The organism is Comamonas sp. BIGb0152 (assembly GCF_024809975.1).
In the GTDB taxonomy this organism is placed as follows: Bacteria; Pseudomonadota; Gammaproteobacteria; order Burkholderiales; family Burkholderiaceae_C; genus Comamonas.
Window position 1 is genome coordinate 168,929 of the sequence record NZ_JANUDY010000006.1, and the last position, 115,343, is coordinate 284,271.

A 115,343-nucleotide genomic window follows, 5' to 3' on the forward strand; every position below is an offset into this window, starting at 1 on the left:
GGCTTGGACGGGTAGTCGCTCTGGGCAAAGGCCAGCGGGCTGAGGGCCAGGGTGGCGGCACAGGCCAGCAGGTGGCGGCGGGTGGAAAATGTCATCTCTTGTCTCCGGTTGGTTTTTTATTCGTCCATCTCAAGGCGCAGGGCCTATCAGATGGATTTGCAAATGCGCCGGCAGCGCAATCGGCATCTGCAGCACGCGAAAGCACAAGGTCTTGCCATGGCTGTCGAGGTTCAGCGCGTCGTTGACGCCGCCGTCCAGCACCTCGTCCAGCACCAGGTTCATCGCCTGCAGCTGGGGCAGCAGGTAGCGCTGCACCTGGCTAGGCTGGCGGTCGGCAAACAGCGCGGCCACCGCCGCTTCGGTGACCTGGTCACAGATAACCTCCCACAGCGCGGGATGCCAGGCGATGACGCTGATGTTGGAGCGGTTGCCCTTGTCGCCCGTGCGCCCATGGGCCAGGCGGTACAGCGGGGTGGTGATCGTGTCGTTCATGGGGTATCGGCTCCGTCTTGTGCCCATTCAAAGCCGGTGGCAATCAGCTGCTGGGGCACCAGGCAAGACACCATGCCCAGGCGCTGGCGCATATGGCTGCGCACGCCTCCGCCCCCTGCCGGCCCGCAGCAGTACAGCGCATTCACCTCGCGCGGCAGGCGGGCGGCGGTGGCCTTGTCGCCATGCTGCCAGGCCATGCGCAGGCGCACATCGGGCGATGCGGCAGTCAGATCAGCACCGGCCAGCCAGTCGCTGGCATCGTTGCCCCAGACGCTGGTCACGCCAATCAAGTCGCTGCGTATGGGCGCGATGCCCTGCAGGCGCTGGGCAACGGTCTGCGCCGCCAGCCGGGCGCGCTCGGCCGCGCGGGGGCCGGCGTAGGAGATTTCGGCCTCGGCAAACCAGCCTGAGGCATAGCAGGTGTTGACCTTGAGGGTTGCAGGACGCGGGTGGCCGATGACGCCCTCCAGCCGCACCCGGTTCTCGCCCTCAGCCCGCACCCGGGCCTGGCTGATATCGGCCACCACATCGGGGGTCAGGTAGCAGCGCGGGTCATGGATCTCGTAGAGCAGCTGCTCCTTGACCGTGGCGGTCGTGATGCAGCCGCCGGTGCCTTCGGGCTTGAAGATGCTGCAGTTGCCGCTGTCGTCGATCTCGGCAATCGGGTAGCCCAGCTGGTCCATGCCCGGCACGTCCTTGTAGCCGGGATCGGCAAAGTAGCCGCCGCTCACCTGGGTGCCGCATTCCAGCAAGTGGCCGGCCATGGTCGCGCGGGCCAGGCGGTCCCAGTCGTCCCAGGCCCAGCCAAAGTGCGCCATCGCCGGGCCCAGCACCAATGATGGATCAGCCACCCGGCCGCAGACCACGATATCGGCGCCCGCCTGCAAGGCCTCGGCGATTGGCCGCGCGCCGATATAGGCATTGGCGCTGACAAGGGGCTGGTCGGGCATGGCCGCACCCAGCGCCTGGGCCAGCATGGGCCGGTGGGCCGGGCCACTCAGGTCATCGCCGTGCACCACGGCGATACGGGGTGCGCGCAGGCCCAGGCTGCGGGCCAGCGCGGCTATGGCGCGGGCAGCGCCTTGCGGATTGGCCGCACCAAAATTGCTGACGATGCGGATGCGGTGGGCCAGGCATGCGGCCAGCACCGGGCGCAAAAACTCCAGCAGCAAGGGCTCATAGCCGGCTTCGGGGTCGTCGCGCCGGGCCAGCTGGGCCAGCGCCAAGGTGCGCTCGGCCAGGGTTTCAAAAATCAAAAACGCCGGCTGCTGCAAGGCCACCAGCGCCTGCACCACCGGCCCTGCCGCATCCACTCGGTCACCCGAGAATCCTGCCGCGCAGCCAATCAGCATGGGCGCGGCTGCTTTGTTGTCTGTCTCCATAGCATCTCCTGCAGGCCACTATAGAAAATAGGTTCTATGTTGTGAAATCGATAATTGAGATCGATTAATCTGTATTACAAATGAATCTATCCCAACGCGACATCCAGGCCTTTCTGGCGCTGGCCAGCCAGAAGAACTTCACCCGCGCAGCCAGCCTCTGCCACCTGTCCCAGCCGGCCTTTAGCGCCCTGATCCGCAGCCTGGAAACCACGGTGGGCCTGCGCCTGTTTGAGCGCAGCACCCGCCATGTGCTGCTGACGCCCGAGGGCGAGCAGTTTTTGCTGTCGGCCCAGCGCATAGCCGCCGAATTTGCCGCCTGCGAAAAAGCCATGCGCGATACCGCCCAACTGGCCCACGGCCGGGTGGCGGTGGCCTTGCTGCCATCGCTGGCTGCGGGCTGGCTGCCGCCGGTGCTGCGCAGTTTTGCCGGCCAGCACCCGGGCGTGCAGCTGCAGGTCTTCGATGTGCTGTCCGAGCCCTGTATTGCGGCGGTGGCCAATGGCGATGCGGACTTTGCGCTGGCCGCCATCCGCGCCGATACGCCTGACCTGCGGGCCGAACCCTTTTGCAGCGACCGCTTTCACCTGGTCTGCCCGGTAGGCCACCCCCTGGCCGCACTGGACGAGGTGCAGCTGGCCGACCTCAGCCCCTGGCCCTTTATCCACCTGGCCCGGCACAGCAGCGTGCGCCAGTACCTGGATGCCGCCTTTTTTCCGCAGGCCATGCAGACCTTGGTGGAGGTGGAGCAGCTGGCCACCGTGATGGGCCTGGTCAAGGCGGGCCTGGGTATCAGCGTGGTGCCGGCCCTCAGCTTGTTTCACTTTGCGCAGCCTGGTCTGGTCACCCGCCCCATGCACCTGCCGGGCATGGACCGCCAGATCTACATGGTGCGCAGGCGTGAGCCCAGCCTGTCTTTGGTGGCCCAGGCGCTGTACCAATTAATGCAACAAAAACGCCCAGATTTCTCCCATATTGCTTGAGGCCCTCTACACTGCAGCGCAGATGCCCTTGCCCGCCCCGCCCCTGTCACCACCTGCTGCCCCCCCCACGCCGCTGCCGTATCTGGCACTGCGCACGCGGGTGCTGTCCCTGCTGGCCTGGGCGGCGCTGTTTGCGCTGCTTGCGTGTGTGATGCGCGTGCTGCTGGATTACCCGCTGTGCGTCAACGACGAGAAAAATTGGATCGGCATTGCCCAGCAGCTCGACCGAGGCGTCGCCTGGCCGGTCTCGGGGCCCGCCTTTGTGAACACCTTGCGCCAGGCCGCCTGGTATACCGATTCCAGCCATGCCGAGGTGATGCCCTGGATGGGGGTCTGCGGGGTGTTTATCGTGGTGGGCGGCTTGAGCTGGGGCTACTACCGCCTGGGGCTCAAGACCTTGGTCCCCGTGTTTGCCACCCTGGCGCTGTCCAGCTATTTCTGGGCGCCCTTGCTGGAGGCGCGCCCGCAGCAGTGGGGGCAGCTGGCGGTGTTTCTGGGCACCATCTCGGCCTGGCGCTGGCTGCAGCACCGGGGCGGCCTGGCCTTTTTTGTCGCCCTGCCCTGCGTGGCCTTTACCCATATCCTCAGCCACGCGGTGCTGGTGTTTCTCTGCACCGTGCTGGTGGTGGCCCACGGCATCGCCCAGCGCCGCTGGACTTTGCGCCACCTGGTGGTCAGCTTGCTGGCCATCGCCAGTTTTGCGGTCTATGCCTGGCCGGGCGGCCCCTACACCGATATGCTGCGCGACCTGCGCCAGGCCCACTTTAGGCACTGGCCGCTGAGCCTGCCGATGTCGCTGGCTGCGTTGGCCCTGGCTGCGGCACTGGTCTGGGCCAGTCGCCACTTCTGGCAGCAGCAAGCCCACTGGCCGGCCGTGGTTGCCGCGCGCCTGCTGCGCCACCAGCGTGCAGTCGGCTGGGCACTGTGCACCGCTGCGCTGGTGGTGCTTACGATGCAAGCCTATTTGCTGCCACCCGCTGCATGGGCGCCGTATGGCGGATCCTGGATTCGGTTTGTGCTATTCCAGTCCGGCAACCTGCTGTTTGCCGGGTTTTTGCTGGTGGGCGCCGGGCGCTGGCTGGGGGGCTTTCACCACCACCGGATCGATCCCGGCATGGCCCGTTTTCTGGTCTGCGTGCTGGTGGGCATTGCGCTGCTAGGCCTGCTGTCGGTAGCCGCCTCCTGGTGGCTGCTGGACACCAACTGGTTATTGCGCGTGCTCAACTACGGCATCTTTTTTGCCGCCGTGCCGGCTGCGCTGGGCATGGAGCATGTCAGCCGCCACTGGCCGCACTGGCGCCGGGGCTTGCTGCTGGGCACGGGCATGGCGGCCAGCATACTGGCCGTGGTGCGCCCGCCCCTGCTGCTGGGCTGCTGAGCCAGTGGCCCTGCACGCACAGGGCCAGCGATAAAACGCCTAGGCCTGCGATGCAGCGCCGGTACGCATGAACAAATGCTTGCCCAGCGTTGCATGGCGCGCGCCGACCCAGGCGGCCAGCTCTGCGCCGCGCAGCACCAGCGCGCCCTGCCCCAGCTGCAGATGGCGAACGCCCCGCCGTGCCAGCCAGCGCTGCCACAAGCCGGGTTCAGGTTGCGGGGCTGCAGTGCCGCCGGTCTGGCCCCACAGATCCGCCGCCGCGCAGATAGACAGATCGCTCAGCCCCTGCTCTTCCGCCAGCCGCTGGATGAGCTCGATCACCTCCGGCCAACGCAGGTCGGCCAATGACACTGTTGCCAGCCCGTCTGGGGCGGGGCGGGCAGCGGCCAGCGACTGCCCGCTGGCATCCACACACAGCAGCAGGCGCTCAGGGTGGGCCGCCTGCCATTGCGCCAGCGCCGGCCACTGGCCCGCTTGCTGCACCACGGCCACCTGCAATGGCCGGGCAGGCGCCGCCACAGGGGGCAAGACAGGCGCGGGCTCGGCTGCAGGCCGCAGGCTGTCATAGACCTCGGCAATGCGCCGCTCGCACTGGCCAATGCTGAAATAGGCATCGGCCGCCTGCTGCGCTACCAGGCCCCGCTCAGCCAGCTGCGCCTTGGCGGCCAGGGCCTGGCGTATGGCCTCTTTCCAGGCCTGCACCTGGTCGGGGGCATAGCACTGGCCGCTGCCCGACTGCCCCACCACCCAGGACATGCCCGAGCCATCGAGGTCAGACGCCATACAGGGCTTGCCATGCTGCATGGCTTCGATCAAGACCAGGCCAAAGGCCTCGGTGCGCTCGCGCGACGCCAGCGCAAAGATATCGCAGCTGTTGAACAGCGCATGCTTTTGCGCTTCGCTGACCTGGCCGAGCAGTTGGACGTTGGCGCAACCCTGCTGGGCGCGCTCACGCGCAATCAGCGCTTCGAGCTCCTTGCGCTGCTCGCCTTCGCCGGCAATCAGCAGCTGCACATCGGCAAAGCCGGCAACGGCCGAGACCAAGGTGTCAAAGCCCTTGTAATAGGTCAGCCGCCCGACCGACAGCACGCGCAGGCGCACATCGCCCCACAACGCGGCCGGCGGCGTCTGGGCCTGTTCCAGCGCGGCGGGGCCCAGCGGCTTCAAGCCCAGCGGAATGGCCAAGGTCTTGAACAACCAGCGCTGGAGCGGAATGCTGGCGGCCATGTAAGGCGGCGATGTGGCCAGAATGGCATCGCTTTGCCGCAGCAGCTTGGTCTCGAAGGGTTTGTAGACCTGGTAGCACAGCTGCAGCAGGCTGTCCCATTTGGAGATCAGCACATCGGAGTGCCAGTGCGTCACCCAGGCCACCCGGCGCGCGGCTGGCATCAACAAGGCCCAGAACGCGGCATTGTTGGGCATGTGCAAATGCAGTACATCGGGCTTGAAGGCAGCGATGGCGCGGTGCAGCGCCAGCGGAAAACCCAGCGCAATCGGCGCAAACACCAAGGTGATCTGCACCGGCACGCGGATCAGCCAAGGCGGGTCATCGGGCAATGGATCGCCGTGCACCACCGCATAGGCGTCGATACCGCTGGCGCGCTGCTGCTCGATCAGATCGGCCAGAAACGATTCCATGCCGCCCCGGTACGGCGGGTAGAACTTGCCCACATGCAGCACGCGCAATGGCGCAGCAGCCGCCCGCGCATGCAAGGGCGGCGCCTTGGGCCGGCCCAGCCAATGGCGCAGCATGCTATTGCCCGCCCTGCAGTTGCTGCAGCAAGCGCTGGTAGACCGGGTTGCCCGGGTCCATCGCGCTGGCGCGCTGCATGTTGTGGATGGCCTGGGCCCGGTCGCCCTGGGCGCGGTAGACCAGGGCCTTGCCGTAATAAGCGGGGGGATTGGGCTGGCGCGCCAGCGAGGCATCAAAGATCTGCAAGGCCTGCGCAAAATCCTGCTTGCCGATCAGCGCAATGCCCAGGCCCACTTCCAGGCGGGTGTTGCCCGGCGATATCTGCAGCAAGCGCTGGTAGTTGGCAATCGCCACATCGTAGTGACCAGACGGGATAGCCACCTCGGCCTGCTCCAGCAGGATCTTGGGCACCAGCAGCGCTTCGGGCTGCTGGGTCAGCGCCTTGGCGTAGGCCTGGAAAGCGGGCTCCATCTGCTGCGTCATCTTGTAGGCGGTGGCTTGGTGGTAGGCCAGGGCCGCGTTGTCAAAGCCCTGCTTTTGCGCACCCTCAAACGCCACCAAGGCCTCGGGATAGCGCTTGAGCAGCTCCAGCGCCATGCCCCGGTTGAACTGGGCCGAGCCCAGCGGCTCCTGCAGCGCCACGGCTTTTTCAAAATCCTGCAGCGCCTGTTCGTAGATCAGGTTCTCCATCAGGTCGGCGCCTCGGTTGATAAAGGGGCGCCAGCGGCCAAAGGCGTTAAAGGGGGCTTGCGCATCGACCTTCTGGGCCGCATCGCTCCAGGCGGTGTAAGGCGTCTTCAGGCTCAGGCTGCGCTCTGCGGCCAAGGCCGTCAGCACCAGCGCGGCGGCGCAGGCCACCGCCAGCATCGCCTTGCGCGGGAAGAGCAGCAGCACCAGCGCCAGCAAGGCGGGCAGCAGCATCGCCCAGACATAGCTGCGGTAGAGCACAAAGGGGTCTTGCAACCAGGCGGTGACAAACTCGGTGCTGAACAGCAGTGCCGTGCACAGCAGCACCAGGCCCACGAGGCCCCAGGCATCGCGCCGGCGCAGCAGCAAGACCGCGCTGCCGATGACCACGGCCACATAGCCCAGGCCACCCAGCAAATGGGGCAGGCTGCCAAAGCTCAGAGGAAAGACCGGGCGCAGGTCCAGCGCCATCCACTGCACATTGGGCAGCAGCCACAGCAAGCCGTACTCGAAAAACAGCTTGCCCTGGTTGAGCAGGCTCAGCGCATAGATCGACGAGGTGATACCGGGCTGCTGCTGCTCCAGCTGGCGCACATAGGCCCAGGAGGTGTCATCGGTGGCCACGGCGCCAACAAAGGCGCCCAGCTGCGTCCACAGCAGCGCGGCAAACACGCCGATGAGCAGCACAATCGCCACGGCGATGGCCAGCAGCTTCTTCCACGAGGGCCGTTTGACAAATACATACAGCGGCAAGGCCAGTGCCGGCAGCACCACCGCATGCTCCTTGCTCATCAACGCGCAGAGCAGGAAAACCACCGCCAGCGCCGCCCATTGCAGGCCGGCACCGGACAAGGCCCGGATATAGGCCCAGCAGGCCAGCGCGGCAAACAGGGTCATCATCACCATGCTGCGCTGGACCAAATAACCCACGGCATATACGCCCACCGGGTGCACGGCAAACAGCGCGACGGCGGCAAAAATGGCGATGCGGGTATTCGTCTCGAAACCCGGCTGCGACCGGGCTTCGTCGGAAAACTCAGTGTGTTTGAACAGCGCCGTCACCAGCAGCCAAATGGCATAGCAAGTGGCCAGGTGCAGCAAGATATTAAAGGCGCGCTGCACGGCCATACTCTCGCCAAACAGCGACTGCAGCCAGACAAAGCTGCCATAGGACAGCATGCGGACCTTGGGTTCGATCAGGCTGCCATAACGGCCAAAAATGGTGCCATCGGTCAGGCGGCCATCGTCAAATACCAGGCTGTTGTGCAGGCCCAAGCCATAAATCGTGAGGACGGCGGCCAAGAGCGCCAGCACGCCCAAAGACCAGAAAATTTTTGATTTTTGCATCGGCTATATGGCTGAATAGTGCCCTCGCCATACGTTTGCAGGGCCTGGGCAACACCTGCGGCAGGTGCGCGAGCCATTCTAGAGGACTATTTAGCCTCTGTATAAACCGCGCTGAGCGCTGAGCCAACCGCTCGGCCAGCGCAGCCCCGGATAATCCCGGCAGGATTTATTGCAAATCTTTGTGCCCATAGGCACAAAACCCCGGCTTGGGGCCTTTTTTAGGATGCAGCCGGCAGGTTTCTGGCCGCTTGTCATACACGGTGCAGCGCCTGGCGACCGGGTCGAGAAACTGGCAGTCGCCACTGGCGCGGCGCGCCATTGTGAAGATATTGTGCTTGGGGTTGTAATGGTCGATCAGCCGGGCCTTGAGCAGACGCTTGGCGATGAGCTTGTGCGCGATGTTATCGACCTCGAAGGCATCGACCAGGCCCAGGCGCACGAGATCGGGCAGCTGCACCTCCAGCGGCATGGTGCAGCAGTTGGCCGCGCAGCTGTCGCACAGACCGGCCTTGTACTTGGTCCAGGTCTCCAGGCGGTCAACGTCAACGATTCGGATGGGGGATTTCATGGCGGGGGGCGCAGCGCAAGCGGCCTGGCAGAAGTGGCCGCTTATTTTCAAGGGCGCCAGTATCGCGCCAAAGGGATTTCTTGGCAGCGTGCTTGGGCATGGCAGCCCAGGCCGATACCGCCACTAGCCCTTTGTCAGCCAAATCGCCCCATCGCGCTCCTCGACGGCCACCGCATCCAAACTAGAGCCCCGGCAGGGGCCGCCGACGCATTTACCGGTATCGGGCTGGTAGATGGCGCCGTGGTAGGGGCAGAGGATGAACTGCCGGCCGCTTTCCAGAATATCGCCGTCAAAATCCATCGCCACGCTGGTGTGCTGGCATTCGTTGATCCAGCCATGCAACTGGCCCTGCCAGCGGATCACAAAGGCTTTCTGGCCGTTGGGCAGCTGAAATAAAAAGGGCTTGCCGTTGTCCTGCAGATCGGCGCTGGCGCCCAGGGGTTCGGTGCCGTCAAACAAGATGGTGGGGGCGTTGGGCTCGGTCATGGCGGGCGCGTTGTTGTTGTCGTCAAAAAGAAAAGGCAGCAACCCCGTGCATCGCTGCACGCGGCGGCTGCCTGGGGGCCAAGGCGGCTTAGGCGGCTGTGGTCGGCATGCTGGCAATCACCTGGGCCACGGCGGCGGTCAGCTTCTTGGCATACGGCACATGCAGGAACTCATTGGGTCCGTGCGCATTGCTCTTGGGGCCGAGCACGCCGCAGACCATCATCTGCGCCTTGGGGAAGCCGGCGCTGAGCATGCCCATCAGCGGGATCGAGCCGCCCTGGCCGATAAAGCCGCAGTCTGCACCAAAATGCGCCCGGCTGGATTGGTTGAGCGCGTTCAGGAACCAGTCGCTGGTGCTGGGCGCATTCCAGCCGTTGGCGCCATTGGCGCCTTCCCAGGTCACCTTGGCCTGGTAAGGCGCATTGTCTTCGAGCAAGGTCTTGAGCTCTTGCATGCACTGCGTGGCATCGACCAGCGGGGGCAGACGCAGGCTGAGCTTGAACGCGGTGTAGGGGCGCAGCACATTGCCGGCATCCTGCAGCGCGGGCAGGCCTTCGGCGCCGGTGACCGACAAGGTGGGCTCCCAGGTGCGTTTGAGCAGCGCTTGCGTGGGGTCGGTGGTGGTGGGCAGCGCAAACAGGCTGGAGCCATTGCAGTCAAAGTGCGCCCAGGGGAAGCGCTTGTACAGCTCCTCGCCCAGAATGCCGGCTGTGGCCTGCGCCTGGGCCAGGCGTTCAGCGGGCACGGCGCAGTGAAAACTCTCGGGCAAGAGGCGGCCGCTCTTGCTGTCTTCCAGCCGGTCCAGCACCTGGCGCATGATGCGGAAGGACGAGGGCACGACGCCCGAGGCATCGCCCGAGTGCACGCCTTCGGTGAGGATCTCCACCTTCAAGGTGCCCGCCACCATGCCGCGCAGGCTGGTGGTCAGCCACAGCTGGTCGTAGTTGCCGGCGCCGCTGTCCAGGCAGATGACCAGGCCGACATCGCCCAGGCGGGGCTTGAGCATGTCGATGTAAACCGGCAGGTCGCCCGAGCCGCTTTCTTCGCAGGTCTCGATCAGGCCGACGATGCGCGGGTGCGGCACATTCTGGCGCTTGAGCTCTTGGATGGCCGCCACGCTGGCGTAGGTGGCATAGCCGTCATCGGCGCCGCCCCGGCCGTAGAGCTTGCCGTCTTCGTATTTGGGGGTCCAGGGGCCCAGGTCATTGCGCCAGCCGGAGAACTCGGGCTGCTTGTCCAGGTGGCCATACATCAGCACGGTCTGGGTGCTCTGCGCCTGGGTGGCGGGCACCTCGAAGAACAGCACCGGCGTGCGGCCCGGCACGCGCACCACTTCCAGGGTCAGCCCCTCCACCTTCTGCGCCTCGATCCAGGTCGCGGCATTGCGCACCACCGTGTCGATAAAGCCATGCTGCTCCCAGTTGCCATCAAAGCCCGGCGACTTGGCGGGGATGGCGATGTAATCGGTCAGCTGGCGAAGAATATCGCGGTCCCACTGCGCGCTGATGTGGCTGAGGGCAGCATCGGCTTGCAGCTGGGTGGCGTCTAGGCGGGCGTTCATGGGTGAATCTCCTGGAGGTGCTGCCACGACAAGGGCAGCCGCAGGCATAAGCGTACCAGCGCCAGCGCCACTCGGCTATCGCCTCGGGCAAAGCCCTGCTGCCGTCATCCAGCGCAGGGCCCGGCCGGGCAGCGCCCGCAGTGGGGATCAGGCGTGCTCGAAGTGGAACACCGCCGTGCCCGCGCGGGCATTGGGCAGCCAGCGCCGCACCTCGCCGCCCTGCAGGCCAAAGCTGTCCAAAATCCGCAGCTTGTTCTTAAGCGCCAGCACCTCAAAATCCTTGAAGGTGCCGACGCGGATATTGGGCGTGTCGTACCACTGGTAGGGCAGGCGCTTGGTCACTGGCATGCGGCCTTGCAGGATAGACAGGCGGTTGGGCCAGTGCGCAAAGTTGGGGAAGGCCACCACGCCCTGCTTGCCCACGCGTGCCGTCTCGCGCAGCATCACCTCGGCATTGCGCAGATGCTGCAAGGTGTCGATCTGCAGGACCATGTCAAAGCTGTTGTCCTCGAAGATGGCCAGGCCGTCTTCCAGGTTCAGCTGCAGCACGTTCACGCCCCGGCGCACGCAGGCCAGCACATTGGCGTCGTCAAACTCGATGCCATAGCCGCTGCACTGGCGCTCGCGCTGCAGATAGGCCAGCAAGCTGCCATCGCCGCAGCCCAGATCCAGCACGCGGGCGCCCACGGGCACCAGGCTGGCAATGGCCTGAAAGGTGGAAGAAGACTCGGTCATGCGGCCTCCTGGACGCTGGCTTGGCGGGGATCGACGGCCGTCAATTCGCGGGCCATGTTTTCAAAATAAGAACGCATCACGCCCATGTAGCGCGCATCGTCGAGCAAGAAGGCGTCGTGCCCATGGGGTGCATCAATCTCGGCGTAGCTGACGGTGCGGCGGTTGTCGAGCAGCGCCTTGACGATCTCGCGGCTGCGCGCCGGCGAAAAGCGCCAGTCGGTGCTGAAGCTCACCAGCATAAAGCGGGCCTTGGCACCGGCCAGCGCCTGCGTCAAATCACCGCCAAAGGGCTTGGCCGGGTCAAAATAATCCAGCGCCCGGGTGATCAGCAAATAGGTATTGGCATCGAAGTAGTCGCTGAACTTGTCGCCCTGGTAGCGCAGGTAGCTCTCGATCTGGAACTCCACGTCCTGGGTGCTGTATTTCAGGTCCATGCCTTCGCGCAGCTGGCGGCCAAACTTCTGGTTCATCACATCGTCACTCAGGTAGGTGATGTGGCCGATCATGCGGGCGATGCGCAGGCCGCGCTTGGGGATCACGCCCTCGCGGTAGAAGTGCCCGCCATGGAAATCCGGATCCGTCACGATGGCGCGGCGTGCCACCTCGTTGAAGGCAATGTTCTCAGCCGACAAACAGGGCGCGCTGGCCACCACCACCGCATGGCGCATGCGGTCGGGGTACTGCAAGGTCCAGGACAGCGCCTGCATGCCGCCCAGGCTGCCGCCCAGTACGGCGGCCAGTTGGGTGATGCCGAGGCGATCCAGCAGCAGCGCCTGGGCATCGACCCAGTCTTCCACCGTCACCACCGGGAAATCAGCGCCATAGACATGGCCGCCGTCCGGGTTCAGGTGCATGGGGCCGGTCGAGCCAAAGCAGGAGCCCAGGTTGTTGACACCGATGACAAAGAACTGGTTGGTATCGACCGGCTTGCCCGGGCCGATCATGTTGTCCCACCAGCCCTCGCTCTTGGCCTGGCCTTCGTAGTAGCCGGCCACATGGTGCGAGGCATTGAGCGCATGGCAGACCAGGATGGCGTTGGAGCGGTCGGCATTGAGCTGGCCGTAGGTCTCGTAGGCCAGGTGGTAGTCGCGGATGGAGGCGCCGCTTTGCAAAGGGAGCGCCTCCGGGAAATGCATTGATTGGGGTGTCGCAACGAATGACATAAAAAACCCGGCAACGCTAAAAACGAGGCCGGGTCGATGGAGTGCAGTCGCCTACCGAGTCTTTAGCTGGATTTATAAAGCGCCCGCAAGCTGAAGCAAATCGGCGCCGTGAAAGATCAGTGTACTGCAAATCAGCGCAGAACGCCGGGCCTCAACTGCCGCCCAGGTACAGCCGGTTGGAGCTTTTGACCTCTTCCATCACCGCATAGGTGCGGGTCTCGCGCACGCCGGGCAGCTGCCACAACACCTCACCGGCAAAGTGGCGGTAGTGGTTCATGTCGGCCACGCGGATCTTGACCAAATAGTCAAAGCCACCGGCCACCATATGGCACTCCATGATCTCGGGCCGCACCTGCACGGCCGCCTTGAACTCGTCAAACACATTGGGCGTGGTGCGGTCGAGCAGCACCTCGATAAAGACCAGCATCGCCGCACCCAGCTTTTGCGGGTTCAAGCGCGCCTCGTAGCCGGTGATGTAGCCCTCTTTGGTGAGGCGCTGCACGCGGGCCAGCACGGCCGTGGCCGACAGCGACACCGCCTCGGCCAGCTTGAGGTTGGAGATGCGGCCGTCGCGCTGCAGCACGGCCAGAATGCGCAGATCGATGCGGTCCAGGTCTTCCGGCGGGGCAATGATGGCGGTCATGGGCAGAATTTTCCACTACGGATGGCCCACATTATGGAGAGAAATTCAAACCACAAACGATCACACTGGCGCCATTCACTAGCTTCTTGCATACCGAGCCCGCCATGACTGCCAACTCCGTCGTTGACAACCTGTCCTCCAGCACTGTCCCATTCCCAGCCGCAGACATCAGCCCGACTGGCTTAAGTGCTCCTGTTTTTAATGAACTGGCGCCCGCACTGCAGCCGGCCACGGCCTTGCGTGCCGCCATCACCGCCGCTTACCGCAAGCCAGAGACCGAAGCCGTAACCGCACTGCTGCCCCAGGCCACGCCGCCGGCCGCCATCAGCCAGGCCGGCGATGCCTTGGCACTGCAGCTGGCCCGCGCACTGCGCGAACGCAAGGCCGACAGCGGCCGCGCCGGCCTGGTGCAAGGCCTGCTGCAGGAGTTTGCGCTGTCGTCGCAAGAAGGCATTGCGCTGATGTGCCTGGCCGAAGCGCTGCTGCGCATCCCCGACAGCGCCACGCGCGATGCCCTGATCCGCGACAAGATCGCCCACGGCCAGTGGAAGGCCCATGTGGGCAAGAGCCCCTCGATGTTCGTCAACGCCGCCGCCTGGGGCCTGGTGCTGACCGGCAAGCTGGTAGCGACGCACAGCGAAGGCTCGCTGGGCCAGTCGCTCACCCGCCTGATCGGGCGCGGTGGCGAGCCGCTGATCCGCAAGGGCGTGGACATGGCCATGCGCATGATGGGCGAGCAGTTCGTCACCGGCGAGACGATTGGCGAGGCGCTGCACAACGCCGAGCGCCTGGAGGCCAAGGGCTTCCGCTACTCCTACGACATGCTGGGCGAAGCGGCAATGACCAGCGACGACGCCAAGCGCTACCTGCGTGATTACGAAAACGCCATCCATGCGATCGGCAAGGCCAGCAATGGCCGGGGCGTGTATGAAGGCCCAGGCATCTCGATCAAGCTCTCGGCCCTGCACCCGCGCTACAGCCGTGCGCAGTACGAGCGCGTGATGGCCGAGCTGTACACGGTGGTGCTGCAGCTGGCGGTGCTGGCCAAGGGCTACAACATCGGCCTCAATATCGATGCCGAAGAAGCCGACCGCCTGGAGCTGTCGCTGGACCTGCTGGAAAAGCTCTGCTTTGCGCCCGAGCTGGCAGGCTTTGCCGGCATCGGCTTTGTGGTGCAGGCCTACCAAAAGCGCTGTCCCTATGTGCTGGCCTTCATCATCGATCTGGCCCGCCGCAGCCAGCACCGCTTGATGGTGCGCCTGGTCAAGGGCGCCTACTGGGACAGCGAGATCAAGCGCGCCCAGGTCGAGGGCCTGGAAGACTACCCGGTCTACACCCGCAAGGCCTACACCGATGTGTCCTATGTGGCCTGCGCCCGCCAGCTGCTGGCCGCGCCCGATGCGGTCTACCCCCAATTCGCCACCCACAACGCCCACACCTTGGCCACCATCTACCACCTGGCCGACCCGGCGACTTACCAGCCCGGCCAGTATGAGTTCCAGTGCCTGCACGGCATGGGCGAGCCGCTGTATGAGCAAGTGGTGGGTCGCAACGCCAGCGAAAAGCTGGGCCGCCCCTGCCGCATCTATGCGCCCGTGGGCACGCATGAAACCCTGCTGGCCTACCTGGTGCGCCGCCTGCTGGAGAACGGCGCCAACACCAGCTTTGTGAACCGCATCGCCGACCAGGACATCCCCCTGGCCAAGCTGGTGGAGAACCCCGTCACCACCGTCCAGCAATGGGCGCAAAGCGAAGGCCAGCTGGGCCTGCCCAACCCGCATATTGCCCAGCCGCGCACGCTGTATGGCACCAGCCGCAGCAACTCGGCCGGACTGGATCTGTCCAACGACGACCGCCTGCGCGCGCTGCAGCAAGACCTACAGGCCAGCGCACAGATGGCCTGGCATGCCCAGCCGATGCTGGCCGATGGCGCCCCCGCCTCCACCCAGGCCAGCGAGCCCGTGCTGAACCCGGCCGACCACCGCGACCAGGTGGGCACCGTCACGCAGGCATCGACCGAGCAGGTGGAATTTGCGCTGGCCGCCGCCCAGGCCGCCGCTGCCCGCTGGCAGGCCACCCCGCCCGCCCAGCGCGCCGATTGCCTGGCCAAGGCCGGTGATCTGCTCGAATCGCATATGCCCACCCTGATGGGCGTGCTGGTGCGCGAAGCGGGCAAGACCTGCTCCAACGCGATTGCCGAAGTGCGCGAGGCGGTGGACTTTCTGCGCTTTTACGCCGCCCAGGCGCGCAGCTGGGGCCAGGCGGATTACCAGGCCCTGGGCCCCGTGGTCTGCATCAGCCCCTGGAACTTCCCGCTGGCCATCTTCAGCGGCCAGATTGCCGCTGCGCTGGCCGCTGGCAACACCGTGCTGGCCAAGCCGGCCGAGCAAACCCCGCTGATCGCCGCTGCCGCCGTGCAGGCGCTGTGGCAGGCCGGTGTGCCGCACGATGTGCTGCAGCTGCTGCCCGGCACCGGCGAGACCGTCGGCGCCCGCCTGGTGGCCGACAGCCGTGTGCAGGCTGTGATGTTCACCGGCTCCACCGAAGTGGCCCGCATTCTGCAAAAAACCCTGGCCCAGCGCCTGGATGCCCAAGGCCAGCCCGTCACCCTGGTGGCCGAGACCGGCGGCCAGAACGCGATGATCGTGGACTCCTCGGCACTGGCCGAGCAGGTGGTGGTGGATGTGCTGTCCTCCGCCTTTGACTCGGCCGGCCAGCGCTGCTCGGCGCTGCGCGTGCTCTGCGTGCAGGAAGAAGCCGCTGACCGCCTGCTTCACATGCTGCGCGGCGCGATGCAAGAGCTCAACGTCGGCAACCCCTGCCAGCTCAAGACCGATGTTGGCCCCGTCATCGACGCCGAGGCCAAGGGCGTCATCGACCAGCACATTGCCCGCATGCAGGCCGCTGGCCACCAGGTCTGGCAAAACGGCAGCGCCAGCGCGCCAGGCACCTTTGTGCCGCCCACGGTGATCGCCATCCGCCAGTTGTCCGAGCTCAAGCGCGAGGTGTTTGGCCCGGTGCTGCATGTGCTGCGCTACCGCCGCGAGAACCTGCCCCAGCTGCTAGCCGACATCAATGCCACCGGCTATGCCCTCACCCTGGGCCTGCACACCCGCATCGATGAAACCATCAACCAGGTGGTCAACGCCGCGCATGCCGGCAATATCTATGTGAACCGCAACATCGTTGGCGCCGTCGTCGGCGTGCAGCCCTTTGGTGGCGAAGGCCTGTCCGGCACGGGCCCCAAGGCCGGCGGCCCGCTGTACATGCTGCGCCTGCTCAGCCGCATGCCCGCCACGGCCACGGTCGATGCGCTGGCCCACCTACCGCGCATGGCGGGTAGCGAGGCACCCGCCCCCACCACCGGCCAGCGCGGCAATGCCCATGGTCTGGAACAGGCTGATGCCGCACCCGCCCCTGCGCTGGAGGCCTTGCACAACTGGGCTACGCAGCAAGGCCAGGGCGACCTGGCAGCCCGGTGCCAGCGCTACGCTGCCCACACCGGCCACGGCTTTGCCGCCGAGCTGCCCGGCCCCACCGGTGAGCGCAATCTGTATGTGCTGAGCGGCCGCGAGCGCGTGGCCTGCGTGGCCAGCAACCACACGCTGCTGCTGGCGCAGCTGGCTGCCGTGCTGGCGGTGGGTGCCACCGCCGTGTGGCCCGCCAACAGCACCCATGCCAGCCTGCTCGCCCCGTTGCCCGCCTCGGTGCGCGCTGCGGTGCAGCTGTCTGCCCACAGTAACCAGGCTTTCTTGCAGACCGAAGCCTTTGATGCGCTGGTTATCGATGCGGCCAGCGGCTGGCAAGCTGCCGGCAACAGCCTCGTCGGCCGCACCGGCGCCATCGTGCCAATGACGGCCCAGGCGCAAGACGGCAGCCTGCCGCTGTTCCGCCTGCTGGCCGAGCATGCCATCAGTATCAATACGGCTGCGGCTGGCGGTAATGCGAGCTTGATGACTTTGGATTAAGGCCATGCCTTGGGGCGCTGCTCCATAGAAAAAGGGCTGGGATCTCAGGATCTCCAGCCCTTTTTGCATTTGCTTTTGAACAGCAGCGCTATTGGTATCAATCCATCGTCGTGACCAGTGCCGCAATCCCCAGCACCAAAAAGATCACCGCGCAGACCCGGTGGATCCAGCGGATCGGCAGCTTCTTGGTGATCTTGTCGCCAAACCTGACCACCGGCGCATTGGCCAGCATCATGCCCGCAACTATCTACTCGCCCTCTTTCTTATCTTCAAGAATCCAGAGAATTGCGTATCCACTGAGTGCACCCACTACACCAAATACCCCAACAAAGCTCGTAGTACTTAGCCAACTCCACCATTCCGACGCGCTGAGCCCACTATCAGCAAAGGTTTCTACGGCCATCCCATTGATAGATTGAGATGAATGGGTACTGATATATGTATACCAATAAGGCCATGTGTAGATACCGATAGGAATAATGGCTGCCACATAGCCTGCAATCGCAAATATCCACCAACGCAGCCATTTTTTTCGTATTAGAAATATACCTATTGGCATACCTAAGATTAGCGCATTACCAAAAGAGCCAACAAAAGCTCCCCACAGAAATTTAAGATAATTCTCATCAGTGAGAGAATTGTTGCCTGACAGGCCTGGTCCAAGCACCCATAAAAACACAATACCCCAAGGGACTGCTCCGGCGACAAACGCAGCGCATAGTATTTTCAATTTACTCATTTTTCTATTTCTTGAAGCCGTTGCAAAAGCAAAAGCCACTTTAATAAATCAAATTTCCGCTTATGCCATATAACTTCTACATCTAAATGGGCTTCATAAATTTATACTTGTCGCTCACCGCGTACGTCAACAACAAGGCTGCCACGGCAAATTTAAAAGGTATCCCCACGATCGGCAGCAGCAATGATAAAAGATTACTGCCATTTACCTCAGGCAATAAAAATATTGCTGCCATCAATCCGCGCACGGACATTACTGCGGAATTCAAATAGTAAAAAACCCCAGAAAATGACGTTTGATCTCAATGTTTCTTGAATACCTGTAGATACCGATTATACAGCCTGCATCATTAAGCAAAACTATCACTTGTACGATATCAAAATCAGCTTTTAAAACCACCTATCCCATAGACTCAAAGCTAATACAACAGAGTACAACCAAAAAAAATAAAAACCATACCTTTTGCCATTTTGAATGTTTCATCGCAAAATGACCTCTTTGAAACTATAAATCGACTTAATGTAGATTTTCTCAGCGCAACGAATATTTAAATATACATTAAGATCTTACCAAACCGCTGCCGGATTTATATATAGTCGAAAAAGAACTTTTTTCTTTGCCTATGGTAATTTCAGAGATCAGAACGTCATCAAAATCACATTTTTTAAAATCTGCAACGATAAAAGAATCAATCATTTTTACATTTTTAAATGAACATTCCTCAAACAGAATATCATTTGAAATACTTAAATCATAAGACTCAATGTCAATGAATTGGCATTTGTAAAAATATACACCGAGTATATTGATTTTATTTAAATTCAAATTACTAAATTTACTGCCAAAGATATCACATCCAAGTATTTCACCAAGCCAAATGTCACGCCCATAAAAACTACAGTTATTGATTTTTGAACCTTCAAATGTTACTGGAGGAAAATCCTTACCAGACAGGCTTACATCACAAATTTCCACCCCACTGTATGTACAACCGCACGTTTTCATCCATCTTTTCTCATCCATAAACTCGGTCTGATTCACGACACGCATTACTGCACTCCTAAAGATTATTACGCGCCACGACTTGTTCTTGGCTGTCGACAGTGCCACGCGATTGGTATTTGTACATTTAAAGACGGCCAACTCGGCGGCGGGCGACAAGGCATTCTTGAGGATCTTGCACAACGCCTGCCCGATCAAGATAACCAGGCTGCTAATAGATAGCAGTAAACAGTTTGCTGATCGCTTGTCAGCCAATCGGCAAAAAGAGCCCAGTGACAACTATGAGCCGGACTTGCTGTGCGATCAACTGTGTATCGAGCATCGCCTGACCCCACGCAGAACCAATGGCATGATGGAACTATTCAACGGCCGCATCGCCGATGTCCTCAAGACACATCGCTTTAACAGCAGCGAGGATTTGGAGCAAACACTGATGCACTACGTGGCCCTGTACAACCACCAATTACCGCAATCAGCACTGCAAAGCAAAACTCCGATGCAGGCCATGAAGCAGTGGCACCAAACGCATGCTGAACTATTCAATAAGCAGCTCTATGATCGTCCGGGATGCAATATGTATTCGTAGCCCTATGCGAATAGATGTGTTGTGAACCTGCCAGCTCAAGCACTGAGAGATGCGTTGCAGGAGCTATTTAGAACGTCGAGTTAATCCACCTTTCTCGTTATATACAGTTGAAAAAGAACCCTTTTCTTTCTCTATAGAAATCTCAGAGAGTACCACGCCATCAAACTCACAATTTTTAAAATCTGCTTCTATAAAAAAATCTGGAATTTTTACGTTTTTAAAATAACTGTCCTCGAATTCTATTGAGAATGACATATCTAAATCATGAGCATTAATATTTATAAATCTGCACTTATTAAAACAAACAGCAATTATTATCGATCGATTTAAATTGATATTATCAAATTCGCAATTAAAAAATCGCACCCAAGAATTTGGTCGAACATCACTCCTTCGCCTTGGAATGAACAATTTGTTATCTGCGACCCTTCGATACTTATCATTGGAAATTTAATTCCTAACAGACTCAAATCACGAATATCAGCGCTTCTATAAATAAAATCAGCGGCCTCTACCAACCATCTTCTTTGTCCATGAACTCACTTTGATTCACCAAGATCATGATATCCCCTTTAATTCTAGTGGCGAGACCGCAAATTCACAACCTGACGGCTGTCGGTGAAGATCTTCCTATTGCACCTGAGTTCGGATTTTTGTGAACTTAGGTTGTTTCCTCAGTTCAGTCAGCTTGACAAAAATGTATAAATACTAAACTCTATACAATTGGGCATTTTTAATGCGAATACCTAATGACGTTGTTTCCTTTTTAATGTATACCTCAGAAAAAGTTACATTTTCAAATTCGCAGTTTTTGAAGTCAGCAACAACGTATGACACCGTTATCTTCACATTCTTGAAAGAACAATTTTCAAAAAGAACATCATCTGAAATATCCAAGTCATACGAATCTATATCAGAAAATTGGCAATCAACAAAATTTACACCAAGAACAGATGTTTTATTAAGATTAATATCTGAAAATTTGCAATTACTAATATCACAATCGACAATTCTATCAAACATTACTTCCTGCCCTGCAAAGGAGCAATTACTAAGCTTGGCAGTTTCTATGGAAAACATAGGAAACTTCACTTTTATTAGATTTATATTTTGAATATCTACATTTTTGTAAATATAATTCGAGATGTTTAACCATCTTTTTTTATCTAAAAATTCATTTTGATTAATAGCAATCATTTAAATATCCCAAATTAATACCATATAACACGAGAAGAGTTACCAGATGCATTTATTGCATCACTCAACTCTCTAATGTGCTGACTAGACATATTTGCAGTATCTACAATTACATTGTGTCCGCGCAGAAATTCAGTATTTATTTTATCCATGACCCTGTCTAGGATAAAGGCTCCTCGTCCTGATGGAGAAGGTACTTTTGACATTGGCCCTTTAACATCCCATTTCTGGCCAGTCGCATCTATAAATTCTGCGCCTTGATGTGCGGTTGGATCTCGTACAATTGGCCCAGGTAACTTGCCCCCCTCTTCTAACGCTAAGCCCACTTCCGCTTCTCTGAGGGACTTAGGATTTATCTCTCCTCCATGAGAAGGATCCGTTGCCAACTCCTCCAACCGCTGCGCACGACTTTTTAGAATGGCTACCCCATCCGTGCCATGCTTAGCAGCCGGAAGCTGCTCCCCATGAGGCACCCTCTTCACCATCCCCGCAGCCGCACCCCCACCGGGATACGCATCCGCCAAGATCGCCCCAGAAACCTTCCCTGCTTCGTAGAAGTCACCCGCAGCGCGCAATGCCTCTGCCTGCTGCCGCTTGGCTTCAAGATCATTGAGGACGCCTGCAGCCGTGTCAATCGGGTGCCTGGCTGCGCGTTCAATGGCGCTGCCCAGACTGCTTTGCCGCTGCAATGCGCTTTGCACCAAACCTGAATCGCGGTAGTAGCCGGCGGTCAGCAGATCGCCTATCTGCAAGATGCTGTCTGACACAACTGTCGCTGCAGCAAGAACACCCCCACCCACGGCTTGCGCCGCACCGACTGCCATTCCAGCGGCATGCTGGGCATGTTCCGCAACATCCTTGGGCTGGTTGGGTGGGGACTCAACAGGCCGCAATGGCATGGTGTAGATACGCGCCCTGCGCACATTGGGCATCAGGCTGACAGCGTTGGGCGGGAGCCTTCCTGTTGGCCCGGAGTTGGGGTTTTTTGTGGACTCCGGTGGTTTCTTCAGCTCGGGCAGCTTGACGTGCGGGTTCTGCCGGCGAAGGTTTTCATAGTCTTCGTAGCTGTACATGGCTTCGCGCAAATACTCATCGCTCGCAGCTTTGGCATTTTCATAAACCTGAACCTGTACGAACTCGGGCCAAGGGGTGATCAGGGCACTGTTGCCATTGCCCACGTTGATAGGAGACAGCGCAGTGACGCTGGTGGCAGCTTGGGTAGACACGGCCTGGCCCCTTTAGCTGCAATTCATCCAGCACAGGTCCAGATGGCGCGTGACGGGGCGCTTCTCTGCAAACACCGTGGTGCTGCCTTCCTTGACCCATACATGACCACTGCCCAGCGATACCCGCGAATCGACACCTTTTCCTTTGTCGCCTTCGACGCCTTTGAACACACTGTTCAGCAGAACCACCGGCTCGCCTCTGGCATACACGGTCTGTGCATAGTTCATCAAGTCATGGTCTGCGGTGCGAGAGATCTCAAAGGGGATGACTTTTTTGCCCACTTTGCAATAGTCGGGCGAGGTGTTCAGCGCCACCCACCCGGCCTCACGGTTGGCGATGTGTTTATCGGCCATGGCGGCTGCGCCCCTTCGCTGTTGCTTTAGATGCGGGTCTGTTCCAAATATCGATACGGGCGCTCTTGGCCTCTGCCGCCTGAGGAATGCTGGCGCGCCAGGTGAGCTTGGTCTGCAATGCATCGATATCGAGCTCTACGGTATCGAGCACCATGGGCATCAGAACGGGACTTGCTTGCTGTGTGCTGGCAACGGTCAGTGCCGGTTGCCAGACAGGTGTTTTGGCATAGGCGGCATGGTTGCCAGTCAGGCCTAGAATTTCGATTTCCTCGTCTCCTGTGAAGTGCGGAAAAATCCATTCAGGTGCCGCGGCCTGAAAGAAGCGGGTGTCAAAGTCATGGGGATAGTCTTTGCCAAGCGGATGCTCGGCTTGCGCAAACCATGCTTTGTCATAGGTGCCTGCGTACTGGCTGCGCAGATCCCACACGCGGCTTACAGGCCCCAGCGCGGGTACTGCAATGGGTTGATCAATGTGCTTGAGGCGTTGCGGGTACAGCTCAATTTGCACCGCCGGATAGTGGGCATCTGGATCTAGTCTTTGCAGCGGAATAAAGCCCCGGCCGACTGGATTGACGGGGTGGTGTACCCACTCGTCTTTTTTCAGATAGCTTCCGCCATATGCCAGCTCATGGATAAGGGGAATTCCCTCTTTCACCAGCGAAGGCTGGCTCAGATGCCAGCCTTTGAAAGCGCCATGCTGCCAGTGCCGAGCGCCTTGCAATACCCATTTTTGTTCGTGCTTGGCCTTTGTCGTTTTGATCGTGATCTGCGCGCCCCATTCGCGTACTGGTTCGTATGCACGCGCATGGCCGGTGATATACACATCGGTGCAGGGCTTGAAGACGACGGTATCGCTCACCGCGCTCAATGGCGCATAGGCACCCAGATCACTTTGCCGTGTGCGGTCTGCCATTTCGATGGCACATGCGTGGGCGTCTTCTGGCAGGTAAGAAAGCTTGTCCAAGCGATGGCTCATAGGTAGCGACGCCTTGACAACGACAACGTCGTGCAAGACCCGTCGCGGCGCCATCTTCTCAAAAGCAAACCACTCAAAAGGCGTGTAGTTATCTATATGAAGCAACTGCATGTACGCCTCAGTTCAGGTCAATGCGTTCGGAGTTGACCTGGACGTGCTCGGCGCCGTCCACCTTGATCAGTTGGCCATTGAGGTTGACGGTGCCGTCGGCCTTCATCACCAGCGCACTCTTGCCCACTTTGAGGGTGATGCTGCCTCCATCCATCGTGATGGTCGACGTACTGTCTTCGCCCCCACCGCCGCCCGCTGAGGGCGACACCACATTCATAGCCATGCCCGGAGGGGTGCCGCCTGCTGCACCAGCCCCGGAACCACCGACGGTGAGCGTGTATTTTTTGCCGACCTTGGTGTCTTTGGTCTGCCCGATCTTGGCGGTCTGGCTCATGCCCACCACGGTGTTCATCATCAAACCCGCATTGAGGCTGTAGACGATGCCGTAGTTGTGCATTTTGGCGACGCCCACGTTTTGCATGTAGGCAACACCGATGCTCTGGGTTTTAAGCACGCCGATGCCGACGTTCTCCATCACGCCGACGCTCTTGGTGCGATTGAGGCCGATGCTGACTTTCTCGTTTCTGCCGACGTCTTCTGTGCGGTTGACGCCAATGGAGATCTTCTCGTTCAGATCCACCCGCTCTTGGCGGCTTTGGTGGATGGTGATGGTTTCGTCCTGGTCGACCTCTTCTGTCCGCCAACCATGGACGTTGATCTTTTCGTTGCGGTCAACGATTTCGGTGCGGTCACGGCGGATGGTGCTGAACTCATCGCGGTCAATAGTCTTGCGCCGGTCGTTACCGACCCACTTTTCCTCATCGTTCTCAACCTCGGTGAGCTGGTCTTTTTGCGCATGCAGCCACAGCTGCTCTGCTCCTTTTTTGTCCTCAAAGCGGATGGCGTTCGCATCCCCCAGCCCATTCTTCTGGCCCGAGCCTTTCAAGCCCTTTTTGCTGGACTGGGTTTTGATGCCCGATTGCGTCTTGTTCGCTGGCAAATCCCATGGCGGCATCTGCATGGCGTTGTACACGCAGCCGGTGATGATGGGGTAGTCCGGGTCTCCGTTCAGAAAGTCGACGATGACCTCCTGTCCAATGCGCGGGATGTGCATGGATCCATAGTTGCTACCCGCCCAGGTTTGCGACACGCGGATCCAGCAGCTGGAGTTTTCATTCTTGCCACCGTACCTGTCCCAGTGGAACTGCACCTTGATGCGACCGTATTTGTCGGTGTATATCTCTTCGTTTGCCGGGCCCGTCACCACCGCAGTCTGAGGCCCGGAGGTGCGGGGCTTGGGGGTCGTACGCTGGCTGCGGTACGGGATCGTTTGGGGAACTACGTCAAAGCCGATACGGTAGGTGGTGGGGCTGTCGCCGCCTCCGCGTTGACCGCCACCTGATCCATTGCTGCGTCTAACATTTTCTTCAAATCGGTAGTAGGCCGACTCGATGAGGTACTCTTTATTTTGGTCAGCTCGGGGATACTTGTTGAGCGTAAACAGGTAGCCGGGAGCGATGTTGCGGGCGTTGCCCTCGCCGTGCGCTATTTCACGCTGGGCATTGAGCTGTTCAACACGCACACGCGCGTAGTTTTCTCCATCGTTGAGGTCGGTGTAGCCTCCAGGCCATTCATAGACTTCTCGGCTGTCTTCAATGTGCCCCGCCAGCTGTGCCTTTTTGGTATCCAGCAGCGAATACGGCATGGTGAAGTCATAGTCGTCTGCAGCAAAATAGCCAGAGGCAATATCTTCGCCAACGCTCCAGGTATCGACAAAGTCTTCGTCGTGAACATGGGCCGCTCTGTCCCCGCTGTAGTAAGACAAGGTGGTCGGGCCGTTGGGAAGCCGATTGTGGGAGCCAATATCATCGGCGAGCACCAACTCGTGACTGCCCATGCGGTGCGCGAAGTAGAAGTACGCGCCCTCCATCTCCATCAATCGGGAGATAAAATTGAAATCCGACTCCCCATACTGAACGATATATTTCCAGCTGCGGTAGCTGCCCATGAGCTTGTTTTCGATAGAAAAACCATAGGGCGCCAGCACTTCCTGGATGATCTCTGGGACTGTTTTGTACTGGAAAATCTTGTAGTCTGTGCGGCGAGTGGCATGCCATAGCCAAGGGCGCAGAACGGATTCATACGCGTAGAAATCACCGTCTCTGCCCAAGTAATTGAACTGCACCACTTGACCTGACAGGAATCGCTTGTCGACACCTGCGATCTCGGTGGTCAGATCCACCTCAATGGACATGTCGGTACCCAACAAGGTTTTTGCGGAGATGGAGGCGGTCTCGCTGATCAGTCGTACCCGAAACTCGAACAAACGGGCGATCTGCTCTTTGCCCACAAGGGAGCGAAACTCAAGCTGCTCGCCCAGCACACTGTGGGCGGTGAAGGTGCGATTTGCCATTGTTAATTGCTTTCAGATTATTTATGTAGATTGATTTTGGCAATCATATACAGAACAAAAGCTTTGGCAATGACTGATCGGCTGCAGCGTCCGCTGATGTGGTCAGGATGCTGCGGCGTCTGCCGTGCCGAGCGGGAGTGCAGGGATGTGAATCCCTTCGAGCATCGGCATCAATTCAGGCGGGGGTTGCGAACGCAGCGCAGCAACTTGCGGCAGGTCGAGTTGGTGAAGGATGTGTAGCGGCTGCTTGCCTGTGCTTGCAAACACGGTGGACCGGTACTTGTCTTGGAACAGCTCCCAGCACCTGAGCCCGATTTGCTCCATGGCTACCTTTTGTGTGTACTCCCAGGCTAGCTGCAAAACTTCTTCATAGCTTCTGCGCTGTATCGTCCAGCTCTTACGCAAAAGCTGGCCGGGAACCGTTGCATTGCCTACCACGATGAATAGGCTGGTGTAGCCCCGACTTGTGATCGGATAGACGCTGAGGCGCAGATGGAAAAACTGCGGACGCAGCGCATGAAACCAGGCATTGAGCTGTTGGAGTTGCCTGTTTACGGTGAGGCTGTCAGGCGGGGCAGCGGTCGGGAATGTGATCTTCCCTTTCTCGCTTTTCACATCAAGCAGCTGAGGGAACCTGGACTCTGCCACCTCGGTCGCCTGGGCATTGACGGTGACAAAGCGATTTGGTTGCTGGGCTACCCACTCCATACGCGTCGCAATGGCAAGCGCTTTGGCGCCGTCATCGCCATGCGCTTTAACAGAGAAACATCTCTGGTACGTCTGGCCATCGCTTGTACAAAATGCAGCCCAGTCTTTGAGCCTACCCTTCTCATACCTTGCCCACACGCCAGGGATGCCGGACTTGTTGTTGGAGCGGGGTTTGGTGCGATGCTCCAACATGGTGAGCGGCGGAAACAGGCGCTGCAGTGCCTCGCGGTAGGCCATCGCCATCGCCAAAGCCGATTCCCGCCCCCCATACACGCCATCGGGGAAATGACGGACAAACGATTTGCGTTGGCGTTTGATATACACCATCCACAGTCGCGCTGTGCCACCCTTGGCATTAGCGGTATCGATGTGGACGATGCTGTAGCTATTTTCGCTGCTGGATACCTGGGCCATCCCGTTGCTGCTCTTAGTCATCGTCTCAACCCACGTGGGGCAGGTCACTGCGCCATGAAACCCCTGCGCCGCAACGCATGCCTAGCGGTCCACAAGCATGGGCACCGCAGCTGTTAACCAGCACGCAGCCAGGCCCACTGCACCAGGACTTCATCCGATTTGGGAGAAACGCCCAAGCTGGGGAAGCGCTCCGCTTTCTCGCGAAATACCAAGCGAATATCGGACCCAGCAAAGAAGGCTTGCATTGGATGGCCGAGGGGCAACATGGCCTCATACCAGCCAGTTGCGGGCGCGAGTGCGCCTGCGGCGCTCAGGCCGATAGCAGCCGGTGGGCCGGTCATCTCTGGGTTGTCCGATAGCGAGGTCTCTGGGGAATTCCCGGCAAGAGGCCGCCAGTCGTGCATCCTGATGAAGCTGAGATGCTCCAGCTTGCCCTGGTTGTTGAACATGCATTGCGCAACCCAGTCCAGCCCCGATGGACTTTGGATCTGATAAAGGGCAATACCGTGTTCATGCAGCAGTGGCTCACCAAAACAGGCATTGGCATGCATCAGGGTGGACTGCCCTGCAGGCAAGACCTTGGGCCACTCACCCAGCCACTCGTCCCCTGTTTCTGAGACCGCCGTGTGCAAGGTGATGCTTTGCAGGCCCCAGACAGCCATCGCAGGGTCGTCATGGGCTTCAAGCGCTTGCCAGTTGGGTTGCATCGCGACCACCGGAGCGTCTGCCAAATGCTGCTCCCACACTGCATACGTGGCCTGGTGGCCAACAAACTCGGGGATAGAAGCAGGGAAGGCTTGCCATCCATCTAAAAAAGCATTTGACATATTGATGCCCATAAATCAATAGCCAAAGACTAACACATGCTCTGTGGTGCCCAATGTCCCGCAGCGCGTTACGGAGCACCTATCCCAACATGGCCGCTCCCCTATTCCAGGCGCTTTTTCCGATCTGCCTTTTTTGTCCGAACAGACCAAGTTGCACCAACCAGGAACACCGTGCCGCATATCGTTGGGAAAATCGAACAGATGCTGCAGCCTCAGACTTCTGAGAAAAGAGGCCGGCGATCGCAAGATTCCCAGCCCATGCGCTTTTATACAGGCGCCCGCTCGCCACAGAACAATCCCAAGCGGCAGCAGCGCGATCAATCCATCGTCGTGACCAGCGCCGCAATCCCCAGCACCAAAAAGATCACCGCGCAGACCCGATGAATCCAGCGGATCGGCAGCTTCTTGACGATCTTGTCGCCAAACCAGACCACGGGGGCGTTGGCCAGCATCATGCCGATGGTGGTGCCAGCGACCACCCAGTAATAAGAGGCCGGGTACTTGGCGGCCAGGCCTACGGTGGCCAGCTGGGTCTTGTCACCCATCTCGGCCAGGAAGAACAGCACCAGGGTGGTGCCGAACACTCCCCAGCGGCCGCTGCTCTTGCCGGCCTCGTCCTCGTCGATCTTGTCGGGGATGAGCATCCAGCCGGCCATCAGGATGAAGGACACGCCCAGAATCCAGCGCAGCACATCGGGGCCCAGCATGGTGGTGATCCAGGCGCCGACAGCGCCCGCGAGGGCATGGTTGACCAAGGTAGCGACAAAGATGCCCAGCACAATGGGCCAGGGTTTGCGGTATTTGGCAGCGAGGACGAGGGAGAGCAACTGCGTCTTGTCACCCATTTCTGCAAGGGCGACGACAGCGGTGGAGAGGAGAAAGGCTTCCATGATGGGGATCGTTATTGCAGCCGGATATAGCAAGACAGCATTGACCGCATCGCGACTCCGGCATTGGATCGCAACGTGGTCAATGGTCTCGCCCAGCTTCCTCATCACAAGGTGCTGTGTACGCCATAGGCCGCAAGGGCCCAAGTTTGTTGACGCACACTCCGCGGCGCATTGCACGCCCGGCAGGCTACTCCCCAAAGACTGGCGCATCATACGCCCAAAACTGATGCTGCGCCGCAACACCCACAGCCTCCAGGGAAAATACCAGGGTTTGCTTGCGGGTTCTGTCAACACAGCGTAAGGCGATTCGCTCATAATGGTGAAGCTTTGTGTGCCTCCGGGTACACTTGAGCGTGCGGTGATCCGTCTTGGAAGTTGTCACAGGTTTGTTGATTGCATCAGGCTCCATCGCTTTTTTTACTTTTTTCGGAGTCCTCAAATGGGCAACAAACTTTACGTGGGCAACCTGCCTTACTCTTTCCGTGACAGCGATCTGGAAAGCACTTTCAGCCAATTCGGTACCGTCTCCAGCGCCAAGGTCATGATGGAACGTGACACCGGCCGTTCCAAGGGCTTCGGCTTTGTGGAAATGGGTTCGGACGCTGAAGCACAAGCTGCTATCGAAGGCGTGAACGGCCAAGGCTTTGGCGGTCGTAACCTGGTCGTGAACGAAGCACGTCCAATGGAAGCACGTCCTCCACGCAGCGGCGGCTTCGGCGGCGGCGGTGGTGATCGCGGCGGCTTCGGCGGCGGCGGTGGTGGCCGTGGCGGCTTCGGCGGCGGCGGTGATCGCGGCGGCTTCGGCGGCGGCGGTGGCCGTGGCGGCTACGGTGGCGGCAGCTACTAAGAACATCGCATCCAAAACCCCTTGTGGGTTTTGACTGTCAGATGACGGGTTCGCCCGATAAAAAGGCCTCTTTGAGGCCTTTTTTGCGTCTGGTTGCAGCTTCTGCACCACACCTAGGGAGGATAACTATGCCATTTGCCATTTTTATCCCAGAAAATAATGGATGGAGTACTACTTCATTGGGCTATTGCGATAGGTGAACGGTCTCGTTGTGACGCAAAGGATCACCAGATGGCTGAGGCCTGCGCCCTACCGGGCACCATCGCATTATTTAAGAGTTATCAGGAGTCCCTCAAATGGGCAACAAGCTTTACGTCGGTAATTTGCCATACCAGGTTCGCGACATCGATCTGGAACAGGCCTTTGGTCAGTTTGGCAGCGTAACCAGCGCCAAGGTGATGATGGAACGCGACACGGGTCGCTCCAAGGGTTTCGGTTTTGTGGAAATGGGCAGCGATGACGAGGCCCTCGCGGCGGTCAACGGACTGAACGGTCAACCTCTGGGTGGCCGTAATTTGGTCGTGAACGAAGCGCGCCCCATGGAACCACGTCCTCCTGGCGGCGGCTTTGGCGGCCCCCGTGGCGGCGGCGGTGGCTTTGGTGGCCCCCGTGGTGGTGGTGGCGGTGGTTTCGGCGGCGGTAACCGTGGCGGCGGTGGAGGCTACGGTGGTGGTGGTGGTGGCTATGGCGGCGGCGGTGGTGGATACGGCGGTGGCGGTGGCGACCGTGGTGGCTACGGCGGCGGCGGTAACCCTGGCGGTGGCGGCGGCGGTTATGGTGACCGAGGTGGTCGCGATGGCGGCGGCGGTGGCCGTGGCGGCAATGACCGTGGCTTTGGCGGCGGCGGTGGCGATCGTGGCGGTGAGCGCGATGGCGGCTTCCGCAGCCCTTACGGCAATGGCTCGCGCAACCGTGGTGGCAACCAGGGCTACGACAACAACGACGACTATTGATGTCTGCAGGCACACCCAGGCGGTGTGCCGGGCAGCAACGACAAAGCCCCGTGAGGGGCTTTTTTCATGCCTGTCCTAGGGCTTGCGCGGGTCTTGGCCCGGCATGGCATCCACCCGCTCGCGGTGGCGGTGCTTGCGCGGGCGGTTGGCCAGCGCGCGGTCATAAAGGGCATTGGGCAGGCAGCGCAACAGCCTGGCTACCCAAGCCATTTGCCAGGGTATGACGGCATAGCTGCGCGCCTTGCCAATCACCGCATAGGCCTTGTCGGCAAAGGCCTCGGGCTGCATCAAAAACGGCATGCCGTAGCGGTTCTCGCGGGTCAGCGGGGTGGCCACAAAACCCGGGCAGATGGTGATCACTTGCACACCGCTGCGCTGCAGCTCCACCCGCAGGCTTTCGCAGTAACTGATGACGGCCGCCTTGCTGGCGCAGTAAGCGCCATGGCCGGGCAGGCCCCGGATGCCGGCCACGCTGGCAATACCCACCAGCTTGCCGCTGCCGCGCGCCTGCATGGGCCGCACAAAGGCGTGGAAGGTGGCGGCCATGCCGATCACATTGGTCGCATAGGTCTGGGCCAGCACCTCCAGGTCCTCGCGCTCTGCGGTATCGATGCCATAGCTGACACCGGCGTTGGCCACCACCACATCGGGCAGGCCCTGCTGCTGCAGGCATTGCGCGCAGGCGGCAATGGTCTGGTCACGGTCAGAGACATCGGCGCCGTAGATGGCATAGCGGCTGGCATCCATGCCCTGGGCCTGGGCCCATACCTGGATCAACTCGGTGCGGCGGGCCACCAGGGCCAGGCGGTAGCCTGCCTGGTAATAGCGCCAGGCCAGGGCCTGGCCGATGCCGCTGGAGGCGCCGGTGATCAGCACCAGCGGTGCCTCGGCCATGGAGGTTTGCATGGTTGGGTCAGCGTGCCGGTTGCAGCACGCCGCGCACCCGGCCTTTGAGCTCGGCCACCTGGGTGATGTTGTTGAAGACCATGGAATCGGCCGTGAACCGGTCCTTGCCCCGAATGATTTCTACGGGCTTGTTCGAGCTCACCCGCTCCTCATTGACAAAGGCATGCAGGAATTCACCCCGGAACTCCATCTGCGGCGCATCCGCCTTGTTGCTGTTGCGCACCACCTTGGCATTGCCAAACAGCTGCACTTCCGAGCCATCGGCATTGGACAGCGCACGGTCTGCCGTGGCCACCGTGGTGGAGCCGTCCTGGCGCAGGGAGCGCAAGGTAGCGGTATCGATCTCCAAGGTGTCCGTGTCCATGTAGTGGCGCATCTTGCTGCCCTGGATTTCGCTGGTCAGCGCCCCCGTGCCGTCAAAGCTGCGCACGGAAAAATCGCGCATGTAGTAATCCACTTCATGGCCCGGTACCACAGCCTCGCGCACGACCTGGGGCTTGGGCGCATTGCGCACCAGCCACCAGGTACCCAGGGTCAACAGCCCCATCAGGATCACCGGCAGGTAGATGGACGACAGGTCCATGAGGCGTCGCAGGCGTGATTTCATTGTCCGTACCGATCGAGCAGATTGACATAGGCGCCGCAAGCGGCCAGCACGGCGTCACAGAGTTCGCGCGCCGCGCCCGCACCGCCGTGGCGCGTGGTCACCCAGTGTGCCACGCCCAAAACTTCGGGGTGGGCGTTGGCGGGTGCACAGGCCAGCTGGCAGCGGCGCAGCACCGGCAGGTCGGGCCAATCATCGCCCATCGCAGCGGCCTGGTGCCAATCCAAGCCCAGTGCTTGCAGCATGGCCTGGGCAGCGGGCAGTTTGTCCTCGGTGCCATAGCGCACATGTTCGATGCCCAGCGCCGCCAGCCGGTGGCGCAGCGGTGCCGAATCGCGCCCGGTGATCACGGCCGGCACAATGCCCGCTTCGCGCAGCATCTTGAGGCCATGGCCGTCGAGCGTATGGAAGCGCTTGAGGGTCTCGCCCTGCTCGCTGATGTACAGGCCCCCATCGGTGAGCACGCCATCCACATCAAAAAAGACAATCTTGATTCCCTGGGCGCGCAGCAGCAGCTCGGCCGGCCACTGCTGGGCGGGGGTGATCGGGGGCAGGTTGATCGTGCTGGCCATCAGATCACCTTGGCCCGCATCAGATCGCCCACATGCACAATGCCCAACAGGTGCTGCGCCGCATCGGTCACCAGCACGCTGGTGATGCGGTGCGCCTCCATCAATGCAGCCGCATCGGCGGCCAGTGCGTCGGCCGCAATCTGGCGCGGCGTGGCATGCATCACCTCGGCAGCGGTCAGGCCGCGCAAGTCAGCACCCGCCTCAATGCGGCGGCGCAGATCGCCATCGGTGAAAACGCCTTGCAGCAGGCCCTGTGCATCCACGATGGCTGCCGCGCCCATGCCTTTGGCGCTCATCTCGCGCATCAAATCGCTGAAGCTGGCGGTTGGCAACACGGTTGGCAACTCAGCGCCCGTGCGCATCACATCCGATACATGGGTCAGCAAGCGGCGGCCCAACGCACCACCGGGGTGCGAACGGGCAAAGTCTTCGGCCTTGAAGCCACGCGCATCCAAGAGAGCTACCGCCAAGGCATCGCCCATGGCCATTTGTGCCGTGGTGCTGGCGGTGGGGGCCAGGTTCAGCGGGCAGGCTTCCTTGTCCACCTGGGTGTTCAGCACCCAGTCGGCATAGCGGGCCATCGATGACTGCAGGTTGCCCGTCATCGCGACCACGGGCACGCCCAGGCGCTTGAGCACGGGCAACAGCACGGCGATCTCGCCGCTCTCCCCGCTGTTGGAGATGGCCAGCACCAGATCCTGGCCGGTGACCATGCCCAAGTCGCCATGACTGGCCTCGCCGGGATGGACAAAAAACGCCGGCGTGCCGGTCGATGCCAGGGTGGCCGCAATCTTGCGCCCCACATGCCCGCTCTTGCCCATGCCGGTGACCACGACGCGCCCGGGAATGTCAAGCATGCGCTGCACGACCTGGACAAAGTTGTCGTCCAGGCGCTGCGCCAGCGCCGCAATGGCCTCGGCCTCGATCGCGAAGGTAGACGCCGCCAGGCGCAAAATCTGCGCCGCTTCAACGGGGCGCTTGGGCTGTAGGGTGCTCATGGAGGCTGATTTTATCGGAGCGCCCGCGCCCAGGCGGGCACAGGTCATTGTTAACAAGGCCAGCGCCTGCGGCCATCCGCGCAGCACTTGCACTACCATGGCGGGTCATCCCCTCTTCTGCCCCCACCATGCACGCTCCAGACGTCAACGCCTTTTTGCGTCACCACATCCGCACCGTTCCCGACTGGCCAGCGCCGGGCGTGCAGTTTCGGGACATCACCCCGCTGCTGCAAAACCCCCAGGTCTTCCACGTGCTGATCGATGCCTTTGTGCACCGCTACATGTCGCGCGACATGCGCCCGGATGTGGTGGCGGGGCTGGACGCACGCGGCTTCATCCTCGGCGCCGTCATTGCCTACCAGCTCAAGGTGGGTTTTGTGCCTATCCGCAAAAAAGGCAAGCTGCCCTTCACCACGGTCGAAGAGACCTATGAGCTGGAATACGGCAGCGCCACGGTGGAGCTGCATGCCGATGCCGTCAAGCCTGGCGACAAGGTGCTGCTGGTCGATGATCTGATTGCCACCGGCGGCACGATGATGGCTGGCAAAAAGCTGTTGGAAAAGCTGGGCGCCACGGTGGTCGAAGGCGCGGCCATTGTTGACCTGCCCGAGCTGGGCGGCTCCAAGCGGCTGACCGATGCAGGCCTGCCGCTGTTTACCTTGGTGGATTTTTCCGGGCACTAATGCCCGCAGGGTTTAGGCGCTCAGTGCAGATCGCCGTACTGGGTGTTGCTCAGGCCCCCGAAGGTGGTGTCCGCCGTGGGGGCAGGCGCGCCACCCTGGCGTGCGGCATCGCGCGCTGCCTGGGCATGGTGCGCGGCGCTGCGGGCAGGCGCGGCCGGCACAATCGGCGCAGGCCGGGGGGCTGCACTGGTGGCGCCGCGCTGGCTTGCCACTCCACCATCGAGCGCGGGCACCGGGTGCAAAGCCGCCTCCAGCAACGCCTTTTTGAAAGCCGCAATCTCCGCTTCATCGACCGGGTCCATGCCCAAAGGCACGGGCACCACCGCAGCCTGGGGCGCGGCAGCGGCCCCTGCGGTTGCAACCGCGCTCGGCGCTTTGCTGGTGGCTGCACCGAGCTGCGCGTTAAGGCGCCAATACACCGAGGTCACCACAATCTCGAAACGGGTCTTGGCAGAATAGGCAATCAAGGCCTCGATCTGGGTGAGCTTGTCAGGCGATGCGCAGTACTGCTGCGCCAAATCGACCATCACAATGAACTGGGTGGCCCGCTTGTCGAGCGCCAGCACCTTGAACTTGTAGCCGGCCGACAAAATGCCGGACCGCACCATCGACTCGCGCACGGCTGAGTAGACCATCTCGCGGCGGGCCGAGCGCTCCCCAGGCCGAGGGACTGCGCTGTCGTGCTGCGGCGGCAGCGCCGCTGCTGCTCGCACGCCCACCAAGGGCGCAGACGATGCCAGCGCATCGGGCTGCATCATGCTCAGAGGCTCGGCAAACATGGTTTGCGGGCCCATGGCCACCATGGCCGGTTTTTTCTCCGGTCGATTAAACCATTTGGCAAACAAAGACATGCCACTCCCTACCTGGTCAGAATTCAAAACGGTGCACCCGTTTCATCACGCAACAAGCGTTTGTAATTGTAGGAAAGAGTATTGCATACACCGGCCAGAAAAGCGCGCGCCATTTGACCAATGCCAAGCTTTTATGTTGCAGCGACGCGGCGTTTGCGGTTGCCCAGGCGCTTGGCCAGCACCGACCCGGCCGCCATGGCCAGCGCCACCGCCACCGTGGGCTGGCGGTTGCACAGCTCGGTAAAGCGGATGCTCGACAGCGCCCACAGGCGGGAGGCCGCTACCGCCTGCACCGTGGCATTGCGCGGCTGGTGCGAAAAGAATGCACCTTCCCCCACAATGGAGCCTGCACCGACGATGGCCAGGCGAATGCGCTGTTTTTCGTCCTCAAAGTGCACGCTGAGGCTGCCGCTTTCGATGAAAAACAAGGTGCGCTCCTGCGTGCCTTGCTGAAACAGCACCTGGGATCCCGCCAGGTTCGACGGGGACAGGTAAGGTGCCAAAATCTCCCACTGCGCAGCGGTCAGCGGGTTGATCATGCTTTCCTCGTCCTGGCAGTTGTTGATGGCCGTCACCAGGGCACTGATGTTGGTAGCGCTACTGAACATGAAACTCTCCTCCTCAATCCCGGTAGTGGGCCCACCAGTGATCTATCGATAAGCCAAACAATCTAACCGAGTGGCCGCACAACGGCCGGGCAGCCAGGCAAATATTTGTAAGAAGTATCGCCTAGTCCACAATTCCTGACGAAGCACTCCGTCCCCCTTCTTTCTTCCCTCCCGAGACTTTTTGATTCCATGCATGCATTACTAGAGGCCATCGCCAACATGCCGGCGAGCCAGCAGGCGCAACGCCTCTTCCACGGCCGAGGCGGCCTTTTTCCCGGCTGCGAGCATCTGTCGCTGGACCTGTACCCGCCCGCGGTGGTGCTGACCAGCTTTGCGCCGCTGGCCGATGAGGCACTGCAAAGCGTGGGTGATGCATTGCAACAGCGCTGGCAGCAGCTGTACCCGGGCGAGCCGCTGACCTGGGTCTACCAGTGCCGGGCGCTGGGCGCGGCCGAGACCCGCCTGGTCCAAGGCAGCCTGCCCGAGCCCCATACCGTGCAGGAAGACGGCGCGCAGTACCTGGTGCATGTGCTGCGCGGCCAGAACCATGGGCTGTTTCTGGACATGGCCGAGGGCCGGCGCTGGGTGCGCCAGTTCATCGCGCGCCAGCCCGATCCCGAGCGTTGCACCGTGCTCAATATGTTTGCCTACACCTGCGCCTTCTCGGTGGCGGCGCTGCAGGCGGGCGCCGGCCAGGTAGTCAATATCGACATGAGCAAGGCCGCGCTGGCCAGTGGCCAGCAAAACCACCGGCTCAACCAGCTCGCAGGCGGCCAGTTCTGGGGCCATGATATTTTCAGCAGCTGGGGCAAGATCACCCGCACCGGGCCGTATCAGCTGGTGATCATGGACCCGCCCAGCTACCAAAAGGGCAGCTTTGTGGCCACCAAGGATTACGCGCGGCTGATCAAGCGCCTGCCCGACCTGCTGGCGCCAGGCGGCTTTGCATTGCTGTGCCTGAACGCGCCCGAGCTGCCCCTGGCCTTTTTGCAAGACCAGATGGCCGAGCTGGCACCGGAGCTGGAGTTCATCGAGCAGGTGGCCAACCCGGCCATCTTTGCCGATGTCTCAGCGGACCGGGCGCTCAAGGTGCTGGCCTACCGCATGCCCAGCTGAGCGCGGCCGATAAGGCCATGGGCTCAGTCGACGACGACGAGCTTGCCGCGCATCGGCTCGGCATGGGTGGGGAAGGAGCAGAAATAGCTGTAGTCCTCGCCCTGGCGCAGGCGCTCGACCGGGAAACTCACCGAGGCATGCTCGCCGCCCGACAGCATCTGGGTGGCGGCCAGCACCCGGGCATCGCCCCGGCTGAGCCAGGCGCGCTCGGGGCCCGAGCGCTGGCCTTCGCGGATCACCGCCTCGGTGTCCTGGCTGCGCGTCAGCACCCAGTTGTGGCCCGCTTCCTGCCAGGGCTTTTTGCCGGTGTGCAGCAGGTGCACCGTGAACTGCGCGCAGCGCTTGCTCACGCGCAGCTCCGTCAGGTCAAACTTTTTGCCCGGCTGGCCTTGTACATGGGCTTCGCAGACGGGGGCGGGTGCAGCGGGCTGCGCCAGCGCGGCGCTGCTGGCGCACCAGGCGGCGGTGCAAAGAACGAGGGGGCGCAAAGAAAACGTCATGGTCAGTCACTAGCGTTTGTTGAGAAAAGAGAGAGGCGGGAAAGACAACGGGATGGGGCCGCTTAGGGCAGCAGGCCATCCACCATCACCTGCGGAAAGCCGCGCGAGCAGGGCTCAACACGGGCCTGCACGCCATAGACGCGGGCCAGCAGCTGGGGGTTAATGGCGTCGCGTGGCGGGCCATCGGCCTGCAGCTCGCCGTTCTGGAGCACCAGCACCCGGTCGGCATGGCGCAGCGCCAGGCCCAGGTCATGCAAGACCACCAGGGTGACCATGCCGCAGCGGCGAGTCTGCTCACCCACCAGCGCCATCACATGGAACTGGTGGTTCAGGTCCAGCGCCGACAGCGGCTCATCGAGCATCAGCACCTGGGGTTGGCGGATCAATGCCTGCGCCAGCCCGGCCAGCTGCACCTGGCCGCCCGACAGCTCATCGAGGTGGCGCATGGCCAAATGGTCGATGCCCAGTTGCTGTAGCAGCGCGGCGCACTGCAGCACCGCATCCTGGGGTGCCTCTGCAGTGGCATGCAGCGCATGGGGCGATGCCTTGCGCGCCGCCATCAGCGATTCGATCACCCGCAAATGCACGGCCGCCGGCAAGGCCTGGGGTTGGTAGACCACGCGCCGGGCGCGCTCGGCCAGACTGGCCTTGTCCAGCGCCTGACCGTGCAGGCACACCTGGCCGCTGGCACGGGTCAGCCCTGCCAGCGCCCGCAACAAGGTCGATTTGCCGCTGCCGTTGGGCCCCAGCACCACGGTGACCGTGCCCGGCTGCAGATCGGCGACGGACAGCGCGGGGATAACCACCCGCTTGCCATAGCCCACCTGCAAGCCGCTGATCTGCAGGCCGCCCCCGCTCATGCCCGCCCCCGGGTGCGCAGCACAATCGCCAAAAAGAAGGGAATGCCCACCAGCGAGGTGACGATGCCCACCGGCACAATCACGCCCGGCACCAGCGCCTTGGAGGCTACCGATGCCAGCGACAGCACCAGCGCGCCCACCAGCGCCGAGGCGGGCAGGTAAAAGCGGTGGTCATCGCCCACCAGCCGGCGCGCAATATGGGGCGCCACCAGGCCAATAAAGCCGATGCTGCCGACAAAGGCCACCGACAGCGCCGCCAGCAGGCTGATGCGCAGCAGCGCGCCCAGGCGCAGGCGCCGCACATCCACGCCAAAGCTGGCCGCGCGGTCTTCGCCCAGACGCAGCGCCGTCAGCCGCCAGGCATTGCGCATCGACAGCGGCAGCACCACCGCCAAGGCCAGGGCCAGCGCACCGAGCTTGGGCCAGGTGGCGCGCGAGAGGCTGCCCATGGTCCAGAACACCAGGCCCTGCAAGGCCTCGGCCGTGGCCACAAACTGCAGCAGCGACACCAAGGCATTGAAGCTGAACACCAGCGCAATGCCAAACAGCACCACGCCGGTAGCACTCATCCCGCCCCAGCGGGCCACCCCATCCAGCAGCAAGGCCGAGGCCATCGCAAACACAAAGGCATTGGCCGGTACGGCCCAAGACGCGGGCACGCCCGGCAGGTGCCAGTCCAGCACAATCGCCAGCGCAGCGCCAAAGGCCGCTGCCGACGACAGCCCCAGGGTAAAAGGGCTGGCCAGCGGGTTGGCCAGCACGGTTTGCATCTCGGCCCCGGCCAGGCCCAGCGCCAGACCGACGGCCACCGCCATCAAGGCATAGGGCAGGCGAATGTCCCAGACAATCACGCGCAAGGCCGGCGGCGCAGCATCGGGCGTGTGCAAGGTCTGCAGCAACTGCGGCAGTGCCAGGCCCGCCGGGCCGGTGGTGAAGTCGAACAGCAAGGCCGCCACAATGGCCGCCGCCAGCAGCGCCAGCACCAAGAGGCGCCAGCCGGTCAAGCGGCGGTAGGCCTGGGCGCGCTGGCTCGCCTGGCCGCCATCCACGCCCAGCGCCGCAGCGCCGGTGGCCAGCGGCGGCAGGGCCACGCTCATGGTGCGGCCTTCCGCGGGGCCATATCGCCCCAGTACGCGCCTTGCATCGGCAAGGCCGGCAAAAACCGCTGGTTGATCTCCGCCATCGTGGCTTGCGGGTCCACATCGGCAAAACGCTCGGGGTAGAACCACTTGGCCATGGCCTCGATCGCCAGGATGTTGGTGGGCGCATCGTAGAAGTTGTGCCACAGGCCATGGGCACGGCCCGAGCGCACAGCGCTCAGCATCTCAAAGCCGGGGCGCTGGGTCAGTTCGCGCAGGCTGCTGGCTAACTGCGCGGCGCTCACCCCTTCGCCAGCCCGCACCATGGGCCGGCTGCCTTGGGGCCGGCTGCCGGTGGCGATATAAACAGCCGGGTCCTGGGCAATCAGCGCTTCCTGGTTCAGATCGCCAATCGCGCCGGGTATTTTGCCGGCGGCAATATTCACACCGCCAGCCGCATCGATGAACTCCCCCACATTGCCCTTGCCAGCCGTGTGGCAGCAGCCATCCCAGACACCGGCCAGCAACTCGGCAAACACCAGCGGGCGCTGGTCCGCAGGAATGTTCTTGACCCGCGACTGCACGCGCTGCAGGTGCGCCTCGTAAAAATCCGCATAGGCATTGGCCTGGGCCTCACGCTGCACCGCCTGGCCCAGGATGCGGATGCTGTGGGCGGTGTTGCGCACCGGCTGGGCACGAAAATCGATGAACACCACCGGCACGCCGGCCTTCTCCAGCGCCTGCACCAGGCCACTTTGGCGGCCCGGGCCATGGCCGCCGAGGCCAAAAATGGCGATATCGGGCTGGGTCGATACCGACTTTTCAGCGCTGACGCTTTCTTCCGAGGTGCGCCCGATCAGCGGAATCTGCGTGATCTGGGGAAAGAGCTGCTGGTAGGCCGCCCAGCCATTGGGGTCGGCAAAGGCCAGCTCGCCTTGCCAGCCCACAATGCGCTTCAAGGGCTCGGCGCCCTCCATCAACGCCAGCGCATACAAAAAGCGGCCCTCCCCCAGCAGAATATGGTCCACCTTGGCGGGGATGCGGACCCTGCGACCAACGATATCCACCACCGTCGTGGTCTGCGCCGCTACCTGGGCCAGCGCAGGCGCTGGGGCAGGCTGCAGCGGGGCAGACAGGGCAAGGCCCGTGGCCAAGCTCAGTCCCAAAGCCAGCCCCAGCGTACGCAGCCGCAGCCGCGTTTGCGAAGCCGCAGGGCACAAGGCCGGGAGCGGAGGAAAAGAATCGCCTGCACCCTGCGGTGCCTGGTAGAGCTTCAATGCGGTCATGGTCACAACAAACTAGAATGAAAATCGTTCTTATTGATCGATGAGTCGCCACTCTAATCAGCGGCGCGCCGGCCAACCTAGCGCCGACAGCCCGATTTGCAATGCCATGTTTTCCCGCCCTGCTCCAACACAATCCATTACTTTTTCGGAGAAAACCGTGACGCCCCCGGCCACCAAGGCCCGCATCCTGGTGGTCGATGACGACCCGGAGATCCGCGAGCTGCTCTGCGACTACCTGCGCGCCCAGGGCATGCAGGCGGCCGCCGTGGCCGATGGCCAGGGCATGTGGGATTGGCTGGCGCGCCACAGCGCAGACCTGGTGGTGCTGGATCTGATGCTGCCCGGCGTCGACGGCCTGGCGCTGTGCCGCAGCCTGCGCGAGCGCACGCCCATCGCCGTGGTGATGCTGACGGCCAGGGGCACGCTGATGGACCGCATTCTGGGGCTGGAGATGGGCGCCGACGACTACCTGCCCAAGCCCTTTGACCCGCGCGAGCTGCTGGCGCGCATCAGCGGCGTGCTGCGGCGCACGCGCCAGGTGCCAGCCTCCATGCACGAGCCCGAGCACCTGACCACCCTGCGCTTTGCCGGCTGGACCTTGAACATGCAAAGCCGCAGCCTGCACAACCCCGAGGGCCTGCTGATCAGCCTGGCCCAGTCGGACTACCGCGTGCTCTGCGCACTGGCGCAGAACCCGCAACGCACCCTGAGCCGCGACTACCTGGCCGAGTACACCTTTGGCCGCGAGCGCCAGGCGCTGGACCGCGCCGTCGATGTCTGCATCAGCCGCCTGCGCCAGCACCTGGAGCCCCAGCCGCGCCAGGCACAGCTGCTGCGCACAGTGCGCAATGCCGGCTATGTGCTGGCCTGCGAGGTCGAGACCCTGGCCTGAGCCCGGCTCGTCCTCGTCACCAGGCCTGGCTGCGCTGCTCGCCAGCTTGGCGCGTGCAGATCAAGCACTCGGCGGTGCTGCTGCCGATCCGTTTTTTCCCTGCATACCAGCTGCCTGCCCATGGCCTGGGCTTAAACCCGCACGCATTTTTTAAACAGATTCAGGCTGATAAGCAGACATCCGCGGACGTCCCTGAGCCGCGCATCACTTCCCAATACAAAAGCTGGAAAAAATCACCCCCAGCAGATCATCCGACGTGAACTCGCCCGTGATCGCATTGAGCGCGTGCTGGGCCAGGCGCAGCTCTTCGGCCAGCAGGTCCAGCGCGGGGCTGTCCACATGCAACTGGGCATGGGCGATGTCCAGGTGTTCTTCGACCTGTTGCAGCGCCTGCACATGGCGGGCGCGGGCGATGTAGGTGCCTTCGGCGGCGGGCTGCCAGCCGGCCATGGCCAGCAGCTGCTGGCGCAGGCTGTCGAGGCCGTCACCGGTTTTGGCCGACAGCACCAGCGGCGGCTGGTCGCCAGCGGAGGCAGAAGCCGCAGACGTGCTGAACTGCACGGCCGCCTCGGCGCTTTGGCGGCGCGCCTCGTCAGGCGTCAGCGCATCGGCCTTGTTCCAGACCTGCAGCACCGGCACGCTGGCGGGCAGTTGCTGCTGCAGGGTGGCAGCAATCTCGCGGTCGGCCTGGGCATAGCCGGGCTCGGCCATGCGGGTCAGGTCGTGCAAAAACAGCACGGCATCGGCGGCGGCAATTTCTTCCCAGGCGCGGGCGATACCGATGCGCTCCACCTCGTCGCTGCTCTCGCGCAGGCCGGCGGTGTCGATGACATGCAGGGGCACGCCCTCGATCTGAATGGTTTGCGTGACCTTGTCGCGCGTGGTGCCGGCAATGGGCGTGACGATGGCCAGCTCCGCGCCAGCCAGCGCGTTGAGCAAGGAGCTTTTGCCGGCATTGGGCTGGCCGGCAATCACCACCTTGATGCCCTCGCGCAGCAAGGCGCCCTGGCGGGTGCGCTGCATGACGGCTTGCACAGTGGCGCGCAGCTGGTCCAGCTGGCCATAGGCATCGGCCTTTTGCAGAAAGTCGATTTCCTCTTCAGGGAAATCCAGGGTGGCCTCGACCAGCATGCGCAGGTGTACCAGCGCATCGCGCAGGCGGTGTACTTCTTGTGAGAACACGCCGGTCAGCGAGCGGCTGGCACTGCGTGCCGCCGCCTCGGTGCTGGCGTCGATCAGATCGGCAATCGCCTCGGCCTGGGCCAGGTCGATCTTGTCGTTCAGAAAAGCGCGCTCGGTGAACTCACCCGGCTCGGCCAGACGCAGGCCGGGCAACAGCGGCTTGCCACTGTCAGACTCGGCTTGCGCGGCCTCCAGGCAGCGGGCCAGCAGCAGCTGCAGCACCACGGGGCCGCCGTGGGCCTGCAGCTCCAGCACGTCTTCGCCGGTGTAGCTGTGCGGCGCGGGGAAGTACAGCGCCAGCCCCTGGTCAATCGCCTGGCCGTCCGCCGCCTTGAAGGGCAGGTAACTGGCCTCGCGCGGCTTCAGTGCCTTGCCGCAAAGCCGCTCAATCAGCGGCGCAATCGCCTTGCCCGATACCCGCACAATGCCCACCGCTCCGCGCCCTGGGGCAGTGGCAATGGCAACAATCGGATCGTGGTGGCGGGCAAGCATGGCAGGTCTCTGGCGCGAGTGGGGCAAGCTCGACATTATCGGGGGGCAGGGCCAGCCGCCCGCGCCCCAGGCTATTGGCCCGCCTTGTGCCGCCTCCCCGGCCCCATGAAAAAAGCCTGCTTGCGCAGGCTTTTGGGGCTGTGGAGTGTGTGGCGCGTGGCTTACTTGACCGTGGTCCAGGCAGGGATCGGCCGTGCATCGGCGCGGTAGACGGTCTCGATGCCCTTGCGCATGGCCCAGGGGAAGATCTGGTGGTGCACGGGGATGGTGTAGAAGTTGTCCTTGGTCATCTTCAGTGCATCATTGATCAAGGCATCGCGCTTGGCCGTGTCGGTCTCGGTCTTCATCGCGTCGATCTTGGCGTCCAAGTCCTTGTCGGCAATGCGGCCGCCGTTGTACACGCCGCCGCCGGCTGTGCCCTTGCTGTGGATCAGCGCATCCAAGGAGTAGAGCGAATCAAACGTGGCCACACCCCAGCCGAACAGGTAGGCATTGGGCTCGGCGTTCATCACGCGGGTCACGAACTGTGCCATCGGCGTGGCCTGCAGGCTGGTCTTGATGCCAATGCGGGTCCACATCGCGGTGACGGCCTGGCAGATTGCCTCGTCGTTCACATAGCGGTCGTTCGGGCATTCGAGCTTGAGGTTGAAGCCATTGGGGTAGCCGGCCTCGGCCAGCAGCTTCTTGGCGCCTTCGACGTCGTACTTGGCCGCACGCTCTTCGAGCTGCTTGCTCCAGCCATGCACCATCGGTGCCACCATGGTGCCGGCGGTGATGGACATGCCGCGCATGGTGCGCTTGTGCAGGCCGTCGGTGTCAATCGCCATGTACATGGCCTTGCGCACGCGCACATCCTTGATCGGGTTCTTGCCCGGCGTGCCCGCGCCTGGCAGCTCGTCACGGAACATGTCCAGACCCAGGTAGATGGTGCGGTTCTCGGTGCCTTCAAGCAGACGCAGCTCGGGCGTCTTCTTGATGCGCTCCTGGTCTTGCGGGGGTGGATCGACCATGAAGTCGACCTGGTTGGAGATCAGCGCCGCAGTGCGGGTAGCGGCCGACTTGATGGGGGTGAAGATGATTTCGTCCACGTTGCCGGTAGGCTTGTCCCACCAGGCGGCGTTCTTCTTCAAGGTCAGCTTCACATCCGGCTGCCAGCTGACGGCCACAAAAGAGCCCGTGCCGTTGGTGTTGCGGCTGGAGTAGCTTTCTTCCTTGCCGGCGTAGTCCTGGGTTTTGACGGCATTGTTCTTCTCGGCCCAGGCCTTGTTCATGATGCGCGCTTCGGTCAGCTCGCGCAGCAAGATGGGGTTGGGGCCCTTGAGGATCAGGTCCACGGTGAAGTCATCGACCTTCTTGACCTCTTTGATGCTCTGGGTGGCGCTCATCATGTTCGATGGCGGGGTCATGATGCGGGTCAGCGAGAAGACCACGTCATCGGCGGTAAACGGCGCGCCGTCGTGGAATTTCACGCCCTTGCGCAGTTCAAATCGCCACTGGGTGGGGCTCACCTCGGTCCACTTGGTGGCCAGCGCGGGCTCCAGCTGGAAATCCTTGCCGTAGCGCACCAGCGGCTCATACACCTGCTGCAAGAAAGCATGGGTGGTCTGGTGGTTCTGTGCGTGAGGGTCCAGGGTCAGGATGTCATTGGCACCTGCCCAGCGCAAGGAAGCTGCCTGGGCCGCGCCCGCACAGAGCAACACCGCCAGCGCCAGCGCGCTAGGTCGAAAAACCGATACTTTCGCCATACCTGAACCCCTATTTTGTTGAACACATTTTCAAACAACTCATGCTAACGAAAAAACGGTCGCTAATGCGACCGTTTGGGAGGTGTATCCGGGAATGCCCGCCTAGGCAATCCCTGCATTGACAAATGCTGGCTACTTGAACTTGGGCAGATTGAACTGCGGTGGCACACCCATGCGGGTATTGATGATCCACTGCTGGGCAATCGACAGCACGTTGTTGGTCAGCCAGTACAGCACCAGACCGGCGGGGAAGAAGAAGAACATCACGCTGAACATCAGCGGCATGATCCACATCATCTTGGCTTGCATCGGATCGGGTGGTGCGGGGTTCAGCGCCGTCTGCAGCAGCGACGACAGGGTCATCAGCACCGGCAGGATGAAGAACGGATCGGGCACCGACAGGTCATGGATCCAGCCGATCCAAGGCGCGTTGCGGATTTCCACCGACGACAGCAGCACCCAGTACAGCGCGATAAACACCGGAATCTGGATCACGATCGGGAAGCAACCGCCCATGGGGTTGACCTTCTCTTCGCGGTAGATGCGCATCATCTCCTGCTGCATCTGCTGGGGCTTGTCCTTGAGGCGTTCACGCATCTCCATGATGCGCGGGTTGATCGCCTTCATCTTGGCCATCGACGAGTAGGCCTTGGCATTGAGCCAGTAGAACGCGATCTTCAGCAGCAGCACCAGGGCCACAATCGACCAGCCCCAGTTGCCGATGAAGCTGTGCAGCTTGTCGAGCAACCAGTACAGCGGCTTAGCCAGAATCGTCACCCAGCCATAGTCCTTGACCAGTTCCAGGCCAGGGGCGATGGATTCCAGGGTCTTTTCGATTTGCGGGCCCACAAAGAGGCGCGCATCGATGGACTTGCTCTGGCCCGGTGCAATCTCGCCCAGGTGGGTGATCTCGCCAACCGAGTACAGGTTGGAGCCGGCCTTGCGCACATAGATGTCGCGCTGCGTGCCCTGGGGCAGCAGCCAGGCGCTGGCAAAGTAGTGCTGCACCATGGCCACGTAGCCGTTGTCAGCCGACTTGTCCACGCTGTCGGTCTTGCCGTTTTCGATGTCCTTGAAATCCACCTTGTGGTATTTCTTGGCCTCGGTGTAGACGGCAGGGCCGGTGAAGGTCGAATAGAACGAGGACTCGCCTGGCGGCTTGTTGCCATCGCGCGTCAGCTGCAGGTACAGCTGGGGGTTGACCGCTGCCGAGCCGGTGTTGACCACCTCTTGCTTCAAGCCAATGGCGTAGTCGCCGCGCTTGAGAGTCCAGGTCTTGACCAGCTTGACACCACCCAGGTCGGGCGACTCGAACACCACGCTCAGCTCGTTCTGGCCATCGGCCAACTCACGCGGACCGGGCTTAGCGGTCATCGCCGTCTTGTGGGTCGGGAAGTTGCCACCGATCAGGCCGGTCTGGGCGACGTACACGCGGTTGGCGCTTTCATCGAGCAGCTTGATGGCCTTGGTCTTGTCGTCCTGGTCTGCGTACTTGAGCAGCTCAGCACCCACCAGGGATGCGCCTTCGCTGTCAAAGGTCAGGCGCAGCAGGTCGGAGGCCACGGTCAGCTTTTCGCGGGCAGCGGCCGGTGCGGCGTCTGCCGCAGCGGTGCCGGGCACATTGCTGGCATTGGCCGTGGCTGCCGGGTTGGCGCTGGCTGCGGGCAGACCGGTATCGGTACCGACTGTCTCAGCGGGCGCCTGGGCCGTCACCTCAGGTGTGGGGAAAAAAGTGGGTTTGCGACCATTGTGGATTTGCCACTTGTCCCAGAGCAGGACCAGGGAGAAACCAAATATCACCCACAAGATGGTGCGGCGAATATCGTTCATGAAGACTTCTCAGAGGGGGAAGAGGATGAATCGGCGGGAGTCACCAGACGACTAAACCAGCGGGGATGCGCGGGGACCGGATCAAGGCCGCCCTCGCACCAGGGATGGCAGCGCGCCAGGCGGCGCACTGTCAAATAGCTGCCCATGGCAGCCCCATGCTGTTCCAGCGCCTGCAATGAATAGGCAGAGCACGTGGGCTCGAACCGGCAGGCAGAACCCAGCCAAGGGCTCAGCAGCAGCCGGTAGCCACGCACCAAGCCCATGAGCAAGCGTTGCATCATACGCTAAGCGCCTTGGCGCCGTCGGCGCGCTCGGCTTTGGCGGGCTGGCTGTTTTTGTGCGCGCGCGCAAACAGCTGCATCAGCTCGGCCCGCACCGCTTGCTTGAGCACATCGGAGCTGGGGCTGATGAATTGTTGGCGATCGAACGTGCTGCGCAGGCGCACCACGTGCGCTGCCACCGGCAGCTGCGCCTCATGCAAGGCAGCCACCGCAAATATCTGCCGCTTGATGGCATTGCGCGTCACGGCGCGGCGCGCCCAGCGCTTGGGCACCATGGCACCCAACCAGGTCGCCTCAAACGCAAAAAGAGCCTGTGGCACAACCTTGGAAGGTTGGTCACCAGGCCCTGATGGAGCAGCGGCATTGCCAGGGGCGTTGGCAGGCAAAACCAGCCGATGCAGCGCAAAATGCGCCGTACGGGCGATGGTGCCACCTGCCATGGCGGCCTGAAACTGGGGGCGTGTCTTAAGGCGATGCATAAGTCTCACCCCCTGGTGCAGTACCTGGCACCCGAGAGGTGCCTGCCACCCTGTTGGCCTTACAGGCCCAGACGCTTGCGGCCCTTGGCGCGGCGGGCGTTGATAACAGCGCGGCCACCCTTGGTCTTCATGCGAACGAGGAAGCCGTGGGTACGGGCGCGGCGGACTTTGGAAGGTTGGTAAGTACGTTTCATGATGCAATTCCTAGAGAGGCTTGGTTCCGGTTTGATGGCAGCGTGCGTCCAAAAATGAACACAGAAGCGACCAAGCTCAAGACCTGCTCAAGCGCAACACCGGTGAAATAGTGCGGGCCACCCCTGCTGGCTAGGCCTATGCCTGGCTACCAGCGCGGATGGATACGCGCGTAAAATTCGCCCTGACATGCAGGGAAACCGCAAATTATCGCAGTGTTTACTGTCCTTGGCAATTACTTGGCTTTGTCCTCGGTTTTTTCTGTAATATGCGCAGACTTTTTGCCAAGTCGGCTGTCATCCGGCGCCGCAACCCGTCGATTGCCTTTTTGCAGACAAGTCCATTGTGTGGATAACTTTTGCACAAGCTACAATAGACAGCCGATCAACCTTCCCCCTTATCCACAACAACAACAGCGTGGGGGACGAATATTTCCGTGGGATAACAATGGATGAAGCCAGCCTGGGCCAAGGTTTGTGGCGCGCAGTTGTAGAGCAACTCGCCCAAGAAATGCCCGAGCAACAGTTCAACACCTGGATCAAGCCGCTGACCGCTGTCGTGTCGGACGACTTGTCCAAGGTCACGCTCTATGTGGCCAACCGTTTCAAGCTCGACTGGATTCGCGCCCAATACACCGGCCGCCTGGCCGCCATGCTGGAAGAAACCTACGGACAACCCGTGGCCATTGAACTGGCCATCGCCCAGCGCGATGCCGCTGTGCGCACCGTGGTGCGCCCGCCTGTGCGCAGCGGCGGGCCGGTGGTCTCGTCGTCGCAAGGCAGTGGTACTTCGTCCGGCATGGGCCTGGGGCCCTCCTACGGGCCAGCCAGCCGCAACCCCGCGCAAGCAGCACCCCATGCTGCCGATCAGTACCGCAACAACATCCAGGTCAGCGATGGCGGCCCTGCGCCCACCAGCAACGGCCATGCCGAAGCGGGCGATACCGGCAATGCCAGCGGCAACTTCCGCAGCCGTTTGAACCCGGTGCTCACTTTTGACACCCTGGTCGAAGGTACCGCCAACCGCATGGCCCGCTCGGCCGCCATGCACGTGGCCGCTTCGCCCGGCCATCTGTACAACCCCTTATTCATCTACGGTGGCGTCGGTCTGGGTAAGACCCACTTGGTGCATGCGGTGGGCAACAAGCTGCTGGCCGACAACCCGGATGCCAAAGTTCTCTACATCCATGCCGAGCAGTTCGTCTCGGATGTGGTCAAGTCCTACCAGCGCCGCACCTTTGACGAGTTCAAGGAGCGCTACCACTCGCTCGATCTGCTGCTGATCGACGATGTGCAGTTCTTTGCCAACAAGGACCGCACGCAAGAAGAATTCTTCAACGCCTTTGAAGCCTTGCTGGCCAAGAAGAGCCACATCGTGATGACGTCCGACACCTATCCCAAGGGGCTGGCGAACATCCACGAGCGCTTGGTCTCGCGCTTTGACTCGGGCCTGACGGTAGCCATCGAGCCGCCCGAGCTGGAGATGCGCGTTGCAATTTTGATCAACAAATCGAGGGTCGAAGGCACGGAGATGCCTGAGGAAGTGGCCTTTTTCGTCGCCAAGAACGTGCGCTCCAACGTGCGCGAGCTCGAAGGCGCACTGCGCAAGATCCTGGCTTACTCGCGCTTCAACCAAAAGGAAATCTCCATCCAGCTGGCCCGCGAGGCGCTGCGTGATCTGCTGTCGATCCAGAACCGCCAGATCAGCGTGGAGAACATCCAAAAGACCGTGGCGGACTACTACAAGATCAAGGTCGCCGACATGTACAGCAAAAAGCGCCCGGCCAGCATTGCCCGCCCGCGCCAGATTGCCATGTACCTGGCCAAGGAGCTGACCCAAAAAAGCCTGCCCGAGATTGGCGAGTTGTTTGGTGGCCGCGACCACACCACCGTGCTGCACGCGGTGCGCAAGATCGGTGGCGAGCGCCAGCAACTGACCGAGTTGAACCAGCAATTGCACGTGCTGGAACAGACGCTCAAGGGCTAGCCGATGGAATTTTTTGTTTTCGCCAATTGCCTGCCAGCCGCAGGCACAATGGCAAATGGGACAGGTGCAGAGGGGGCTCCGTGCACAACTGCCGTCCACAACAACACCGCAATTTGACAAGAGGTTGAAATGATTGTTCTGAAGGCCACACAAGACAAAGTCATCGCAGTACTGCAGTCGGTCGCCGGTATTGTCGAGCGGCGCCACACCTTGCCCATTTTGGCCAATGTGCTGATCCGCAAGACGGGCAATGCGCTGCAGCTGACCACCAGCGATCTGGAAATCCAGATCCGCACCACCGCCGAGCTGGGCGGTGACATGGGCGACTTCACCACCACCGTGGGCGCGCGCAAGCTGATCGACATCTTGAAGACCATGCCCAGCGACCAGACCGTGAGCCTGGAGACGCAGCAGTCCAAGATGATCCTCAAGGGCGGCAAGAGCCGCTTTACCTTGCAGACCTTGCCGGCCGAGGACTTCCCGCTGGTGCAAGAGGCGCCCTCGTTCGGCCCCGTGTTCAGCGTGCCGCAAAAGGTGCTCAAGGACCTGATGAGCCAGGTCTCGTTTGCGATGGCCGTGCAAGACATCCGTTACTACCTGAACGGCATCCTGTTTGTGGCCGAAGGCAACACCTTGAGCCTGGTGGCCACCGACGGCCACCGCCTGGCCTTTGCCAGCGCCACCCTGGATGTGGAAGTGCCCAAGCAGGAAGTGATTCTGCCGCGCAAGACCGTGCTGGAACTCCAGCGCCTCTTGTCGGACGCGAGCGGCGACAACCAACCCGTCATCGAGATGCAGTTCGCCAGCAACCAGGCGCGCTTCACCTTCGCCGGCATGGAATTCGTCACCAAGCTGGTCGAGGGCAAGTTCCCCGACTACAACCGCGTCATCCCGCGCAACCACCCCCACAGCATCACCCTGGGCCGCGCGCCGCTGCTGGCCAGCATGCAGCGCACGGCCATCATGACCAGCGACAAGTTCAAGGGCGTGCGCCTGACGATTGAGCCCGGCACCCTGCGCATTGCGGCCAACAACGCCGAGCAGGAAGAGGCCGTGGACGAGCTGGACATCGACTACGGCGGCCCGGCTGTCGAAGTCGGCTTCAACGTCACCTACCTGATCGATGTGCTCTCCAACATGAGCCAGGACATGGTCGCTATCGACTTTGCCGACAACAACAACTCGGCCCTGATCACCAACCCGGAAAACGACAGCTTCAAGTACGTGGTCATGCCCATGCGCATGTAAACCACCGATTCGACCCGCGCGCAGGACTGCACCGACGCAGACCGGCGCGCCACTGAGATTTATTTGATTCAAAGACATGGCAGGTGCCCCGTGCCCTGCCAGTGCAGTACCAAGGCAGCTCCATGACCGCAGAAAACCAGCCGGAACAATCCCCCAGCACGCCAGGCCCCGATGCCGGCGGCTATGGCGAAGGCGCCATCCAGATCCTGGAAGGGCTGGAGGCTGTGCGCAAACGCCCGGGCATGTACATCGGTGATACCTCGGACGGCACCGGCCTGCACCACCTCGTGTTCGAAGTGGTGGACAACTCCATCGACGAGGCCCTGGCCGGCTACTGCGACGACATCCTCGTGACCATTCATGCCGACGGCTCGCTGTCGGTGGTGGACAACGGCCGGGGCATCCCCACCGGCGTGAAGATGGATGACAAGCACGAGCCCAAGCGCTCGGCCGCTGAAATCGCGCTGACCGAGCTGCACGCTGGCGGCAAGTTCAACCAGAACAGCTACAAGGTCTCGGGCGGTCTGCACGGCGTGGGCGTGTCCTGCGTGAACGCGCTGTCCATCAAGCTCAAGCTCATCGTGCGCCGTGAAGGCCAGGTCCACCAGATCGACTTCTCGCGCGGCTTTGTGCAAAACCGCCTGGTCGAAGTGGTCAGCGGCGTTGAAGTCTCGCCCATGCGCATCGTGGGCGCCACCGAGAAGCGCGGCACCGAAGTGCACTTCCTGCCGGACCAGGAAATCTTCAAGGAAAACTACGAGTTCCGCTACGAGATCCTGGCCAAGCGCCTGCGCGAGCTGTCCTTCTTGAACAACGGCGTGCGCATCCGCCTCAAGGACGAGCGCGACGGCAAGGAGGACGACTTCTCCGGCGCCGGCGGCGTGCAAGGCTTTGTCGAGTTCATCAACGGCACCAAGAAAGTGCTGCACCCCACCGTGTTCCATGCCGAAGGCAGCCGCCCGGCAGAGACCTATGGTGGCATCCCTGGCACCGAGATCGGTGTCGAAGTCGCCATGCAGTGGAACGACGGCTACAACGAGCAGGTGCTGTGCTTTACCAACAACATCCCGCAGCGTGACGGCGGCACCCATTTGACCGGCCTGCGCGCCGCCATGACCCGCGTCATCGGCAAGTACATCGCCGACCACGACCTGGCCAAGAAGGCCAAGGTGGAAGTCACCGGCGACGACATGCGCGAAGGCCTGTGTGCGGTGCTCAGTGTCAAAGTGCCTGAGCCCAAGTTCAGCAGCCAGACCAAGGACAAACTGGTGTCCAGCGAGGTGCGTGCGCCTGTCGAAGACATCGTCGGCAAGCTGCTGACCGAGTTTTTGGAAGAAAAGCCCAACGACGCCAAGATCATCTGCAACAAGATTGTGGATGCCGCCCGCGCCCGTGAAGCGGCCCGCAAGGCCCGCGAAATGACGCGCCGCAAAGGCGTGCTCGACGGCATGGGCCTGCCCGGCAAGCTGGCTGACTGCCAGGAAAAAGACCCGGCGCTGTCTGAAATCTACATCGTCGAGGGTGACTCCGCAGGCGGCTCGGCCAAGCAAGGGCGTGACCGCAAGTTCCAGGCTATCCTGCCCCTGCGCGGCAAGATCCTGAACGTGGAAAAGGCCCGCTACGAAAAACTGCTCTCCAGCAGCGAAATCGTCACCCTGATCACCGCGCTGGGCACCGGCATCGGCAAGGTCAGCGAAGACTCGGGCAAGAGCAGCAACGACGACTACAACCTCGCCAAGCTGCGCTACCACCGCATCATCATCATGACCGATGCGGACGTCGACGGCGCCCACATCCGCACCCTGCTGCTGACCTTCTTCTACCGCCAGATGCCGGATCTGGTTGAAGCCGGCCACATCTACATTGCGCAGCCGCCGCTCTACAAGGTCAAAAACGGCAAGGAAGAGCTGTACCTCAAAGACGGCCCTGCGCTCAACCAGTTCCTGCTGCGCGTGGCCTTGCAAGGCGCCAGCGTCAGCACCGGTGGCGCCAACCCGCGCACCATCGATGGTGAAGAGCTGGGACGCCTGGCTGGCATGCACCTGGCGGCCGAAACCGTCATCGATCGCCTCTCGTCCTATCTGGACGCCGAGGCCCTGCGCGCCATTGCCGACGGCGTGCAGATCCGCCTCGATTCACTGGACGACGCCATGGTCTGCGCCCCCGTGCTGGAAGCCAAGCTGCGCGAGCTGACCACGACCGGCGTGCCCGCCGAGGTGACCGGCGAGCTGGATCCGCACACCGAAAAGCCCATCCTGCGCATCAGCCGCCACCACCACGGCAACATCAAGAGTTCCATCCTCACGCAAGAGTTTGTCGAAGGCCAGGACTACGCTGCACTGGCCGCTGAAGCCCAGCACTTCCACGGCCTGCTCTCCGACGGCGCCAAGGTCACCCGCGGCGAAGGCGAAAAAGCCAAGATGGAAAAAGTGGGCGACTTCCGCGAAGCCATGCAGTGGCTCATCAGCGAAGCCGAGCGCACCACCGCCCGCCAGCGCTACAAAGGCCTGGGCGAAATGAACCCCGGCCAGCTCTGGGAAACCACGATGGATCCCGAAGTCCGCAGCCTGCTGCAAGTCAAAGTCGGCGACGCCATCGAAGCCGACCGCGTCTTCACCATGCTGATGGGCGACGAGGTGGAACCACGCCGCCACTTCATTGAAAACAACGCGCTGCGGGCGGGGAATATTGATGTGTGATGGAGGGTGTAGCGTAGGGCGCCGTATTGTTTGCGACTCGCGACACAATTTTGCGACTGGATGCCACAAACCAAACGACTCACCTACCTTTAGGCGTTAAATGAAGACTCCTGGCATAGCCAGCAAAAAGAGCCAGGATTCATCCGGGCTCTTTTTTATACCTTCTTCTATGGCAGATTTGCAGCGGTTGCAGCCGCTGATTGCAGCTGGGTGAACTACCGCTCACCTAGTCATAGCGCTCTTTCAGAGCGCTAAACAGTCACTTCCCCAATGACTATTTTCAGGTCCGCAGCAGCCTCTCGCTCACAGGCCATCACAGGGGAAGCTGGAAGTCCGCTATCTCGGCCCGCGAATGAGTGCTGTCGACCCTTTGCGGAAGTTCACCGCCCTGGGAAGCTGTTGGTCAAGATTGCATCGGCCCTAACAGGCAGGTGACGAACAGTCAGCATCAACACCGCACACCAGCCGTCAGACTTATCCCATGCCTCAGAACTTTTCCCGACGCCCGCTGCTCCTTCTGCTGACCTTGGGAGCCAGCAACCTCCACAGTCTGGCAGCGCCAACCCGGCGCGATGCCAGCGCATTGATACGTGCGGCGCGCACGCAGCTGGGCGTCACCCACACCTACGATGGCCGCTATGCCACCATGGCCTATCCAGGCGGCGATGTGCCGCGACACACCGGTGTTTGCACCGATGTGCTGATCCGCGCCTACAGAGACGCCTTCGCCGTGGATCTGCAAAAGCTGGTGCACACCGATATGGCGGCGCACTTTTCGGCTTATCCAAGGACTTGGGGCCTCAAACGGCCGGACCCCCATATCGACCACCGCCGTGTGCCCAATCTGCAAACCTTCTGGGCGCGCAAACAAGCAAAGCTCCCATTACCCAGCAATGAGCAGGATTGGCAGCCAGGCGATATTTTTACCAGCATGATCCATGGCAAGCTGCCGCATACAGGCATCGTCAGCGACCGGCGCACAGCCAGCGGACGCTGGGCGGTCATCCACAACATTGGCCAAGGCACGCGCGAGGAAGATGCACTGACCGCGCATCTGCTCACCGGGCGCTACCGCTTTCTGGTTTAGCAGGCACCTAGGGAAACTCTGCAAAACGTCCAACCCGTCGCAGCGCATGGGATGATCCACAGATGAAGCAAATGAGCCTGGCCACCGGATTCGAGAAGAAGTCCAAACGCACGCGCAAGCGTGAGTTCTTGGACGAGATGGATTTAGTCGTACCGTGGCATGAGTTGATCACACTCATTGAGTCGCACAGCCCGCCCAAAGCCACCGGCAGGCCTGCTTTTGCAGTCGAGTCCATGCTGCGTATTCACCTGCTGCAGCAGTGGTTCAACCTCTCGGACCCCGCAGTCGAAGAGGCGTTGTACGACACGCCGGTCTTCGCCAGTTTTGCCCGGCTCGATCCGGGCATCAGCACCATGCCAGATGAGAGCACCATCTTGCGCTTCAGACGCCTTTTGGAAACTCACCAACTGGGCTTGCAGATTCTGGCGCTGGTCAATGCCATCCTGACAGACAAAAACTTGCTCTTGAGACATGGTACGGTGGTCGATGCCACCTTGATAGCAGCGCCCAGCTCTACCAAGAACGCAAGTGGCGAGCGAGATCCAGAGATGCACCAAAGCAAGAAGGGCAACCAGTGGCACTTTGGGATGAAGTGCCATATCGGTGTCGATAGCAACTCGGGCCTGGTGCACACCGTGGTCTCAACATCAGGCAACGAAGCCGATATATCGCATGCGCACAGGCTCTTGCACGGGCAAGAGAGCCATGCGTTGGGCGACAGCGGTTACCAAGGCGTGGACAAACGCGCCCAGGCGGCAAACAGCCAAGTGAGCTGGCACATTGCCATGCGCAAAGGCCTACGCAAGAAGCTCGATTTGGGCACCCAGCTGGGGATGCTCAAAGAGAAATACGAGCAAACCAAGGCCAGCATGCGAGCCAAAGTAGAGCACCCGTTTCGTGTGATCAAGCAGCAGTTCGGATTCAACAAGGTGCGCTACCGGGGCATTGCCAAGAACGACAACAAGCTGCAGACGATGTTTGCGCTTGCCAATCTGTGGTTGGTGCGAGGGAAGTTGAAGGAGGTGCAGGCATGAGTGCGCCTGCAGATGCCCCAAAAGGGCAAAAAGCCGCAAATGCGGCTTGAAATCTGGCGGCACAGCTGCGTAATGGCGGGCAAATCGGCATCGAGCTAACTGGCCGACCTGAATTCAGTGGTTTTGCAGACCTTCCCTAGGGCCTGTTCACCTTAACAAAGCTGCGCAAAGATCAAGGCCAGCGAGACAAATGTGGCGAACATCACGCCAAGCTTGTCGTATCAGGTAGGGGAGCCTGTGAAGGTGACAGTATCCGGGGAATTCGACGAAGATGTTCCCCAGAACTTTTTCCCCTTGGCGGACGCTTATGGCATAGCGCGAATGCATTTTCAAGCCCCAGAATGCCGCGAAGAAGAGGAAGGGAATGCTCGCTGAGAAATTGGATGAGAGCTGGACGCCAACGAGAGAGACCCGAGCGTAAAAGCGCCCGAATCTATGAAGCCTCAAGCAGGCAGCGATTCCATCTTACGGCCACTGGGGGTGAAGCCCTCGCATGCACCTTCTTCCCAGAGGATGCGCGCCTCACCATTGACGCCCACGGTTCCATAAAGTGCCACTTCGTAGGCCGAGTCTTCATGGTTGATAACGGTTACGCGCACAGTCTCGCCCGAACTGTAACCTCGGGTAGAAACAATAAGACCGATGCTCTGGCAGTTGACCGTCTGGCGGATTTCGCAGAGAAAGTCGGGTGTGGTCCAAGTGACGTCCACTATTTCCTTGTCCGCCGTGCGCTCGGGCACTGCGGTACAGCTAACGCATGCCAGGACGACAAGTATGAGTTTTGGCAGCATGAGGCGCATAGCGTGCCAATATAGCAGCTATGTGCCTTCAAACTCAGGGTACGTAGAGGCGCATAACATGAACACTGAGCGGCAAGGAGAGTTGGATTTCAGGTTTCAGGGTAGGCGGTCTGGGCTGCCCTCACACTGTCACTGCATGGTCGTTGCAAAACAACGATTAATGTATTAAAAAAAGACAACTGATTAAAAATTGCAATTTTTAAAATTTCGATTGCTTTAATATTGCAGAATATTACAACTTTGGCACAGGGTATTCATGTCTATCATGTCAAATCATTTCGGGCGTGGTGCCCTTAGGGCCGCCTTGGGTGCGATCTGCATTAGCGCTGCTTCTATGGCCGCTGCACAGGTGCCCAAGGTGCTGATCATTGGCGATGCATATGTGTTGTCAGGCACCTTTTTCGGTCAAACCTATGCAAACGGTGCCTATAACGAAATGGTGGCAGCGGTCACTGCATTGGGCGGCTCTGCGGCAGATGTCACGCAAAAGAACTTTGATATCACAGGCGCTGGCGGTAACCCCACAACGATCACGGCCAGCGATTTCATTCCACCCGGTGGCGGACAATACGACATTGTGGTGATGACAGCTGTTTATGGCGGCTTCAATGCTGCCAGCGTGACCGCAGTGCAGTCCGCGATTCAGACCCGTGCGGTCAATGCCTTCTTCCTGTACCCTGATCAGTGTTCGGCATGCGCACCTAACATTGACCAGATCACCAGTCCCATCATCAATGCGGCAACTGGCTGGGGCATTTCAAGAGGCGTCCTGTTCAACGACAGTTCGCAAGGAGCTGGGCCTGGCACCGTAGTTCTCAACAGCGCCACGCCCCTGGCAAGCTCGTTTACCTCACTCAACCCCATGACGGTGCTCGATTATCGAGCCCTAAACAATGTACCCGCGTACAACGTGCTGTACATGCCGCCGCAGACTGCCTCGCCCGGAGACCCATCGCCTCGCCCCCCAATCACGATGCCCACCCCAGCGGACGTCGCCAACAACACCCGTATCAACAATGTCTCGGCCCTAATCGTGCCCCGGGCACAGTCCTTCAGCGGCAATGGCGCCTGCATCTTCACGATCAGCGATGTCAATCCACTGGCCCTGCCAGGAAATCCACCCGTAGGCAGGCTGGGCTCGATCATGGTCAACGCCGCCGTATCCCCTACCGGCTCCTGCGCCGCGCAATCGGGCAGTATTGCGATCAGCAAGACACTCGCACCGCTTCCCGCACAGACTCCCGTGGCCTGGCCATTGAACTTCCAGTTCACGGTCACCTGTGACAAACCTGCGGCAGGCACCAACTATGCCGTTCCCCCGCTGGCATTCAGTGCGGACGGCACACAAACCACCACCGTCACAGACATCCCTGCGGGTGCCAACTGCAGCGTTGCCGAACAGGCCCCCACCGCCATCTCCGGCTTCCGTTGGGAAATCGCTCCTGCTACCCCCATCAACGTAGCAATCACCGAAGGTGCCCAATCTCCTGCTGCGTTCACCAATACCCTGGTGCCGACGACCGGCAGCATCACCATCACCAAGACCCTGGCTCCGCTGCCAGCGGGTGCGCCGGTGACCTGGCCGCAGAACTTCAGCTTTACCGCCACCTGCAACCTGCCGACGGCAGGGTCTACCTATACGGCCACTGCCAGCTTCAATTCCGCCGGCAGCCAGACTGCCACCATCGCCAATGTACCGGAGGGTGCCCTCTGCAGTCTGAGCGAAACACAGCCCGCCGCTCCGGCCGCACATACCTGGGATGCTGCAGCGTTCTCTCCTGCAAGCGTTACGGTGGCCGCTGGTCAGACTGCCAGCAGTGCCATCACTAACCGCCTGCAGACCGTTCCTCCGGCGCTGGGCACTGCCCTCATCACCAAGACCCTGGCACCGCTGCCAGCCGGAGCACCAGTGACATGGCCCCTCTCGTTCAACTTCACGGCCACCTGCGACAAGCCTGCGGCAAACACGCCCTACACCACAAGTCTCAGCTTCACTGCTGCCGGCAGCCAGACCGCCACCCTGGCCACCATTCCGGCCGACTCTAATTGCACGCTGAGTGAAGCGTTGCCCGCTGCACCGTCTGGCTATACATGGGACGCGCCTGCTTTTGCTCCGGCAACGATCAGCGTGGCAGGCGGGCAAACGGTGAGCACGGCGATCACCAATACCTTGAGAGCCAATGCAGTAGCCGCAGAGCCAGTGCCAAGCAATACAGCGGCAGGCTTGGCGGCAATGGCGGCGCTGCTCGCAGCTTTGGGTATTCGTCAACGCCGTCATGCTGCTCGCGCCTAACCGATTTATGCATAAACCGGATTAAATTCTGGAGATCACTCCATCAACGTTGGGACATGCCGCCCTAGTGCCGTAGCACTGGGGCGGCTCTTTTTATTTCTGGCTGCAGACATGCGATGCGCACTCGCGCATTCAGCTCGATTCAATCATCTGGCGAGCCTGCCGCACTGCACAGCAGGAGTTGTGCAACAACGCCTTCGCTGGGCGCGGTCGGCCAGCTGCCAGCAAACGCAGAATCGCCAACAGGTGTGCCCGAGCAGCCATTGCGACAGTTCCAGATCCCCTTTAAGCTCAAACCTCCGCGAGAGAAATTCAAATTTCACTGAGAAACGGCAACAAGCTTACGGGACCGGTCGCAGTCAATGTGGCGCACAGTAGGCCAGTCGCAGGCGCATTGACCAAAGGGAACACCCCTTCATGGCACCTAACACCTATGTCCTTGATGTAGGTAACCACTAGTCGCGGGATTTCTGACACCCTACGTGTAGACGTAAGGCGCCGCATTGTTGGCGACTGGCCTGTCTGCCCATCTAGCGCTCAGCGAAGAGCTCCCCATAGCTGGCAATGAAAAACGCCTGATGTGCAATACATCAGGCGTTTTGCTTTTTCGGTACCGGCCCGAACGTCCTGTCGGCTCTCACTGATCTTGCAAATTCCTCGCTGCATGCAAATAGAGGATCACAAGCCTGTGCTTGCACAGTCAGGCACGGCTTCAAGGATGGCGATGGGCTGCAGTTGCCTTTAAGCATTCGAGGTTAGGATGGCGGCGTGCGTCCAGGAGCCATTGGGCTAGGGAAGCTCTGCAAAACCCTTGCTAAATGGGATGGTGCAGATCGCCCGAGCCCACGTTCAGACCACGGCAGGGTGTTTTGCCGAGGGTCCCTTGACCCGCCCAACTGAGGAACAGCATGAAAGTAGAAGGCCAATGCCAATGCGGCGCTATTGAATTCGAGGCAGAAGTTCAACCAGGCACCGTGACGGTTTGTCATTGCCTCGATTGCCAAACGCATTCAGGCTCTGCCTTCAGGGCCAATATCTCCGCCCCTGCTGCCGGTTTTAAACTGGTAAAAGGTGCGCCTCGCACCTTCGTCAAGACCACCGCCAACGGTACAAAGCGCAATCTTGCGTTCTGTGAAAACTGTGGCAGCCCGCTCTATGCCTGCGCGGTAGAAAATCCGCATGCCTACTCGCTACGCACCGGAGTCCTGAAACAACGTAGTGAGTTGGGAACCCCACAACGGGAGATTTGGACGAAGCGGCGTCGACCCTGGGTTGCACTTGCCGGGGTGAACGAAACGCACGACGGCCAACCGTGATGCAAAAGGCATGTGCAGCCTGGGGCCGATAGGGCGCATTTGTGCAGACCAGCCCGACGGCATACCCGGCAGACAGTGGGCAGTGCCGGCCTATGAACCCCTTGGCTGGGGGGCCAAGACGTCGCTGCAGCAGTCCAATTCAGCAGTTTCCCAAGCCTGGGTCTCCACTCGTCGTCCAATGCCGCGCCGCAGACCGCAGCCCGGTGTCATTGCTCATCTTCTGGCCTCAGCATGGAATGTGACCAAGGCAGGCTGCCAAGAAGTGCCTTGGCATCGTCGTCAAATTCCTGCCTGTAGTGGTGCAGGTGCGGAAACGGAATGCTCGGATCCCCTGCAGCGAAACCGAGCGCGTTGAGCCTTTCCACGTACTGGCCGATCGGTCCGTAAGCAAAGATTTGATTGTGGCGGTCCCAGACGATGGTGGCCTTTTCCTCCATCGAATAGGCCCAAATATCAAACCTCGCGTCGGCGCTTAAAAAGGCGCCAAACCTGCCTATGAAATCTTGGAACTCTTGTAGCGAAATCGCTGGACTTTGATAGCGGCCCTCTGCCCCTTCACCTCGCGGTGTGTGAAGTACATAGAGCAGAAGATAGGGTGGTGCGAGACTGGCCACGAGCGTCGCGAACGGTAAGGAATCGCCAGCGGGTACGCCTGCTACCAAACGCGCACTGGAGTCCGCTGATGGGATGGAGTACACCGGTCTATGCGAGAAGGGAGCCCAACGATCGGCCAAGGCATAGGAAAGTTTGTGCATCTGGGATTCACTCGTTGCTTGTCTGCTTTTGTAGCACACGACCACGACCGAAGCAGCCGGAGAGATCGACTGATCGAGGCCGTTCAGAGACCGTCAGAAGCGACACCGCATGAGTCGCAGGAGCCTGGTCAAATCACCGGCCAGTCGCTGCAACTCTGGCAGGCATTTCATGTGGAAGTTTTCGATAAAGCTTGCCCCTGTTCTGGCTCACTATCTTTAGCACCCTCCATAAAATGCTGCATCCACGAGCCGCTTAACTGGCGTTGTCTACAGAATGTCCATCCCCTATAACTGCGTGATTAGCACCTGGTAGAACTCTATTTTTTATGCTGCATGCCACTTGCAGCAGAAGCCAGCTGGTTGCACGCCGTAATGATCTTTGACCACGCGGCTGTCATATGGCTTTCTCGTTCTGCCTCCGATAAACCGTCGAAACGCTGGGTGTTGAGTTCTACCTCTATTTGCTTCATGGCCTCGTCTCTGGTTTTTCTTTCCTCCAGGCGTGCATCCACATAGGCTTTTCCTGCGGACTGGTAGGCCAACTCTCGGTAATCAAGAGGCTTGGGCACTCCTGCCATCGGTGTGCCTTGTGAATACAGGTGATAAAAAAGCGCTTGCGAATTGCATAGGATCATTGAGTCGGCAAACCTGGAATCAGGTTTGGCGCTTTCAGCAGATGCACAAAGTGCCGGGCCACACAGCAAGAGCCACAAAGCAAGGTAGCGAGGGTTATAGGTCATAGAGAATATGAATGCTTTACTGGACGGAGTTTGGCGAAGCCACCCAATGGTCTCCGTGGAGGCGAGCCCCGCTGCCCAGGCTACTGCACGCCAGGTGCGGGTTCACCGACGCTGAGGCCCACCAGGGCCGCCAGGGCCGTCGGGGCCAATGAAAAGCCACCCTAAGGTGGCTGAGACTAGAAGATCTGGCGGCGGCGAATTCTCATGAAACCCACCAGACCCAGGCATGCAGACAGGCCCATCAGTGACCACTGGCTGACAGCCGGAACGGCCGTCGGGCTCGGCGGCACGGTTGCTGCACAAGTCACCACGACGTTCGTCACATCCGCATTGTTCATGGGACCGGATGGCGCTTGTGTCACGGTACAAACTTGCGCAGCAGGCTGACCAGAAACGGTCACTGCATAGCTGTCAGTCCCCAACAGCCCCAACGGGAAAGCGAAGGGGCCCGCTGCCGATACTGGTACTTGGTCGCCATTGCTGTTGGCCAAGGTGACGGTGCTGCCATTGGCCAGCCCGATGACGGTGCCGCTGACATGGAAGGGATTGGCTGCCCACCCCGCATAGAGGGTGATGTTCTGCGTCACAGGCGTTGCAAAGCTATACAGCTGCGTGAGGCCCGGGTCTTGGAACCATCCGGTGAAGCTATAGCCAGGCCTCGTTGGCACGGAAGGGTTGGTGGCGAGATCATCGGGATAGACGGACTGGGGTGCAACGGCAGATCCCCCATTGCTGACGAAATCCACAGCCAACAGGCAAGACTGACCGGTGTCTTCGAGTTGAATATTCGTGACTACGGGAGACGCACCGTTGCCTGCCGTTCCAGCCTCGTACAAACGCATGGAGAGCGAGGCGCTCTTGGCGCAAACCATGGCCGAGATGGAGCGAGCAATGTTGTCGTTTGGGATAGCAAGCGTGGCGGTGGCAGGTCCAAAATCGAGACCCAGTGCCGTGTCGCCAGGGGAGTCGTCATGCCAAGCATCTGCCGTCACGCGATAGATCTGGCCCAGCGTCAACCCAGACACGTTGCGGCGCATCTCACCTTTGGTGCGAGGCGTTCCCGTAACACTGTCAAAAGAGGCTTCGTTTAGCCAGACCGCTTTTAATGCGCTACCTGGAAACACAGTGGCTCCATTGGGTGTGACAAGGTAGGAAGCGCCATCGAACGCCCAGGTGCCCCCGCATGTCGTCTGTCCGTACTCTGTTGCTGGCGCAGCATAAGGGTAGAACATATTCACGGGGCCGATACCAGTTGCCACGGGAGATGCGCGGTTCAGTCCCACTGTGCAGGATTGCAGCTGATCTAAGAAGACCAGCGATTGCGCTTTGGCTTGCTGTGCAGAGGCGATGACTGCAAAAAATACAACAAAAAGCAGCTGCCGAAATGGACGGAAAAAGTTGTATTGCATGATATTTTTACCTCATCCTTTTTGCAAATAACCAGGTCACCCTACTTGACCACCGCGCATTCTATGCGCCTAGATTTCACATCACTGTGGACGATTGTGTCTTCTTCAATGCATATTCCAATTTGTATCATGTATTAGTCCAACGGCCTATGGCATATCGACACATGCCCTCCCACCACTGAAAACGCCCGGCCAGGCCGGGCGTTTCGCATTGCTAGAACCGCGCTATGCGAATCAATGCATAGGCCTCCTGCGGTGGACTACAGCGAAGCCAAACACCAGCAGCGCCATCAGCACCAGCATGGCGTTGTTGAGGCCCGGCACCGCAACGACGGCGCCGCCTGGATTCGTCGCATTCAACGGTGTGGTGACCACGATGCTGACCAGCCCGTTGGCCACGGTCACGGCGGGATTGTTCTGGTAGGCCGAGGCACCCCAGGTGTAGCCGCCAGGCGCAGCCGGCATGGTGCCTGTTGCAGTGGCGGTGCAGCTGGCAGCGGCTGGCAAGCTGTTGACGACGGCCGGCACGCTGCTGCCATTGGTCACCGTAATGGCCAAGGGGAAGCTGCCGTCAACCCCGCAATCCAGCGAGAAGTTGAACACACCGTTGATCTGCGCTATCGCATCTGCAGGGCCGGTAAACAGCTGGCTCAGGTCCAGGCGACCGGTCTGGCGTTGCAAGGCGTTGGTCACGCTCACGGCCACAGGCGCAGATGCCAAGGTCGCCGTGGGGCTGGGGCTGATGACGGGCGTGCCGGTCCAAACGTAGCCTGCGGGCGCGGCGGGTGGAGCGTCCTCTGTCACCGTACAGGCATCTCCATCGTAGAAGCTCAGCGCCGCACTGTTGGCGCTGCTGCTACCGGCGGCAACGGTGGCCGACCAGTTTTGTGGCGCTTGTGTGCCACAGGTGACCGTACCGCTAAAGGTGAGCGCAGCGGGCAAGCCACCGGCGGCCAAGCCCGTGATTTTTTTGCCCACCGTCACGGCCGCGCTGGTGTTGAAGATCTGGAGATTGACCGAGCTGCTGTTGGACGAGGTAACCGGATCAACGACGCCAGCAGGTGGCGCAGCATAGGCGATGTTGGGATAGGTGCCTGGGATATTTCCAGCGGTTCCCACAATGGTGAAGCGCAGCTGGCCACCATTGCCAATCGCCGTTATCGTGCTGCTGACCGTGCGCGTAGCCCCGTCATAGCTGACGGGGCCACAGCTGCCCGGTGCCACTTCGACGGCACAAGTGGCACTGCCGTAGACGAAGCCATTGGGCAGCGGATCAGAAAATGCCACATTGCTGACGTCAGCTGGCCCGGCGTTCACCACGCTGACGGTGTAGGTCACTGTCTCTCCGGCCTGCACGGTGACCGGGGCCACCGTCTTGTTGGTGGAGATATCAGCGCATACGAACGGCTGCTCCACCAAGATTTCGTTGTTGTCTCGATCGCGATCCGTGACACCGACCGGTGCAGATACCCGGAAATTATTTTGAAGCGTACCGGTGGCCGACGTGCAAGCGCTCGTCATGTTGGCCACCATCGTGTAGGTGATGGTCACAGCGCCGCCTGAGGGCAACGTAGGCACATTGGTCTGGAACAAATAGCCCGCGCTCCCCACCTGGCCGCTGTAGTTTTGGAAGGCGCCGTTGTCCGGGCACACCGCACCATTCGTCGCCGTGCAGCCGACAAAGTTATAAGCAGCGTTGAGCTGGACGCCCGCACCGTAGGCATAGGGGAAATCCAACATGAACGCACCATCAGCCGCTGCCGGGCCTTTGTTCGTCAAGGTCATCTTGTAGGTGACTGTCTGACCGGCGGCAAAGATCTCGGAACTCTGCGTTTTGCTGGCGACCAGGTCAGCCTGCGGGCAATCGGCCGTGGCACCTACGGTCTGTTGCACCTCAAAGCGGTCATTGGATGGATCCGAGTCGCCCACGCCCGCTGGCAAGCCCCGAATCTGAAACACATTCTGCAGCGGCCCGGGAGGCAGGCCACAGCGCAAAGGCGCATCCGCCACCATCGTGTAGGTGATGGTGATCGCACCTCCTGAGGGCAGGGTGGGTACGGTCGTGTTGAACAAATAGCCTGCGCTGCCTACCAAGCCGGCGTAATTTTGAAAGACGTTATCGTCCGGGCACACGGCACCGTTGGTGGCGACACAGCCCCCAAAGCTGTATGTCGCATTGACATTGGCGGCAGCCGTGCCGCCGTAGCCATAAGGGAAATCTTCCATCAAGGTGCCATCGGCTGCGGTGGGGCCCTTGTTGGTCAGCGTCATGACGTAGGTCACCGTCTGACCAGGGACAAAGTCATCAGAGCTCTGCGTCTTGCGCACCTCGATGTCTGTCTGTGGGCAAGCGGCTGTAGCCGCTACCGCCTGCTCCACTTCTGCGCGGTTATTGAACGGATCAGGGTCGGTAACACTGCCTGGCAAGCCTCGGGTCTGGAACACGTTTTGCAGGGTGCCTGCCGACAATCCACACATCGAAGGCGCCGTTGCGACCATCGTGTAGGTAATGGTGATGGCACCGCCGGATGGCAAACGGGGTACCGAGGTATTGAACAAATAACCCGCGCTTCCTACCTGACCCGTGTAATTTTGAAATGCGCTGTTGTCTGGGCACACTGCCCCATTCACTGCAGTGCAACCGCCAAAGGTGTAATTCGCATTAGTGCGAGCAGCAGACGTGCCGCTATTCCCATAAGGGTAATCTTCCATCATGGTGCCATCAGCGGCCGCAGGGCCGTTGTTGGTCAGTGTCATGACGTAGGTCACCACCTGACCAGAGACAAAACTCTGAGCGCTCTGCGATTTGCTGACCACCAAATCGGCGCCATAGTTCATCGCCGTGCTCACCGAACTCGTATTGGATTCAGGCATGGGATCGGTGACACCCGCAGGCGGGCTCACGGTTGCCGTATTGGTGAGCGAGCTCGGGCCGGAGACTGCAAAATTTCCCAAGATCTGAATCGTCACCTTCCCCAGCGCGGGAAAGGTGGGAACGACGCCGGAGACCGAGGTGTTGTCAGCAGCGATGCCGGCGGGACAGGACGCCCCGTTGGTAGCGGCAACACAGGTGGCCGAAACATTCACAACGCCTGGCGGCAACGTGTCGAGAAAGCTGGCGTTGTTGGCCGCATTTGGCCCATTGTTGTCGAGCACCAGCGTATAGCTAAATGCGCCACCACCGTTTGCCGATGGAGGGCCTGACTTCACGATCTGCAAGTCAGCGGTTTGGCCCCATGCGATTACGGAAATGGGCAGCAGCGCAATGGCTGCCCCCAGCCTTCTAAGAATGCTACTGAAATATTTATTTGTCATCTGAATCCCCTGCGTTGGTCTAAAGCGATGCGATCCCTGACTAGCCTGGGATGAGCGCACTCTTCCAAAAACAATAGACACATAGCAAATGTATAGACGGCTGTAGATATCTGCAACTAATGTAAACAAATGTTATTAGCTCTGCAAAATTGGTCCGGAGCTGGGAATCCCCCGAGAGGAAAACACCAATCGGTGCTGGCGGGGCTTACGCCGATGCGGTGCTGGCTGTCAGAGGCGGCGGGCGCAGAACTGGGTGGCCTCAGCACAGGGATTTCGCAGCACAATTAGAATGATTCTTATTTTCGTCAAGAGCACGCACCCTGCCTGCAGGGACTGCCGCCGGCCCTCCGCCCCCCTCCATGCTTGAGCGCTTCTACCGCGAACTGCTGAACTTTCTACACCGCCAGGTGGGCGACCGCGATGCGGCGGCGGACCTGGCGCAGGAGAGCTATGCCCGCGTGCTGGCGGCGCAGCGCACGGGGCCACCAGTGCTGGATGGCCGAGCGCTGCTGTACCGCACGGCACGCAACCTGGTGATTGACCAGCACCGCCGCGCCGATGTGCGGCGCCATGACAGCCTGGACGAGGTGGATGCGGCGGATGAGCCGCCCGCCCCCCAGCATCTGCAACCCGAAGAAGCCCTGGTGCGACAGCAGACCGTGCATGGCTATGTGCAGGTGATCGAGAACCTGCCCCCGCGCTGCCGCGAGGCCTTTGTGCTGCATGTCATCGATGGGCTGCCCCAGGGGGAGATCGCAGCGCGCATGGGCATATCGGTTAGCATGGTTGAGAAGCATGTGGTGCGCGGCACCCTGGCCTGCAAACGGCATGGGCAGGGGCCTAGCGCCTAGTTTCCTTTCTTAAGCGTCCCCTCCCCACACCCTCCTACCCGCTCCTACCCGCTCCGCTTCACCCCGATTTTTCTGCGCATGTCCAGCATCCCTTCTTCCCTTGACACCACTGCGGGCCATCTGCCCGAAGGGACGGGTGCGGGCGATGCAGACACGCTGGAGCAAGAGGCCGCCACCTGGGCGGTGCGCTGCAACGCGGGGCTGGATGCGCAGGGCCAGGCGGCCTTGCAGGCCTGGCTGGCAGCTGATGCGCGCCATGCGCCAGCACTGGATGCCATGCGCGCCAGCATTGCGAGCGTGCAAAACCTGCCGGCGCAAGACCTGGCCCGGCTGCGTGCGGGCCTGCCCCAGCGCCAAGTCCAGGTACAAGCCCAGCGCCCCCGCTTTTGGCAAACCTGGCTACGCCCTTTTGCGCCCCATGCAGCCACTGCCCTGATCGCGGTCGCGGTAGTGGGCGCGGGCTGGTTTGGCTGGTGGGTACAACCCAGTTTTGAGCAAAGCTATGCCTCGCAGCGCGGCCAGCAGCTCATGGCTACCTTGCCCGATGACGCGGCTTCGGGCAGCACCGTGCAATTGGACACCAGCACGCGCTTGACCGCTCGCCTGTACCGCAACCGGCGCGAGGTAGAGCTCAGTGATGGCCAGGCCATGTTCTCCGTGCATTCCGACCCAAGCCGCCCCTTTCAGGTGCTGGCGGGTGATCTGCGCATCACCGTGGTGGGGACGCGCTTTTCGGTACGCCACACCGCGCAGGGCCTGGGCGCGGGGCACACCGTGGTGGCGGTAGAAGAAGGCAAAGTCAAAGTAGAACGGCTGCAGCGCGACACGGACCCAGCCCAGCAGGCGCCGGCCCTGGTGCTGCTGACGGCCGGCCAGATGCTGGAAGGCGGCAGCGCGCAAGATGCCAGCCTGGGCACCGTCACCGAGGTAGCACCCGCCGCCGTGGCCCAGTGGCGCAGCGGGCGCCTGAGCTTTAACCGCACCCCCCTGGCCCAAGCCTTGGCGGAGTTTGAGCGCTACGGCCCCACCGGCCTGGTGGTGCGCGACCCGGCCGTGGCCGCTCTGCCGGTGGGCGGCAGCTATGGCCTGAACCAGCACCAGCGCTTTGCAGAGTTTTTGCCGCATCTGCTGCCGGTGCGGCTGGTCAAGCACGATGGCGTGACAGAAATCGTCGCCCGCTAAGACTCAAAATTATTTAAAAATATTTTGCGCTGGGACATGCGGATTCCCGGCGCAGCTGCGTCTACAGGAGGTGGCCGCGCGCTGTGCGCAGCGCACAAGCCCTATCCCCTTGCCGATCCTGGAGCCCTTCCCATGCTGCGCACCGCGCCCTTCTTCCGCTTTCGCCCCACTCCCCTGGCCATGGCCGCCGCACTGGCGCTGGGTATCGCCGCTGTCCAGCCGCTAAAGGCACATGCGCAGACGGCGGCATCGTCGCAAGAGGGCGCCCGCAGCTTTTCGATTGCGGCGCAACCCCTCGCCCAAGCGCTCAACGAGCTGGCGCGCCAAGGCGATCTGCAGCTGGGCTTTCCGGCAGGGCTGGTCGCGGGCAAGACGGCGCCCGCCGTATCGGGCCAACTGACGCCGCAGCAGGCGCTGGACCGCCTGCTGACCGGCAGCGGCCTGCAAGGCTCCGTCAAAGACCGCGCCGTGCTGGTGCGGCCTGCAACGCCTACAACGCCCGCCACATCGGCAGACCCGGCGGGTACCGTGGTGCTGCCCACCGTCTCGGTCACGGCCGCCGCCCTTGAAGGCTTGCCCGGCCCCTATGCAGGCGGCCAGGTCGCGCGCGGCGGCAAGGTCGGCCTGCTGGGCAACCGCGATGTGATGGACACGCCCTTTAGCACCACCCAGTACACCGCCAAGCTGGTAGACGACCAGCAGGCGCAGACCATTGGCGATGTGCTGGTCAACGACCCCTCGGTGCGCAACACCTATGGGCGCAATGCGGGCCGTGAGGAGTTCAACATCCGGGGCTTCACCGTCTTTAACTACGACGTCTCGTACAACGGCCTGTATGGCCTGTCACCGCGCAATGCGGCATCGCTGATCGGCGTGGAGCGGGTCGAGGTGCTGCGCGGCCCCAGCGCGCTGCTCAATGGCATGGCACCGGCCGGTTCGGTGGGCGGCGGCATCAACCTGGTGCCCAAGCGCGCCGGGGCCACGCCGCTCAACCGCGTCACTGCCTCGTATGCGCAGGACAGCCAGTTTGGCGTGCATGCCGACTTTGGCCGCCGCTTTGGTGCCGACCAGGATTGGGGCCTGCGCCTCAACGTCGCCAAACGCTCTGGCGATACGCCCATCAACGGCGCCAGCGAACGGGTGGATGCCTTGGCGTTGGGCCTGGACTACCAGGGCGAGCGCGTGCGGCTGGAGGCCGATATCAACTACCAAAAGCGCGTGACCCATGGGCGCAGCAGCCTGCTGTTCCCACCCTCGGAAGGCACACCGATTGCTGCCGCGCCAGACAACAAGACCAACTTCCAGCCGTCCTGGAGCTACTGGGATGCCAAGGAGCGCGCCGCCATCGTGCGCGGCGAGGTGGATATCACCTCCAACCTGATCGCCTACGGCGCGCTGGGTGCGATGGGCTACGACTTCGACAGCCTGCAAACCACCTCGCAGCTGCAAGATGCGCAAGGCACGCTGATGGCCCGGCCCTACCGCCTGAAAGAAGCGGTGAACACCCGCACCGCCGAAGTAGGGCTGAAAGGCAAGCTGCAAACCGGCAGCCTGGGCCACGAATGGGTGCTCAGCACCAGCGGCTATGCGCAGGACAACGGCCTGCTGCGCCAGAACGGAACCGTCTACGCATCCAGCATTTACAACCCGGCAGACATCGCCAAGCCCTCCATCAGCATCGGCAGCAACCTGCCCCGCACCGGCGAGACCCGCATGAACAGCGTGGCCCTGGCCGACACCATCTCCACGGCCGACAAGCGCTGGCAGCTGACCTTGGGCGCGCGCCACCAAGAGCTGCGCACCCGCACTTTCAACGGCACATCCGGCGCAGAAACGGCGCGCTACGACAAGTCTGCGATCACGCCGATGGCAGCCTTGCTGTTCAAGCCCACGCAGGGCATCTCGCTGTACGGCAATTACATCGAAGGCCTGTCCCAAGGCTCCACCGCACCCGAAGGCACGGCCAATGCCGGCGAGATCTTCCCGCCCTCCAAATCCAGGCAGCTGGAGTTGGGGGCCAAGTTCGACACCGGCAACTTTGTCACCACTGCCAGCGTTTTCCAGATCAGCCGGCCCAGCAGCGTGCTCGATGCCTCGACCACGCCCTCGACCTTCCGCATGGATGGCGAGCAGCGCAACCGGGGTCTGGAGATCGTCACCCAGGGTGAAGTGCAGCGCGGCCTGCGCCTTTTGACCGGCGTGGCCTTTACCCAGGGCAAGCTGACCAAGACCGAGGACGGCCTCAACGATGGCCGCACGGCCCCCGCCACCCCCAAGGTGCAAATCAACATTGGCGGCGAATGGGACACCGCCTTTGTGCCGGGCCTGACCCTGACCGCCCGCGCGCTGCACACCAGCAGCCAGTACGTGGACGTGGCCAACACCCAGCAACTGCCGTCCTGGAACCGCTTTGACCTGGGCGCCCGCTACCGCTTCAATGCCGGCAACACGCCGGTCACCTTGCGGCTGACGGTCGAGAACCTGCTGAACAAGAACTACTGGCAATCCGCCGCCCGCGAAGGCCTGACCATGGGCGCGCCCCGCACGGTGCTGCTGTCGGCATCGACGGAGTTCTGATTGGGCGTTGACAAGGCGGCAGTGGCATCACGCCTGCTGGCAGGCAGCCTGGGCGGCTATGCGCTCGCCCAGCTGCTGCCGGTGGCCCTGGTCGCCAGCCTGGCCCCGGCGCTGCCGCGTGCCGATGCGGTACTGGTAGCAATGCAGCTGAGCTTTGCCGTGTATGCGCTGGCCTTGATGACCGCCTTTGCCGCCCGCAGCGCGCGGCGCGCCTGGGCCGGCATGCTGCTGGCCAGCCTGGGCAGCACCGTCATCGCCTGGGTGGCGCTGTGAGCACGCCCACCCCAAAAAAGCGCCCGCTGCGCCCTGCGATGGCGGGCCTGCACACCTGGGCGGGCGTGCTGTTTGGCTGGCTGCTGTACTTTATGTTTGTCACCGGCACCGCCGGTTATCTGGATACCGAGATCGACCGCTGGATGCGCCCCGAGCTGCCCCCAGCCCACTACCCGCTGCCGCCCGCACCCCAGGCCGCACACGCGCTGGCCTACCTACAGGCCCATGCACCCGATGCACGCAGCTGGTCCATCCAACTGCCGGTGGACCGCAACGAGCCCTATCTGCGTGTGGACTGGTCACCGGCCAGCGCAGCGCTGCCGCAGCCCCTGTGGCTGGATGCGCAAACCGGCGCACCCATTGCGGTGCGCGATACCGCAGGTGGCCAGACGCTCTACCAAATGCACTGGCGCCTGCACTACCTGCCCGAGGCGCTGACGGAATGGGTGGTGGCCATCGCCTCCATGGTGCTGCTGCTGGCCCTGCTGACCGGCATCGTCGCGCACCGTCGCTTTTTTGCCGACTTCTTCACCCTGCGGCTGGGCAAGGGCCAGCGCTCCTGGCTGGATGCGCACAACCTGGCCAGCGTCGCCAGCCTGCCATTTCAGCTGATGATCAGCTACTCCGGCCTCATCTTTGTGATGTTCTCCTTCATGCCGCTGATCGCCAGTGCCTGGTACGGCCTGGCACCGGGCGCGGCCGTGCGCAGCTTTTATGGTGAGCTGTTCCCACCCATGGCCACGGCGCCGCCATCGGGCCAACCCGCGCCGCTGGCCCCCATCGCCCCGCTGCTGGCCCACGCCCAGACCCGCTGGCAGGGCGCGCCGGTGGCCGTACTCACAGTACAGAACCCAGGCGACGCCAACGCTCGCATCAGCGCCATCGGCAACTTTGCGGGTGGCCCCGTGCGCGAGGCCGGCATCCTCGTCTTTGATGGCGTCAGTGGCGCGTTACTGGCCGAGCGCCCCGCACGGCAATCGGCCCCGCGCGCCGCACGCGACCTGTGGCTGGGCCTGCACGAAGGCTTGTTTGCAGGGGTGGTACTGCGCGCGCTCTACCTGCTGTCGGGCCTGCTGGGCTGCGTGATGATTGCCACCGGCATGGTGCTCTGGTCCGCCAAGCGCCAGGCCCGCTTGCCCAGTGCAGGCCATGCACTCGTCAGCCGGCTCAACCCTGCGGCCATTTTGGGCTTGCCCGTGGCCATTGCGGCCTACCTCTGGGCCAACCGGCTGTTGCCAACTGCCATGGAGACACGTTCGCAATGGGAGCTGCAAGCGCTTTTTGCCACCTGGCTGCTGGGCTTTGTCTATGCGGCCTGCACAGCGCCCACAACGTCTTGGCGCCGCCTGGCCTGGTGTGCAGCGCTGGGCTTTGGCCTGCTGCCCCTGCTGAACGCAGCCACCAGCCAGCGGCATCTGCTCCATTCGCTGCAAACGGGCGATGCAGTGATGGCCGGCATGGACCTGGGCTTTTTGGCGCTGGGCCTGGCATTTGCAACAGGCGCCCTGGCCTTGCAACGCCGCCAAAAGGTCTGCCGCTGATGCTGGCACTGTCTGCCCTCTTGATGCTGCTGGCCCTGGCTGCGCTCGCCTTGGCGATGGACCGGCATGCCGTGTATCTGCCGCCAGCTTGGGCGGGGCACAGGCTGCGGCGTTGGCCGCAGGTGCTGGGTGCTACGGGCTTGCTCGCTTCGCTGGTTTGCATCCTCACGGTGATGGACAGCGGCTTGGCCTGGATCACCTGGCTCGGCCTGTTGGCACCCGTCACACTGTGCGTTGCGGTGGGCATGACCTGGGCCGGGCGTGGTGGCAAAGTGCGCAGCCGATAGGCGCTGTCGCCATCCAAGGCATCCGAAACGAGGGGGCAAGCAACCGCCAAACCACCACCAAACCCGCACTGCTACACTGCTCCCGACCTCACTCCCCGCCCTTTAGCCTTGGCCCAAGCACCCCACAACCGCGCCGCCCAGCGCAAGCGCCAGTCCAGCTGGTCATCGCTGCGCATGCCCCAGCACATGGCATCCACCCTGCAGAAAAAACACTGGCTGCGCCTGCATGGCCTGTGCATGGGGCTGCTGGTCTTGCTGGTGATGTGGGCGGTCACCGCTGTGCTGCTCAAGTCCGGGGTGACGTCGATGGCGCTGCGCTATGCCATCAGCCTGGGGGTCGGCTATGCCGTATACCTGCTGGTGCTGCGGCTGTGGGCGGCCTACCTGGTGCGCAATGCCTACACGCGCCAGCGCGACGAATCCTCGGTCGACGGCCTGGATGTGCTCAACCCAACACCCGATCTGCACTGGGGCCATGGCTCGCCCGATTGGGAAGCCGGCGGTGGCGGCGATTTTGGTGGCGGCGGCGCATCGGGCGATTGGGCCGAAGTGGACGTCTCCTCAGCGGCTTCCGGTGCTTCTGGCTCCTGGACCGATGTCGCCGACGTGGCGGATATCGGGGGCGACGAGGCAGGCATCATCATCGTGCCCATCCTGGCCGTGTTTGCCGCCCTGGTGATGGCGTTCTTTGGCTTTGGCGCGCTGCTGTGGCTGTACTTTGGCGTGGATGTGCTGCTGAGCGTGGCGGTGGAGCTGGCCTTTTCGATGATGACCGCCCGCGCCGTGGTGGGCGTGGAGCGCGCAGGCTGGTTGCCCTCTGCCGTGCGGCTGACCTGGAGGCCACTGCTCGGCGCCCTGGTCTGCGCCGTGGCGCTGGGTGCGCTGGCCGATTGGTGGGTGCCCGATGCCACCACCTTGCGCGAGGTGATCGCCCATATCCGGGGCACGCGCTAAACGCTTGGTCGCAGCCTGCAAGCCATGCACGCTGCACGGGCTGCAGCGTTGCCGTATTCTTTGAGGCTGCTTCACCCAAGGCCCCCCATGCAATACACCGTCCAGCACGAAGAAGCCGATTCCAAAGGCGCTTTCTTTATCCAGCGCGATGCAGCACGCGTCGCCGAGATGACCTACAGCCGCACCAATGCCACCATGGTCATCATTGACCACACCGAAGTGGACGACTCGCTACGCGGCGAAGGCGCAGGCCGCCAGTTGCTAGGCGCCCTGGTGGCCTGGGCCCGCGAGACGCACACCAAGGTGCTGCCGCTGTGCCCCTTTGCCAAGGCGCAGTTTGCCAAGGATGCGGCGCTGCGCGACGTGCTGTCCTGAAGCGCTGGCTCAGCGGCGCGCTGCGCCAGCCATGGCATGCCATGGTTTTTCAACTTCCACCCGTTACCTTTGCAAACCACGCGGCTGTGGCATTTATGCATTCCTAGCCAACGCCGCCGAGCATGGGCCAGTAGCATCGCTACCGGGCACCATTTTGCAAACGCGCCGAGCCCTGACTCGCGGCGCTGGCCACACCATACGCCAGGGAGGAACCATGGAGAAGGAGATTCGTTTTGTCACCGTGGAGATCCACGACACGGCCTGGCAAGCCCATGTGTGCCGCGCACTGCTGGAATCAGAAGACATTCCCGCCTACTTGCGCAGCGAACACCATATTGGCCTGCAATGGCCCATGTCGCGGGTACTCGGTGGCGTTCGCGTTGTAGTGCCTGCGCACCTGCTCCACCAGGCGCAGTCTTTGCTGGCCGAGCGCGACAACGGTACGCTGGAGCAAGCCTTGGAGCATGACTATCCCAGTGACGCGCGGGTATGCAAGGCTTGTGGCGGCACAGCGTTCCGGCTCAAAACTCCTCTCAGCGCTGCATTGGCAACGTTTTTGATGCTCTGGTTGTGGTCAACACCGTTCCCGCCCGGCAAGGAACATTTCTGTAAGCAGTGCGGCGCCATGGCACCATAAGACATACGGATGGAGCGGCGCCCATGCGTCATCCTCAGGTGCAGCGATAGCCATGACGGCACCGCTTGACTCAAGCCCCCAGCACCCCATCCCGCAACCGCGCCAGCACCCCATTTCCCAGCGCCTGCGCGTTGTAACAAAGCCCAATACGCCGCTTCAGCTCCACCTCCAGTGGCTGGGTCTGCACACCGGGCACCTCTTGCGCAAGGGTTTCCGGCAGGATGGCCATGCCCACGCCCGCAGCCACCAAATCCAACGCCAGCGAGAAGTTGCTGGCCAGTGCGGCGGGGGTGTCGGCGCGGCTGCCGTAGAGGGGCACCAGGCGCTGGTGGCTGGGGTGGGTGGGGCAGATGATCCAGTTCATGGCTGGATCTTGCAAGGCGTTACCCGCGTTTTCTGGCACCTGGGTTTGGGCCGGCAAAGCCAGCACATAGCGCTCGCTGAGCAGCGGCAAGAACAGCTCATCCTCGCAGCGCAGCTCTTCGCTGGCCAGGCGTGCATCGCCCTCGCATTGCGCCAGCAAATGCAGCTGCAGGCCGGGCACGCAAGACCGTGCCTTGGCGGCCAGGCGCTGCACGGTGCTGCGGGCCACATCCTGCTCCACGCCAATAGTCAGGCGCTCGCGCTCGTCGCGTTGGCGAAAGCGCTGGGCCAGGTCGTCGGCCTCGGCCAGCATGCGGCGCACCTGGGGGTAGAGCGTGCGGGCGTCGTCGGTGACTTCCACACCCCGTGCCTTGCGCACAAACAGCGCCGTGCCCAGCGACTCCTCCAGCAGGCGGATGCTGCCCGACAGCGCGGGCTGGCTCAGGTGCAGGCGCTGTGCCGCTGCGGTGATATTGCGCTCTTCAAAGGCGGCCACAAAGGCCCGGAGTTGGCGGTAGTCCATGCGTAGCCATAAGTTAAACGTATGAGTGAAAGAAGAATAAACCATTTTTCAACCAGCACACGCCGCATTTACACTGCATTTTCTGCAGAAATATCAGAATAATCTATTCCTTAAAGCACCACCATGACCGCACCACGCAAACCCCTGATCGTTATTACCGGTGCCAGCTCGGGCATTGGCTTGGCCACCGCGCAGCTGTTCTCGTCCCTGGGCCACCCGCTGCTGCTGCTGGCCCGCCGGCTGGACAAGATGCGGGCCCTGAACCTGCCCGACTGCCTGGCGCTGTCGGTGGATGTGACCGACCGCGTAGCACTGGCTGCCGCCGTGCAGCAGGGCGAAGCGCGCTTTGGCCCGGCCGATGCCATCGTCAACAATGCCGGCGTCATGCTGCTGGGCGAGATCACGCGCCAGGACCCGGAGCAGTGGGACCGCATGCTGGATGTGAATGTCAAAGGCGTGCTCAACGGCGTGCACGCCGTTGCCGCTGGCATGGTGCAGCGCCAGCGCGGCAGCATCATCAATGTCAGCTCGGTCGCGGGCCGCAAGAGCTTTGCCAACCATGTCGCCTATGTCGGCAGCAAGTTTGCCGTGCATGGCCTGACGGAAAACCTGCGCGAAGAGCTGGCCGCCCACAATGTGCGCGTCACCACCATCGCCCCCGGCGCGGTAGAGACCGAGCTGCTCGGCCACACCACCGATGCGGCCATCAAGTCCGGCTACGAGGATTGGAAAACCGCCATGGGCGGCAAGGTGCTGGCTGCGCAAGATGTGGCCAACGCCATCCACTACGCCTATGCACAGCCAGATGGGGTGTGCATCCGTGAAATTGTGCTGGCCGCCACGCGCCAGCAAGCCTAAGGCCAGCAAGACGAGCCTGGGTACTTCGTTGCCGCCGGCCGCGCCAAGCCTTGCCGTACGCTTGGACGGTCGGCGGCCTCGCGCTTCGTCTCAAGATCCGTCTTGGCGGCTTGCAGTCACCCATCACCTACGCCTTCTCCAAGCGAAACTGATCCTAAGTATTAGTTTTTCTTAAGTTGTTATCTAAATCTCCGCTACATGGCTAGTATTTGAAGAAATACTAATAGTCAAAAATCCACTGCAAAACGTCCAGGGTTCTGCAGTGGATGCCAAACGGAGACGACATGAAGACAAGCTCGGGTCTCGATGTTCGCGCCTTGAAGATTTTCGAGGCCGTAGCGTCTTCGGGCAGCCTGTCCAAAGGGGCGGCTGCGCTGGGGGTCACGCAATCGGCGGTCTCGCAGACCATCACGCAGATTGAGGCGATCCTGCAGACGCAGGTCTTTGACCGCTCGCAGCGGCCCTTCAAGCTCACGCCAGCGGGCATTGCGCTCAGCCGCCGGGCCGGGCAGATTGTCGAAGACATGGAGCGCCTGGTGGTGCATGTGCGCGATGCCGACCTGGCCAGCCGCCCGGCCATGCGCGTGGGCATGATCGACTCCTTTGCCGCCACCGCAGGGCCAGCCATCGTCAAGAAGGTCACCGCGTCTGCCAGCCAGTTGCTGCTCTGGTCGGGGCTGGCCAACAGCCATGCGGCCGCGCTGTTAAAGCGCCAACTCGATTTGATCGTCACCTCGGACACGCTCGAAGATGTGGACCACATCGTGCGCCGCTCCATCTTCTCTGAGCCCTTTATCGCGGTGATCCCCAAGGTGCGCGAAAAAGAGTTCAAGAACGCCGACCTCACCACCCTGATTGAGAAGATGCCGCTGATCCGCTTCAGCGCCCGCTCCCACTTTGGCGCTTTGATCGAGCGCCATCTGCGCCGCCAGGGCTTCAGCCCGCGCCCTTACCTGGAGATCGACACCTCCGATGTGGTGATGGCCATGGTGGCCGCCGACCTGGGCTGGACCGTCACCACGCCCCTGTGCTTTTTGCAAGGCCGGGCCTACAGCGCGCAGGTCACCGCCCTGCCGCTGCCCGGTGCCAGCCTCAACCGCAGCATCTACCAGCTCTCCCGCGAAGGGGAGTATGTGGACATGGCCGAGAACTGCTTCCAAGTGAGCAGAAGCGTCATGGAAAACGACATCTTTCCCGATGTACGCCAACTGATCCCCTGGCTCAGAAGCGGGATCGCGCTGAGCTAGCCAGCCCTTGCACAAGCCGCTTTCCATGGCTGGGATGCCGTCGCATCCGTGCCAGGTCAGCGCCTTGTCCAGCGATTGGCCAGCTCTTTAAAAACAGGAAATCCAAGGAGACAAAATGACCCTCAACCGCCGATCTTTCATCCAGCAAAGCGCTGCCGCCTCATTCGCTGGCGCCCTGTCGCTGCCCACGTTTGCGGCAGAGCAAACCCTCAAATACGGGGGCTCACCCTGGCTGGGCCACTACCCCGCCCACCTGGCGATGGCCGAGGGCTACTTGAAGGAGGTGGGCATCACGCAGGACTGGCAGTCGTTTGCCACCTCCTCGGCCCGCATGAGCGCCTTCATGTCCGGCGGGGTCGATATCGGCTGCGCCGGCATTGTCTCGGCATTGGCGCTGATGTCGCGCGGTGCCAAGCAGTTCGCCATCATTGCGATCCCGGAGAACTTTGGCCGGGTTGAAGGCCTGGTGGCCCGCAAAGGCATCGATAGCATTGCCGACCTCAAGGGCAAGAAGATCGGCGTGACCTTTGCCTCCAGCACCCATCTGCTGGTGCTCGATGTGCTGCAGCAGGCGGGCATCCAACCCGGCGAGGCCGACGTGCTCAACATCCCCGGCCCGGAGCTGCATGGCGCCATCAAAACCGGCCAGATCGATGCGGCCGCCGCCTGGACCCCGCACTTTGACAACATCCTGCGCGAGCCCGGCGTCAAGCTGCTCGCCGATGACTCGCAGTTCAGCCTCTACAAAACCTTCAAGGTCACGCCCGGGCCTGATGTGCTGCTGGTGCGCCGCGAGTTTGCCGCCAAGAACCGCGACCTGGTCAAGGCCTACCTGTCGGCCTACTTCAAGGCCAGCGATCTGCTGCGCGAGCAGCCCCAGAAGGCCTCGCAAGCCCTGCTCAAGTTCACCGGCCTGACGATGAAGGAGCAGATGTCGGCCGTCACCGGCTCCGACTGGTACCCGCAGGCGCAGCAAAAGGAGCTGCTCACCGGCGCGTTTGTGCAGGGCCTGCAAAAGCTGGCCGAGATGCTGGTGCAGCACAAGCAGATCGACAAGGCCCCGGTCGTCAAAGACTGGATTGATGCCTCCTTTGTCTGAAGGCCGGAGCACACCCCGTGATCGCCAAACCCCCTTCCTCCATTGCACTGGCTGCCACCAGTGCCGCGTCCATCCTGCTGTTCATCGCCGTCTGGGAGGCCGTGTGCCGCGCCGGCCTGGTCGACCCCATCTTTCTGCCCCCGCCCAGCGCTGCGCTGGGCAAGGCGGTGGCCATGCTGGGCGATGGCACGTTCTGGCCCCACATCCTGGCCTCTGCGCGCCGGGTGATGATCGGCTTTTTGGCGGCCACCGCCGTGGCCGTTCCGCTGGGCATTTTTCTGGGCACCTCGTCGTACGCCCGGGCGGCCTTTGACCCCATCCTGTCGTTCCTGCGGCCGCTGCCCTCGATGAGCTGGATTCCGCTGTCCCTCTTGTGGTTCGGCATCACCGAAACGCAGAAGTACAGCATCGTCTTCATGGGCTGCTTTGCACCCGCGATGGTGTATGTGATCGAGGCCACGCGCAATGTCGATCCGCTCTTGGTGCGCGCCGCGCAAAACCTGGGCGCCAACCGCTGGCAGGTGATGCGGGAAGTCATCCTGCCCGGCAGCCTGTCGCAGATTTTGAGCGGCTTCAAGGTCATCCTGGGCCTGGCCTGGACCTGCGTGATCGCCGCCGAGCTGGTGGCCGCGCGCGAAGGCCTGGGCTTTCTCATCATGAACGGCAAGGAGTTCTTCCAGACCGAAGTCGTCGTGCTGGGCATGGTGCTCATCAGCACCACGGTGCTGATCACCGACTTCTTCTTCCGACTGATTGAAAACTGGGTACTGAGGTGGAAACAATGAACGCGCAACACAAAGGCCCGATGATCTCCATCCAGGGCATCGCCAAGCACTACGGTGATTTCAAGGCGCTCGAACGCGTCGATCTGGAGATTGAAAAAGGCGAGTTCGTCGTGCTGCTGGGCGCCTCGGGCTGCGGCAAATCCACCCTGCTCAACCTGGTCACCGGTTTTGACAAGCCCACCGCCGGCCGCATCGTCGTCAACGGCCGCGAGGTCAACAAGGTCGATCCGCACTGCGGCATGGTGTTCCAGCAATACGCACTCTTCCCCTGGCTCACGGTGCTCGACAACGTCGCCTTTGGCCTGAAGATGAAGGGCATTGCCAAGGCCGAGCGCCTGGATGTTGCGCGCCGCTTTATCGACATGGTGGGCCTGCAGGGCTTTGAGGACCGATACCCCAATGCGCTGTCGGGCGGCATGCGCCAGCGCGTCTCCATCGCCCGGGTGCTCGCCAATGACCCCGATGTGATCCTGCTTGACGAGCCCTTTGCCGCCTTGGATGCGATGACCCGCCAGGTGCTGCAGGACGAGTTGCTGCAGATCTACGAAAAGAGCAAGAAGACCATCATCTTCATCACCCACTCCATCGACGAGGCACTGCTGCTGTCCACCCGCATGCTCATCATGAGCGCGCGGCCCGGCCGCGTGGTCACCGACATCCGCAACGACCTGCCTATGCCGCGCAATGCGCAGGTCCAGCTCTCGCCGCGCTACAACGAGCTCAAGGGCCAGATCTGGGACACCGTGCAGTCCGAGGTCATGCGCAGCCTGCAGGCCACCCGCCACTAACCACCACCATCCCATGTCCAAGCAACCTACTTTCCCGAGCTACCAAGCGGGCTCGGGCTGGAATACCTTGCTCCCCAAAAGGCAGGCCAAAACCCAGGCCCCCACGGAGCGGCACTTTGATGCCATCGTGATCGGCGCCGGCGTCACCGGCCTGGCCGCTGCCCGGCGCATCGCCGAGCTGGAGCCCCAGGCCCGCGTGCTGCTGCTCGATGCCAGCACCGTGGGCGACGGCTCCTCGGGCCGCAACTCCGGCTTTTTGATCAACCTGCCGCACAACACCGGCATGTCCGGCCATGGCAGCCCCATCGAGGTGGCGCGCAAGCAGATTGCGCTCTACAACACGGGGCTGGCCTGGCTCAAAGCGCTGATCGACCAGCACCAGATCGACTGCGGCTGGAACCCCGTGGGCAAGTACCATGCGGCCGCCACGGCCGATGGCGCAGCCCGCCTCAAAAGCACCCTCAAGCAATACCAGCAATGGGGCGTGCCCTATACCGAGCTGGGGCGCGATGCACTGCAACACCGCTTGGGCACCACGCACTACCACTACGGCTACCACTCGGACAACAACGTCTTTGTGCAACCCGCCGCCCTGGTGCGCGGCCTGGCAGACAGCCTGCCCGCCAATGTCCAGCTCTGGGAGGGCGAGCCGGTGCTGTCGCTGCAGGAGGGCCAGCCCCACACCGTGCACACGGCCACGGCCAGGCTGACCTCGGCGCGCATCGTCATCGCCAACAACGGCTTTGCCCGCAAGCTCGGCTTTGCGCGTGACCGGGTGTTCACCATCTACACCTACGCGGGCCTGACCGAGCAGTTGGACGGGGAGGCGCTGCAACAACTGGGCCCTGAGCCGGAATGGGGCGTGATCCCCGCCAACCGCCTGGGCACCACCTTGCGCAAGGTGGCGAGCGGGCGCTTTATGGTGCGCAGCGCCTATTCGTATGACCGCGAAGAGCCGCTCGCCGATGTGCGCAAAGCGCTGCAGGCCTGCTACCAGATGCGCTACCCGCAGATGCGCTCGCATGCGCTGCCGTTGGTATGGGGTGGGGTGACAGCACTCACCCGCAACGGCGCGCTGTACTTTGGCCAGATCAGCCCCGGCCTCTACATCTCCATCGGCTGCAATGGCGCGGGCATGCTCAAGGGCAGCATGTTCGGCAAGCTCTTGGGGGAGATGGCCTGCGGCCAGCAATCGCCCCAGCTGGCCGATGCGCTGGGCTTTGAGCGCCCCACTTGGCTGCCGCCCGAGCCGCTGCGCCGCATGGCGATTGTCAGCACCATCCACTACCAAAAGTACAAGGCCGGCATTGAACGTTAGCGCCCCGCCACCAGGCACTGGCCTTTGCAAACATTGAGGAGAACACCCCATGTCCAACACGAACACACACACCAACTCCAACACCAACACCAACTCCAACACCAACACAAGCACCAACACCATCACCCGCATGGGCGGCAACCACCGCATGTCCCAGGTCGTGCGGCACGACCACACCTTGTACCTGGCCGGCCAGGTTGCCGACAAAGTCGATGTCGGCATCAGCGGCCAGACCGAAGAAGTGCTGGCCAAGATCGACCGCCTGCTGGCCGAGCATGGCAGCCACAAAGAGCGCATCCTCAGCTGCCAGATCTACCTGGCCGATATGCGCCATTTCGCCGAGATGAATGCCGTCTGGGACCAGTGGGTCGCCGCTGGCCATGCCCCGGCCCGCGCAACGGTAGAAGCCCGCCTGGCCAGCCCGGCCAAGCTGATCGAGATCTGCGTGGTGGCTGGCGCAGGGGGCTGAGCCACCGCCGCGCCCCCTGCTCAAGGCTTCTTCATGGCCCAGACAGTTGCTGCCGTTGGTTGCTGCCGTTGCAGACGGCCTCCGTGGCAGGGCGCAGGGGGTGGCGGCAAAAAGAAGAACCAGCCGACTTGTCTGTTGGCTGGCTCTATTACCTGGCACCCATTAGGCAGTGCATATTACTCAGTGCTTATTACCCAGTGCTTATTACCCGAAATCGATTATCGGCACCATGCCCTTGCCAACCGGGATTGGCGCCTGGGTAGCCTTATCTGCGCAAACGATGCGGAAATATTTTCTAACGGGTTTTCAGCGCCATGAATGGATTCACAGGACCATCACCTGTCTTTGGTCTCAAAAATAGTGGGGTTCTCTCGATAATCGCACCATGGGCTGCGGGAGGGCATCAGCCCTGAGGCTGCTGACTTGGGTGGGATCGCTCTGGGAAGGCATCGCAGGCTGGCTATCCCCCGTCAACAAGGAGGTATCGCATACTTTGGCAATCGCCAAACTCTCTCCATCCTTCTGAATCAGCAAGCCCGCATGGGGACAGCTGCCCGGTTGGCAGGCTTGGCTGAGGGCGATCCCCTCTGCCGTTTGCTGAGCAGCGACCTCAGCCTCCATGCAAGTGCTATCTGGCTGAGGCCATGGCCCGCCCTCCAGGGCAAGCGCAGGCCCACTTTGCGCCCCCGCCCATTGGCTGAACAGCAAAGCCGCTGCCACAGTAATTGATCGCATAGACATAAGTCACCTCCATTTCAAATGAACTCCCAACGAGGAGGACTGAATAATAGAGGATTGCAAATTTCAAGTGCCCATAATAATTGTCTGAAATTGCAATTTAACAAATAAGATTAATATCTCAATATATTCATCCGGCAAATCAACAATCAACAAAGGCTTTAGCAAATACCAGCGCGCTCAGCCAGGGTGGTTCTGTCAGACGCCATTTTTTCTCAGCGCTGTTTCCAAGCATCTGCGCTTTGGCAGCAACCAGGGCCACGCTGCGGATTGCCCAAGCCCGTGGCCAGGCCCAGCCAGGGACTTGCAGAGCGGCCCCTGGGCATTCACCCCCTTGGATGCGCCCAGAGGGCTGGGGCAAAAGCAGGGGTGGATCAGGATCGATTGATTCCCCGAACCCCTCGGCCAGTGTTGCCCCCATCTCTGTGGCCACCGCTGACAAATGCACACTTGCATTGGCAGCGTCAATCCTCAAATTAGGGGTAATTACTCATTCTCTTTATTATTTTTCCCTGTAAAGACGGGCTAAATATTGCCTATTGACACAGATCAATAATACGCACGGTCCTCTAGCTTTTGACAATCATTGACAAATGTTAATGGGCACACACTTCGGCAAAAAGCATCTAACAGCAGACTTTCTTCATAGAAATCATCATCAATTACTAATATGAGAGGATTTGTATAGTAATTTTTACATCTCTTATAACTATGATAGAAATGCTCATCATAAATTTAAATAGTTAAAAAGAGGTGCGCGCATGAAACTAGGAAAACTGTTGGCGGGGATGCTGCTCAGCGTGCCGGCTATCGTTTTGGCCCAGGCCAATATCGACAACGGCACCCTGCGGGTGGGGGTGCGTGCAGACGGCGCGCTGATGCCGCAGGAGATATCGCCGCTGACCGGCATTACTTATTTGGCCAGTGGTGCCGATGGCCTGACACCGGGTTGCGCCTGTGAAGCCTGGGGCATCGCCGATACGGTGAGCAATACCTCCGGATTTACGGGCTCCAGTGTGGGCACGATCGGCATCACGTCTGAGTCTTTCACCGCTACGGCTACGACCGCTACCGCCGTGGCCAATGCCTTTGGCACCTTCCGCGTTACCCACGCTTTTGCGCCTTCTTCGGCCACCAACCATATTTACGAAGTCAAGGTCACCATCGAGAACATCTCTTCCGCACCGGTCGAGGCCTTGTATGGCCGCGCGATGGACTGGGATGTGTTCCCCACGGAGTTCAACGAGTACACCACCCTCCAGCGCGGCAGCAGCACGGCGCTGGTCTTCTCCAGCGACAACGGCTTCCATACCGCCGACCCGCTGGAGCTCGACTCGGGCATTTTGTTTGTCGACCAGGATGTGGTGGACAGCGGCCCCGAGGACCACGGCGCGCACTTCCGCTTCAACTTCGGCACCATCGCCCCCGGTGCCAAGGTGGAGTTCACCATCGGCTACGGTGCGGCGGGCAACCAGGTCGATGCGCTGGCAGCCTTGGCCGCCTTTGGCGCCGAGGCCTATTCACTGGGCAAGCCCAGCGAGAACCCCCCCGGCACCCCCAACACCGATGGCACGCCCAACACCTTTATCTTTGCCTTTAAAGGCATTGGCGGTGTGCAGCTGATTGGTGTCGATGCCGTCAACGACGCGGCACCGGCCATCACCCGCCCGGCCAGCGGCACGGTGCCTGCCATCAATGTGCTGACGAACGACACGGTCGATGCCGCCCCGGCGACCACCAGCAATGTGGCCTTGACGGCGGTGGGCACCTGGCCTGCCGGCATCACGGTCACGCCGGATGGCAATGTGCTGATCGGCGCGACGGCCACGCCTGGCTCGTATACCGTGAGCTACCAGATTTGCAGCACGGTGCAGGCGACGCAATGCGACACGGCTACGGTTACTTTGGAGGTGACGGCGCCGGTGGTGGTCGTGCCCAAGGCGGTGCCGGTGGGGCATCCGTTGGTGTTGGCTGGGCTGGGCTTGTTGTTGCTGGGTGTGGCGCGCCGCAAGCTGGTTTGATTGCTGCTCTATCTATATAGATAGGGACTGCGTCTTGATGCCCCTTGGCTTTTGCTGGGGGCATTTTTTATGGTTTTCGTTTTGGTGGCGGCCATGCTTTTGCATAGGCCTGCGGCGCTGCATAGTTTTGCTGGCCGGATTTCGCCCGGCGGGCGAGGTACTTTTCTTGGCGACCAAGAAAAGTACCCAAAAGAAGGTCGCCCCTGCTGACTGCGACCCTTCGCGTTGCGAAGGGCAACCTGTGTCGTGGCGTTTGTGGGGTGTGCCGCGAAACTCACTACGCGCCAAAGGCGCTCCGTTCGAACAGACGCGGCAAGCTAGTTGACGAAGCGCTGGCACTCTGCGGTGCCAGCGCCACCCCACAAACACCACGCCCCAGGCGCATGCAAAAGGGGGGATGCAACCAGACATCCAAACAGCCAACAGCCGACACGCCATCGCTGCGCTCGGCCAGTTTTGGGGACCGAGCGAAGCGATGGCCCGAGTCAGTGACACCCTGGCCCAGGCGATCTCGCAAGGGGATGCCGATATCGCGGTGGGCCTGCATTTCGACACCCCTGCGCATGTGGAGTCGCGCCTGATCACCAGCGATGAGATCGTGGTCGCCGTCTCCAAGCACCACCCGCTGGCGCAGCAAAGCAAGCTGTATTGGCGCGACCTCAAGGACCAGTCTTTGGTGGTGCTGCGCCGGGGCGGCACCTACGACATGATTGCCGAGGTGCTGCAGGAGCAAGGCGTGGATGTCAACGGCCCGCAAAACCTGTTGTCCATCGAATCGCTGTATGCCGTGGTGCACAGCGATTTGAAGATCGGCGTGATCTCTGCGCTCAGCAAACAGGCGCACTTTGACCAGGAGCTGTGCTACCTGCCGGTGAGCCGGCCGCAGTTGGCCAGAAAAATTTGCCTGATGAAGCACGGCAAGCAGGCTGACACGCCGCTGCTGGTGCAAACCTTCTGGGATATGCTCTGCGAAGCGCTCTGAGCCTGCCCCTGCGTAAACACTGCATAGGCATCTGCATAGAACCCCAGCATGGGATTCCATGCGCTACTCAGCAGCCCAGCGCGCCAGCGCCGCAGCCCGCGCCTGCTTTAGCGCTCGTCTGAATAGCCCTTGGGCCAGCCGTTTGGCCGCTCACAACACGCTTCCCAATTCTTGCCCCGCGCCGTGTGGCCAATGCCGGGGTTAAAGCGGTTGCTGGGATCCAGCTGGCGGTAAAAATCGGCCAGCGCAGGTTTGGCCACATACAGATGGCCCACATTGTGTTCCGCCGGGTACTCGGCGCGGCGCGCATCCAGCAGCCCCCACATGCGGTGCTCCATGGCCAGCGGATCAACGCCCTTTTTCACGATGTAATCCTGGTGGAAGACATGGCAGAAGAAGTGGCCGTAGTAGAGCTTGTGCACCATGTCGGCCTCGACCTCGGCGGGCAACTGCTCCACCCAGTTACGGTCATTGCGGCGCAGGGCCACGTCGAGCGCGACGATGTCTTCGACCTGGGCGCGGTGCACTTCGCGGTAGCGGATGGCGGCGCCGGCAATCGCAAAGCGGTGCAAAAAGGCCTTGCGGCCTTCGTCGGCATCGCATTCAAACCAGCCGCCCGTCGTGCTGCCGCTGAAATGCGTGGTCAAAAACGCGCGCGTGGCGTCTGCCGTGTCGTTGGATACGCGCAGCAGCAGGTGGTGCTCATAGCGCTCGCGCCACTGGCGCATGCGGGCGGGCAGGTGGCTGGGCAACAAGTGGGTGACAGCCTGGATGATGCGGTCGCTGACGCCGCGCAGGCCCAGGCGCTCAAAAAAACCATCGACCCGGCTCTTGAGCGCAAAGGCCGCCGGCACGCGGGCGGTGCCAAAGCGGTCGATCAGCAGGAAGGTGTCTTTGCCGTATTGCTCGCCAATGTCATAAGCCGTGCGGTGGATGTACTCGCCGGCAATGGGCAGCTTGGGCAAGGCGGTGAGCAAGTGGCGGCGCACGGCGGTCAAATCATCGGGCGCATTGCTGCCGATGTAGAAGACGGTGCTGGGCTCTTTGGGAAAGGTATCGAGCCGTACCGCAAACAGACAGAGCTTGCCGGCCGAGCCCGAGGCCTCGAACAGGCGCGAGGGATCGGCGTTAAAGCGCGCGGGCGAGTCCTCGTCCACATCGCGCACGGCTGCGGCGTAGCGCGGGTCGGAGGCGGCGCGCTGCGCATCATGGGCAATGTCGGCCTCGCGGTAGTCGCCGTTTTGCAGGCGGGTGAGGATCTCTTGGGGCGTGGCACCCAGCGCAATGCCCAGGTGGTTGACCAGTGCCAGCGTTCCATCGGCACGCACCTGGGCGTAGAGCGCCAGCTCGGTATAGGCCGGGCCGCGCCGCACCAGCGAGCCGCCGGAGTTGTTGCAAATGCCGCCCAGCACCGATGCGCCGATGCAGGACGAGCCAATCACCGAATGCGGCTCGCGCCCGAGTGGGGCCAGCGCCTGCTCCAGTTTGTCCAAGGTGGCCCCTGGCAGGCAGACGACCTGGGCGCCATCGCCGATCACCTGCACGCCGGTGATGCGCAAGGTGTTGATCAGCACAATCTCGCGGTCATAGCCGCTGCCGTCGGGCGTTGACCCGCCCGTGAGCCCCGTGTTGGCCGCCTGCATGATGACAATGCGGTCCGCCGCCACGGCGGCCTCCACGACTTGCCACTGCTCCCACAAAGTCGCCGGGCGCACGACGGCCAGCACCGGGCCTTCGCCCGTGCGGTGGCCTTTGCGAAAGCGGCGCGTAGCCTGGTCGCCGGTCAGCACATGGGCGGGGCCGACGGCGGCACGCAGCTGGGCAAGCAGGGTATCGCGCGAGACGGGGGTCGTGGTGGCAGCGGTCATGGCATGTCTGGGTGAATGGCTGGACGGTGTTTAGGGGCGCACCAGCAGATCGCCATTGATGTCGGCCACCTTGGCCACGCTGGTCAGGGTCATGGCCACGCGCATTTCCTTTTCCATCAGCTCCAGCAGGTGCTTGACGCCGGCCTGGCCCGAGGTAGCCAGCGCATAGATAAAGGCGCGGCCCAGCAAAGCGGCATCGGCACCCAGCGCGATGGCGCGCACGATATCGAGGCCGTTGCGGATGCCCGAATCCGCCAGGATCTTGATCTGCCCCTTGACCGCATCGGCAATGGCCGGCAGCGCCCGGGCCGAAGACAGCACACCATCCAACTGGCGGCCCCCGTGGTTGCTGACCACAATGCCATCGGCGCCAAAGCGCACGGCATCCTTGGCGTCTTCCGGGTCCAGGATGCCTTTGATGACCATGGGGCCCTTCCAGAAGTCGCGGATCCATTCCAGATCTTTCCAGGAAATGGACGGGTCAAAATTGCTGCCCAACCAGCCGATGTAGTCGGCCAGGCCCGTGGGGCTGCCCCGGTAGGCGGAGATATTGCCCAGGTCATGCGGGCGGCCGTTCAGCCCCACATCCCAGGACCAGGCCGGGTGGGTGACCGATTGCCAGTAGCGGCGCAGCGCGGCGTTGGGGCCGCTCATGCCCGAATGCGCATCGCGGTAGCGCGCGCCGGGCACGGGCATATCGACCGTGAACACCAAGGTAGAGCAGCCAGCGGCCTGCGCGCGCTCGAGCGCATTCTTCATAAAGCCCCGGTCCTTGAGCACATAGAGCTGGAACCACATGGGCCGGCCCAATCCGGGCGCCACCTCTTCAATTGGGCAGACCGAGACGGTGGACAGGGTGAACGGTATGCCATGGGCGGCGGCGGCGCGCGAGGCCTGCACCTCCCCCCGGCGGGCAAACATGCCCAGCAGGCCGACGGGGGCCAGGATAGCGGGGATGGAGAGCTTTTCGCCAAACAGCTCGATGCTGGTGTCGAGCTGGCTCATGTCCTTGAGCACGCGCTGGCGCAGGGCCACATCGGCGTAATCGGCGACATTGCGCTTGAGCGTTTGCTCGGCATAGGCGCCGCCGTCGATGTAGTGGAACAAGAAAGGCGGCAGGCGCTTTTGCGCGGCGGCGCGGTAGTCGGAGGCGGAAGAGATGATCATGGTGGCGCTCTCAGGGCTGGGGTGTTGGTCTCGGCTGCTGTCTCGGGATGTTGTCTGGCGCAGCGCAGATCAGGGTGCACCCGGCGGGTTGGGCATCAGCTCGGCGGGCAGGCGCATGGAGCGCTCGCGGCGCGCGCGCTCTTCGTCCATCTGCTGGATGGTGTGGCGCACATGCTCCAGGTGCTCGCCAATGCAGGCGCGGGCGCGCTGCGGGTCGCCCTCCAAAATCGCCTGCATCAGGCTTTGGTGCTGCACGGTGAGCTGCTGCAGGGTAACGGGGGCGCTCAGGCGAAACATGTCGTGGCGGTTGCGCTCCACGGTAGACAGCACCACGGTGAACAGGCTTTGCATGACCTGCACCAGCACCAGGTTGTGTGAGGCCTCGGCAATCGCCAGGTGAAACTGGGCATCGGCGCGCGCAGCCAGCTCGGCATGGCCGCTTTGCTGGTGGTCGATCATCACCTCAAAGCAGCGCTGGATATGGGCCTTGTCTTGTGCAGTGGCGCGCTGCGCAGCCAGCCAGGCGGTGCTGCTCTCGAGTGCATGGCGGGTTTCCAGCACGTCGTAGCGGTAGTTGGGGTCCGATTCAATCAACCCGGCCAGCGGCCCCATCGCCTCTTGCAGCCAATCGGCCGATGGTACCGTTTGCACATAGGTGCCATCGCCGCGCCGGGCCGACAGCACCCCCTGGCTGATGAGCTTTTGCAGCGCCTCGCGCACCGACGTGCGCGACACCCCCAAATCCAGCGCCAGTTGCCGCTCTGCCGGCAGCCGCTGGCCCGGCTGCAGCCCACGGGCCTGCACCAGGGCAAGCAGTTTTTCGACAACATGGTCAGCGAGGCGCATGGGGGGGAGCTTTCAGGTGTTGTGTGTTCTCGTCGCGGGCGCCATCAGGGGCGATGGCGCAGCGACTCTCAATGACCCGGAATCATCCATGGAAACACATAGGCTTGCAGCGTAGTCATCAAACCGATGATGACCGCAAAGATCAGGCTGTGCTTGACCGTGAAGCGGAACAGGTCTGATTCCCGGCCAGACAGGCCGACGGCAGCGCAGGCAATCGCTATGGACTGGGGCGAGATCATCTTGCCCGTGACACCACCGGTGGTGTTGGCCGCAACGGTCAACACCTGGGGCAGGCCCAGCTGCTGCGCGGTAGTGGCCTGCAGCGCGGCAAACAGCGCATTGGCCGAGGTGTCCGAGCCCGTGAGGAACACCCCAATCCAACCCAGGAAGGGCGAGAAAAAGGTGAAGGCCTTGCCGGTATGGGCCAGCGCCAGGGCCAGGGTGGCCGACAGGCCCGAGTAGTTGGCGACAAAGGCAAAGGCCAGCACCATGCCGATGGAGTAAATCGGCACGGCCAGTTCCCTGAAGGTTTCCCCCAAGGTAGCCACTGCTTTGGCAGGCGACAGGCGCGTGAAGGCGATGGTGATCAGCGCTGCAATCAAGATGGCGGTGCCGGTGGCCAGCAGCCAGTTGAAGGTATAGACAGCACCATAAGGGGCCGCAGCAGTCACCACGGGCGGGGTCTTCTCGACCAGGTTGTGCAAAAACGGCACCGGGATATTGATGACGGTCGCAGCCAACGGGCCACCCGCCGCAAACAGCGCCTTGAAGGGCTTGATGCTCCAGACCGTGACCATGGCGGTCAGGATGATGAACGGCGACCAGGCCTTGATGACCGCAGCGGCGGTGAGCGGCGCGCCCGAGCTGACGGGTGCGACGGGCACGGCTGGAGTGCCTTGCTCGCCGGCCTCAAGCGTGAAGCGGAAGATGCGCTTGGGCTGCCAGACCTTGAGGAACAGGGTCAGCGCAATCAAGGACACGATGGCCGAGGTGATATCGGGCAGCTCCGGGCCGATGTAGTTGGCGGTGAGGAACTGCACGATCGCAAACGAGCCGCCACCGACCAGCACCGCAGGCCAGGTCTCCTTCACACCCCGCCAGCCATCCATGATGGCCATCAGCCAGAACAGCACCAGCACGGTCATGAAGGGCAGCTGGCGACCCGCCATCTGGCCAATCGCAAACGCATCCACGCCCGACACCTGGCCGGCCACGATGATCGGAATACCCATGGCACCAAAGGCGACCGGCGCGGTATTGGCGATCAGGCACAGCCCTGCGGCATACAGCGGCTTAAAGCCCAGGCCGACCAGCAAGGCCGCCGTAATCGCTACCGGTGCACCAAAGCCTGCCGCGCCTTCCAAAAACGCGCCAAAGCAAAAGCCCACCAGGATGAGCTGCAGGCGCTGATCTGGCGTGACCGACAGGATCGACGAGCGGATCACATCGAACTGCCCCGTCTTGACGGAGATCTTGTACAGAAACACGGCGGCCACAATGATCCAGGCAATCGGCCACAAACCATAGAAGAAGCCATAGACGGCCGAAGCCAGCGCTGCGCTGACGGGCATGCGGTAGAACAGCAAGGCCACCGCCAGGGCCAGCACCACCGTGACGGTCCCCGCCTGGTAGCCCTTGAGCCGCAGCTTGGTGAGTGCCAAAAAGAAGAAAACGATGGGGATCAGTGCCACCAGGGCGGAGACCCAGATGTTGCCCGCCGGGTCGTAGTTTTGCTGCCAGAGAGTTTGCATGGCGATGTCTCGAAGTGATTGGACGGGCGCTTGAGGCGCCTTGATCTTGGGCTGTTCACCGGGAGGCATTGCGTAACCGGGCTGCTTGGGGCTGCCCTGTTCTGCGCCCTGCTGGGTGAATGGCTTGTTGGCTGTGCCGTTGGTTGGACCTTTGGTCTAAATTGGTATTACCAATAAAGCGCTGAATCGCCAACCTGCGACAAAGTTGGGCGATTATTGGGGAATTAGCAGATTTTATTGCCAGGGTAAACCCGTAATTTGACAATGTAGCGCACTATTTTCTATATTGGTAATACCAATATGGACCAATCGAAAAGCAAATGGCTTCGCATGGAACACGTCAGGGTTCCCTCCGGCATGGCCGGCCCATGCGCATGCCAAGAGGCCGCGGATGGACTGGATCGTCCTGCGATTTTCAGGTTGACTGGATGTGGATGGGGCTGGCGTCGCTGGCAGCAAGAACTTGTCTTGGTTGCTGGCGCATGGCTTGTTCAGAGGAAAGCAGGCCTAGGGAACGGTAGGCATGCTGGCCTGCTGCTTTCCACCTGGTATGCCGCATCGAAGAAGCGTTGCGCTCCTCAGGTTTTCAACGTGGGGCTTATCAGCCCAAATGCACAAGGTGAGGCCAAAGCCTCACCCTTGGTTTAGACGCGGATACAGGCGATCCGCTGGTCGTTTGGGTGAGAGATCAGTAGACGATCCTATGATCGTCCGGGATGCAACATATAAACAAGTACAAAATTAAGCTAAAAGCGCTGCGCTACTTGCCACGAAACCAGATTGCACATGCCGCCCCGGTCAGTCTTCGATCAGCAGTCTGGATAATCCAGTCGTGTCATCTGCATGGCCCAGCCATGGCTTCACATTCTGATCCGGATACAGAGATAGGTCAGTCAAATAAAACCAAACAACCATTTCTGCAAAAGATGGGAATCTTAGAGAAATAGGCATATTGACATCCATGTATGTCGCCTCCCATTCCCCATCAGAAGACCGCACAGCAGGGTTGAGCAGTAAGTAGTTTTTAAAAACTACGTCGTTCTTTTGCGCAATCACATACGCCCCAGCCATCACCGGGGCGGATGTTAAATCATCCTGCTCTCTGGAATAATTTTTATAATTCGCATCAGCCACTAACATAGGCACATTCTCACGTACAAAGCACTTGGCAGATTCATAGTAATCCTCATCATAGAACACCAATGTATTGATGGCATGGGGTTTTAAAAATTCAAAAAAATTATCAAAATCCTCTACTTCACCAAAAACTCTAAAAATATTAGGCCAACCCAATACCTCCATAGCTGCATAAAAATGCAAATAGCTAGAGGTCGCATCAATAGGGAATTGGTCAATGATTTTTTTAAAATCAGCATCTATCACTTCTGGCGTATTTCTGCCTTTTACCTTCATCCATTCCGAAATAAACTTTACCCAGCTTTCAGGTGTGCCAATGTATTTTGATCCAGACATAACTACTTCCTTTATTATTTCAAGGGACGTGGAACTCTATCTTTAATATAGTAGGACGGCAAAAGGGTGTTTCCAATGCTGAAGTAAGGTTTTCCTGCCGTTACCTTTGCATTTGAGTAAAAGCTACTCATCAGCCCTCCCTGCCTTGAAGACTCCCACCCAGGCAACAACTGAAGAGAAACCGTATCGTTGTTATAGTTTGCCAGTCCACCATTCATGGTTGAGAAGAATGGATACTCATCACAAGTCAATTTATCCCCTACTTTTCCTAGCATACATGGATGCATTTTTTTGTACCATGTGCGCCCACCCGATCCCTGACCACGCACCAACACAGATGATGTAACACCTACACCCGACGATGTATTTCCAAAGCCATATTGGGAAGCAGCTATGTGCATAGAATGCATTGGCAATTCCATACCTGTGGATAACACAGGGATTTTGTTGCCGACCAAACAGTTTTTCTTCGTAAATGAACACTGCGTCGCTAGTGCTTGTATGAACCCATTCAAACCCGGGTTGCCTGAGGGCATCAGCGTTCCGCCCTTGATGACGGATGAAATCATACCCTCCACGATTTTCCCAGCCAGCCGATCCACGATCATTTCATGAACGGCAAATCGGGCAATCGACGAGACCGAGATATTCATCCCCGCGCTCATCATCCCACCCAAACCAAAGTTCCCGCTCGGATCCACCATATTGACCGGATCCGCATTGCCATACAGGTACTTGTTCAAAGTCAGCGGAATGCGATTCGCACCCGGATGCTCATCCATCGAGATAAAGCGACCGATCTGCGGATCGTAATCACGCGCACGGAGGTGCAGCAGCCCTGTCTGGCTGTCCGCATATTCACCGGTGTAGCGGTGGCTGGTGGCCGAGGCATCGGCCGCATTGGCAGGCATGCCTTCGGCGGCGCCCAGCGCAATGCCGAATGCGTCGTAGCTGAAGACATGGCTGGCGGCAGCCGTTTGGGCCACACGCACGCTGCCCAGGCCATCGCTGAACAGCTGTGTTTGCGCGCCGGCTGAGGTGCTGGCGATCAACTCGCCCAGGCCATCGGGGGTGTGCACATGCACGGTATCGACCCAGGCGCCGCTGTTGACCTTGGTGCTCTCGACCAGGATCTCGCTGTAGTCGCGCTGGTGGTCCACCTTGTAATGGGTCTCCGTGGTGGTGGCACCCTCTTTGACCAAGCGCTTAATGCGGCGGCCACTGCTGTCATAGCCATACTCGACGGTTTTGGTACCGGTGCTGACCTTGGCCAGGCGGTTGTCCACTGTCCAGGCATAGGTGGTGGTCTCCGCAGGTGATGCCTTTTGGACCAGGTTGCCGCGCTCGTCCCACTGGTAGCTGGTGGTGCCGTTCAGGCTGTCCACGCTTTGGGTGAGCCGGTCATGGCTGTCGTACTGGTAGCTGGTGACCTGGCCGTTATGGCTGACGGTACGCCGGCTGCGGTTGCCGACCGGGTCGTAGGCGTAGTCGATGGTCGAGCCAAACACCGCAGGCGCGGTTTGTGCCACCTGCTCTTGCAGCAGCTTGCCGGCGGCATCGTACTGGTAGTGCACCGTGCGCTCTACCGTGGCTGCGGGGCTGCCCACCTCCAGCATGCGTTCGGCCACCTGGGTGCGCTGGCCTGCGGCATTGAGCGTGTAGACAAAGCTGGCGATGTCGGCACCATCGGCCTTTTTATGCAGCACGGCGGTCAGCTGGTTGGCGGCGTTGTACTGGTAGTCGCTGGTGCTGCCGTCGGCCCGCGTCACCTGCACCCGGTTGCCGGCGTTGTCGTAGGCAAAACGGGTGGTGCTGCCGTCGGGGTGGGTCAGGGTGTCCAGCTGGTTGAGCGTGTTGTAGCTGGCCTTGATGGCCTGGCCCGAGGTGCTGACCTGGGTGCGGTTGCTGTTGGCATCCCAGGCGTAGTCCACGGTGGCGTTAAAGCTGGTGCCCAGACTGCTGTGGGCCCAGGCCTCGCGGGTGGTGCGGCCATTGCCATCCAGGGTCAGGTTCAGGCTGCCATAGGCGGTGTCGGTCTGGCTGTTCATGCGGCCAACGCTGTCATAGCCTTGGGTCAGGCTGCGGCCATCGCTGCGCGTGACTTTGCTGAGCTTGCCGCCCACGTCATAGCTGTAGATGGTCTGGCTGCCGTCAAAGTCGGTACGGCTCACCAGACGGCCTTCGCTGTCGTAGACCAGGCCTTCGCTCTTGCCGCCCGGCAAGGTGCGTGCCACGCGCCGGCCAGCGCTGTCGTAGCCATAGCGGGTGGTGTGGCTGTTGGCGTCGGTCTGGGTCAGCAGCTGGTTGCTGCCGTTCCAGCTGTAGCCAGTCACTTTGCCCAGCGGGTCGGTCACGGTCTTGAGGGCGCCCAGCGGGTCGTGGCCAAACTGGTAGGTATGGCCCAGCGGGTTGGTCTCGCTCAGCAGCACGCCATTGGCGTCATAAGCGAACTGCGTCACCGCGCCATTGGCCAAGGTGGTGCTGCTGCGCTTTTGGGTGTTGTTGTAGACGTGAACCGTCGCCTGGCCCAAGCCATCGGTGGACTTGACGAGGTTGCCCGCCAGGTCGTACTCGCGCGTCACCGCAATACCTGCGGCATTGGTCTGCTTGGTTTCCCGGCCTGCCAGGTCGTATTCAAACGCCGTGCTGTTGCCGCGCGCATCCTTGCTGGAGGTGAGCTGGCCCGCTGCGTCATACACACTCTCTACGACAAAGCCCATCGGATCGGTGAGCTTGGTGGCACGGTCCAGTGCATCGTAGGTTGTGCGCGTGCACAGGCTGCCGCTGCAGCTCTGGGTTTCGTTGCCGTTGTTGTCATAGACCCAGCTCTCCACTCTGCCATCGGGGTAGGTGGTCTTGGCCTTTTCACCGCGCAGGCTGTACTCATGCGCCGTCTTGCGGCCCTGGCTGTCGGTCTCTTGCAGCAGCTGGCCCGCCGCATCGTAGAGGTAGCTGGTGGTGTCGCCCACCGCATTGGTGCGGCTGGTGACATTGCCTTTGGCGTCGTAGCTGGTCTTGTCCACCACGGTGGTGGCGGGCTGGCCCGGCTGGGTGACGATGGCGCGCGTGGTGGATGCAACATTGCCTGCGCTGTCATACGCATAGGTGGTGACGGTGCCGTCCGGTGCCGTCTCGCTCTGCTTGAGCGTGGTGCCATTGATCTTGGCATAGGTGTAGCGGGTGGCATTGCCGGCCTTGTCGGTCATGCTGCTCAAGCTGCCTGTGGGGCTGTAGCCCATGCCAAAGGCCTTGCCAGCGGCATCGGTGATGGCGGTCAGATCACCGCTGGCGTTGTAGCCATTGGTGGTGATGTTGCCAGCGGCATCGGTGATGGTGCTGACATTGCCTTGTGCGTTGAAAGCCGTCTTGGTCACGCGCCCAGCGGGGTCGGTTTCGCTGGTGACATTGCCGAAAGCGTCGTAACTGCGCGTGGTCTTGCGGCCCAGCGCATCGATCACCTCGATCTCGTTGTCATTGGCGTCATAGGCGTACTGGGTGGTGCCACCTGCGGCATCCACCACGCGGGTGACATTGCCCCGGTCATCAAAGTCGTACACGGTGGTGTTGCCGTTGCGGTCCTTGATGGTCTGCTTTTTCGTGGTGTTGTCGGTGTTCACGGTCACGGCCTTGCCGGTCGCATCGGTCTGGCTCAGCACGCGCCCGGCGTCGTCGTAGGTGGTCTTGAGCGCCAGCCGGCCCAGCGGATCGGTGTAGCTGGTCAGACCATGCGCCACCTTGGCGTTCTCGTAACGGAAGTCGGAGACCGCGTTGGTCTGGTCCACCACCGAGGTCAGGTTGTCCGCTGCATCGTAGCCATAGTTCAGCACCTGGCCGCCCGGGCCGCTGATCTTGCTGATCTTGCCTTGCGCATCGCGTGTAAAGGCCAGCGCCCAGCCGCCAGAGTGGCTGATGCCGCTGCGCGTGAACTGCAGGGTGTTGCCGTTGCGGTCCTTGATCTGCTGAATGCCAAAGTCCTTGTTCAGGATGTACTCGATGCCATCCAAGGTGGTCAGCTTGTACTGCGTGGGGTTGAAGGTCTCCGTCATGCCCATGTCGAACAGATCGCCGCCAGCAAGGCGCAGATCGCCATAGCCCAGCGCTTCGAGCTTGCTGCCGCTTTTGTTGCTGGCTTTGGCACTGAAGGCAAGGCTGACATTGGGGTTGGAGGCCCATTCCAGCACGCTCACACACTCGGGGCTGGCGCGCAGCTCGAACTGTTCCAGCTTGCCATCGGGCAAACGCACCGATGCCACGCGCGAGCCCTGAGGCCGCACGCAGATCTTGCGGCTGAAGCCCGAACCCGTCTCCTGCATCACCCAGGAGCGGCCCGGCACGCCATTGGTCTGCAACCAGACGTCCTGGTAGTCCACCGACCAGCCGTAACCAAAGTCCATGCGCTGCGCGCGCTTGAGCGAGTCGTAGCTGCGTCGCACGGTCAGCGGCAGGCCTTCAATCTCGAACGCCATGTCGGTAAAGGTCAGCTGCAGTGGCGCGGCCTTTTGCTCGCCGCTGATGGCCACCGTCACCTTGGCGCTGGTCTCATGGCCCGAGATATCGCGCACGATCAGGCCCAGGTCATACAGGCCATTGGCCAAGGTCTGGGGGTTCAGATCGCCCAGCTTGGCCGCCGTCACGCTGGCCGTGCCGCCGCCAAGCTTGCTCCACTGGTTCTGGCCAGCGGGCGAGATCATCAGCAGGTACTCGCCCAGGTTCGCATCCGAGGCCGTGCCGATGATGGCGGTGGGCTCAAACACGTCGGTGACCGTGATGTCGTCCGAGCTGCCCGGCGCGGTGATGGCCGCCAGCGGCGCCAGCACATCGCTGGGGTCTTTGACGCCAAACCAGTCGTCCACCGTCACGCTGCTGCCCTTGGCATCGCGCAGGGTCAGGCGCAGGTTGTGTTTGCCCATCGCGGTGGGCGTGTACGTGGCGCGGTAGGCGGCATCCACGGTCACAGCGCGGCCGTTCACGGTCAGGCTGCTGACGGTGTAGGGGGCCGTGCCGCCCTGCGCAAACACCTGCAAGCTGGTGGACTCACCCAGGTTGAGGTACTTGGGCGATGGCGTCACGCCCGCCTCCAGCGGGCCACCCGCTGCGGGCTCGGTCACCCGCAAGGTCCAGCTCTGGGTAACAGAGGCCTGGCCGTCCGACACCGTCACCGTGATGGCATGCGTGCCTTGGGCGGTGGGCGTGCCCGAGATCAGGCCCGCAGCCGACAGGGTCAAGCTAGCGGGTGCGCCACTCATCCGGTAGGTGAGGAAGTCGCCATCGGGATCGTTGGCCACCACCTGGTAGGCATAGGGCGCGCCGATGGCCGCAGATGGCACGGGCGCGCTGGTGATGACCGGCTCGCGGTTGGCCGCAATCTGCAGGGTGTAGCTTTGCACCACATAGGCGCCGCGCGTGTCCTGCACCTTGATCTCTACCGCATGGCTGCCCAGCACCGGGCTGTTCCAGGTCAGCAGGCCAGTGCTGGCGGATATGGCCATGCCGGCGGGGGCCTTGTCCAGCGCATAGGTGAGCGGGTCGCTTTCAGGATCCGTCGCCGTGACCTGGTACTGGTAGGGCACGCCCGGGGCCCAGCGCAGCGTGGGCTTGCTGCTGATTTGTGGTGGGTTGTTGGTAGGCAGCTGCACATAGATGCCAAAGCTTTGGGTGGCATAGGCACCCTTGGCATCGGTCGCGCGCACGGCCACGGTATGGCTGCCGCCTTGCGCCAAGGTGGGCATCCAGGTAAGGGCACCCGAGGTGGCATGGATCGCCATGCCTGCGGGTGCAGACGTCAGCGAATAGCTGATGGCATCGCCATCCGGATCGGTCGCCCGCGCCGTATAGGCGTAAGCGGCGCCGGCCGTGGCCGAGGTAACTGGTGTGGAGCTGAATGCCGGCGCGCGGTTGGAAGCACCGGAGACCGAGATGGCATAGCCCTGGGTGGCGATGCCGCCCTTGCCATCCGTCACCTCGACCGTTACCGGCGCCAGCCCTGCCACATCGGCAGGAATGGGCCACTGGATCGCACCCGTGCTGCTGTCGATCAGCATGCCCTGCGGGAACTCCGTCAAGGCATAGACCAGGGTGTCCCCATCGGCATCCACGGCTTTGAGCGCATAGGCATAGCTGGCGCCCGAAACCGCGCTGGTGCCCGGCTGCGTGGTCACCCGGGGTGGGCGGTTGCCGGGCTGGCCAACGCCAATCGCATAGGTTTGCGATGCGGTGCCACCCTTGCCATCGGTCACCAGCACGGTCAGTTGCGCCTGCCCGCTCGCGCCTGCGGGAACGGCCCAAGAGACCAAGCCGGTCTGCGCATCCACGGTGATACCGGGCTCGCTGGTGGAGACCGTGTAGGTCAGCACATCCGCATCGGGGTCAGTCGCCAGGATCTGGTACTTGTAGGCCGCACCTGCAGTACCCGTTGCAACCGGCGTCGAATTGATCAGCGGCGGCCGGTTGGCGGTAATGCCCACGCCAATCGCAAAGGCCTGGGTCACTTCGCCACCGCGCCCGTCGGCTACCTGAACCTCCACCGTCTCGCTGCCAGCAAAGCCTGCGGGCACGGCCCATTCCAGCTTGCCGGTGGCAGACACCGCCATGCCGGCCGGCCCGGTCAGCAAGCGGTAGCTGAGCGGGTCACCATCGCGGTCAGAGGCGACCACCTGGTACTCGTACACCCCACCGGCAACAGCCGTCACCTTGGGGGAGGAGCTGATCACCGGCGGCTGGTTGCCGCTGGCGGGCAGCACTTCCAATTGCCAGTTCTGCTGCGCCACATTGCCGGCGGTATCGGCCACTTCGATCAGCAGCGCATGCACGCCCACATCGGCTGCGCTGGTGGCCCAGCTCAGCTGGTTGCCCGCCCAGCTGGCAGCGGCGGGCCCGGAGGCCAAGCGGTAGCTGAGTACCTCACCCTCAGGGTCAGAGGCACTGACCGTATAGCTGTAGACAGCGCCAGCGCGCACCTGGCTGGGCGGGCGGCTGGTGATAGTGGGCGCGCCGTTGCCATACACGGGCACCTGGATCTCAAAGGCCTGCTCGGTCTGGCCGCCACGGCGGTCGTCCACCAGCACACGCACCGCAAACTTGCCGGCCACGTTGCTGGCAAACTTCCAGGCGATCGCGCCCGTGCGCTCGTTGATGCTCATATCGGCCGGCGCCTGCAGCAGCTTCCAGCCCAGGTTGTCGCCATCGGCATCGCTGGCCGAGGCGGTATAGCTGTAGGTGGCAGGGTAGGCCACATAAGTGACCGGCGTGGCGGTAAACACCGGCGCCCGGTTGGGCGTTGTCGTCACGCGGATGCTGAAGCTTTGCTTGCCCTGGTTGCCATCCGGATCAGTGGCGGCCAAGACGACCGCTGCTGCGCCCGCCACCGGCGATGGCCAGGTCACGGCACCGCTACTGGGGCTGATGACCAGGCCGGCAGGGCCGCTGAGCACGCTGTAGACGATAGGGTCACCATCCCGGTCGCTGGCCAGGGCTTGGTAGGTATAGGGCTGGGCGACGGTCGCCGTCACCACGGGCAGGCTGCTAAATTCCGGAAACGCCTGCACGGCCACCACCACGCGCTGCACATCGCGGGCACCGTACTGGTCAGTGACCTGGATCACCAGCGGATAGGTGCCGGGCTGGGGATCCGTCCAGGAGATTCGGCCCGACGCATCGATGCCGATGCCAGCCGCCTGGCTGCCCAAGGTGTACTGCAACGGGCCTTTCTCGGGGTCCGTGGCCTCCACTTGGTGGGAGAAACTCACACCGGCAGGTACCTTGGCGGGGAACTGGCTGGTGATCTGCGGTGGCAGGTTGCCATCCACCACATGGATGGAAAAGGCCTGGCTGGCCAGCAGCCCCTTGCCGTCGCTCACTTGCAGGTTGACGCGGAAATCCCCCATCAAGCCCGGCTGCCAGCTGATCTTGCCCGTGGCGGCATCCACCGCCATGCCCACCGGGGCGTACATCAGCTGGTAGCTGAGCGGGTCGCCATCGGCATCGATGGCCGTGGCCTGGTATTCATACAGCTGGCGGACATCCCCGCCAAGCAAGGGCTGGCTGGTAAAGATCGGCGGGCGGTTCACCGGGTCGCCCACGCTCCAATGCGCAGGCACATAGGTGGCCACCTCGCCAGAGCTGCACAGCGCATTGCCATCCACATCCAGCGCGCGGATGCTGTAGTAGTAGGTGGTTTGCGGCTGCACCGTGCGATCCAGCCAGGTGGCGTGGCGCGATTGGGTCGTGCCCAGGCGCACATAAGGGCCTTCGAGCTTGTCAGCGCGGTAGACCGCATAGCTGGCAGCGCCGGTATCGGCCCAGGTCAGCTGCACATTGCCGGGTTTGGCGCGCAGCTGCAGGTCATTGACGCAGGCGCCTTGCGGGGGAATGCTGACCGAGCCAAAGGCGTCCACATAGACATAGCCACCATGGCCGCTGTGGGCGCAGTCGGCACCCACCACGCGGATCTGCAGCTCGTTGCCCAGGCTGCTGTCGGGCACCTCCAGGTCCACATCGATAAAGGGCGTGGACACCCATTTGCTGCCCTTGTAGATCGTGGTGTAGAACACGCGGCCGGGCTGGTTGGCAAAGGCAAAGTCGTAGTACAGCGTCTGGCCCTTGGTCAAATCCTTGATCTCGACAAAAAAGTAGGGCTGGCCCGTGGGTTCATGCCCCGGGTCCTCCAGCACAGCGGCGTAGCTGAAGCGCAGGTGCAGCTTGCCATCGCCCGGGTCGCGGTCGGTTTCGGCAATCACGCCCTTTTGGCTGATCTCGTTGATATGTGCGCCGTTGTCATCGTCATTGACCTTGGCCGAGAAATTGCCTTGGCGCGGCAGCACCAGTTGCGGCGCACGCGGGTCAAAGCGGCCATCCACCACGGTCACCTTCTCCACCCCACCGCCACTGAAGCGGACATCGGTCACCTGGAACGGTGGCACACCGGTCAAACCCGGGTTCAGGCCAAAGCGCTTGGTCCAGCCCGCCACGGTCTGGTTTTCAAAATCGCCATTGACAAAGATGGCGTGCGAATCACCGCCCGCGCCCAGGCCCAGCACCAGCAGCAAGCCCAGGGTCCAGCCGCGCAGACTGCCCCTGCCGCCCTTGTGCTGCAGCCACAACACGCCAACCAGCAAGGTACATACCGACAGCAAGCACAGCGCCAGCCATCCCAGGGTGGGAATGGACGCAAGCGCCCCCACAGGCGCGTTGATGGAGGCCGATGCGCGGTTGTTGGACAGCAGCGGATCGGGCAGCTCAGACGCCACGGTCACGGTATTGACCAGCGGTCCCCCGGCCTGCGCCATAACGCCGGTCACGTCGATGGTGATGGAGGCGCCCACGGGCATCGCGGCTGGCACACGGATATCCGCGCCCTGCCCGGCCGCTGCCCCGCATACGGCACCGCCCCGTGCGCTACAGGTCCAGCGCACCTCGTCCACACCCGAGGGCATGAGGTCTTCCAGCCGCGCTGCGCTGACTGCCGCCGGGCCATGGTTGACGGCCACCAGCTGGAAGGCCAGCTTGCCGCCGGGCAGCACGTTGGGCGTGCTGGTGGTTTTGAACACGGCCAAATCGGCCTGCGCCCCCGCTGCAGAGCTGACGCTGACCTGCACGACGCTGTCATTGTTGGCCGCATTGGTGTCCACGGTATCGGTGTGCGTAGGCGCCACCGAGGCACGGTGTGTCAGCACCCCGTCTGCCGTCGCCTTGCCCGTCACCGTCACCACCACCTGGTTGCCAGCGCCAGCCGGCACCTGGGCATCCACCCGCAGCTGGTGGCCGGTGCCAAGCGTTGCATCGCAGGCGGCCAGGCCCTGGGCCTTGCAAACCCACTGCACATCGGTCAGAGACGCAGGCACCGTGCTGCTCAAGGTCACACCACTGCCTGCGGCCAGACCGAGGTTACTGACTACCACCTGGAACTGCACCAGCTCGCCCCGCTTGTACTGGGTGTTGGTGACGGTTTGCGTAACGGCGTAATCCACCTGCGCACGGGTATCCGGGGCCGTACCTTTGAACACATAAAACTGCGCAAAATGCTTGCGCGACGATGCCAGGTCATTTTGCGCAGCACCGGCATTGTCCTGGTCGCCCAGCATCAGCCACACGCTGAGTTCTTGCCCGGGTGCCAACTGCCCAGGTAGGGCGGACAGGGCAATGGCCATATCCTCCCCGGCGGCAGGCGCTTGGCTGCGGTTACTGAGATCGCCGACAGCGGCGCGCGCCAGCAAGGAGCCAGCCCAATAACCCATTTCTCCGGCTTCCCAGCGGTCGGCCGCAATATGGCCAGCAGGCGCCGTCAGCGCCGGGGCTGAGACGGATTCATTGAAGAAGGTGTTATCCGAGGCATCTTGGTCAATATCGACGAAGCCGGTGATTCTTAGGTGGTCGAGTGGGGATGCCGACGCATTTCGAAGCAACCACTTCCACTGCACCACACCCGCGCCAGCGCTGGTGCTTTCTGCACGGACCAGGGTCAGGCCATTGTTGAGCGGCGCTGGGCTTGAGGTGGGGGCAGGAATCTGGCGTATTTCTTCCGCCAGCACACCATCGCTGATGAAAAGACTTACCCGCTCTACCGTAAAACCAGGGCTTTGCGCTGCTGCGGTGCCCAAGCCTAGAAAAAACCAGGCCACTATCAAAATAATGCTTACCTGAATTATTTTTTGTTGCAGCTGCAGTTTTTGTCGATACGTACCCAGATGACCTGTCATACCCCGCCCGTCGCTCAATTATAGAAATGGGCGCCATTCTCGCTTGAAACCTTTGTTTCTTTCTATCACTGTTTTTAAAAAGAACTACATTTACTTATAGTTTCTTAACTTATAAATTTCTTACAGCAGAAACTGGCGCCATTTCTTTTACCAGCTATTCAAAAATAAATAGGCGTGTCCCATGCCTTGGAAACCTCTGCAGAACTCCCTCGCATTTGCAGACGCCGTCGGTTTTTCAAATCATGACCAGGGCCCGCATCTCCCTGACGTCCGCCCATCCAACGCAAATTCCCCAGTTTCAGGGATAGCATTTTTTCCCCGCTCGCCTACCATCGCGGGGTCTACCCCGCGTTGTACTGCCCATGCTCGAACCCTCCTTGCCTGTTGAAGATGCTGTTTTGCCCGTCCCGGTGCTGGTGGTGGAGGATGAGCCGCTCTTGCAAGAACGCCTGCGCCAGGTGCTGCGCCAATTGGGCTACGACGACGATGCGCTGATCTTTACCGCTACCTTGGCCGCCGCGCGGGCGGTAGTGGCTGAGGGCCCTGTGGGCTTGGCCTTGGTGGATTTACGCCTGCCCGATGGCAATGGGCAGAGCTTGATCGAGCAGCTGCGGGCTGATGACCCAGGCCTGGGCATTCTGGTGGTGTCAGCCTGGAGCTCGGAGGAGATGATTCTCAGCGCGCTGCGCGCCGGCGCGACCGGCTATGTGCTCAAGCAGCGCGATGATTTTGAAGTGATGCTGTCCATCCGCAGTGTGTTGCGAGGGGGCGCGCCCATCGACCCCTTTATCGCCAGGCGCATTTTGGAGTTGCTGCCGCTGCGCGCGCCCCAGGCCGCCGATGGCACGGCTGCCAGCGCCCACGGCGCTGAGCCCGATGTGGGCCTGACGCCCCGGGAGGCCGAGATACTGCGCCTGGTGGCCGATGGCATGAGCAACCGAGAGATTGCCGATGAAGTGCATCTGTCCCGCCACACCGTGGAGAGCCATGTCAAGCGCATTTACCGCAAGCTGGCCGTCTCCTCGCGCATGATGGCCGTGCGCGAAGCGCGTGCTCGGGGAATGATTGAGTGAGCCCGCGCTGTCACCCCCGCCCCCGCCTTTTGCAAGCCGGGGCGTACCTGCTGGCGCTGTTGTTCTGGCTGTGGTTATCGCTGTTGGGCGGGCCTGCCATGGCCCAGACCGCCCCATCCACCCCGGCCGTTGCGAGCCGTTGCCAGGCCCAGATCCTGCAGGTGGATGCCGTCCGCGCCAGCGCGCTCAACCCGCAGCTGCCCGCGCCGGCCACGGGCTGGGAGCCGGTCAAACTGCCCGATCTCTGGACCCAGCGTTGGCCTGACCATGACGGTGCGGTCTGGTACCGCATTGCCTGGGAGCGCACTTGCAGCAGCCCACAAGCGGTGCTCGATGCCGAGTCCGCCTCGCCCCCCGAGCCCGTCGCACTGGGCATTGATGGCATCAGCGTGGCCGGTGCGGTGTATGTGAACCATGACCTGCTCTGGAGCGATACCTCCTTGGTCGAGCCTCTGTCGCGCAGCTGGAATGTGCCGCGCTGGTGGCTGCTGCCCGAGTCGCTGCTGCAGCCGGGGGTCAACACCATCTGGGTGTATGCCGTGGGCCACCGGGCCTTGAGCCCGGGCCTGGGCCAGCTGCGCCTGGGCTCACCGCAAGAGGTGGCCCAGGTGCAAGCGGGCAAACAATGGCGCCAGCGCACGGTCTACTTTGTCAATGCCGTGCTCTGCGCGATGGCCGGGGTGCTGTTCTTCAGCATCTGGCTGCTGCAGCGCCGCGCGCGCGCTTACGGCTGGTTTGCGCTGATGGCCTTGTGCTGGATGCTCTACCTGAGCACCTACCTGGCGGGCAGCCAGTGGCCCTGGCCCGATTCGCTCACCCGCAGCCGCTTCAGTCTGGTAGCCCTGCTGGGCTATGTGCTGAGCGTCTGCATTTTTACCTTCCGCTTTGGGGCACAAAGACTGCCCTGGGTGGAGCGCTTTTTGTGGCTGCTGGCCTTCGTCGGTGCGACTGTCACCTGCCTGGTGCCGCCCGAGCATGCGCGCCAGGGCTTTAGCCTGGTCTGGCAGGGCGCGACGGCGGTATTTCTGGTCAACGGGCTGCAGTTCCAGCTCCATGCCTGGTTTCCGCGCAAACGGCCGCGCAATCTGGCGCATATCCTGCTCGCCTGCATCTGGCTGCTGCTGACCTTGGTGGCGCTGAACAACCTGTACTCGGTGCTGGACCGCTGGCAGGTGGCACGCGACTGGGCCGCCCTGAGTGGCGTGCTGGTGATTGGCCTGCTGATGCTGCTGCTGGGCGGGCAGCTGGTGCGGCAGATGCATGAGGTGCGCCGCTTTAACCGCGAGCTGAAGGTGGGCGTGGAAACGGCGCGCAGCGAGTTGGCCCTGGCCTTGGAGCGCGAGCATGTGCAAGCGCTGGAGAACGCCAAGCTGCAAGAGCGCATGGCTCTGGCCCATGACCTGCACGACGGCCTGGGCGGTGCCCTGGTGCGCAGCATGGCACTGGTGGAGCAAGCGGACGAGACCATCAGCAGCGCGCGCGTGCTGTCCTTGCTCAAAAGCATGCGCGATGACCTCAACCAGCTGATTGACTACGGCTCCAGCGCCGGCGCATCGGTGCCCGACACCCCGGTGCAATGGGCTGCGCCACTGCGCCATCGCATTACCCGCATTCTGGACGAGATCGGCGTGCAAACCCACTGGAGCATTGCCGGGCAGTGGCAAGGCAGCCTGCAAGAAGGCAAGCGCCCCAATGCGCTGCAGTGTCTGCTGCTGACCCGCTTGGTGGAAGAAGCCCTGTCCAACGTCATCAAGCACAGCCATGCCAGCAAGGTGCGGGTGGAGTACTCGCAACCCAGGCCCAACCAGCTGCTGGTGCGGGTCGAGGACGATGGTGTGGGCTTTGATGTGCAGGCCGTGCAGCGCGCCGGCCAATCGGTGGGTATGCGCAGCATGGCTGCGCGCGCCGAGCGCCTGGGCGCCAGCTTCAGCGTGCAATCGAGCCCGGCGGGCACGATGGTGACGGCCGTGCTGCAGCTGGGTGCGGGGCTGCCGCATGCCACTACCGTCACTGGTCCGCGCTGAATGCCGCAGCAATCACCAATGCGTGCGGTTTCAGGGTGTCAGCACGCCGTCTGGTATCGCACTTAAACCTTGAAAGCCCTGCACAGGTCGTCCATTGTGTTTCTGCGCTGTCGGATCTTGGGGATGTCTGTTTTCCTGTTGCAGGCATTCGGTGCCCACCCAGCCGTTACCGGCACCAGGGACCTGGGGTGTGCAAGACGACACTGGCCTCCACGGAGTGCGCCGCATATCACAGGTCAAATCGTAGCCGGGCGTGACAGTGGTACGGCAGGCGCCCGGTCCGCTTTGCTCCCGCTCGCGCCAGTGATTCTGGGGGTCGGTACATTCAACCATGTAGTTGCTTTCTAGCCCCGCATGACAGGCGCTTGGGGCGACAGTGCTGCTCAAGAGGCTGCCACGGCCTTCGCAGAAAATGTCCATACGCCCGGGTTGATCAGTGCCCTTTCCAGGCTCGCAAAAGGCGACCATTTCCGAGCCGGAACGCTGCGTACACGCGGTATAGATGCCACTGAGCGCATCCCATACCGGTGCGCTGGTAATGGGGCAGCTGTTGTCCGTTTCTCCATCGGCGCCGTTGACTGCCTCGAACACACAGTTGGCATCCCGGTCCATATCCGCGGGGGTGCTTCGGGTGGTTATGCACCGTTGGCGGTACTGCATTTTATGTATGTACTTCCAGCTCAGGCGCTGCTGGTACAGGTTTTTGGTGACGGTGTGGGTGCCTTGAACATACCAGTACTGGCTGGCTACCGCCAAGGTCTCCCCATCCAAGACCAACTTCTGGTGGGTGTTACCACTCCTGCTAGTCGCATGAATGGCCGCAAGGCTAGCGGCAGCACTATCTTGAGCATGCGGCGAAATAGGAGTGGCGGTCACCACATTGGGGGATAGGCCCGCTGCCAGTGCGCCCACAACGGCTAATGCGCACCGCTTCGCCACTATGCGCAGAGCCATAAAAGTTCTGAATCCTTGCTGATTCAGCAAACGCAGCTTTGTATAGGTATGGGCACCGGCCAGCTTGGTCTGTAGCCGGCACAAGGTGTCGCAGTCCTCAAACAAGTACAGAGAGGTTGTTTTTGGTCGTATAGGTCTGGAGTGCATCATCCAAATAGATTAATAAATACTATTTTCAACTACATTTTTATAGATTATTTGTTATCTGGAATCATAGGTGACCTTTTGCCCATCAAGCAAAAACAAGTCCATCTGCCGCAACTTTGGATTTCCAAAATGCTGAAAATTTAAGCAAATTGACATCAATTGACAATGATCAAAATGGCTAATTTGATAGCATCCTTTTTATAATTTGAAAGCCTTAACAGATAGTTGATGGCTCGTGAAGGCGACCCTAGCCCAGGGTACGCGTCAGGCAGAGACACGGTGAAAGCATTCGCATAGACGGCCGAATCCGTAGTCTCCAAACCAAAATTTGTTGCAAACGCGCACGTTGAACAACGTCAGACTCGGGTCAGATCCTAGCCTGTATGGGGTGATCCACCTGACGTTGAACGGGTGCGTAACGCCATGGAGGAGCGTCAAGAAGGAGGATGCCCTGCGCTATGGACGGCAGTAGTCCATCATGGTCGTATACGCCGTCTGTCATGCGGCAGGGACAAACGGCGATCCACCAGACAGCGGATTGTTTAATCCGCTTGCAAGGCCTTGAGCAAGGTGGCCGCATTGGTCTCGACCATATCGATATAGGTGCTGGCGGGCCCACCTGCGGGCGACAGCGCATCGGAGTACAGCCGCCCACCCATGGCAGCGCCGGTCTCGCGGGCGAGTTGCTCCAACAGGCGCGGGTCGGAGATGTTCTCGACAAAGATGGCGCCAATGCGCTCCTCACGTACTTGCTTGACCAGCGCAGCCATGTCGCGGGCGGAGGGCTCGGATTCGGTCGACAGGCCGCGCACCGGCACAAAGCGCAGGCCATAGGCCTGGGCAAAGTAGCCAAAGGCATCATGGGTGCTGACGACGCTGCGCCGCTCTGCAGGCAGGGCGGCAAAGCGCTGGCGCAGGCTGGCGTCCAGGGCCGTCAGGCGGGCGATGTACTGCCTGGCCTGCTGGTCGTACTGGGCAGCGTTGGCGGGGTCTGCCTTGGCCAGGCCCTGGGCGATGTTGCGCACATAGACGATGGCGTTGCGCACATCCTGCCAGGCATGGGGATCCTGAGGACCGTGGTTATGGCCATGGTGGTGGCCGTGCCCATGGTCATGCCCCGCCTTGTCAGCGCCCGCGCCATGGCTGTGGCCTTGACTATTGGGCAAGATGCGCACTGCAATGCCCTGCGATGCCACGATCTCCTGGCCCTTGAAACCCGATGCCTTTTTCAGCCTGGGCAGCCAGCCCTCAAACCCCAGGCCATTGGCCACCAGCACCTTGGCTTGCAGCAGCTGGCGTGCCTGCTGCGGCGTAGGCTCAAACACATGGGCATCGCCATCGGGGCCCACCAAGGCGGATACGGTGACCAGATCGCCCCCCACCTGGCGGGTCAAATCCTGCAAGATAGAAAAGCTGGCCACCACGGGCAGCGGCTGGCCCGCAGCCCAGACGGAGGTGGCGGGCAAAGCGCTGGTCAGCGCCAGCCCCATCAGCGCGCGGCGGTGGAGGAAAAAATTCGTCATTCAGAGACTCCCATTGGTTCAGACACAGAATCGTTGCCAAGCCTTTGGCGCTGTGCGCGCACGCTGCCCAGCCGGCCCAGGCACAAAGACAGCAGGTACAGCAGGCCCAGGCCCAAGGTGATGGCGGCCGATGCCGCAATGCCCGCGTGGTAGGACAGCAGCAGGCCCAGCACGCTGCCGGCCATGGCAATGCCCATCGACAGCGCCATCTGCAGCCCCACGCCGCGCAACCAAAAGCGCGCGCTGGCAGCGGGCAGCACCACCAGGGCCACCGCCATCAGGGTGCCCAGCGAATGGAAGCCCCCCACCAGGTTGAGCACCAGCAACAGCATGAACACCACATGGCTGCTGCGGCCCATGCGCCCCTGCAAGCGCAAATAGCCGGGGTCCAGGCACTCCATCAGCAAGGGCCGGTACACCAGCGCCAGCCCCAGCATCGAGAGCATGGCGATGGTGGCCGTCAGGTACAGGGTGGGATCGTCCAGCGCCAGCACGGAGCCAAACAGCACATGCAGCAGATCCACATTGGAGCCGCGCAGCGAGATCAGCAGCACGCCCAGCGCTAGCGAGATGAGGTAGAAGCCGGCAAAGCTGGCGTCTTCACGCAAGGCGGTGTAGCGGGTGACCACCCCCGCGAGCATGGCCACAACCAGGCCGGCGGCTAGCCCGCCTATCGTCATGGCCGGCAGCGACAGCCCAAACAGCAAATAGCCCAGGGCAGCGCCCGGCAAGATGGCATGCGACATGGCATCGCCCACCAGACTCATGCGGCGCAGCAGCAAGATGGTGCCCAGCGGGGCGGCACCGGCGCTCAAGGCCAGGCAGCCGGCCAGCGCGCGGCGCATAAAGCCATAGTCCGCGAAGGGCTGCCACAGCAGCTCGGCGATCATGCCCACCTCCGGGCAGCAGCCAGTGCGGGCAGCACATCGGCCGTATCGCCCCAGGCCAGCTGCGTGCCCGCCAGCGCCAAAGCCTGCGGAAAACAGGCATGCACCATGTCACGGTCGTGTAGCACGGCCAGCACGGTTCTGCCCCGTGCATGCCACTGCTGCAACAGCTGCAGCAGCACATCGATGGAGGGCTCATCCACGCCGCTGAAGGGCTCGTCCAGCAAGATCACCGGCGGGTTCTGCACCCAGAGCCGGGCAAAGCGCATGCGCTGGAACTGCCCGCCCGAGAGCTCGGCAATCCAGCGCGGCTGCCAGCCCTGCAGGCCCACCGCAGCCAGGGCCGCGCTGATCTGCGCGCGCTGGGCATCGCTCACCGCCCGCAGCGCACCGGTCTGCGCCCACAGGCCCAGGCTGACAAAGTCCTCCACGCTGATGGGAAAGTCACGCTCCACCTCACACACCTGCGCCAGGTAGCCCAGCGCGGCACGCGGGTAGCGGCAGCGCAGCGAACCCTGCATGGGCGCCAGCAGCCCCAGCAGGCCCTTGAGCAAGGTCGATTTGCCGCCGCCATTGGGGCCGACGATGGCCGTCATCGAGCCCGCCGCAAACTGCCCGTTGACACCGCGCAGCGCCAACTTGCCGCCATAGCCCAGGCCGAGGTTGGAGAGGTCGATATCTACGCCGTGCACGGCCGCCGGCAGACTGGCAATGGACTGCATCATGGCTGCTGCACCGCCCATGCGACCACGCCCCACAGCAGCGCGCTCAGGCCCAAGGCCAGCAGACAACGCGCCAGCGCCGATGCCTGCAAGGCACTGCGGCGCCTTGTCTTTTGTGTTGATGCCATATCCGATGTTTCGCCTTTGCGATTGCCATTGCCACTGCGACTACCACTGCGCCGATGTGCCGGGTGTGCCGGTGTGTGCCACGCAGGGCCCATGCAGCATCGCCAGGCGGCGGCGCTGCAAAGCGCTAAGAATGTGATGTTATAACATCAAAATGGTTGCTACAGGGAAACCCCAGCCGACGCCCGGAGCCGAGTACAACGGCGGGCCTAGCCCGCAAGCTAAGCCATGCCTGGGGCTTTAGAACCGTTTAGAAAAAGTAGCGGGCTGCTTTGGCCCTGGCGCCGATCAGGCCGCCGCAGGCGCAGTGCAGCGGCTGCAAATGCCATGCATCTCGACATGGGTGCTGCTGGGGCGAAAGCCATTGGCCTTGGACCAGGTTTTGAGGCGCCGCTCCACAGCGGGCTCCAAAAACTCATCCACCCGACCGCAGCGGTCACAGATGGCGAACACCACCAGGCCGTGGTCGTGGCCTTCGGCATGCGCATGGGCGCAGACCACAAAGGAGTTGAGGCTCTCGACCCGGTGCACCAGCCCGTATTCGATCAGCTTGTCCAGCGCGCGGTAGACCTGTTGGGGCGCACGCACACCCGCATCCCGCAACTGGTCGAGCAAGGCATAGGCGCTGGCGGGATTGGCCTCGCGCGCAAGCGTCTGCAGCACCAGGGCTTGGTGCTTGGTCAACTCGGGCAAGGGTGTTTTGGCGGCTTGGGACATGGTGGCAACAAAGGCAGAGGCCAGAGTTTAGCCGGTCTTCTGTGCGGGCGCCGCCAGCGGGGGCACCGCAGGGGCGCCCTCCTGCTCCTGCGCGGCTTGCAAAAACCAACCTTGCACCGCCTGCCAATGCGCATCGCCATACAGGCGCCGGAAGCGCTGGGTTTCTTCCAGTTGCGGGTTGCGCCACACCGCCAGGCGCTGCGCGATGAAATCGGCACTCAACAGAATGCCGCATTCGACGCTGATGCAGTGCCGCCACTGCGCGTAGGTCCTTGGAATCATCGCTGTCCTTTCCACATCTCGACAGCCGCCATCCCCGGTTCCCACTGAACGGATGAGAAAAGCCAGCTTGAATTTGTTATGTTATAACATATCTCATTACCAACGACCTCACCACCAAGCGCTGGCCTGGGCATGCAGCAAGCCACCCAGGCCAGCACCAATCTCGCATTCCACGATGACCTCCTCCACTCTCTCTTATCCGCTGGCCACCACCCGCGCACCCAAACTCCCCGTCACTGTGCTTTCGGGGTTCCTGGGCGCCGGTAAAACCACCTTGCTGAACTACATCCTGAACAACCGCGAAGGCCGGCGCGTAGCGGTCATCGTCAATGACATGTCCGAGGTCAATATCGACGCCGCCCTGGTGCGCCAGGGGGGTGCCGAGCTGTCGCGCACCGATGAGAAGCTGGTGGAGATGAGCAATGGCTGCATCTGCTGCACCCTGCGCGAGGACCTGCTGGTGGAAGTAGCCCGCCTGGCCAGCGAAGGCCGCTTTGACCAGCTGGTGATCGAGTCCACCGGCATCTCCGAGCCCCTGCCCGTCGCCGAGACCTTTACCTTTGCCGGTGAGGACGGCCGCAGCCTGGGCGACGTGGCGCAGCTGGACACCATGGTCACGGTGGTCGATGCCTTTAACTTTTTGCGCGACTACAGCTCGCGCGACCCCCTGCGAGCCCGTGGCCAATCCATGGGTGAAGAGGACCAGCGTACCGTTGTGGACCTGCTGGTCGAGCAGATCGAGTTCTGCGATGTGATCGTGCTCAACAAGTCGGACTTGGTATCCAACGAAGAGCGCGAGCAGCTAATGGGCATCTTGCGTGGCTTGAACCGCCGCGCCCGCATTGAGCTGGCCGAGTTTGGCCAGGTCCGACTGGACAAGGTGCTGCAAACGGGCCTGTTCGATTTTGAGCAGGCCTCCCAGGCCCCCGGATGGTTGCAAGAGCTGCGCGGCAACCACCAGCCTGAGACGGAGGCCTATGGCATTGGCAGCTTTGTCTACCGCGCACGCCGCCCCTTCCACCCCGAGCGCTTTGCGGCACTGGTCGGCAGTGAGTGGCCGGGGGTTGTGCGCTCCAAAGGTTTTTTCTGGCTGGCCAGCCACCCCACGTTGGCAGGCCAGTGGTCACAAGCCGGTGCCGTTGCGCACCACAGCGCTGCTGGTTATTGGTGGGCTACCGTGCCCGAAGAACGCTGGCCGCAGGACGAAGAAGCCCTGGCCCTGATTCGCAAAGCCTGGGACCCGCAGGTGGGCGATGCCCGCCAGGAGCTGGTGCTGATCGGCATGGGGATGGACGAGGCGGCGCTGCGTGCGCAGCTGGATGCCTGCTTGCTCAGCGATGCGGAGATGGCGCTGGGGCCTGCGGGGTGGGCGGGGTGGGGGTGTTCGTTTGTGGGCTGGCCGGAGAGCGCAGTCTAAGCAGCCGCGAAGCATTGGTAGCGATCCAGGATCTTCCGGCCTCGGCCCTGCGCTGGTCTACCCAGACCGGCGCTCTCACACCAGCTTCTTATAAACCGCAATGGTTTCGCTGGCACAACGATCCCATGACAGCTGCGCCGCTCGCGCTAGTCCTTTGGCCTGCGCGTTTACCTGCCAGCCCTCATCGCTCAAACAGTGTTCCAGGCCGTGGCGAATATCGTCCACATCCCGTGGATTGACCAGATAGGCAGCACCCCCAGCCACTTCGGGCATGCAGGAAGTATTGGAGGTGAGCACGGGTGTACCACTGGCCATCGCCTCGACGATGGGCAGGCCAAAGCCTTCGTAGAGCGATGGGTAGGCCATCAAGCGGGCGCCGGCGTATAGCGCAGGTAGCCAGCGTTGGTCGATAAACGAGACATAGTGCAACCAGCCCTCGGCCTGTGCACGTGCCAGTTCTTCATGGATGGCTTCGGAGTTCCAGCCTTTGCCGCCGGCAACCACCAAAGGATATGCCTGCCGCAGGGCGGGGGGGAGTTGCCGGTAAGCCTGAATAAGGCGCGCCACATTTTTGCGTGGCTCTACCGTGCCAACAAATAAGCTGTATTGCCGCGCCTGCAAGCCCAGTGCCTGCATAGCCGGTGCGAGCATTGCTGGTGAGTGCGGGCGATAGACACTGTCAGCCGCCAAGTGGATGGCGTGGATGCGGTCGGCAGACATAAGGCCATGAGACAGCATTTCTTGCCGAACTGTTTCGGACACCGTAATTACTTGGTCAGTACGTTCGAGGCTGGCATTGAGCGCCAAACGGAGATAGTCCACCCGCGCCTGTGGATGGAACTCCGGGTGCAGCAGGTGGGACAGGTCGTGGACCGTACTGACCGTCTTGCCTGAAAACGGCGGGACGATGTAGTTGGGCGAATGGTAAATAGCGCCTTTATTGCCGCGCAGCCGCCAGCCAAAAAGCGCTGGGGTCAGTGCAGCAAACACGCGCACTGCTGTCCGATTGGATGACAGGCGGTCACGCAGGGTCTTCACCTCAGGAACGGCGGCAGATGCTCCAGCCTCTGCGGGCACAGCCAATGCGGCCAGAGGATCTGCGACCCATTGCCCCATCGAAAAATAGCGAACGCGCGCCATTGCTTCATGTTGGTCCAGCCGCTTTGCCAGCTCGTAGGTGTAGCGACCGATGCCCGTCAGCGGTGGGCGAAGTGCGTCGGCGCCCAAAATAAGGTCTAGCTTCATGCTGTCATTTGAGAGGACCACATCATTGCAAATGGTCTGGTGATGCAGGCTTGCGCGAAGCCAACAAAAATTTGCTCATCACGTAGGTGATAGGAAGCGTGATCAATGTGATAGCCAGTGGAGCGATACGCTTATCAATACCCAACCATTCAACGGCGCTGCCCAAAAGCAGTGCGGATATCACGTATTGAACCACATAGACCAGAGGGTAAGAAAGCAAACTCTTCCATGACAATGGCACATGAAAGACAAACCGAGCGTTAAACCAGTAGGAAAAAAATATACCTGCAATATACGCAATAAAAAAGGCGACTTGGTAGCTAAGAATTAAGCTAGCCAGCAAGTAAAGCAGATAAGAGGATCCCGTATTTATTCCACCACCGACAACAAAGCGCAGCCAGCGTTGGACTTGCGGCGTTAGGGTCAGACAACGCATGCTACACAGTGCTTTTTAC

General features: G+C 61.7%; 95 protein-coding genes and 3 pseudogenes (2 of these 98 running past the window's edge). 37 read left to right on the top strand and 61 right to left on the bottom strand.

Going from position 1 to position 115,343, the window contains the following annotated elements; genetic code table 11:
• The 3 genes in view from M2375_RS13700 to M2375_RS13710 are tightly spaced (at most 34 nt apart) and all read right to left on the bottom strand, a layout consistent with a single transcriptional unit that may run on beyond the window.
• Positions 1-95: the start of a tripartite tricarboxylate transporter substrate binding protein gene (locus tag M2375_RS13700; RefSeq protein WP_259168062.1), read on the bottom strand. Its footprint begins 877 nt before the window's first position; only the first 95 of its 972 coding nucleotides appear in the window; the start codon lies at positions 93-95; its stop codon lies off the left edge, out of view.
• Positions 96-129: 34 nt separating this feature from the next.
• Positions 130-492: a hypothetical protein gene (locus M2375_RS13705; protein ID WP_259168063.1), complete on the bottom strand. Its 363-nt coding sequence runs from the start codon at positions 490-492 to the stop codon at positions 130-132.
• Positions 489-1,874 (bottom strand): acyclic terpene utilization AtuA family protein, encoded by a 1,386-nt coding sequence (locus tag M2375_RS13710; RefSeq protein ID WP_259168065.1) that lies wholly within the window; start codon positions 1,872-1,874, stop codon positions 489-491. The genes M2375_RS13705 and M2375_RS13710 overlap by 4 nt, the downstream gene beginning before the upstream one ends.
• Before the next feature lie 80 nt (positions 1,875-1,954).
• Between M2375_RS13710 and M2375_RS13715 the strand changes: the two genes are divergently transcribed.
• Positions 1,955-2,854 (top strand): LysR family transcriptional regulator, encoded by a 900-nt coding sequence (locus tag M2375_RS13715; protein ID WP_259168066.1) that lies wholly within the window; start codon positions 1,955-1,957, stop codon positions 2,852-2,854.
• Between the two features lie 22 nt (positions 2,855-2,876).
• A complete protein-coding gene (locus M2375_RS13720) occupies positions 2,877-4,232 on the top strand; it encodes a hypothetical protein (RefSeq protein ID WP_259168068.1) in 1,356 nt (451 codons plus the stop codon).
• 39 nt (positions 4,233-4,271) lie between these two features.
• On the opposite strand, the gene M2375_RS13725 is transcribed toward M2375_RS13720, so the two are convergent.
• The 8 genes from M2375_RS13725 to M2375_RS13760 all read right to left on the bottom strand — a co-directional run bounded on the left by M2375_RS13725 (position 4,272) and on the right by M2375_RS13760 (position 13,115).
• Complete coding sequence (locus M2375_RS13725; RefSeq protein ID WP_259168070.1) at positions 4,272-5,984, bottom strand: glycosyltransferase; 1,713 nt, start codon at positions 5,982-5,984, stop codon at positions 4,272-4,274.
• A 1-nt stretch (position 5,985) separates the two neighbouring features.
• Complete coding sequence (locus tag M2375_RS13730; protein WP_259168072.1) at positions 5,986-7,959, bottom strand: tetratricopeptide repeat protein; 1,974 nt, start codon at positions 7,957-7,959, stop codon at positions 5,986-5,988.
• 166 nt (positions 7,960-8,125) lie between these two features.
• Positions 8,126-8,527: a YkgJ family cysteine cluster protein gene (locus tag M2375_RS13735; protein ID WP_116925485.1), complete on the bottom strand. Its 402-nt coding sequence runs from the start codon at positions 8,525-8,527 to the stop codon at positions 8,126-8,128.
• Between the two features lie 123 nt (positions 8,528-8,650).
• On the bottom strand, positions 8,651-9,013 hold the full coding sequence (locus M2375_RS13740) for a Rieske 2Fe-2S domain-containing protein (RefSeq protein WP_259168075.1): 363 nt from the start codon (positions 9,011-9,013) through the stop codon (positions 8,651-8,653).
• 88 nt (positions 9,014-9,101) lie between these two features.
• Positions 9,102-10,574, bottom strand: a complete 1,473-nt coding sequence (locus M2375_RS13745) for a M20 family metallopeptidase (RefSeq protein WP_259168077.1) — start codon at positions 10,572-10,574, stop codon at positions 9,102-9,104.
• 147 nt (positions 10,575-10,721) lie between these two features.
• Positions 10,722-11,309 (bottom strand): methionine biosynthesis protein MetW, encoded by a 588-nt coding sequence (gene metW / locus M2375_RS13750; protein WP_259168079.1) that lies wholly within the window; start codon positions 11,307-11,309, stop codon positions 10,722-10,724.
• Entirely contained in the window at positions 11,306-12,472 is a 1,167-nt protein-coding gene (locus M2375_RS13755; RefSeq protein ID WP_259168081.1) for a homoserine O-acetyltransferase, read from the bottom strand. The genes metW and M2375_RS13755 overlap by 4 nt, the downstream gene beginning before the upstream one ends.
• Before the next feature lie 151 nt (positions 12,473-12,623).
• A complete protein-coding gene (locus tag M2375_RS13760; protein ID WP_182326353.1) occupies positions 12,624-13,115 on the bottom strand; it encodes an Lrp/AsnC ligand binding domain-containing protein in 492 nt (163 codons plus the stop codon).
• Between the two features lie 104 nt (positions 13,116-13,219).
• Here M2375_RS13760 and putA point away from each other — a divergent pair, with 104 nt between their 5' ends.
• On the top strand, positions 13,220-17,083 hold the full coding sequence (gene putA / locus M2375_RS13765) for a trifunctional transcriptional regulator/proline dehydrogenase/L-glutamate gamma-semialdehyde dehydrogenase (RefSeq protein ID WP_259168085.1): 3,864 nt from the start codon (positions 13,220-13,222) through the stop codon (positions 17,081-17,083).
• Positions 17,084-17,180: 97 nt separating this feature from the next.
• Here putA and M2375_RS13770 read toward each other — a convergent pair.
• The 3 genes and pseudogenes from M2375_RS13770 to M2375_RS13780 all read right to left on the bottom strand — a co-directional run.
• A pseudogene (locus tag M2375_RS13770) lies at positions 17,181-17,321 on the bottom strand (TMEM165/GDT1 family protein); the annotation flags it as partial.
• Positions 17,322-17,330: 9 nt separating this feature from the next.
• Positions 17,331-17,822, bottom strand: a complete 492-nt coding sequence (locus tag M2375_RS13775; protein ID WP_259168086.1) for a hypothetical protein — start codon at positions 17,820-17,822, stop codon at positions 17,331-17,333.
• Positions 17,823-18,380: 558 nt separating this feature from the next.
• Positions 18,381-18,872: a pentapeptide repeat-containing protein gene (locus M2375_RS13780; protein WP_259168088.1), complete on the bottom strand. Its 492-nt coding sequence runs from the start codon at positions 18,870-18,872 to the stop codon at positions 18,381-18,383.
• 25 nt (positions 18,873-18,897) lie between these two features.
• Here M2375_RS13780 and M2375_RS13785 point away from each other — a divergent pair.
• Positions 18,898-19,410 (top strand): annotated as a pseudogene (locus M2375_RS13785) (integrase core domain-containing protein); the annotation flags it as partial.
• A 63-nt stretch (positions 19,411-19,473) separates the two neighbouring features.
• On the opposite strand, the gene M2375_RS13790 reads toward M2375_RS13785, so the two are convergent.
• The 9 genes from M2375_RS13790 to M2375_RS13830 all read right to left on the bottom strand — a co-directional run bounded on the left by M2375_RS13790 (position 19,474) and on the right by M2375_RS13830 (position 28,466).
• Positions 19,474-19,665: a hypothetical protein gene (locus M2375_RS13790; protein ID WP_259168089.1), complete on the bottom strand. Its 192-nt coding sequence runs from the start codon at positions 19,663-19,665 to the stop codon at positions 19,474-19,476.
• Between the two features lie 453 nt (positions 19,666-20,118).
• Positions 20,119-20,607 carry a pentapeptide repeat-containing protein gene (locus M2375_RS13795; RefSeq protein ID WP_259168091.1) on the bottom strand — a complete coding sequence of 163 codons (489 nt, stop codon included), beginning with the start codon at positions 20,605-20,607 and terminating at the stop codon, positions 20,119-20,121.
• 14 nt (positions 20,608-20,621) lie between these two features.
• A complete protein-coding gene (locus M2375_RS13800; RefSeq protein WP_259168093.1) occupies positions 20,622-21,833 on the bottom strand; it encodes a hypothetical protein in 1,212 nt (403 codons plus the stop codon).
• Between the two features lie 12 nt (positions 21,834-21,845).
• The gene (locus M2375_RS13805; protein WP_259168095.1) at positions 21,846-22,187 is read right to left on the bottom strand and encodes a DUF4150 domain-containing protein; all 342 of its coding nucleotides are present in this window, start codon (positions 22,185-22,187) and stop codon (positions 21,846-21,848) included.
• Complete coding sequence (locus M2375_RS13810; RefSeq protein ID WP_259168099.1) at positions 22,177-23,274, bottom strand: DUF2169 domain-containing protein; 1,098 nt, start codon at positions 23,272-23,274, stop codon at positions 22,177-22,179. Before M2375_RS13810 ends, M2375_RS13805 begins: the two co-directional genes overlap by 11 nt.
• Positions 23,275-23,281: 7 nt before the next feature.
• On the bottom strand, positions 23,282-25,627 hold the full coding sequence (locus M2375_RS13815) for a type VI secretion system Vgr family protein (protein ID WP_259168102.1): 2,346 nt from the start codon (positions 25,625-25,627) through the stop codon (positions 23,282-23,284).
• Positions 25,628-25,729: 102 nt separating this feature from the next.
• On the bottom strand, positions 25,730-26,770 hold the full coding sequence (locus tag M2375_RS13820; protein ID WP_259168104.1) for an AP2/ERF family transcription factor: 1,041 nt from the start codon (positions 26,768-26,770) through the stop codon (positions 25,730-25,732).
• Positions 26,771-26,862: 92 nt separating this feature from the next.
• A complete protein-coding gene (locus M2375_RS13825) occupies positions 26,863-27,588 on the bottom strand; it encodes a hypothetical protein (RefSeq protein WP_259168106.1) in 726 nt (241 codons plus the stop codon).
• A gap of 305 nt (positions 27,589-27,893) precedes the next feature.
• Positions 27,894-28,466: a TMEM165/GDT1 family protein gene (locus M2375_RS13830; RefSeq protein ID WP_259168107.1), complete on the bottom strand. Its 573-nt coding sequence runs from the start codon at positions 28,464-28,466 to the stop codon at positions 27,894-27,896.
• 439 nt (positions 28,467-28,905) lie between these two features.
• Between M2375_RS13830 and M2375_RS13835 the strand changes: the two genes are divergently transcribed.
• Together M2375_RS13835 and M2375_RS13840 are read left to right on the top strand one after the other, a co-directional pair.
• Complete coding sequence (locus M2375_RS13835; protein WP_259168109.1) at positions 28,906-29,313, top strand: RNA-binding protein; 408 nt, start codon at positions 28,906-28,908, stop codon at positions 29,311-29,313.
• 296 nt (positions 29,314-29,609) lie between these two features.
• A pseudogene (locus M2375_RS13840) lies at positions 29,610-30,161 on the top strand (RNA recognition motif domain-containing protein); the annotation flags it as partial.
• A 180-nt stretch (positions 30,162-30,341) separates the two neighbouring features.
• Here the strand turns inward: M2375_RS13840 and M2375_RS13845 are convergent.
• The 4 genes from M2375_RS13845 to M2375_RS13860 are packed head-to-tail and all read right to left on the bottom strand — an operon-like array spanning position 30,342 to position 33,346.
• Positions 30,342-31,160, bottom strand: coding sequence for an SDR family oxidoreductase (locus M2375_RS13845; RefSeq protein WP_259168316.1), 819 nt, complete (start codon positions 31,158-31,160; stop codon positions 30,342-30,344).
• A gap of 19 nt (positions 31,161-31,179) precedes the next feature.
• Entirely contained in the window at positions 31,180-31,779 is a 600-nt protein-coding gene (gene lptC, locus M2375_RS13850; protein ID WP_259168110.1) for an LPS export ABC transporter periplasmic protein LptC, read from the bottom strand.
• A complete protein-coding gene (locus tag M2375_RS13855) occupies positions 31,776-32,348 on the bottom strand; it encodes an HAD family hydrolase (protein ID WP_259168112.1) in 573 nt (190 codons plus the stop codon). Before M2375_RS13855 ends, lptC begins: the two co-directional genes overlap by 4 nt.
• A complete protein-coding gene (locus M2375_RS13860) occupies positions 32,348-33,346 on the bottom strand; it encodes an SIS domain-containing protein (protein WP_259168114.1) in 999 nt (332 codons plus the stop codon). The genes M2375_RS13855 and M2375_RS13860 overlap by 1 nt, the downstream gene beginning before the upstream one ends.
• Before the next feature lie 128 nt (positions 33,347-33,474).
• Here M2375_RS13860 and M2375_RS13865 point away from each other — a divergent pair, with 128 nt between their 5' ends.
• Positions 33,475-34,029 carry an adenine phosphoribosyltransferase gene (locus tag M2375_RS13865; RefSeq protein WP_259168116.1) on the top strand — a complete coding sequence of 185 codons (555 nt, stop codon included), beginning with the start codon at positions 33,475-33,477 and terminating at the stop codon, positions 34,027-34,029.
• Between the two features lie 20 nt (positions 34,030-34,049).
• On the opposite strand, the gene M2375_RS13870 is transcribed toward M2375_RS13865, so the two are convergent.
• Entirely contained in the window at positions 34,050-34,880 is an 831-nt protein-coding gene (locus M2375_RS13870) for a hypothetical protein (protein WP_259168119.1), read from the bottom strand.
• 131 nt (positions 34,881-35,011) lie between these two features.
• A complete protein-coding gene (locus M2375_RS13875) occupies positions 35,012-35,488 on the bottom strand; it encodes a Crp/Fnr family transcriptional regulator (RefSeq protein WP_259168122.1) in 477 nt (158 codons plus the stop codon).
• 189 nt (positions 35,489-35,677) lie between these two features.
• Between M2375_RS13875 and M2375_RS13880 the strand changes: the two genes are divergently transcribed.
• On the top strand, positions 35,678-36,604 hold the full coding sequence (locus M2375_RS13880; protein ID WP_259168124.1) for a class I SAM-dependent methyltransferase: 927 nt from the start codon (positions 35,678-35,680) through the stop codon (positions 36,602-36,604).
• Between the two features lie 23 nt (positions 36,605-36,627).
• On the opposite strand, the gene azu is transcribed toward M2375_RS13880, so the two are convergent.
• The 4 genes from azu to M2375_RS13900 all read right to left on the bottom strand — a co-directional run bounded on the left by azu (position 36,628) and on the right by M2375_RS13900 (position 40,329).
• Positions 36,628-37,104: an azurin gene (gene azu, locus M2375_RS13885; RefSeq protein WP_259168126.1), complete on the bottom strand. Its 477-nt coding sequence runs from the start codon at positions 37,102-37,104 to the stop codon at positions 36,628-36,630.
• 62 nt (positions 37,105-37,166) lie between these two features.
• On the bottom strand, positions 37,167-37,964 hold the full coding sequence (locus tag M2375_RS13890) for an ABC transporter ATP-binding protein (protein WP_259168129.1): 798 nt from the start codon (positions 37,962-37,964) through the stop codon (positions 37,167-37,169).
• Complete coding sequence (locus M2375_RS13895) at positions 37,961-39,061, bottom strand: iron ABC transporter permease (RefSeq protein WP_259168131.1); 1,101 nt, start codon at positions 39,059-39,061, stop codon at positions 37,961-37,963. The genes M2375_RS13890 and M2375_RS13895 overlap by 4 nt, the downstream gene beginning before the upstream one ends.
• Positions 39,058-40,329 carry an ABC transporter substrate-binding protein gene (locus M2375_RS13900; RefSeq protein WP_259168132.1) on the bottom strand — a complete coding sequence of 424 codons (1,272 nt, stop codon included), beginning with the start codon at positions 40,327-40,329 and terminating at the stop codon, positions 39,058-39,060. The genes M2375_RS13895 and M2375_RS13900 overlap by 4 nt, the downstream gene beginning before the upstream one ends.
• Positions 40,330-40,486: 157 nt before the next feature.
• Between M2375_RS13900 and M2375_RS13905 the strand changes: the two genes are divergently transcribed.
• The gene (locus M2375_RS13905) at positions 40,487-41,221 is read left to right on the top strand and encodes a response regulator (protein WP_259168134.1); all 735 of its coding nucleotides are present in this window, start codon (positions 40,487-40,489) and stop codon (positions 41,219-41,221) included.
• Between the two features lie 204 nt (positions 41,222-41,425).
• On the opposite strand, the gene mnmE is transcribed toward M2375_RS13905, so the two are convergent.
• The 6 genes from mnmE to rpmH all read right to left on the bottom strand — a co-directional run bounded on the left by mnmE (position 41,426) and on the right by rpmH (position 47,424).
• Positions 41,426-42,895, bottom strand: a complete 1,470-nt coding sequence (gene mnmE, locus M2375_RS13910) for a tRNA uridine-5-carboxymethylaminomethyl(34) synthesis GTPase MnmE (protein WP_259168136.1) — start codon at positions 42,893-42,895, stop codon at positions 41,426-41,428.
• A gap of 161 nt (positions 42,896-43,056) precedes the next feature.
• Positions 43,057-44,640 (bottom strand): ABC transporter substrate-binding protein, encoded by a 1,584-nt coding sequence (locus M2375_RS13915; RefSeq protein ID WP_259168137.1) that lies wholly within the window; start codon positions 44,638-44,640, stop codon positions 43,057-43,059.
• A 132-nt stretch (positions 44,641-44,772) separates the two neighbouring features.
• Positions 44,773-46,470, bottom strand: a complete 1,698-nt coding sequence (yidC, locus tag M2375_RS13920; protein WP_259168139.1) for a membrane protein insertase YidC — start codon at positions 46,468-46,470, stop codon at positions 44,773-44,775.
• The gene (gene yidD, locus M2375_RS13925) at positions 46,467-46,751 is read right to left on the bottom strand and encodes a membrane protein insertion efficiency factor YidD (protein ID WP_182326333.1); all 285 of its coding nucleotides are present in this window, start codon (positions 46,749-46,751) and stop codon (positions 46,467-46,469) included. The genes yidC and yidD overlap by 4 nt, the downstream gene beginning before the upstream one ends.
• Positions 46,748-47,230, bottom strand: a complete 483-nt coding sequence (locus tag M2375_RS13930) for a ribonuclease P protein component (RefSeq protein WP_259168143.1) — start codon at positions 47,228-47,230, stop codon at positions 46,748-46,750. Before M2375_RS13930 ends, yidD begins: the two co-directional genes overlap by 4 nt.
• A gap of 59 nt (positions 47,231-47,289) precedes the next feature.
• Entirely contained in the window at positions 47,290-47,424 is a 135-nt protein-coding gene (rpmH, locus tag M2375_RS13935; RefSeq protein WP_084635723.1) for a 50S ribosomal protein L34, read from the bottom strand.
• 445 nt (positions 47,425-47,869) lie between these two features.
• Here rpmH and dnaA point away from each other — a divergent pair, with 445 nt between their 5' ends.
• From dnaA to M2375_RS13960, 5 genes are all read left to right on the top strand, one after another.
• A complete protein-coding gene (gene dnaA, locus M2375_RS13940) occupies positions 47,870-49,408 on the top strand; it encodes a chromosomal replication initiator protein DnaA (protein WP_259168148.1) in 1,539 nt (512 codons plus the stop codon).
• Positions 49,409-49,537: 129 nt separating this feature from the next.
• Positions 49,538-50,656 carry a DNA polymerase III subunit beta gene (dnaN, locus tag M2375_RS13945; RefSeq protein WP_259168150.1) on the top strand — a complete coding sequence of 373 codons (1,119 nt, stop codon included), beginning with the start codon at positions 49,538-49,540 and terminating at the stop codon, positions 50,654-50,656.
• A 122-nt stretch (positions 50,657-50,778) separates the two neighbouring features.
• On the top strand, positions 50,779-53,355 hold the full coding sequence (gyrB, locus tag M2375_RS13950) for a DNA topoisomerase (ATP-hydrolyzing) subunit B (RefSeq protein WP_259168151.1): 2,577 nt from the start codon (positions 50,779-50,781) through the stop codon (positions 53,353-53,355).
• 481 nt (positions 53,356-53,836) lie between these two features.
• Positions 53,837-54,442, top strand: a complete 606-nt coding sequence (locus tag M2375_RS13955; protein ID WP_259168153.1) for a DUF1287 domain-containing protein — start codon at positions 53,837-53,839, stop codon at positions 54,440-54,442.
• Positions 54,443-54,504: 62 nt separating this feature from the next.
• Positions 54,505-55,476: an IS5 family transposase gene (locus M2375_RS13960; protein ID WP_259168155.1), complete on the top strand. Its 972-nt coding sequence runs from the start codon at positions 54,505-54,507 to the stop codon at positions 55,474-55,476.
• Positions 55,477-55,919: 443 nt separating this feature from the next.
• On the opposite strand, the gene M2375_RS13965 is transcribed toward M2375_RS13960, so the two are convergent.
• Positions 55,920-56,276, bottom strand: a complete 357-nt coding sequence (locus M2375_RS13965; protein WP_259168156.1) for a hypothetical protein — start codon at positions 56,274-56,276, stop codon at positions 55,920-55,922.
• A 334-nt stretch (positions 56,277-56,610) separates the two neighbouring features.
• On the opposite strand from M2375_RS13965, the gene M2375_RS13970 reads away from it, so the two are divergent.
• Positions 56,611-58,569: a DUF5979 domain-containing protein gene (locus M2375_RS13970; RefSeq protein WP_259168157.1), complete on the top strand. Its 1,959-nt coding sequence runs from the start codon at positions 56,611-56,613 to the stop codon at positions 58,567-58,569.
• Between the two features lie 908 nt (positions 58,570-59,477).
• Positions 59,478-59,885: a GFA family protein gene (locus tag M2375_RS13975; RefSeq protein WP_259168159.1), complete on the top strand. Its 408-nt coding sequence runs from the start codon at positions 59,478-59,480 to the stop codon at positions 59,883-59,885.
• 206 nt (positions 59,886-60,091) lie between these two features.
• Here M2375_RS13975 and M2375_RS13980 read toward each other — a convergent pair whose 3' ends face one another.
• The 4 genes from M2375_RS13980 to M2375_RS13995 form a co-directional block, all read right to left on the bottom strand.
• Positions 60,092-60,640 carry a hypothetical protein gene (locus M2375_RS13980; RefSeq protein ID WP_259168161.1) on the bottom strand — a complete coding sequence of 183 codons (549 nt, stop codon included), beginning with the start codon at positions 60,638-60,640 and terminating at the stop codon, positions 60,092-60,094.
• Positions 60,641-60,957: 317 nt separating this feature from the next.
• Entirely contained in the window at positions 60,958-61,380 is a 423-nt protein-coding gene (locus M2375_RS13985) for a hypothetical protein (protein WP_259168164.1), read from the bottom strand.
• A gap of 176 nt (positions 61,381-61,556) precedes the next feature.
• The gene (locus M2375_RS13990; RefSeq protein WP_259168165.1) at positions 61,557-62,789 is read right to left on the bottom strand and encodes an IPTL-CTERM sorting domain-containing protein; all 1,233 of its coding nucleotides are present in this window, start codon (positions 62,787-62,789) and stop codon (positions 61,557-61,559) included.
• Positions 62,790-63,023: 234 nt separating this feature from the next.
• The gene (locus M2375_RS13995; protein WP_310473176.1) at positions 63,024-66,104 is read right to left on the bottom strand and encodes a DUF5979 domain-containing protein; all 3,081 of its coding nucleotides are present in this window, start codon (positions 66,102-66,104) and stop codon (positions 63,024-63,026) included.
• A 359-nt stretch (positions 66,105-66,463) separates the two neighbouring features.
• Here M2375_RS13995 and M2375_RS14000 point away from each other — a divergent pair, with 359 nt between their 5' ends.
• From M2375_RS14000 to M2375_RS14040, 9 genes are all read left to right on the top strand, one after another.
• Positions 66,464-66,955: a sigma-70 family RNA polymerase sigma factor gene (locus M2375_RS14000; RefSeq protein ID WP_259168166.1), complete on the top strand. Its 492-nt coding sequence runs from the start codon at positions 66,464-66,466 to the stop codon at positions 66,953-66,955.
• Positions 66,956-67,033: 78 nt separating this feature from the next.
• Positions 67,034-68,137: a FecR family protein gene (locus tag M2375_RS14005; protein WP_259168167.1), complete on the top strand. Its 1,104-nt coding sequence runs from the start codon at positions 67,034-67,036 to the stop codon at positions 68,135-68,137.
• Between the two features lie 132 nt (positions 68,138-68,269).
• Positions 68,270-70,714, top strand: coding sequence for a TonB-dependent receptor (locus tag M2375_RS14010; RefSeq protein ID WP_259168169.1), 2,445 nt, complete (start codon positions 68,270-68,272; stop codon positions 70,712-70,714).
• The gene (locus M2375_RS14015) at positions 70,715-70,987 is read left to right on the top strand and encodes a DUF3649 domain-containing protein (protein ID WP_259168172.1); all 273 of its coding nucleotides are present in this window, start codon (positions 70,715-70,717) and stop codon (positions 70,985-70,987) included.
• Entirely contained in the window at positions 70,984-72,528 is a 1,545-nt protein-coding gene (locus M2375_RS14020; protein ID WP_259168175.1) for a PepSY domain-containing protein, read from the top strand. Before M2375_RS14015 ends, M2375_RS14020 begins: the two co-directional genes overlap by 4 nt.
• Entirely contained in the window at positions 72,528-72,815 is a 288-nt protein-coding gene (locus M2375_RS14025; protein ID WP_259168178.1) for a DUF3325 family protein, read from the top strand. Before M2375_RS14020 ends, M2375_RS14025 begins: the two co-directional genes overlap by 1 nt.
• A 108-nt stretch (positions 72,816-72,923) precedes the next feature.
• Complete coding sequence (locus M2375_RS14030) at positions 72,924-73,769, top strand: hypothetical protein (RefSeq protein WP_259168180.1); 846 nt, start codon at positions 72,924-72,926, stop codon at positions 73,767-73,769.
• 24 nt (positions 73,770-73,793) lie between these two features.
• Positions 73,794-74,144, top strand: coding sequence for a GNAT family N-acetyltransferase (locus M2375_RS14035; protein ID WP_404979324.1), 351 nt, complete (start codon positions 73,794-73,796; stop codon positions 74,142-74,144).
• 214 nt (positions 74,145-74,358) lie between these two features.
• Entirely contained in the window at positions 74,359-74,781 is a 423-nt protein-coding gene (locus tag M2375_RS14040; protein ID WP_259168183.1) for a putative signal transducing protein, read from the top strand.
• 70 nt (positions 74,782-74,851) lie between these two features.
• Here M2375_RS14040 and M2375_RS14045 read toward each other — a convergent pair whose 3' ends face one another.
• A complete protein-coding gene (locus M2375_RS14045; RefSeq protein ID WP_259168186.1) occupies positions 74,852-75,667 on the bottom strand; it encodes a LysR family transcriptional regulator in 816 nt (271 codons plus the stop codon).
• A 123-nt stretch (positions 75,668-75,790) separates the two neighbouring features.
• Here M2375_RS14045 and M2375_RS14050 point away from each other — a divergent pair, with 123 nt between their 5' ends.
• The 9 genes from M2375_RS14050 to M2375_RS14090 all read left to right on the top strand — a co-directional run bounded on the left by M2375_RS14050 (position 75,791) and on the right by M2375_RS14090 (position 85,972).
• Complete coding sequence (locus tag M2375_RS14050) at positions 75,791-76,525, top strand: SDR family oxidoreductase (RefSeq protein WP_259168189.1); 735 nt, start codon at positions 75,791-75,793, stop codon at positions 76,523-76,525.
• 284 nt (positions 76,526-76,809) lie between these two features.
• On the top strand, positions 76,810-77,772 hold the full coding sequence (locus tag M2375_RS14055; protein ID WP_259168191.1) for a LysR family transcriptional regulator: 963 nt from the start codon (positions 76,810-76,812) through the stop codon (positions 77,770-77,772).
• A 115-nt stretch (positions 77,773-77,887) separates the two neighbouring features.
• Positions 77,888-78,871, top strand: a complete 984-nt coding sequence (locus M2375_RS14060) for an ABC transporter substrate-binding protein (protein ID WP_259168192.1) — start codon at positions 77,888-77,890, stop codon at positions 78,869-78,871.
• Positions 78,872-78,912: 41 nt separating this feature from the next.
• Positions 78,913-79,656, top strand: a complete 744-nt coding sequence (locus M2375_RS14065) for an ABC transporter permease (RefSeq protein WP_404979325.1) — start codon at positions 78,913-78,915, stop codon at positions 79,654-79,656.
• Positions 79,657-79,676: 20 nt separating this feature from the next.
• On the top strand, positions 79,677-80,444 hold the full coding sequence (locus M2375_RS14070; RefSeq protein ID WP_259168320.1) for an ABC transporter ATP-binding protein: 768 nt from the start codon (positions 79,677-79,679) through the stop codon (positions 80,442-80,444).
• A gap of 13 nt (positions 80,445-80,457) precedes the next feature.
• On the top strand, positions 80,458-81,762 hold the full coding sequence (locus tag M2375_RS14075) for an FAD-binding oxidoreductase (protein ID WP_259168197.1): 1,305 nt from the start codon (positions 80,458-80,460) through the stop codon (positions 81,760-81,762).
• Between the two features lie 130 nt (positions 81,763-81,892).
• The gene (locus tag M2375_RS14080; protein ID WP_259168323.1) at positions 81,893-82,231 is read left to right on the top strand and encodes a RidA family protein; all 339 of its coding nucleotides are present in this window, start codon (positions 81,893-81,895) and stop codon (positions 82,229-82,231) included.
• 1,499 nt (positions 82,232-83,730) lie between these two features.
• Complete coding sequence (locus tag M2375_RS14085) at positions 83,731-84,990, top strand: Ig-like domain-containing protein (protein ID WP_259168199.1); 1,260 nt, start codon at positions 83,731-83,733, stop codon at positions 84,988-84,990.
• Between the two features lie 475 nt (positions 84,991-85,465).
• Positions 85,466-85,972, top strand: coding sequence for a LysR family transcriptional regulator substrate-binding protein (locus tag M2375_RS14090; protein WP_259168201.1), 507 nt, complete (start codon positions 85,466-85,468; stop codon positions 85,970-85,972).
• A gap of 107 nt (positions 85,973-86,079) precedes the next feature.
• Here M2375_RS14090 and dld read toward each other — a convergent pair whose 3' ends face one another.
• The 6 genes from dld to M2375_RS14120 form a co-directional block, all read right to left on the bottom strand.
• Positions 86,080-87,840 carry a D-lactate dehydrogenase gene (gene dld / locus M2375_RS14095; protein ID WP_259168202.1) on the bottom strand — a complete coding sequence of 587 codons (1,761 nt, stop codon included), beginning with the start codon at positions 87,838-87,840 and terminating at the stop codon, positions 86,080-86,082.
• Positions 87,841-87,870: 30 nt separating this feature from the next.
• Entirely contained in the window at positions 87,871-89,007 is a 1,137-nt protein-coding gene (lldD, locus tag M2375_RS14100; RefSeq protein ID WP_259168204.1) for an FMN-dependent L-lactate dehydrogenase LldD, read from the bottom strand.
• 69 nt (positions 89,008-89,076) lie between these two features.
• Positions 89,077-89,853, bottom strand: a complete 777-nt coding sequence (gene lldR / locus M2375_RS14105) for a transcriptional regulator LldR (RefSeq protein ID WP_259168206.1) — start codon at positions 89,851-89,853, stop codon at positions 89,077-89,079.
• A gap of 68 nt (positions 89,854-89,921) precedes the next feature.
• Positions 89,922-91,604: an L-lactate permease gene (gene lldP, locus M2375_RS14110; protein ID WP_259168208.1), complete on the bottom strand. Its 1,683-nt coding sequence runs from the start codon at positions 91,602-91,604 to the stop codon at positions 89,922-89,924.
• A gap of 798 nt (positions 91,605-92,402) precedes the next feature.
• Entirely contained in the window at positions 92,403-93,077 is a 675-nt protein-coding gene (locus M2375_RS14115; RefSeq protein ID WP_259168210.1) for a hypothetical protein, read from the bottom strand.
• Positions 93,078-93,091: 14 nt separating this feature from the next.
• Positions 93,092-103,693, bottom strand: a complete 10,602-nt coding sequence (locus tag M2375_RS14120; RefSeq protein ID WP_259168212.1) for a putative Ig domain-containing protein — start codon at positions 103,691-103,693, stop codon at positions 93,092-93,094.
• Between the two features lie 440 nt (positions 103,694-104,133).
• Between M2375_RS14120 and M2375_RS14125 the strand changes: the two genes are divergently transcribed.
• Complete coding sequence (locus M2375_RS14125) at positions 104,134-104,844, top strand: response regulator transcription factor (RefSeq protein ID WP_259168213.1); 711 nt, start codon at positions 104,134-104,136, stop codon at positions 104,842-104,844.
• A gap of 98 nt (positions 104,845-104,942) precedes the next feature.
• A complete protein-coding gene (locus M2375_RS14130; RefSeq protein WP_259168215.1) occupies positions 104,943-106,868 on the top strand; it encodes an ATP-binding protein in 1,926 nt (641 codons plus the stop codon).
• A gap of 30 nt (positions 106,869-106,898) precedes the next feature.
• On the opposite strand, the gene M2375_RS14135 is transcribed toward M2375_RS14130, so the two are convergent.
• The 7 genes from M2375_RS14135 to M2375_RS14165 all read right to left on the bottom strand — a co-directional run bounded on the left by M2375_RS14135 (position 106,899) and on the right by M2375_RS14165 (position 112,226).
• On the bottom strand, positions 106,899-107,624 hold the full coding sequence (locus tag M2375_RS14135; RefSeq protein ID WP_259168216.1) for a hypothetical protein: 726 nt from the start codon (positions 107,622-107,624) through the stop codon (positions 106,899-106,901).
• Positions 107,625-108,511: 887 nt separating this feature from the next.
• On the bottom strand, positions 108,512-109,492 hold the full coding sequence (locus tag M2375_RS14140) for a metal ABC transporter substrate-binding protein (protein WP_259168217.1): 981 nt from the start codon (positions 109,490-109,492) through the stop codon (positions 108,512-108,514).
• Positions 109,489-110,382: a metal ABC transporter permease gene (locus M2375_RS14145; RefSeq protein WP_259168218.1), complete on the bottom strand. Its 894-nt coding sequence runs from the start codon at positions 110,380-110,382 to the stop codon at positions 109,489-109,491. Before M2375_RS14145 ends, M2375_RS14140 begins: the two co-directional genes overlap by 4 nt.
• Complete coding sequence (locus M2375_RS14150) at positions 110,379-111,104, bottom strand: metal ABC transporter ATP-binding protein (protein WP_259168221.1); 726 nt, start codon at positions 111,102-111,104, stop codon at positions 110,379-110,381. Before M2375_RS14150 ends, M2375_RS14145 begins: the two co-directional genes overlap by 4 nt.
• On the bottom strand, positions 111,101-111,229 hold the full coding sequence (locus tag M2375_RS14155) for a hypothetical protein (RefSeq protein WP_259168222.1): 129 nt from the start codon (positions 111,227-111,229) through the stop codon (positions 111,101-111,103). Before M2375_RS14155 ends, M2375_RS14150 begins: the two co-directional genes overlap by 4 nt.
• A 286-nt stretch (positions 111,230-111,515) precedes the next feature.
• Complete coding sequence (locus M2375_RS14160) at positions 111,516-111,944, bottom strand: Fur family transcriptional regulator (RefSeq protein ID WP_259168225.1); 429 nt, start codon at positions 111,942-111,944, stop codon at positions 111,516-111,518.
• Between the two features lie 27 nt (positions 111,945-111,971).
• On the bottom strand, positions 111,972-112,226 hold the full coding sequence (locus M2375_RS14165) for a hypothetical protein (RefSeq protein WP_259168227.1): 255 nt from the start codon (positions 112,224-112,226) through the stop codon (positions 111,972-111,974).
• 175 nt (positions 112,227-112,401) lie between these two features.
• On the opposite strand from M2375_RS14165, the gene zigA reads away from it, so the two are divergent.
• Entirely contained in the window at positions 112,402-113,643 is a 1,242-nt protein-coding gene (gene zigA / locus M2375_RS14170) for a zinc metallochaperone GTPase ZigA (protein WP_259168230.1), read from the top strand.
• Between the two features lie 75 nt (positions 113,644-113,718).
• On the opposite strand, the gene M2375_RS14175 is transcribed toward zigA, so the two are convergent.
• The 3 genes in view from M2375_RS14175 to M2375_RS22525 are tightly spaced (at most 22 nt apart) and all read right to left on the bottom strand, a layout consistent with a single transcriptional unit that may run on beyond the window.
• On the bottom strand, positions 113,719-114,888 hold the full coding sequence (locus tag M2375_RS14175; protein ID WP_259168232.1) for a glycosyltransferase family 1 protein: 1,170 nt from the start codon (positions 114,886-114,888) through the stop codon (positions 113,719-113,721).
• Positions 114,889-114,910: 22 nt separating this feature from the next.
• The gene (locus tag M2375_RS14180; protein ID WP_259168234.1) at positions 114,911-115,324 is read right to left on the bottom strand and encodes a GtrA family protein; all 414 of its coding nucleotides are present in this window, start codon (positions 115,322-115,324) and stop codon (positions 114,911-114,913) included.
• Between the two features lies 1 nt (position 115,325).
• Positions 115,326-115,343: the 3' end of a sugar 3,4-ketoisomerase gene (locus M2375_RS22525; protein ID WP_404979326.1), read on the bottom strand. It continues 471 nt past the right edge of the window; the window shows 18 of its 489 coding nt (coding positions 472-489); its start codon lies off the right edge, out of view; the stop codon is at positions 115,326-115,328.

Excerpts from the sequence above, each read along its gene's own strand:
- M2375_RS13705 (WP_259168063.1), bottom strand. The coding sequence starts at position 492 with ATGAACGACACGATCACCACCCCGCTGTACCGCCTGGCCCATGGGCGC.
- M2375_RS13710 (WP_259168065.1), bottom strand. The coding sequence starts at position 1,874 with ATGGAGACAGACAACAAAGCAGCCGCGCCCATGCTGATTGGCTGCGCG.
- M2375_RS13715 (WP_259168066.1), top strand. The coding sequence starts at position 1,955 with ATGAATCTATCCCAACGCGACATCCAGGCCTTTCTGGCGCTGGCCAGC.
- M2375_RS13720 (WP_259168068.1), top strand. The coding sequence starts at position 2,877 with ATGCCCTTGCCCGCCCCGCCCCTGTCACCACCTGCTGCCCCCCCCACG.
- M2375_RS13725 (WP_259168070.1), bottom strand. The coding sequence starts at position 5,984 with ATGCTGCGCCATTGGCTGGGCCGGCCCAAGGCGCCGCCCTTGCATGCG.
- M2375_RS13730 (WP_259168072.1), bottom strand. The coding sequence starts at position 7,959 with ATGCAAAAATCAAAAATTTTCTGGTCTTTGGGCGTGCTGGCGCTCTTG.
- M2375_RS13735 (WP_116925485.1), bottom strand. The coding sequence starts at position 8,527 with ATGAAATCCCCCATCCGAATCGTTGACGTTGACCGCCTGGAGACCTGG.
- M2375_RS13740 (WP_259168075.1), bottom strand. The coding sequence starts at position 9,013 with ATGACCGAGCCCAACGCCCCCACCATCTTGTTTGACGGCACCGAACCC.
- M2375_RS13745 (WP_259168077.1), bottom strand. The coding sequence starts at position 10,574 with ATGAACGCCCGCCTAGACGCCACCCAGCTGCAAGCCGATGCTGCCCTC.
- metW (WP_259168079.1), bottom strand. The coding sequence starts at position 11,309 with ATGACCGAGTCTTCTTCCACCTTTCAGGCCATTGCCAGCCTGGTGCCC.
- M2375_RS13755 (WP_259168081.1), bottom strand. The coding sequence starts at position 12,472 with ATGTCATTCGTTGCGACACCCCAATCAATGCATTTCCCGGAGGCGCTC.
- M2375_RS13760 (WP_182326353.1), bottom strand. The coding sequence starts at position 13,115 with ATGACCGCCATCATTGCCCCGCCGGAAGACCTGGACCGCATCGATCTG.
- putA (WP_259168085.1), top strand. The coding sequence starts at position 13,220 with ATGACTGCCAACTCCGTCGTTGACAACCTGTCCTCCAGCACTGTCCCA.
- M2375_RS13775 (WP_259168086.1), bottom strand. The coding sequence starts at position 17,822 with ATGAGTAAATTGAAAATACTATGCGCTGCGTTTGTCGCCGGAGCAGTC.
- M2375_RS13780 (WP_259168088.1), bottom strand. The coding sequence starts at position 18,872 with ATGCGTGTCGTGAATCAGACCGAGTTTATGGATGAGAAAAGATGGATG.
- M2375_RS13790 (WP_259168089.1), bottom strand. The coding sequence starts at position 19,665 with ATGTCATTCTCAATAGAATTCGAGGACAGTTATTTTAAAAACGTAAAA.
- M2375_RS13795 (WP_259168091.1), bottom strand. The coding sequence starts at position 20,607 with ATGATTGCTATTAATCAAAATGAATTTTTAGATAAAAAAAGATGGTTA.
- M2375_RS13805 (WP_259168095.1), bottom strand. The coding sequence starts at position 22,187 with ATGGCCGATAAACACATCGCCAACCGTGAGGCCGGGTGGGTGGCGCTG.
- M2375_RS13810 (WP_259168099.1), bottom strand. The coding sequence starts at position 23,274 with ATGCAGTTGCTTCATATAGATAACTACACGCCTTTTGAGTGGTTTGCT.
- M2375_RS13815 (WP_259168102.1), bottom strand. The coding sequence starts at position 25,627 with ATGGCAAATCGCACCTTCACCGCCCACAGTGTGCTGGGCGAGCAGCTT.
- M2375_RS13820 (WP_259168104.1), bottom strand. The coding sequence starts at position 26,770 with ATGACTAAGAGCAGCAACGGGATGGCCCAGGTATCCAGCAGCGAAAAT.
- M2375_RS13825 (WP_259168106.1), bottom strand. The coding sequence starts at position 27,588 with ATGGGCATCAATATGTCAAATGCTTTTTTAGATGGATGGCAAGCCTTC.
- M2375_RS13830 (WP_259168107.1), bottom strand. The coding sequence starts at position 28,466 with ATGGAAGCCTTTCTCCTCTCCACCGCTGTCGTCGCCCTTGCAGAAATG.
- M2375_RS13835 (WP_259168109.1), top strand. The coding sequence starts at position 28,906 with ATGGGCAACAAACTTTACGTGGGCAACCTGCCTTACTCTTTCCGTGAC.
- M2375_RS13845 (WP_259168316.1), bottom strand. The coding sequence starts at position 31,160 with ATGGCCGAGGCACCGCTGGTGCTGATCACCGGCGCCTCCAGCGGCATC.
- lptC (WP_259168110.1), bottom strand. The coding sequence starts at position 31,779 with ATGAAATCACGCCTGCGACGCCTCATGGACCTGTCGTCCATCTACCTG.
- M2375_RS13855 (WP_259168112.1), bottom strand. The coding sequence starts at position 32,348 with ATGGCCAGCACGATCAACCTGCCCCCGATCACCCCCGCCCAGCAGTGG.
- M2375_RS13860 (WP_259168114.1), bottom strand. The coding sequence starts at position 33,346 with ATGAGCACCCTACAGCCCAAGCGCCCCGTTGAAGCGGCGCAGATTTTG.
- M2375_RS13865 (WP_259168116.1), top strand. The coding sequence starts at position 33,475 with ATGCACGCTCCAGACGTCAACGCCTTTTTGCGTCACCACATCCGCACC.
- M2375_RS13870 (WP_259168119.1), bottom strand. The coding sequence starts at position 34,880 with ATGTCTTTGTTTGCCAAATGGTTTAATCGACCGGAGAAAAAACCGGCC.
- M2375_RS13875 (WP_259168122.1), bottom strand. The coding sequence starts at position 35,488 with ATGTTCAGTAGCGCTACCAACATCAGTGCCCTGGTGACGGCCATCAAC.
- M2375_RS13880 (WP_259168124.1), top strand. The coding sequence starts at position 35,678 with ATGCATGCATTACTAGAGGCCATCGCCAACATGCCGGCGAGCCAGCAG.
- azu (WP_259168126.1), bottom strand. The coding sequence starts at position 37,104 with ATGACGTTTTCTTTGCGCCCCCTCGTTCTTTGCACCGCCGCCTGGTGC.
- M2375_RS13890 (WP_259168129.1), bottom strand. The coding sequence starts at position 37,964 with ATGAGCGGGGGCGGCCTGCAGATCAGCGGCTTGCAGGTGGGCTATGGC.
- M2375_RS13895 (WP_259168131.1), bottom strand. The coding sequence starts at position 39,061 with ATGAGCGTGGCCCTGCCGCCGCTGGCCACCGGCGCTGCGGCGCTGGGC.
- M2375_RS13900 (WP_259168132.1), bottom strand. The coding sequence starts at position 40,329 with ATGACCGCATTGAAGCTCTACCAGGCACCGCAGGGTGCAGGCGATTCT.
- mnmE (WP_259168136.1), bottom strand. The coding sequence starts at position 42,895 with ATGCTTGCCCGCCACCACGATCCGATTGTTGCCATTGCCACTGCCCCA.
- M2375_RS13915 (WP_259168137.1), bottom strand. The coding sequence starts at position 44,640 with ATGGCGAAAGTATCGGTTTTTCGACCTAGCGCGCTGGCGCTGGCGGTG.
- yidC (WP_259168139.1), bottom strand. The coding sequence starts at position 46,470 with ATGAACGATATTCGCCGCACCATCTTGTGGGTGATATTTGGTTTCTCC.
- yidD (WP_182326333.1), bottom strand. The coding sequence starts at position 46,751 with ATGATGCAACGCTTGCTCATGGGCTTGGTGCGTGGCTACCGGCTGCTG.
- M2375_RS13930 (WP_259168143.1), bottom strand. The coding sequence starts at position 47,230 with ATGCATCGCCTTAAGACACGCCCCCAGTTTCAGGCCGCCATGGCAGGT.
- rpmH (WP_084635723.1), bottom strand. The coding sequence starts at position 47,424 with ATGAAACGTACTTACCAACCTTCCAAAGTCCGCCGCGCCCGTACCCAC.
- dnaA (WP_259168148.1), top strand. The coding sequence starts at position 47,870 with ATGGATGAAGCCAGCCTGGGCCAAGGTTTGTGGCGCGCAGTTGTAGAG.
- dnaN (WP_259168150.1), top strand. The coding sequence starts at position 49,538 with ATGATTGTTCTGAAGGCCACACAAGACAAAGTCATCGCAGTACTGCAG.
- gyrB (WP_259168151.1), top strand. The coding sequence starts at position 50,779 with ATGACCGCAGAAAACCAGCCGGAACAATCCCCCAGCACGCCAGGCCCC.
- M2375_RS13955 (WP_259168153.1), top strand. The coding sequence starts at position 53,837 with ATGCCTCAGAACTTTTCCCGACGCCCGCTGCTCCTTCTGCTGACCTTG.
- M2375_RS13960 (WP_259168155.1), top strand. The coding sequence starts at position 54,505 with ATGAAGCAAATGAGCCTGGCCACCGGATTCGAGAAGAAGTCCAAACGC.
- M2375_RS13965 (WP_259168156.1), bottom strand. The coding sequence starts at position 56,276 with ATGCGCCTCATGCTGCCAAAACTCATACTTGTCGTCCTGGCATGCGTT.
- M2375_RS13970 (WP_259168157.1), top strand. The coding sequence starts at position 56,611 with ATGGCCGCTGCACAGGTGCCCAAGGTGCTGATCATTGGCGATGCATAT.
- M2375_RS13975 (WP_259168159.1), top strand. The coding sequence starts at position 59,478 with ATGAAAGTAGAAGGCCAATGCCAATGCGGCGCTATTGAATTCGAGGCA.
- M2375_RS13980 (WP_259168161.1), bottom strand. The coding sequence starts at position 60,640 with ATGCACAAACTTTCCTATGCCTTGGCCGATCGTTGGGCTCCCTTCTCG.
- M2375_RS13985 (WP_259168164.1), bottom strand. The coding sequence starts at position 61,380 with ATGACCTATAACCCTCGCTACCTTGCTTTGTGGCTCTTGCTGTGTGGC.
- M2375_RS13990 (WP_259168165.1), bottom strand. The coding sequence starts at position 62,789 with ATGCAATACAACTTTTTCCGTCCATTTCGGCAGCTGCTTTTTGTTGTA.
- M2375_RS13995 (WP_310473176.1), bottom strand. The coding sequence starts at position 66,104 with ATGACAAATAAATATTTCAGTAGCATTCTTAGAAGGCTGGGGGCAGCC.
- M2375_RS14000 (WP_259168166.1), top strand. The coding sequence starts at position 66,464 with ATGCTTGAGCGCTTCTACCGCGAACTGCTGAACTTTCTACACCGCCAG.
- M2375_RS14005 (WP_259168167.1), top strand. The coding sequence starts at position 67,034 with ATGTCCAGCATCCCTTCTTCCCTTGACACCACTGCGGGCCATCTGCCC.
- M2375_RS14010 (WP_259168169.1), top strand. The coding sequence starts at position 68,270 with ATGCTGCGCACCGCGCCCTTCTTCCGCTTTCGCCCCACTCCCCTGGCC.
- M2375_RS14025 (WP_259168178.1), top strand. The coding sequence starts at position 72,528 with ATGCTGGCACTGTCTGCCCTCTTGATGCTGCTGGCCCTGGCTGCGCTC.
- M2375_RS14035 (WP_404979324.1), top strand. The coding sequence starts at position 73,794 with ATGCACGCTGCACGGGCTGCAGCGTTGCCGTATTCTTTGAGGCTGCTT.
- M2375_RS14040 (WP_259168183.1), top strand. The coding sequence starts at position 74,359 with ATGGAGAAGGAGATTCGTTTTGTCACCGTGGAGATCCACGACACGGCC.
- M2375_RS14045 (WP_259168186.1), bottom strand. The coding sequence starts at position 75,667 with ATGGACTACCGCCAACTCCGGGCCTTTGTGGCCGCCTTTGAAGAGCGC.
- M2375_RS14050 (WP_259168189.1), top strand. The coding sequence starts at position 75,791 with ATGACCGCACCACGCAAACCCCTGATCGTTATTACCGGTGCCAGCTCG.
- M2375_RS14055 (WP_259168191.1), top strand. The coding sequence starts at position 76,810 with ATGAAGACAAGCTCGGGTCTCGATGTTCGCGCCTTGAAGATTTTCGAG.
- M2375_RS14060 (WP_259168192.1), top strand. The coding sequence starts at position 77,888 with ATGACCCTCAACCGCCGATCTTTCATCCAGCAAAGCGCTGCCGCCTCA.
- M2375_RS14070 (WP_259168320.1), top strand. The coding sequence starts at position 79,677 with ATGATCTCCATCCAGGGCATCGCCAAGCACTACGGTGATTTCAAGGCG.
- M2375_RS14075 (WP_259168197.1), top strand. The coding sequence starts at position 80,458 with ATGTCCAAGCAACCTACTTTCCCGAGCTACCAAGCGGGCTCGGGCTGG.
- M2375_RS14080 (WP_259168323.1), top strand. The coding sequence starts at position 81,893 with ATGGGCGGCAACCACCGCATGTCCCAGGTCGTGCGGCACGACCACACC.
- M2375_RS14085 (WP_259168199.1), top strand. The coding sequence starts at position 83,731 with ATGAAACTAGGAAAACTGTTGGCGGGGATGCTGCTCAGCGTGCCGGCT.
- M2375_RS14090 (WP_259168201.1), top strand. The coding sequence starts at position 85,466 with ATGGCCCGAGTCAGTGACACCCTGGCCCAGGCGATCTCGCAAGGGGAT.
- dld (WP_259168202.1), bottom strand. The coding sequence starts at position 87,840 with ATGACCGCTGCCACCACGACCCCCGTCTCGCGCGATACCCTGCTTGCC.
- lldD (WP_259168204.1), bottom strand. The coding sequence starts at position 89,007 with ATGATCATCTCTTCCGCCTCCGACTACCGCGCCGCCGCGCAAAAGCGC.
- lldR (WP_259168206.1), bottom strand. The coding sequence starts at position 89,853 with ATGCGCCTCGCTGACCATGTTGTCGAAAAACTGCTTGCCCTGGTGCAG.
- lldP (WP_259168208.1), bottom strand. The coding sequence starts at position 91,604 with ATGCAAACTCTCTGGCAGCAAAACTACGACCCGGCGGGCAACATCTGG.
- M2375_RS14115 (WP_259168210.1), bottom strand. The coding sequence starts at position 93,077 with ATGTCTGGATCAAAATACATTGGCACACCTGAAAGCTGGGTAAAGTTT.
- M2375_RS14125 (WP_259168213.1), top strand. The coding sequence starts at position 104,134 with ATGCTCGAACCCTCCTTGCCTGTTGAAGATGCTGTTTTGCCCGTCCCG.
- M2375_RS14130 (WP_259168215.1), top strand. The coding sequence starts at position 104,943 with ATGGCCCAGACCGCCCCATCCACCCCGGCCGTTGCGAGCCGTTGCCAG.
- M2375_RS14140 (WP_259168217.1), bottom strand. The coding sequence starts at position 109,492 with ATGACGAATTTTTTCCTCCACCGCCGCGCGCTGATGGGGCTGGCGCTG.
- M2375_RS14145 (WP_259168218.1), bottom strand. The coding sequence starts at position 110,382 with ATGATCGCCGAGCTGCTGTGGCAGCCCTTCGCGGACTATGGCTTTATG.
- M2375_RS14150 (WP_259168221.1), bottom strand. The coding sequence starts at position 111,104 with ATGATGCAGTCCATTGCCAGTCTGCCGGCGGCCGTGCACGGCGTAGAT.
- M2375_RS14155 (WP_259168222.1), bottom strand. The coding sequence starts at position 111,229 with ATGGCATCAACACAAAAGACAAGGCGCCGCAGTGCCTTGCAGGCATCG.
- M2375_RS14160 (WP_259168225.1), bottom strand. The coding sequence starts at position 111,944 with ATGTCCCAAGCCGCCAAAACACCCTTGCCCGAGTTGACCAAGCACCAA.
- M2375_RS14165 (WP_259168227.1), bottom strand. The coding sequence starts at position 112,226 with ATGATTCCAAGGACCTACGCGCAGTGGCGGCACTGCATCAGCGTCGAA.
- zigA (WP_259168230.1), top strand. The coding sequence starts at position 112,402 with ATGACCTCCTCCACTCTCTCTTATCCGCTGGCCACCACCCGCGCACCC.
- M2375_RS14175 (WP_259168232.1), bottom strand. The coding sequence starts at position 114,888 with ATGAAGCTAGACCTTATTTTGGGCGCCGACGCACTTCGCCCACCGCTG.
- M2375_RS14180 (WP_259168234.1), bottom strand. The coding sequence starts at position 115,324 with ATGCGTTGTCTGACCCTAACGCCGCAAGTCCAACGCTGGCTGCGCTTT.